Genomic DNA, 115,343 nt, shown 5'->3' on the forward strand with positions numbered 1-115,343 from the left:
CGGCGCATCGGTGCCATTATCAACGCGGTAGTACAGGCGCACGGAGCCCGGCACGATGGTGCCGTCGCTGACCACATTGGCCCGCACCACAAAGTCCTGGGCGGTTTCGGTATCTCGTAAGGAAGGGTTGTGACGAATAGCGGTATTAAACCAGCCCATTTCGTCGAACATCTTGAGCGTGATTGGGCCAGGGCTCTGAATAGCCTCGGCTCTGCCAAGGACGGGTGTCATCAGGGAATTTGGGTCGCCGGCACGATAAGAAACCTCGTCCAGGTGCGAAATGCTGGAGCCGCCATCAAACTTAGCGGGGGCGTACAGACGGGCGCGCTGCCCGTTCGTGACAGCGTTAACCAATGGGCTGCCGAAGTACAGATCATTGCTAGTGAACTGATCGGCGAGGGCCAGGGAAGGACTAGGGAACCGGCTGTTGCCGGCCAGCCGGTTTCCCGGACCATTCTCGATGTATGTAGAGAAAACCCAGGGGAAGCCGGAGCTGTTCAGACTTGCTATGGGGCCCGTTACGGGCGGCGGATCGGTGTAGCTGGAAGCTGCCACGAAGCCCAGGCCGTGGCCCAGCTCGTGCAGCACCACCGATACCAGGTCGTATTTGCCGGCGGGCGGAAGCCCATCAAGACCCAGGTACCAGTCGAAGTTGCTGCTGAACTCGGCGCTGATGTCGGCATTTGTGCCATTGAGCTCCTGGCCGGCAATTTTCTCGGCTAAAGCTACCGGATACCAGATGTTGCTCTTGGGCGCGCCCGGCAGGTTCCGATAAATCTGGGTAGCGCCGGCGGCACCCAGCACACCTTCATCCAGGGCTTCCCAACGAGCTTCTACCCGAATAACAACCGGCGAAAAGAGCAAGGACTGCCAGATATCGACTGCCTTCTGGAAGGCCGCGCGGGCATCGGCGGGGAAGCCAATGTAGGTAACCTCAATGCGGGCCCGGTCGGCGGTGGGGCGGCCGGCAGTGCGGTTCAGAAACTGAGCCGGAGGCGCCACATAGGTGTGCATGTCCTCGTTCCGGGCGTAGCAGATCACGGGCTTCGCGGGCCGCGATTCCAGCACCAGTTCGGCCTGTGATACCAGCTGCTGCGCGCGCGCGGTGCCCAATGTTCCGCATGCCAGGAAAGAGAGTAAGAGTAGTTTTTTCACAAATCAACGGACGGCACATTCGGCCAATAAAGCTGTAGATCCTTAAATTTAGAGTATCGCGCTCATTTTTCCGAAAAAATATCCCTTCTTACCAGTATGCTCCTATTAGCTTCGGTATTTGCGCCGAATCTGGGCTCTTTTTATGACGAAGCTATTTTATAGCAGGACTTTATCCGGTGTGCTTTTGCTACTGACCATTGCCTGGCTGGCCGCTTGCCGGCCGGTGCAGGCGGCCACCGAAAAGCTTATACAGCTGGAGCGCACTGCCTGCATGGGCCCCTGCCCCGTCGATGAGATTACGGTGTACACCGATGGCCGTATGGAGTACAAAGGCGGCGAAAATGCCCCCCGGCAGGGCACATATCGGAGTCGCTTGACGGCGGCCGAGCGAAAGCAGCTCATAGCCAAGTTCGACGCGGCTAATTTCTTCGCTTTTCAGGATAGCTATGTTTCTACCAAGCTCGACTATCCGACCAAGTACATCACTTATTGGAAGGGGGGCAAGAGCAAGCGCATCCGGGATTACGACGGCGCCCCAGCGGCGTTGAAAGCGTTGGAGGCGGAGTTAATCAAACTAATAAAAGCCGACCGTTGGCAGCAGAGCGCCATGCCAGCCAGATAGCGCAGGGCCAATTACCTTTTACCACCCATATCTTCCCTTTTAAGCCGCTGGGGGGCTTTTTTAACCATGAGTCAGACTTCTGCCGCTTTTACTCCCGCCGACCGCGACGCGGCAATTCTCACCTCGCGCCCATTGGTTGAAACGGCTTTTTTGCCCCCCACCGCTGATGGCCCCACCGTTGGCGACTTCCTGCACCGCACGCTGCGGCCTGTGCTGAAGCTGCAAAATGAGCTGTTGCTGCTGTTGGTAGCCGATTTCATTCAGGAGCACCATATTCCGTTTCTCGCGTCGTCGGTGGTGGAGCAGCAGCGGGTGGTGGCAGAGCTGCTCACGCGCAACGTGAAGCTGCGCTACCTGCTGGTGGGCACGGTGGTGGGCTTGTTTACGCAGAGTGAGTTAGCTTATTACCGCCCAAACCGCGCTGAGCTCAACCGGCGCCTGTTGGAGCTGGCTATTCGGCGGGTGCAGGACCATGTGACTGCCCTGGCTTCCCTACTTGCTGAAGGAACTGCAACTGGGGAATGAGCACACACTATGAGGCGCTGGAGATATCTGAGCAAGCGTCGGCGGCCGATATCCGGAAGGCGTATCGGCGGCTGGTACTTCTCACCCACCCCGACCGCACCCAGGACCCGGCCGCGCACGAGCGTTATCTGGCCATAAACCGAGCTTACGAAATATTGAGCTTGCCCGACAAGCGCAAGGCGTACGATGCACGCTTGTGGGCATTGCGCAATCCGCCCCCGCCGGTGGCGCCTCGTCCTGCTGCTCCCCGGCACCCCGATCCCGCTTACCGCGGGCCGTGGCCCCCACCCGTAATGCCGCGCCGCCCCAAAGGCGACCCGTATGCCGCCCAATACGCCCGCTACACGCCGGTGGCCCGGCTTATCTGCCGCATTCTGATTGGGTTTGGCCTGCTGCTGGCCGTCGATTCGCAATGGACTTTTACCCTTGTTCAGGAGCCGGTAGTGTCGCAAACCCGTTACTTTGTGTATGGTCGCCGGGGCTCTATTGTTGATAGTTATTACCAAATAGAAACGCCCCAAACTTCCTTTCAGAGCCAGGTTCCTTATACGGAAGGCCAATTGCTTAACCTCACCAGAACTGCCATTTTTCAGCAGGTTATGACGCATCGCCCCGCGCTGGCTCCGCGGGCGGATACCATTGATAACTGGGAGAGAACCATCTATGGCCTGCCGCAACTGGTATTTATTTTCCTTATGTGGATAGCAGCGCTGGTAGGAGTCTGGCCCGGTCTGGTACGCCGCCGGACCGTAGATGCAGCCATAACAGCTTGTCTGTTTGCCCTAATCAATCTCTATCTCCTCTTGCGCATCTAGGCTATTGCTTCCAAACAAACGGGGGCTGAATTCGCGTTTTACCGCGAATTCAGCCCCCGTTCGTTTACGAGTTGAATGCTCTAATCGAAGCGCGAATCGCGCAGCTCCACGGGGGGCACTTTTTTGCGCAAGCGCAGATTCAGCATTTCCACACCTAAGGAGAAGAACATGGCGAAGTACACGTAGCCTTTCGGAATTTCCTGGTGGAAAGCTTCCATAACCAGCATGATACCGATCATAATCAGGAAGGACAAGGCCAGCATTTTTACCGTCGGATTCTTATTCACGAAGTCGCCGATGATCTTAGCAAAGGCCAGCATAATGCCCATAGCAATGATAACGGCAATGATCATGACCAGCACATTATCGACAAGGCCGACGGCCGTCAGAATAGAGTCGAAGGAGAAGACGATATCGATAAGAATGATTTGAATGATAACTCGCGCAAAGGTGCTGTACTGGCCAGTTTCGTGACTTTCCTCTTCGCCCTGGAGCTTGGTGTGAATCTCGGTGGTACTTTTAGCCAGCAGAAAAAGCCCCCCAGCGAACAAAATCAGGTCGCGCCCTGATACACCGTGGTCAGCGTCTAGGAAGGGCAAGTTGAGCGTGAATAAGGGGTCTTTCAGGCTGACAATCCAGCTGATACTCAGCAACAAGCCAATGCGAAACAGCAGGGCCATCGCGAGACCTATCGTCCGACCGCGCCCGTGCTGCTCGGCCGGCAACCGGTTGACAATGATGGAAATGAAGATGATGTTATCAATCCCCAGCACTATCTCCATAAGGGTCAGCGTCAGGAGACTAATCCAGGTATTAGGATCGGAGAAAACAGAAATATCGAACATTCAAACGCAGGTTTGCAGAGTAAACGGAGGGCAAGGATTTAAAGAAATAAAGAATGGAGCCGATGCCGCTGCCAGTTGAGCCAGCAGCATCTGCCCCATTCTTGAAAGCTGTGTTTAGCTTTTCATATTCACGAATTGCAAGGGAATACCGAGGTCGGCGCCGCGCAGCAGGGCCATTACCTGCTGCAGCTCGTCGATTTTTTTGGAGGCCACGCGCACCTGCTCATCCTGGGTTTGCACGTCTACTTTGAGCTTGCTGTCTTTGATGAGCTTGCCAATTTTGCGGCTCGTGTCTTTATCGATGCCGGCCCGCACTTTCACCGTTTTCTTCACCAGCGCTCCGGAGGCCTGCTCCTCTTCCGAGAAGTCGAGGCAGGTGCCGTCGAGGCCTTGTTTCACGATGCGCGTCAGCAGAATATCTTCCAAAGACTTCACGCGCATGGAGTTCTCGGAGCTGAGCTGTATGGTATTGGCTTTTTTGTCCAGCTCGATGCCGCCCTTCGTGTCGCGCAGGTCGTAGCGGGTCTGAAGCTCTTTTTTGGCCGTATTCACCGCATTTTCAAGCGTTTGCGGATCTACTTTACTAACAATATCGAAAGAAGGCATCGGTAGGGTTTTGAGGAGTGGAGTAATCAGTACGTTAGTCCGGCGGTCTGGGTGACGGCGGCGCCAAAGGTAGGCGTTTGCCAACGTTCGTGCGCGGTTGTGTTTCAGGCCGTCCGCCCAAATTTGCCCCCCAGCTAAGCGAGGGTTTCCGTTATTTTGCCAGGCCGCTCTGCCACTGCCTGCACCCGATGGCTGGGGGCAAATCTGCTCAATCCTCGCATTTGAACCACTCATGACCATCCGCCAGCCCCGCTCCGCCGCCGACTTTGCTGCTTATTATGCCCTGCGCTATCAGGTGTTGCGCCAGCCCTGGCAGCAGCCCCCCGGCTCGGAGCGCGCCGCCGACGATGAGGCCCCCACCACCCACCACGCCATGGCCGTAGCCGACGACGGTACGGTTATCGGGGTGGCCCGCGTGCATCCGTCCGGGCCGGGCCAGGTACAGGTGCGCGCTGTGGCTGTGCACCCCAACTGGCACGGCCGCGGCATTGGGCAGCAGCTGATGATGTATCTGGAGGAATATGCTGCCGCACAGGGTTTTACAGAATGCATACTGGACTCGCGCGAGTCGGCCGTGGCGTTTTACCAGAAGCTGGGCTATGAAATTGTGGCGCCTTCGCATACGCTGTTTGGCGTAATTCCGCATTTTCGGATGCGCAAGTCGCTGGCCGTATAGCCATTTGCTGCCGCAAAAAAGCTTTGCTTACAGTACCGACGTCTTCAGAAATTGCTGGGAGGCAACAGGTGTTATTGGGGGGCTTTATCCAAAGGACCCGTATCTTTTCAGCTACTATGGAACCTACTCAGAACGTTGCCACGCTAATCGCGCTCTACAACCAGATCAATAACTACGGCCGCACCAACGGTATGGAACTCAGCATGACCAGGCCGGGCGAAGTCGTTTATAGCATGAAGGTGCGGGAAGATCACCTGTCGTCGCCCGGCACCTGCCACGGGGGCGTGCTGGCTGGCTTAATGGATGCGGCGCTGGGCGCAGCCGCGCTCAGCCTGGCGTTCACCGCCAGCGAGCTAGTCTCAACTGTTGAATTCAAGATAAACTACCTCCTGCCCGTCCGGCTGCACGACCATCTGCTGGCCCGCGGACACGTAGAGCACTCCGGCAAAACCCTCATCGTAGCCAGCGCCGATATCTATTGTGCCACCCGCGAGATAGTCGTGGCCCGCGGCCTCGGCACCTTCAACCGCTACCCCGCCGACAAGCGCGACTTCCACGAGTTGCTGTTTCCGAAAGAGGAGTAAAGAGATTATTGCGCCGACTGTTTTAGTGCTCATTATTCCCCAACCCGTTCGTCATGCAGAGCGCAGCGAAGCATCTCGCATGCTGATGTTGTTAGCTAAAAGGCGGTCATGCTGAGCTGGTCGAAACATCTCTCCCGCTTCGTTGCAATACTAATCTGACGTCAGCGGGAGAGATGCTTCGACTCCTCAGCATGACAATACCATTGCAATGAAACACGCGAGATGCTTCGCTCCGCTCTGCATGACGAACGGATTAGAGAGGCAGTATTAGTTCGGTTGGCTTCAAACTTTACAAACAAAAAAGCCCCCCGCATAGCTGTGGGGGGCTTTTTTGTTAAAGAATTCAACTCTTAGCTCTGGCAACCATGAAGAGTCGAAAGTGGATGGTCGCCGAACCGTTGGGTGGAATTACAGCGGCATAAGTTGGTTTATAAATGCTCCGAGCTGTTGGCCGACTCGTGCTCTTCGGTCTCGTCGTCGTACTCGTCGCCTTCGCCTTCCTGTGGGGGCTGTACTTTCCGCACGTTGCGGGCGCAATCCTCGTCGCGGTGGTTGCGGCCAACGGTGAACTCCACCCAATCGCCTTCGTGCAGGTCGTTGAAGTCGCCTTCCGACATGTCAGCGTAGCTGAAGAAAAGGTTGTTGGGGGGCATTACCACGAAGCCAAACCCGTTTTTGAGGTTTTTGATGGTGCTCATGCCCACCGTGCCTACCGGGCCGGCGGCCGTAGGCCCGGTGGGGCGGGCAGGCTTCACCGTTGGGAAAGGCGCAGGCTCGGGCTGAGTCACAAACAGATTTTCGATCAGCTCGTCGTTGCTGGCCAGTCCGGCGTCAATCACGTCGTGCATAGAAATGGGGTACGTGGCGTGCTCCAACAGCTGCTGAGAAGCGCGGGTTACGCGGTTCTCACCTTTGAAGTCCACATACTTGAAGTCCCAGTTCAGCAGCATCACACGGGTGCCGATGGTATTGAGCTTCTTGATCAGCGGAGCGTAGTCGCTGTCGCCGGCGATGAGCACAATCACGTCAAAGCTTTTGTGCAGAGCCAGTTCCAGCGCTTCCAAAGCCAACCATACATCAATGCCTTTTTCCTGCAAACGGCCGTCGCGGGTTTTCAGGGGCATATAGTGGGTAGTCACGCCCAGGTGCATCAGAATATCGTCGAGCAGACGGTCGTGGAAAAGACGATCTTTGTCGCGGGCTTCGGTAGCGCTTAGGCGGCCCCGGAAAAAGTGCGAGTCGGTCACCTGGCTCAGGCGCACGTCTACGTCTTCTTCTTCGGCTACCTGGTGACGGATATATTCGTGTAGACCTTCCAAACTGATACGAGCCTTACGCTCATGCTGGAAGTAGTAGTAATCGCTGATTTTCAGGAAATAATTGCCGTCGTAGAAGACGCCTATCCGAATCAGAGGGCTATTCATCTGGTTCATACTAAATAAATTTTTGTGCGCAAGTGAGGTGTGAAATAGGAGCGGGTAAGTAAGTTCGGCAGGGTAATCAAAAAGTAATGAATGGCCCGGCCAAAGATACAAAGCACGCTGCTCGCACTACCTAGAATAGTTAAAGCAATACTTGAGTACCGCGTCGCTGGGTGAGCCAATCGCTCCGGATAACTACTGGGGGCGATGCTAGTAAAACAGCTCGAAAAAAGAGTAGGTTATAAAACTGATTGTAGAAAGCCGCTAGGCGCTGCAGGAATCGCAGTATAAGTAACTGATTTAATATAAACGTAATATTAAAAAAAATATATTTAATACTACGTATTTTACACCAGATTATTTACGCTCAAGTATCTTTCAGTAGGCGAAACTAACTGCATCATTTTTAGAATACAAACTTCTGTCAGTACATCTTTCTGTGCAATAATCTATTTTTTGTCCATACGCGATATACGTAGCACCTTCTGCGGCTATCCCTGAGTACTTTCAGGGCTTTCAGGATAGGAGACTTTATAAATTATTAAAACTGCAAACGCCCAACCACTAACCCTAGAACCAATAATCCGTAGCCGGCGCAAATGGCAACTTCCAATACATTGCCCGTAGCCGACCCAGTCGAGATAAGCGGCAGTTTCAAGCTAGTATCGGAGAAAGGCAGGAACCAGCGCACCCCCTGTTTGGTAAGCGAATCGGCGAGCAAGTGGGATAGGTAGCCAGCCCCGGCAAAGTGAGCCACCCCATGCCAGCCCAAGGCCTGATTAGCTAAGTATCCGATGTAGGTCCAGAGGATGGTGGCCCAAATGGTATGCGTCCAGGAGCGGTGGCTGGTGAAGGGCGCTACAGCCACGAAGATTCCCAGCAAACTCACCCACAGAAACTCAAAGTATAAGCCGGCCAATACGGTGAGCACGCCGGTAAACAGTAGCGCCAGCTTGCGTACGGAGCCGCCTTGCATAGCCAAGCCCAGCAATCCAAACGCCAGCGCGGCTGTGAAGCCCATGCGCCGGTCGGGGCCCAAGGGTAGCAGGAAATGGGTGTAAGCGGCTAAGCCAGCACCGGCAGCGGCGAAGGCCCAGCGTACGTAGTTATGGGAGAAACCCAGGCGTTTGCTCAGGCGGCTTTCGGGGTGGTCGAGGTCGGGGGCTAGGGAGGAGAAGCCGGCGAGGGCAATACCAGCGGGTGAAAAGGGGATACCGGGCATTAGGCCAGCAATGGCCACGCCCGTAATCAGGCCGATGGCCAGGTGAGAAGAACCGCGCACTTTATAAATTTTAGCAGAAACCAGAAGACGAAGATACCGGCGCGGACGGCAGCTTCAGTCTAGGGGGCTTTTTTAGGAAGCTTTTTTCAACACAATATCTTCCAGCACCCGCAGGCGCTTGTCAAAGTCAACGAACTCGGTGACCTTTTGCTCCACATTGGCTAAGCGCTTGTCAATTTGCTCCACGGTGCCCCGCAAGGATTTAACATCAGTTCTTAATTCACCAAAATGTTCAACCACTAGGTCAAAACTACGGTTGAAAACCTTAATCAGTTCCTGGTGCTGCTGCTCAGACTGCTGTCGCATCTGTTGCATCTCAATCAGGATTTCTGATACTACCAGCGGCAGGTCTTTATTCTTGTCGTCCATACTTATGTTATTCGCTAATATTCTGCCTTGGTTACGCTACAACGAATATACGCTACACAGCTGGAAACTTTCGGCCCGCCGGTGTGGTATTGCCTAGCACATAGTAGCCCGACCGGAAAACCATCCGGTCGGGCTTCTACCTTTGCCTCCCTACTAGCCTTCTCTGCCTTTTGAAAGTCACCGACTTCCTCCAGTTATACCGCCTCGACCCCACTGTCATGACCGTGGCGGCCCGCCTGAATCCGGCCACTGCCCGGTCGTTGCGCGCTACCGGTGAGCCCGCGCCCGACGGACCAACGCGCATCCATCTACGCGGCCTGGTGGGCAGCCAGGATGCCGTGCTGGCCGCGGCTGCACATACGCTTTATCCGGAGCAGCACCACCTGTTTGTGCTGCACGATAAAGACGAGGCCAGCTACTTCCTGGCCGATTTGCAGCACCTGTTGCCAGATGAGGACCCGCTTATTTTCCCTAGCTCTTATAAGCGGCCTTATCAGTTCGATGAGACGGAAAACGCCAACGTACTCATGCGCGCCGAGGTGCTCAACCGCCTCAGCAGCAGCCGCAGTGGTGCCGCCGTGGGCGCTAATGGCAAAGCTTCGAAAACAGAAGTGCGCGGGGAGTTGATTGTGACTTACCCGGAGGCGCTGTTTGAGAAAGTTATCAACAAGAAAAGCTTAGTTGCCAACACTTTTCTGGTGAAAGTGGGCGAGAAGCTGGATGTCAACTTTATCAGTGAGATGCTAGCGGAGTACGACTTCGAGCGTACCGACTTTGTGTACGAGGCCGGGCAGTTTGCCGTGCGCGGTGGTATCGTGGACATTTTCAGTTATGCTAACGAGCTGCCGTATCGCATCGAGCTGTTCGGGGATGAGGTGGAAACGATTCGGACGTTTAATCCGGAGACGCAGCTGTCGGTGGAGCAGAAGCCGCAGGTGAGCATTATCCCGAACGTGCAAACCAAGCTGTTGCAGGAAACCCGGGAGGCATTTCTGGACTTTATGCCGCGCAATACGGCGCTCTGGATAAAGGACGTGCGTCAGACTATCGACATTGTCGGGGAGTCGTTTGAGAAGGCCGACCAGGGGTTTCAGGAGATGCTGCAATCGGCGGGCGGTATGCAGATTGTGAGCCGGCCGGAGGACCTGTTTGAGTCGGGGAAGTCGTTTAAGAAGCTGCTGGAGAACTTCGCCGTGGTGGAGTTTGGCAAGCGGTTCAGCTTTAAGAATGCCGAGGACTTTCAATTTTCGGCCCGGCCCCAACCGAGCTTTAATAAGGACTTTGAGCGCTTGGTGAAAAACCTGCGCGAAAACCAGCAGAAAGGCTTTACCTGCATTATTGCGGCCGACTCGGTGCGGCAGGCCGACCGGCTGCGCACCATTTTCGACGAGCTTGATAACAACGTAACCTTCCAGCACATGCTGCTGGCTTTGCGCGAGGGCTTCATTGATGAAATCCTCAACCTGACCGTGTACACCGACCATCAGCTGTTTGAGCGGTTTTATCGGGCCCAGGAAGCGCGCAAGTTTTCCAAGAAGAAGGCGCTTACCCTCAAAGAGCTGCGCACGCTGTCGCCCGGCGACTACGTGACCCACCAGGACTACGGCATCGCGCGCTTTGCGGGCCTAACCCAGGTGGAGATAAACGGGCACTTGCAGGAGGCCATTCGGCTGGTGTACCGCGACGACGACGTGCTGACGGTGAGCATTCACGCCCTGCACAAGATTGCCAAATACTCGGGGGCTGAGGGCACGCCGCCCACCATGAGCAAGCTGGGCTCTCCGGAGTGGGAAAACAAGAAGAAGTCGGTAAAGAAGAAGGTAAAGGACATTGCCGCCGAGCTGATTCGGCTGTACGCCAAGCGCAAAACGGCCCCCGGCCACGCCTTTGCCAAGGACAGCTTTATGCAGGCCGAGCTGGAATCGAGCTTTATCTATGAAGACACGCCCGACCAGGCCAAGGCCACCGAGGACGTGAAGCGCGACATGGAAGTGCCTCACCCCATGGACCGCCTCATTTGCGGCGACGTGGGTTTTGGCAAGACCGAAATTGCCATTCGGGCGGTGTTTAAGGCCGTGGCCGATGGCAAGCAGGCGGCTGTGCTAGTGCCGACTACCATTCTGGCCATGCAGCACTACAAAACCTTCCGCGAGCGGCTCGCCAACCTGCCCGTGACGGTGGAGTACGTGAACCGTTTCAAGACCACCAAGCAGATAAAAGAAACCCTAGCCCGCGTGGCGGAGGGCAAAACCGATATTCTCATCGGCACGCACCGGCTTACCAATAAGGACATCAAGTTTAAGGACCTGGGCCTGCTGGTGATTGATGAAGAGCAGAAATTTGGGGTAAAAACCAAGGACAAGCTGAAGGAGCTGAAGGTGAACGTGGATACGCTCACGCTCTCGGCTACGCCGATTCCGCGCACCCTGCACTTCTCACTCATGGGCGCCCGCGACCTGAGCGTGATTGCCACGCCGCCGCCCAACCGCCAGCCCGTGCAAACGGAGCTGCACGTGTTTGATGAGCTGCTGATCCGGGACGCGGTGGCCCGCGAAATCAAGCGTGGGGGGCAAATTTTCCTGGTGCACAACCGCGTGAAGGACATTGAGGAAATGGCGGCCATGGTGCTGCGCCTCGTGCCCGCCGCCCGCATCACCTACATACACGGGCAGATGGAGGGCGACGCGCTGGAGAAGCGCATGATGAAGTTTATCGACGGCGAATACGACGTGCTGGTGAGCACCAACCTCATCGAGTCGGGCCTGGATATTCCCAATGCCAACACCATTATTATCAACCGCGCCCACCTCTTTGGCCTGAGCGACCTGCACCAGATGCGGGGCCGCGTGGGGCGCTCCAACAAGAAGGCCTTCTGCTACCTGCTCACCCCGCCCGTAGCTACCCTGCCCTCCGACGCCCGCAAGCGCCTGAGCACGCTGGAAGAATTCTCGGACCTGGGCGCGGGCTTCAACGTGGCCATGCGCGACCTCGATATTCGCGGGGCCGGCAACCTGCTGGGGGGCGAACAGAGCGGCTTTATCAATGATCTGGGCTTCGAGACCTACCACCAGATTCTCGACGACGCGGTGACGGAGCTGAAGGAAACCGAGTTCCGCGACCTGTTTTTGGGCGACACCACCGGCCGCCTCCAGGAAGCGGCCGGCACCAAAGGCCCCAAGGAGTGCAACATCGAGACGGACCTGCAAATCCTGATTCCGGATAGCTACGTGAGCAGCGTATCGGAGCGCTTGCAGCTCTACTCCAAGCTGGATAGGGTGAAAAGCCCCGAGGAGCTGCGCAAAATCGTGGCTGGCATCGTGGACCGCTTTGGCCCCCTACCGCCCGAAGTAGAGCAACTGGCCGACATCGTGCGCCTGCGCTGGCAAGCTTGCCACGTGGGCTTCGAGAAGCTGACGCTGAAGAAGAATCTGCTGAAAGGCTACATCTCGGCCACCGACAACGAGGCTTACTTCCAGGGCGAAACCTTCGGCAACATCGTCAGCTACGTGCAAACCCACACCCGCACCGCCTCCATGAAGGAGCGCAAGGAACAGCTCATCGTCAGCATCGAGGAGGTGAAAAGCGTGCAGGCCGCCAAGCGGATTCTAAGTGAGTTGGGCAGTGAGGAGAAGGTGGGCGTGTAATCTTAAAAACAAGAACTTACAAATGCCTAGTTACTTGACTGAAGTAGTCACGTAACTAGGCATTTGTCATAAATATCCAATTTACAAGTCTATTATCTGCAAATGGTTTAACAATTATCAAAATTCATTTAACTCGTACTTAACTCTTTTTAGTGCATTCTCTAAATTAACGTATGCGGTAGCGTGTCTCCGCATAAATGTACTATTAATGATATAACCAGTAGTCATTAATTCACCATTAGTGACCGTCACCCAATAGGTATTATTCTTGCCATTTACATCCGCGATAACACCTTGACACTCCTGTTTATATTTACTGTTTATTCTCTCTACCATAAACGCAACTCTATTATCTAATACTTTAAACATAAAATTTATCTTATTTTTTTGACCATCCTGAACTGCCAGGCCGCTATCATAACATATATCTATTAAATCTTTTATGTCCTTTAATGAATTTAAACTAGCATCTATTTCATAAGAGAACAAGCTTTTAATAGATTTATTATCATCAATCCACTTGTTTATTGAAATAGGTATTATTAAAGCCAAAATAATAGTAACAAGTATATTACTTAATTCCCCCAAAGATATTTTACTCTCAATTGACAATAGATAAAATCTATCAGGTGCAACCGAAATAATGAAACCTATTATAATACCTAACATTAATGTAATAATAAAAGGTATTTTACTTTTTAAAAACATAATCACTTATTTTTAATAGGGTTCCGAATCTCATTCTCAACTTTCAAGATTAACGCAGGAGAATCATCTGATTTAAATTTAATATGTTTTAAGACATCAGCGGCGCCGTATTTTTGAGATAATTTACCAAAAGAACCAGATATAAAAGAAGAAGCGTAGCCCCATGTATCATCTAGATCGACAAGCAATAATCCATTATCTCTTACTGTCTCAATATATGCAGGCAATAAAAGTTTTTCATAAAATGCTTCTCCAGAGAAAGGCCCATCACTCTTATATCTAGCACCAGGAGCATCCGTAAAGTCAGCTGCTATATTTATGATTTTAGTTGGTTTCATTTTCAATGTATTTTTCAGGATGAAGTTCCCATGTCAGTAATGTGCCTGGCAGTAAATTTTCTAGATCCTTTTTATCGCCTGTCTTTAAATTAGTATAGACATCATTTGAGACAAGATAAAAGTTTTGAAGCAAATCATTTTTTGAATGTTCATATATGAGAGGAAATCCTTGCCCTCTTTCACCTAAGCCAGTCCGTGAAGATATTCTTCCATTGAATAAATCATCGACCAAATAAATATTTTGTAATAGACCCAATTTTGCAGCCAAGTCTTTCAACGTTACTAAGTCTTTAAACTTTTTTACGGGAATGCTATTAAACACTCCTACCCCTAAATCAAGGAAGGTAAATTTTGATACTTTACTTTCTTCATCATTGTAAACAAATAACCACCAATCATATCTTCCTTGGTATATAGTATCTGCATGGTTGTTGGTATTAGCCATACATTCTATAAGAATTTCATATACTGGCCTAAACTTTCTTTTATCACCAAATGTGTGATAAACTGCCTGTGCCGCTGCTTGTTTAGCTAACCTATTTTCTACCTTATTTCTAGTGACTGTGTGGAGTAAAATATGATCTGATTTCTCCAAAGCAGACATTTTGCTCTTTACAAATTTATAAAAACCAGAACTGGCGAGCATTTTAAATAATTTTAGATTCCTGGGAGGTAATCCCTCTATTTTTACTCCACGATTGAATCTACGATCTTTGATTATGGCAATTAAAAATGCAATAGCATCAGAAGTAAGAACTTCTATATCTTCTAAATTCAATAAGATAGATTTCCTTCTACTCAGCACATCACCAATCTCTCTAAAGTATTTTAAAACACCTTCAGGATTTTGAATGAGCGAGAATATTTTCGGTGCAGGGTGATCTTCAGGCTCTCTTAATTTTTGATATAATGCTCTCTTTACACCTTGATTTATTTTCCATTTTATCAGCCTTTCATTATGACTTTTTTTCCTTTTAGCAATAGATTTAAATCTTGATTTTAGAAAAAATATGGATTTGTTTTTTATTTTATACATAAAATAAACGAAGTACAGATGAATTTAAATTCATGGTGCAATATAACTAAACCTCGTTACTGATGAGTATCACTCTTAAATTATATTCTTAACCAAAGTAACTTCACAGATCATGACTGGCTTCAAGATGCTACGCGTCGATTTGTCATTAGTGAATCGAGGCTACATAAATTAATTTTAGTCCCCTCTTTAGGAGGACCATAGCTAGGGTATGAAAAGTAGCTTGAGGAATAATCTTTAGCACAGACAGTGCTTAAAGTTGCTGCTACTGCCTAGCTCCCCACTGCAAAAGCTGACAACCCTGCGTAACTTCGGTTTCGGGGGCTTCGGTCGCCTCCGCCCCCGGTTGCCGCCCCCAGCGTAGCGTCGCGATGCCCCTCCCTCCGATTGAACCCGCCGTAGCCGCAAAAAAGCCCCCCAGAGCTGCTCTGGGGGGCTTTTATTGTTATAAAATCGTTACGACAGTTTGCCGTACAGCAGGCAGGCCTGAATCTGTTGCTGCGTCAGCTCGGGGAAGTCTTCCAGAATCTCCGGTATCGTTTGGCCGTTGCCCAGCCAGCCCAGCACATCGGCCACGCTGATGCGCGTACCCGTCAGGCAGGGCCGCCCGAAGCGGATTTCGGGGTCAATGGAAACGTAAGCCTGGTAGTCCATAGCGAAGGGGTTTGCTACCTATAAAAGTAGTCGATAGCGTCTAGTTCCTCCAAGAACGCGATTAGCCACGTGGGCGTGTATTTCCTGGAACACCGGCACGAGGCGGAGTTGACGCGGGCGTATGGGCTGTATCTGGTGTAGCAGCCCAAAAAAGCCCCAAGACGCTGCTGGCGCGGCTGCTTCCTGGGCTTTTGGCTGCACTTACCTCCACTCGTCCTGGACGCCGTTTCTGTCTCTAACTTATTTTATAAACCACCTGCTGCTACTCTGCTGAAAATGGGTTGATTTGTAGTGAAAATTATATCCTCACTCACTTAATTTCTGTTGTCTTATGCCTTTAGCTACCCGTGTTAGCGCTTATCTGTTTTTACTGTTGTCGCTGCTCGGTTGCGGCGAGAAAGAAGATGCACCTGCGCCGCCCAAAGCGCCGGCTACCAACTCTCTTACGCTTGTCACGATGACGCCCGCGGCCGGCGCGAAAGTCTCTAAAGAGTCGATCATTTCGGCCACTCTTAATTATACCCTAGCCGATGATGAAGCTTCTGCGTTTGGCTACCGCGTGGATCTCCTCTTCAAACCGACTGTCAGCGGGGTCACCTTCACGCGTGGCCAAAGCTGGGTGGTTGTGCCTGATAAAAAAGGTACCGTAGAGCTAACCTTTCCCCTGATTTCCGTCTGGGAAACGCCTGCTTCTGTACCGTATCAACTTCAGCACCCGGTTACCTGCTACTTCTACTTACAGCGCATGACCGGACCAGGCCAGTCGACCATCATTGCCCGGACGCCGGCGCTTACGTTTACAGAATAGGTTAGTAACAAATTAAAAAGCCCCCCAGAGCTGCTCTGGGGGGCTTTTTCTATAAATCATCAATAAATTATCATTCTATAGGCAAAGTCTTTTACCAAGAAAGTGCCCCATATGCATTTAAACGGCCACTAGTCACGCATCTACCACTCAGTGAAGAAGTTGCTACGGCGCTTTTCATTAGGGCATTCTTGATTGTAGCAGCAGAGCCACCCTTCGCAGCAGCATACAAAGCCGCGGCACCCGTTACGTGCGGCGTAGCCATCGACGTACCACTGTAGGAGGAGTAGCCATTGTAGGCCGTGGTTGACCAGATAGCCGAGCCAGGAGCACCGATGTCGACGGTAGTAGCGCCGTAGTTGGAGAAGCTCGACCTCGCACCCGTACTCGTGATGGCGGCTACAGCAATAACGTTTGCTACATTATAATTGGAAGGATAGCTGGCGGTTGCGTCGTTGTTGTCGCCTACGCCGTCGCTGCCGCCGTTGCCAGCAGCCGCGATAAAGAGGATACCGGCATTATTTGCGCGGTTTATAGCATCAAATAAAGCCTGGGAATAGCCGCCGCCGCCCCAGGAGTTGTTGCTGGCCACGATGTTCAGTCCGTGCTTTGTTTTCAAGGTAGTCAGGTAGTCTACGGCTTTCACGGCGTTGGCCGAGGTGCCGCCCCGACGACCCAGAAACTTGCACGAAATCATTCTCACGTCCCAGTTCACGCCGGCTACCCCGGCACCGTTCGCCTTGGCCCCAATGGTACCCGCTACGTGCGTGCCGTGGTCGTCGAGGCTACCCTTGGTACCACCATCATAGATGGTGTTGTTGTTTCCATCGAAGTCCCAGCCGTTAGTGTCGTCGACGTAGCCATTGCCATCGTCGTCTCGTCCATTTACTGGGTCAAAAGGGTTTGTCCAGACTTGGCCTGACAAATCGGGATGGTCAAACTGAATGCCTTCATCAATAATACCTACATATACAGCCGTTGAGCCGGTTTTACCTGCGGCCCATGCAGCAGCGGCATTGCTGCCATATTGGTTAGCCGGAGTTGTGCCAGCGCCATACATTCCCCACAAGGAGCCATTGGTGTAGTATGGGTCAGAGGAAGTGGCCGTGTGCTGATAGATGTAGTTGGGCTCGGCAAACTCGATTTCGGGGCCGCCCTTCATCTTGCTCATCGCCTCCAAGGCTTGCAGGGGCGTGTGCACCACCATCAGGCCTTCCTTCTCCCCGGCTCTTTCCATGGCTTTGGTCAGGATCTTCTCTGACACTTTACCGCTGATGCGGGCCAGCGCATTGGCCTTGGCCTCTTCCGACACTCCAGCCTTGAATTTCACTAATAGCTCATTGGCCACATAATCGCGGCCCGGCTCGCCCTGGGCATCGGCCGACTGGCTTTGCGTGGTGGGCTCGTCCTGAATCTTGTCGAGGCTGCTTTCGCAGCCCGCTAGGAAAATAGCAGATAGCAAACCGCCCACTAGTAGTGGCTTGCTGAATACGGCCATGTGTTTATGTTTCATGGGGAGAGGTAGTAGAAGTTAAACCATTGTTTACAAGCGCTTTTGGCGAAGAATAGGAAGCTACAAAAATGTCTTCAGTGATTCAAGAACAAGTATGACTAAATCGCCTTTACTTATAATTTTTATTAGCAAAGAACAAGCTTAAAGGCATAATCATAGTTGCTGAAAAATGCTCCGCTTTGCTAATTACTGCTCCTTCACAAGCTGCATATAGAGAGTTCAGGATAAGTTCGGCCAAACAAAAAGCCCCGCCATATTGGCGGGGCTTTTTGTTTGAATATGACTTGCAGCAAGCTGCCTTTCACGTTAAGCTAGTCAGGCCTAGAAACCACTTACATTCAAGCGGCCACCAGTTACCGTTTTGCCTTGTAGCGAAGTCGTTGGCGTCGCGCTGTTCAGGATAGCCGCTTTAATAGTAGCAGCAGTTGCACCTGGATTTGAAGCAGCATACAAAGCCGCGCCGCCCGATACGTGGGGAGTAGCCATGGAAGTGCCATTGTACGACGAATATGTGTTGTAGGCCGTGGTTGACCAGATAGCTGAGCCAGGAGCACCGATGTCAACGGTAGTAGCACCGTAGTTGGAGAAGCTCGACAGACCGCCCGTTGAGGTGATAGCAGCTACAGCAATTACGTTAGCCTGGGGCAGGTTGGAGGGGAAGCTAGCTACAGCGTCGTTGTTGTCGCCTACACCGTCGCTGCCGCCGTTGCCAGCTGCTGCGATAAAGAGAATGTTGCGGGTGTTAGCGCGGTCGACAGCATCAGAGAGGGCCTGCGAGAAGCCACCGCCACCCCAGGAGTTGTTGCTAGCTACAATGTTCAGCCCGTGGCGAGACTTCAGATCATTCAGGTAGTCAACGGCTTTTACGGCGTTGGCGGTGGTGCCACCCCGACGACCCAGGAACTTGCAGGAAATCATGGTCACATTCCAGTTCACACCAGCTACCCCAGCGCCGTTGTTAGCCTTAGCACCAATGGTACCGGCTACGTGCGTGCCGTGGTCATCAGAGCTACCACGGGTGGTGCCGTCATATACGCTGTTATCGTTGCCGTCGAAATCCCAGCCATGAACGTCATCAATGTAGCCATTGCCGTCGTTGTCGACCCCATCAGCCGCATCATAAGGGTTCGTCCAGACCTGGCCAGCCAAATCAGGGTGGTCAAATTGTACGCCTTCGTCGATGATACCAATTACTACACTTGCTGAGCCGGTGTGGCCCGCAGCCCAGGCAGTAGAAGCCTGGCTACCGAATGCGTTACCATCAACGCCCCACAGGGAGCCATTGGCTACGTAGGTATCATTGGTAGCAGCGGCGTGCTGATAGATATAGTTAGGCTCGGCAAACTCGATTTCGGGTCCGCCCTTCATCTTGCTCATGGCTTCCAAGGCTTGCAATGGCGTGTGCACCACCAGCAGGCCTTCCTTCTCCCCCGCTCTTTCCATGGCCTTAGTCAGAATCTTCTCCGATACTCTGCCACTGATGCGGGCCAAGGCATTGGCCTTAGCCTCTTCCGACAATCCAGCCTTAAACTTGACCAGTAACTCATTGGCTACATAGTCGCGGCCTGATTCGCCTTGGGCATCCGACTGGCTTTGTGCCGTGGTGGGCTCATCCTGAATATTGTCGAGGCTGCTTTCGCAGCTGCTCAATACAAAAGCTGACAGTACGCTGGCCGCGAACAATGTTTTCGCGGGGAGGGAGAAGTTGTTCAGTTTCATGAAAAAGGTTTAGGGTGGTGTGGGAGAAAATGCAGGAAATGCCCCTGAAGAAATCAGGGAGATAAATCGTCCAATAATTCGGGGAGACTTTCCTGAGTACCAAGTTTTGTAAATAATCTGGTATTAAAAAGGAAACTTATGCCAAAACAGTGACATTGATCTTCAAAATATCTTATTTTATTTATCTATCTATAAATCAGGCAATAGCAACTGATATGGTGTTGGACTTCTTCCTGCCAGCGTGAAACAAAGCTGACTATTTGTGACATAGAGGAATTACTATGTTATAGATCGGGATAGACTTATCTTTATAAAGGTGCTACACCTCAGCCATGGCACAGCGGTTAGCCTACCTAGTTTTAGTATAAACAGCTAAAAAAGCCCCCCAGCCTACTTCAGCGCCTTGGCATCATGCACTATTTTGCCCCCCACCATAGTCAGCAGGCTGGTGGTTTTGGGCAGCTCCGGGGGCGGCACCGCGAAAATATCCTGCGACAGCACGGCCAGATCGGCGAGCTTGCCTACGGCTAATGTGCCTTTGTCCTTTTCCGCAAACTCGGCGTAAGCTGAGCCAGCCGTGTAGGCCTGCACGGCCTGCTGGCTGGTAATGGCCTCCGCCGGGTTGGCCGGGTTGATGACGGCCAGCATGATATTTAGGAAGGGGCTCATCGGCCCGTCGGAGCCCAGGGCCACAGGTATGCCCGCCGCCAGCAACGAGCGTAAGGGCTGCATCTTGCTGCCCCAGCGCTGCCCGAATAGTGCCGGCTCGGAGAAGTGAGTCGGGTTTTGGACCACTACCACGCCCAGGCGCCTGGCGCGGGGTATCAGGTCGCCGATGATGCCGTCGCCGTGCTCTATGCGGACGCGACGAGCGGGCCAGTTTACATTGGTGTCGTTAGCTTCGAGGGCATTGAATACCACTTCGGCAGCCCGGTCGCCGGCGCAATGGAAGAGCATGGGTTGTTTCCAATCGAGGCCCTCTTGCACCATCTTGGCTACTTCGTCTTCTTTAAAGTTGAGCTCGCCTTTCCAACTGGGCCGGTCGCGGTAGGCAGTGCGCAGGGCGGCACCCCGCTCGTAGGGCGTACCATCCAGCACCCACTTCAGGCCGCTTACCTGCACGCGGGGGCCAAACTTGGGCAGAGGCGGCGTGAGCAGCTTGCGCAGCTCTGTGGTTTCGCGGCCCTGGGGCGTGGTAAGCGGAAACGGCCGCGCATGCACCCGCACCGGCAGATTGGCCTGGGTAAGCAGGCGCACAAACCGGTCGATGGGCATGGTGGAAAACAGCTGTATAGTAGTAATGCCGTAGCTGGTGGCTTCAGCTGCCATGGCGCGGAGGGCACGTATGGCCGCAGAATCAGGTACTTGTGCGGCCAGCACCAAGTTGGAGCGCCATTCGGCGTACTCGTGCATGCGGCCATTAAGCTCGCGCGAGCCTGTTATGCGCTCAAATTTGCCCCCCAGCGGGTCGGGCTGTTCGATATCGAGCTGTAGTAGGGGCAGCGCCTTGGTGTTGGCAATGTGCCCGTGCCCGTAGAAAGCGCCGAGCAATACGGGATGGTTGGGTGCCAGCGCGTCGAGGGCGGTGCGGGTTACCTGCGGGTCGAGCACTACTTTGGAGCCCACGGTGCCAAAAATCCAGGTGCCGGTGGGCACCTTCTGAACAGCGGCTTTGATAGCCTGGCTGGTTTCTTCCCAGGTGGGCTCCATGCTGGTGAAGGCCAGCCGAAACCCGGCCGGCATAGGGTCGAAATGGTTGTGGGCATCGTTGAAGCCCGGCGTAACGACGCGCCCCTGCAAGTCGATGCGGCGGGTTTTAGGGCCAGCCAGCTTGCTTATTTCTGCCACCGTGCCCACGGCCACGATTCGCTCGCCCCGGATGGCCAGCGCCTCCGCCGATGGCCGCGCCGTGTCGGCGGTGAAGATCTTGCCGTTCAGCAGCACCATATCGGCCCGCGCTGACTGCCCTTGCGCCCTAAGTCCCAGCCCTAACACCAACCAGATTCCCAGCAGAACGTGCTTCATCGGATAGCTCCTCCAGCAGCTGTCATATAAGAGGCAGCGGCGTTGCTGCTTCCTTAATAGGAAGATAAATATTTTGGATGACATATATTTAAGAACCAGAAAAAGCCCCCCAAGTCTTTTAAGCTACATAGTCTGGATCTGCTGGGGGGCTTTTTTCAGGTTTTTGTATCTTGATAGTCATTTACTTAGCTCACTGATTAGCCACTCTTATATCTATCCGTGATGTATTCTAAAAAAACAGCCTTACAGCACTTGTACCTGGTGGCCGGATGCCTACTTGTAGCTGACTTGCTGCCCAGATGGCAAGAGTCGTGGTTTGTGGCCGAGAGCGGCAACTTCAGCACCAGCATTATCGTCAGCCTGGTGTTGGTGCTTGGCCTGTTCAAGCGCTGGCGCAATGCCTTCAACCTTATGCTGGGCTGGCTGATTTTGCGCTTATGCTTCAGCGCCATTGTGTTGTATAATAATCTGGACAACGACGACCCCATTGTGGGGCATTTGCTCACCAATACCCTCAACCTGGCTGCTCTGGGCATTCTTTGCTGCTCCAGCGACCTAAAGCGCTACCTGAATGACAGGCCGCAAAACCTGACCCAGCAACCAGAGCCTACGAATGCAAAAGCCGCTGGTCGGTCAGACCAAGCGGCTTTTTAGGTCCAGCTCATTGGGGTAAAGCTGGCTTTGCCCCTGCCCGATCAGGTGAATACGTGGCCATTTTTCGTGGGCCGGATATTCTGATTTACCCGAAACAGGTTGTCAGGGTCGTATTTGTTTTTGACCGTCACCAGGTGCTCGTAGTTGATGCCGTAAGTGGCTTTGATGCGCTCCTGGCCTTCTTCCATCATGAAATTGACGTAGGCACCGCCGGCCGAGTACGGGTGCAGGGCATTCCAGTAGGCTTTGGCCCAGTCTGTGATGCGCTGCCGGTTGGCGGGGTCCGCATCGACGCCCGCAATGACCATCGACCAGGTGGAGTGGCGGTAGTTCCAGGCCGTACTCTGGGCACCCACGCGGGCGGCGGCACCATTTATCGGGTAGAGGTGCATGGTGGAAAGCGGAGTGGGCAGCTCATGGCCGAACTTCAGGTGTATGTCGATGGCTTCGTCACTTAGCTCATTCACAAAATCCGCCTTCCAGTACCATTGCAAGCCGGGCGGATATAAGCCGTCGAACATGCTTTGCAGCGCCGGCAGCGGCAATGGCCCTACCAAATCCAGCGCCGGCGGGCGGAAGCTGCGAATTGGCTCAAACGTTTTTTCGACTTGCTCTGGCGCTCCGGTGTAGCACCACACTACCCCGCACATGGTCTGGCCCCACAGCTGCTCGGGAAACGGCGGGCCGGGCGGCACCGAAAGAAACGCGAAGAACCCATTTATGTAGTCGGGGGCTTTCTGAATGAAGGTGCGGTACCACTGCATGACGGCTCGGGCCTCGCTCATGGGCCACAGCATGGGCCCGCCATACACCGTACTGATGGGGTGCAGGCGAAACAGAAAGGACGTAACGACGCCGAAATTGCCCCCGCCACCCCGCAAGCCCCAGAACAAATCAGGATTCTGCGTAGCGGAGGCTTTCACGAAGCTACCATCGGCCAGCACCACATCGGCTTCGAGCATATTGTCGATGGAGAGGCCGCAGTGGCGGGTGAGGTGACCCAGCCCGCCGCCCAGCGTAATGCCCCCCACCCCGGTAGTCGACACGATACCGCTGGGCAGGGCCAGCCCGAAGGCGTGGGTGGCGTGGTCTACGTCGCCGAGGGTGCAGCCGGCCTCTACCAGCGCAGTGCGCTCCACAGGATCTACCCGGATGCCTTTCATGTGGCTCAGGTCAATTACCAGCCCTTTGTCGCACATGCCAAAGCCGCCTCCGCTGTGCCCACCGCTTCTTACAGCCACCAGCACGTCGTTTTCGCGAGCAAAATTCACGGCCGCAATCACGTCGGCCACATCCACGCACTGCACGATCATATCGGGATACTTGTCGATCATGCCATTATGTACTTTGCGGGCTTGCTCATAGTCCGCATCCTGACGCCGAATCAGCTTGCCCCGCACATTCAGGTGGGGCTCCGCAATGAGTTCTTCCGTTAGCATGGCGTATAACTTGTGAAAGAATGGGATAACGAATCGTCGCCCACAGGCACTTCAGGCGCCAGGGCAAAAGATCATTTCAGACAACCGGGGGGCTTTTTCAGATGCTTTCCCCAGGTTTTTGACGGGTGGTGTTTGGCGCGTTTTTGTAACCAGCTGCTCAGCTTATAAAGCAGCCCGATGCAGGAAAAGGTGGTCATCTAAGGGCTTATGTCATTAGCAAAAAGGCGGTCATGCAGAGGCGAAGCCGAAGCATCTCGCGTGTTTAGTAGAAGTACTAACCAATCAAGTAGAACGTCATGCTGAGCTTGTCGAAGCATCTCTACTGGTTACTATTCTCAACGAAGCGGGAGAGATGCTTCGACAAGCTCAGCATGACAGTTAGTTTGGCAACCTCAGCACGCGAGAGGCTTCGTCCCTGGCTTGATGCGCCACATGCTCTGCATGACCGCCTTATTCCTCTTAGGATAACAACCGCGCTACTCTATAAGACAGACGACAGGCTCATAGCCAGACCCGACAAACTCTTCCAGATCAAGCTTTTACTCTACAATCAGGACGCAGGAATACGTATCCGGAGGGGTGGAATGAGCACTTGGTGGTTGGTGGGGAGCGCGCCGGGTAATCGTCGGCCTGCGGCTGCCCCCACGGAATATACCAGTAGGGTTCCATGGTCGTACACGTTAGAAGCAGGCTACTACAATTTAACACTTTACCATCAATTAATTGCACCAAAGGAGCCGGTATTTCCCCCCAGATGAGCTTGCGCGGATTGTTTCCGGATAGTGGCTGCTTACTCCTATGAAAATCGAGCGTATAAACTGTAGTCGTCTCAAAACAAGCCGTTTATGTTCAAGGCCCTGCAATCCGATTCCATCACTCTGCACCTCATCAACGAGGATAATCTGGCCGATATATACCGCCATTTTCAGGGCTTTCCCGACTCAAACCCAATGCTGGAGGAGCTGTTTCGCAACTATCTGCCGCGCTACGAGCAAGGCAAGCGGACGAACTTCGGCTTTTATTCCTTCCTGGGCGATGAGCTGGCCGGTATGACGCTGCTGACGGTGGACAGCTGGGAAGAGCGCACCGGCTCGACGGGCGCCGATGTGTTTGAGCACATGCGCGGGCGGGGCGTCACGCCGCGCAGCAAGCCGCACTTGTTTTATCTGGCCTTCGAGTTGCTGGGCCTGAACCGCGTGGCGACCGGCTGCCGGGTCTCGAATCTGTCGTCCAAACACTCGATTGAGAAAACCGCGGGCTTTCAGTTTGAAGGCATCATGCGCGAATCGGGCCGCAACGATGCGGGCGAGTTTGAGGACGAATACCTCTACGCGATTCTGCGCCGCGACTGGCTGCGGCTGTATGATAAGTCGCAGGTGACGGTGCTTCGGTAAGCGCTCTACTATAATGATTTAGGCAGCTACTGCTCTTTCCCGGTTGTATTTGCTGCGGTACTCATTGGGCGACAAGCCCGTGATGCGCTTGAACGTGGAGCGAAACGCTTTCGGATCGGTGTAGCCTACCTGGTACATCACCTCGTTCACGTTTTCGCGCGACGACTCTAGGCTGGTTTTAGCCGCCTCCATTTTTACCCGCTGAATGTACTCGGCCACCGAGTTGGCCGTCGCTTTCTTGAACCGCCGCTCCAGGTTGCGGCGGCCCAGCGCCAGCATATCCGCTAGCTGGTCCACGGTTATTTTTTCCTGGTAGTTATCCTCGATGTAGATCTGGGCTTTTCTGATGGGCTCGTCGCCGTGCTCCTTCTGCCCATTGAACACGATAAATGCCGATTGACTAACGCGCTCAATATCAATCTGGAATACCTTGGCGCAGGTGATGGCCATGTCGCGGCCAGCATACTTCTCTACCAGGTACAAGACCAGATTGAGGTAAGAAAAAGCCCCCCCGCTCGAATAAATGCCGTGCTCATCAGTGATAAGCTTATCCTCGACCAGCTTCACCTCCGGAAACATATGCCGGAAGTCGTTGGCCGCGGCCCAGTGCGTAGTGCATTCCCGGCCTCTCAGCAGCCCCGTAGAAGCCAGAATAAAGGCCCCCATGCACAGACTGGCCACTTCGGCCCCACGGTTATAGTGCGCTAGTATCCAGGGAATAAAGGCGCGGTTGTTTTCCAGGGCCTGCCGTATGTCGCCGTCAATGGCGGGGATGACCACCAGATCGGTGTGGGCAATGTCCTGGATCAGCGTTTTGGTGTACACCGAGTACATGCCGCCGCACACGGGCGTTTCGTCGGCGAGGCCGGCGAGCTGAATATCGAACAAGGCGGGTTTGCCCATGCGCTGCAGGAGCGCATTTACCTCCGAAAATACCAAGCGCGGGCCTTCGATGCTGCCCAAAATGGCTCCCATGGGAACCAGTATAGTAATGTGCTTCATAGTAGTAAGGCTGGCCAACTCTAATGTCGCAATAAACCCTGATTTGGTCGCATTTACACCCGCTACCCGGACGCATTTTTTACTAATATTGTTGGCGTAATGGATGTAGATCAGCGCCAATTTAGCTAAATAAATTAGTAGTTTTACATCACACCTTCACGCTCGCAATTCACACCAAATCTCACTCCCTTCTCCCTGTATGAAAGCTCCCTACCTCAACCCCTATCTTTCCTTTGAAGGCAACTGCCGTGAAGCCATGACCTTTTATCAGCAGTGCCTGGGCGGCGAGCTGATGATTCAGGAAGTGGCCGGCACGCCGGCCGCTGAGCACATGCCCGCCGAGGCCCAAAACGGGGTGCTGCACGCCAGCCTGACCAATGGAAGTATAATTCTGTTCGGCTCCGACGCGGGGGGGCAAAAAGTTACTCGTGGCAACTCCATTTCTCTATCGCTCAACTGTGGTAGTGAAGAGGAAATCACAACCTGCTTTCGAAAGCTGGCGGAAGGCGGCAACGTGACCATGCCGCTGGATGATACCTTCTGGGGGGCAAAATTCGGCATGCTCACCGACCGGTTCGGGATGGATTGGCTACTGAACTACGATAAAGAACCATCGCAGCAGTAAGTAGCTGCTTCCTCATCCTCACGAAAACATGACTGGCGAAATCGCCACCCAAAAAAGCGGTGAAAACAGCGTCAAGAGCTACCTGCTATTCTCCTTCATTCAGCTTTGTACTGCATCAGATCATCAACCTGAAATTACGCACCACGATGAAAAAGACGAAGATCATTTACTGGGTTTTTACTGGCCTGCTGGCTGCTCTGATGACGGCCTCCGCCATTCCGAACATCATGAGCTCGCCCGAGAGCGTGGCGTATTTTAAGTTTCTGGGCTACCCGGCTTACCTGCTGCCTTTCTTGGGCGTAGCGAAGGCTTTAGGTGCCCTAGCGGTGGTTACGCCCGGCTTCGCGCGGCTGAAGGAGTGGGCGTATGCAGGCTTCTTTTTTGATTTGGCGGGCGCTATGTATTCCCACATTGCCATCGGCGTTCCGGCTAGTCAGTGGGCCCCAATGGCCATTGGCTTTATCATCCTGGGCGGTTCGTATATCTATCATCACAAACTGCTGCGAAGCCATGACAGGTCCTCTTCTACCCTTCGAATAATTCGCGAGCAGCCTGAGCTAAAGATGGAAGCCTGAGAATACGGTCGAGTCTGGTTGTAGAGAGTTACGCCTGTGCCATAAGACCGTCATGCAGCGCAGCGCGAAGCATCTCGCGTGCTGATGCGGGATTACTAACCTCTCGTCAGCACGCGAGATGCTTCGCTTGCGCTCTGCATGACGTTCTTTTAGTAACCGTTCACCCATTCCAGTCTACTCGAGCAAGATCTTAGAGCCAAAAACAAGAACGGCCGCCCTGCATAGGGCGGCCGTTCTTGTTTTTCTTTCGATGCGGTTTAGTCACATACGCCATCGGGGCCGCATGTGGCGCCGTCGGCTATGAGCGTGGGCTTGGGGTTGCTTTCTTCCCACACCTTCTCCAGCACTTCCAGAAAAACCTCCTTGGGCTGGGCACCCGACACGGCGTACTTATCGTCGAAAACGAAGAAAGGAACGCCGCGCACCCCTATCTGGCGGGCCTGATACTCGTCGTGGCGCACATCCTGGGCGTAGATGTCGGTTTCGAAAAGCTGCGCTACTTCCGCCGCGGGCAAGTCCAGCTCGGTGGCGAGCTGGGTGAGCGTGGCGGGGTCGTCCACGTTCAGGCCTTCGGTGAAGTACGCGTACAGGATTCGCTCCTTGGCCGCATCCTGCCGGCCGTGGGCGGCGGCTAAGTGAATGAGGCGGTGAGCGTTGAACGTGTTGGCGGGAATGGTTTTGTCAAAGTTGAACTCCAAACCTACTTCTTCGGCCGTTTGGGCCATTTGGTTGTTCATCTGGCGGCCCTGCGCCACCGATATACCCTTGCGCTCGGCCAGCAGCTCGTGGATGCTTTGGCCGGGCACGGTTTTCATATTGGGGTCCAGCTCGAAGCTACGCCACTGCACCTGCACATCCTTGTGGGGGGCAAATTCGGCCAGCGCCGCCTCAAACTTCCGCTTGCCGATGTAGCAAAACGGACACATGATATCAGACCAGATTTCGACTTTCATATTCAGCGAATAAGGGGAGCAAAAGATAAGTGAGTATAAGCGCGCTGGGGGGTAAAAAGTTTACTTACGGTACCCTGAACCACTTGCCTCAACTATACGGTGCCCTTCTAGCCGCGCATTTCGGCATCAATCAGGCGGGCCAAATCCTCTTCGCGGGGCAGGCCGCGCACCAGCTTATTGCCAATCACAAAGCTGGGCACAGCGCTGATACCAAGCTGCGCCGCCTGACGCAGGGCCCGCTGGTGCTGTTCGCGGTAAGTTCGATTTGTAAGAGCCGCCCGAAAAGCCTCAGCATCCAAGCCAACTTCGGTGGCCAAACGAGTAAGCACATCCACATCGCCGATGTCCTGCTCCTCTTGGAAAAAGGCAGTAAACATGCGGTGTGTGTAGGCCTCGCCCTGGTCCTGTTCTTTAGCAAACTGATAGCCCTCAAACGCCAAATGCGTGTGCGGTTGAGGCGACACCTTGGGCAACACCACGGGCACGTTCAGCGCCGCCGCCATCGGGTATACCGATTGGGCCCAGGTGGTTTGCAAATACTCGCCTTCCGGCCGCAGCGTGGGCGCGGGGTAGGGCCGCAACTCGAAGGGCATCCACTCCACGCTCACATCTTTGCCGGCTATGGCGCGGGCCAATACTTGCTCGCTCAGCAGGCAATATGGGCACACATAATCGGAGAATACTTTGATAGAAATCATACGTCGAAGCTTTACGATGGGCTGCTGACCAAAGCTTGCTACTGCTACGTCAACCGCCTTTAAAATCAGCTTAACGAGATTTTGTATTCTTACGCCAGCTTCTGTACTTATTACAACCCCAGATTACAGCCACAAGCCTCTGTAAATCCGTATTTTATATACGCATCTTTCCAACTCTCTAATGAGCCGGGTTATTCTAACAACGCTACCATGCACCGCGGTTCTCGTCGTAGGCTTGCTGGTTGCGTGTCAAAAGTCGGTGCGGGAGCCAGCCGAGCCAGCGGAAACCGCCACTGTGCAGCCGTCAGTAACCAAAGCGTCCGCAGTTTCGGATGAACTGTTTTTGGGGCTGATATTCCCATATGCCCCGCCCAAGCCTTCCGGCCCCGTTACGCAGGCCGCTTTACTGATGACGCGGCAGGGAGCGCCCATTGAGCAAGTGACGCTGGGCACTTTCGATGGACGTGCCACGGTACTGGACAGCCTGGTGGAGCGTGGCTTCCCAGATAGTACTCTGCTCGGATTTCGGGCATTCCATCTCACCACCGGCACCGATGTAGCCGTGCTGCGGGCCAACGATACGACGCTGCACGTACTCAGCCGCCCCATTCGAGATACAACCTCAGCCGCTGATTTTACCTTGCTGAAGAAAGTATCTATTGCTGCCCACACCCACGTTCGCGTAGTCAGGTAGCTTTGATTACTCGCCAAAAAAGCCCCCCCGGTACTTATCTGGGGAGGCTTTTTTAGTTACCTACTTTAAACTCGCCCGTACCTACGCCGGGCGTACCAGCGTTCGATAAGCCTTCCACGACCACCCGAAAAGTGCTGGCGTCGTCGGAGCAGTAGAAGGATACCTGCGCCTGGCCAGTGGCGTCGGTGCGCAGCGTGGGTGCCCAGTAGAGCGTAGTGCTACGGTAGTCGGGGCGCGGCTGGGCGGGGCGGGCCGCCGTTTCGTAGCGCGGAGCATAAAACTCGCGGGCCTGATAGTAGGCCGGCAACATCGCGGTAGCAATGCCCGGCGCGGGCGTTTTGGAGTAGTCGTAGTTGGAGTTGCCGCGCTTGGTGAAGATGGCAATGACGCCTCCCGCACCCCGGCTGCCATAAATAGCGGCGGAAGGCCCTTTCAATATTTCCACGGTTTCAACATCCGTTACGGGTATCGTGTTTACCGCATCGATATCAACCGGAATGCCATCCAGGACAAACAACGGCGAGTTAGATCCGGAAATAGAAGTACCGCCCCGTATCTGCACCTGAAAGTTGGGCGCCGACCCCGATACCTGAACCCCAGCCACCCGACCTTGCAGCAACTGCAATACGCTAAAGAATGAGTTGCTGCCCGGAATATCATCGGTACGCAGCACCACATCGGCTTGCCCATAAATACGCCGCGCATCGGGGCGGGGCGTGGGCTTGCGGCCGGCCACCGTCACGCCCTTCAGCATGATGGTTTTGGCCGTATCAGCCCGATACTGTCGCTCAGCTTTCTGTTGCTTCTGGCTTTGCTGCAAATATGCCGTAACGGCCGGCTGCGGCTCGGCGGGCAAAGGCCAGGTAAGGGCCGTTACCTCGGGCCAGCGCGGGTTCAGCTTGATCAGCAGGTTGCTGCCGCCCTTCTCCTTCCGGGCCTGCACCACCACGCGGGCCGTGTCTTTGCCCTGAAAGCCTCCGATTACAAAACTGCCGTCGGTATCAGTGTTGGCAATGGTCATTCCTGCTTTAGCGCCCGCCTGGAAAATGGTGAGCTGGCTTACGCCGGCGGCTTTTTCATTGGGGCGCACCACCTGACCACCTACACTCAGAGTTTGCTCCAAAGCAAAAGGTCTGGGGGGCTTTTTGTCCGTCAGAATCTCTTTCCACACAAACCGCCGCCAACCCTGCGTCAGCATCAGATGATCGAGGGCCTGTTCGGTGGCCGGGGTTTTGTTCTGAAAATAATAGCCGGGGTTTTCCACGTAGCCCTTCAAATCGGAGGTGAGAAGCAGATGGGTTAGAATGGTCGTTTGGGGCGCCTCATTTGTGCCCGTCGCCAAGGCATTTGTCACGGCCAAAGAAAGCTGGGTGGCTACGGGCTGGCCGGTGCCATCGGTCACGGCCACGGTCAGGTTTACTTTCTCGCGGGGAGCATACGTGGCTTTATCCGGGGTGATGCGCACCAGCAGGCCGGGCTGAGCATCAATAAACGCCAACCGCTCGCCCTGGGCCACGCCCTGCCCATCGAACAGCGTGAAGTGCGCCACGCCCGTTGGGAACTTGGCTTTGGGAATGCGGGCCGCGTAGCCCTCGCTGCCGGTCAATTGACCGTTGGCGGCGTACGCTACGTTGCCGCGCACGTGGGCCAGCAGCGTCACATTTTCGGCGGGAGCATTGCCCGCTGCCGTCTGGCGCTGCACGCCCACATACACAAACTCTTTGGTTTGGGTAACCTTCAATACAAACCCGCTGGCGGCTACGGCCGGCAACGGATACTCGGCGCGAGCCCCTCCCGGCAACACCACGGCCGCCTTATACTGCCGGCCCGGCTGGGGCGTCAGCAAAACCGTGCCCATGCCCGCGTGCAGACTTTTGAACGTGCCCGCCGCCTGGCCCTGGTCGTCGGTAATTTGCCCGCTCACGGTTACCCCGCGCCCGTATTCGTCAGTGGCCTTGAAGGCGACCACGGTAGGCAGCCCCGCCACCAGATTGCCCCCTTCGGGAAAAAACTGCACATCCGTTTTGGGCTTAGGAGCCTGAGCCGCTTTGCGGGCTATCGTTCTCGCGCCGCGCCGAGCAGCATCTGCGGTGGCAGGCACAGCAGCCGTCTGCCACACCGGCAGGCGCTTGGAAAAGAAATAGTCGGGGCTGAAGTTGCGCATCCAGTTGGTGTAGGCGCGCACCGTGTACATACCCTGGGCCAGACTGTCGGCCAGTTCAAAGTCGGCGGCGGCCGTGCCTTGCGTCAGGCGCAGCACCCGCTGCGCCACCACGCGCTGATCGGGGGCAACCAGATCCACATACAGCACCCGGCTCATGGTATCCGGCCGGTGCTGCGAGGCTTCTACCACATAGGCCTTCAGCCAGATGGTTTCGCCCACGGCATAAAACGCCTTATCGGTGTGGATGTAGCTTTTTTCGGGGAAGCTCCCGATGTAGAAATTCTGGAGGCGACCAATGGCCTGACGCACGAAGTCATCGGCTGGAACTACCTGAAAGCCACCAATCACCAAAACCGCCAAGCAAAGAAAGATGCTGGTTGATAACGCTTTGCTACGAAGCATAAATCTATAATACAAAAGAATACAAAGGATAATAAAGCTCGAATATAGAGGAATACTAAGGCATTATCCGGTCTTGCTCAACAGGAATAATTTCGCTTCGCCCGGCCAGCCCGGCTGGGGGCAAAAGCAGCGGATTCGCTTCCGGCCGGGCTTGCGTTTATGCTTGAAAATGAGTTTATTGACTAAATTTCGAAGTGTTTTTCGTCGTTGCCTATGCTAATGCCACGAAATCTGGGTCGATTGGCCCGCGGGTGGTACTACTGCCGCAAGTAGTAGTCTGCCGCTGCCAGCGCCTTGCCATAACGCCCCGTAGCTGCGGGGGTAGCGGGCACGTCACCCTTACAAAAAGCTGGTCTGGGGGGCTTTTTAGCTTCCAAACCCGTCGTTTTCTTCTCGATTTCTCCGCAAAAAAGCGTGCCTTTTGGCGGGTAGCACACAAGTTTGGCTTCGTCGAGCGCTGCCTTATTTGCTAGCTGCCCAGGTCCAGAGTAAGCTCAGCTATTGCTGCCAACTCCGTATTTTTCAGCCGAACACAAGTCTTTTATAAGCGTAAGAGATTGATTGTATGCATATAGTGTTGAGCTTATGCGTAAATACTTCCCACTCTTTTTACGTTTCTATGAAAACTGTTTTTGCATGCATCGTGGCCCTCGCGGCGGGCCTTTCCACGGCCGCCGCTCAGGGCAGCACGTCGGGTAGCTCCTCCACCCGCCCCGAAACGAGCACTGCCAATACCTCGCCCGCCAAATCTTATCCGCCCAAAAAAGCATCGCCAACGAAGGCCCAAAGTCAGCAGAGCAAAAAGACTCAGAACAGCACTCTGAAGCCCGAAGATCGTACCAGCCCCACCGGTACCATGTCGGAGTCGAGCCGGCGCATATTGAAGGAGTCTCGTCCCGCTGCTTCGGGCACCACCAAGCCCACAGGTTCTACTAACCAGGAAATGGTGGACAAAAACAGCAAGCAGCCTATTAAGAAGGCTCCCCTGCCCGCCAGCAAAACCGGCGGCGCTGGCGGCACCACTAACTAAAGCTTACTTCATTACAAGCCTAAAAGAACGCCGGAAAGCAGCTTTCGGCGTTTTTTTAGGCTGTTAACTTTAGAAATCCTCCCAAGCCTACATCTGCCGCAGCCAAGCGCTGGCCGTATCAATGTTATCGAAGGTGAATGCAATGGGACCTACTGCTGGCGCATGTTGTAACGTCAGATCGGTAGACAGGCGGCTATAAAGGTTGGGCGAATACACCCAGGCAAAGTACTGTAAGCCGGCCTCAGCCATGGCTGGTAACCAAACTTTACCAACCCATTCCGACGCATCCGACCACATCGATTCCACCTGGCGGTTGTCGTTGAGCACTTTATGACATTTCTCCTGCTGCAAGCATTCGAGCATACGCTCACAGCCTGTTTGCACCGAGTGCAGGTCCTGGTCTTTTTTCCAATCTACATATAGCCACTCGTTCGAGTAGTCATAGGAAACAGTAACATACTCACTTTCAAACAGTACACGAAGGGCCATGGCCAGGAACGCAATAGGGCAGATAATCCCAGGTATCAAAATATTTTATAAGACCTGGGATGGGTCGGTAGGCGAAAAGTAACGCTAAAAGCTGTACATATCCCGGTTTGTTTTCACAATCCGGAGGTGGGAAGTGCTACTTGCTGTGATAATCTGGACGGCCTTCGGATCTAGAATCCAATGTCGAGTACCAGCGGCTGCACTTCCCATTGGCCCGTGCGCAGATTATAGATAGACCGAACGCCCACTTCAAGGGGTGTTCGCAGGCGCATAGGATTAAACACAAAGGTGACGTCGAGGCCAGCCGTGGTGTAGTTACTGCGGAAATTCCGGAGTCCTTGGTCGGTTTCCAGGCGACGCTGCCCGGTGGCTACGTCCAAAAAGCCCCCCGCTTTGATGCGCTGAATGTACAGCCAGCGCCCCAGCGTCCAGTGCGTATCGGCTACGGGCAGGCGATACTCTATGCTGCCCGTCTGCAATTTATCGAAGCTCACATACGACTGGCCACGAGGATACGCTATCAGGGAGCTAAACTGATACTGGGATTGATCGTGGTACTGATAGCCGCCACGCAGGCGCAACGAATGATGCTTGAGCACCCCCGGAAAGTATAGATTGCCTTGCACTGCCCACTGCTGCCCCTGCAAGCCGACCCCAAAAGGCGTAGTGCGCCACACCGCGCTCAGGTTCTGGCCCCAGCGCGGACCTACATCGCGGCGGCTTTGCAGAAGCTGATGATAATAGCTCAGACTGTACTGCACGATGTGCAGGGAGCCCCCGAAACCAACTTCCGACAGGCGCCGGGACCTTAGGTCGTAGTCGCGCACTTGCTGCTGACTGTAGTGGGCACCCAGGGTCAGGCCCTCCAGGTATTTGGAGCGCGTAAAATTGAGCGGCAGGCGCACGCCAGTAGTAAACTGGGTATAGCGCCAGCGGTCGGTGCTGGCGCTATCGAGGGGGGCGCCCCTATCTACAAATCCGGTAGTGCGGCGGCTGCCATGCTGCACGCTGAGGTCGAGCACCGGCAAAAAACCCTGGTAGCTGAGGTCAGCGAAGACGTTGCCCGTGCGTTCGGTTTGGTCGAAGCCCACGCCGGCCACGGCCACCGTGGTGCTCAGCAAATCCTGGGAGCGGACGCCTAATTTCACGCCTTGCCCATCCGGCGACTGCACCAGCCCCCAGCTAAACACATTGAACAGATGATTGAATCGATTATAGCGACTTACCGCTAAGCTCGGCAGCACCGTTCCCGAGTCGGGCACCACGGCGCCGATGGTGCCCAAACCGGGCTCCTGCGTGAGCAAAGGATCGGTGTAAGCGGGCGGCGTGACGGGCGCTGCCGCTGCCGTCGTCCAGCGCGCGGGCTCCAGCGGCATCTCGGCCACGCGGGCGCCTTCCACTCGAAAGTCATGAAAAGCCAAGCGCTGCCCATCGGGGGAAATGGCGGCATGATACGCGCCCAACGGCCGCGAGGTCACCTGCTTCACCTGACCCGTGCTGATTTCCACGGCATACACATTGTCGATGCCCGACTGCGGTGAGTTGTAGAACACAAAATTGCCCCCCGGCTGCGGATGGCTCAGGTTGTTGTTGGCTACGGGCAGTAGCTCGCGGGTCTGGCCGGTTTCAGTATCGATAAGCGCCAGCGTTTTGCCCCCCGGCTTCAGCAACACGGCTGCTACGGTGCGCTGGTCAGGCAGCCAGCGGGGCTGGATGTACAAGTAGTTGTCGGGGTTCGGTAGTACGCGCTGCTCCTGACCGGACCGGGCATCGAGCACCACCAAACGGTTTTGGTAGGCTGAGTCGCTGCGCACGGCCACTAAGCGCTGGCCATCACCGGAAAGAGCGGCGGTAGTGTAGCGGCTGCGCCGGGTAAGGTGCGTTAGCTCACCGGAAGCCAGATCGAGCACTCTTATTTCAGAGTAAACCCGCTGTCCCCAGCGCGCATCGTAACGAAACTCCAGCCAGCAGGCCCGCCCCCCACCCACCGACAGCATTTCGGGGTTGTTCACCAAGCCCTGTACAAACACCTTTTTTTCCCGTCCCTGCTTATCCAGCAGCACCAGCTGAGAAATATCGCCGAGGCCGGTTTTCACCGCCAGCACTGTGCTGTCGGTCACGTATTGTGGGTATCGGTATTGCGTAAAGATCTTGGGATCAGCAGCCACGGAAAAAGTAGTAGCGGCTGTGAGCTGCAAGCCCTGCTGCTGCGCCCGCCACATAGAGTCGACCTCACTCATGGTACGGGCATACAGATCTTCTACCCGCACCCCCGCCGTACGGCGTAGGCTGTTGGAAAAGGAAAACGGGTAGATGGGAAAACGATAATAACGGTTGAGCACCTGGCTCCAGGCGGCAGGACCAATGGTACGCTTGAGGTTGGTAGTTAGAAAATAACCCAGCACATAATGATTAGGCACATTATCCCGATAAGAGCCCCCCACGGCCTTGCTGTAGCTGAAGCGCCGCCCAGCCAGCAGATTAGCCCGCAGGCTGATATCAAAATTGGGAATGCGGCCCCGCCCACTGCGCGTCAGCAGGGTTTCGGTGCCCACGGCATCGCCCTCAAAAAACCAGTCGGGCATACCGATAGTCGCGGTGCTCAGCGCCCCGTTGCCGAATAATGAGTAAGCGACCTTGGTAATACCCTGCAACCCCTTGTCGTACTGCACAATGTGCCGAAACTCGTGAATGGCCAGCTGATCGAGCCAGTCGAGAGTACCGGTCAGAAACGGGTCCTGCGGGGGCGTGGTATAAAACTCGGAGCGCCGGGGCAGCACCGTGGCAAAGCCATTCCCAATCGTAGTCTGGGTTTGTAGAATAACCGTCAGGGGCCGGGGCTCGCGCTCCAGCGACGCACTTACCGGCTTGTACACCTGTTCCAGCCGCTGAGCCGTGAGTTGGGCCTGAGCCGCAAAGCCCGCCGGATATAACACCTGAAAATGCGGAGTGCGCACCTGATACCAGCGCAAAGACGACGGATTCTGGTCCAGCAGTGGCAAGATTTGGGCTTGCACCGGCGCGAGGCAGGTCGTTAGCAGGAGAAGAGCCGCCGCCAGAAATTGTTTCAGCATCATAGAGATTTGACTACTGCAATAAACTTCAGCAGTAACCGGAAAGCAAGCGTCCATCGTGCCCGGAAGTTATCCTGCCTACAGCATTTATTTCCCTACTCTAAAAGGCTGATTGCAGCCAATAAAGCTCGCCCCGGCAAACATTTATTCCTATATAAGCAACTTAACGTAACGCACTTACGAAAAACACACCTTCGTCTCGTCTGCCTTATGCAACCAGGTAGTGGGTTTTAAGACTCCTGCTGCTGAACTCAAATGACAAGTAAACAGTGCTTATGCTAATTCGCTTCTTCTCCTGTGCGTGTGTTGTTGCAGGGCTAGGATTTGGCGGCTACACTACTAGTAATCAGCTACCTGGCACGCAGCAGCCTCCTACCCGCTGGGTGCTCAGCACCCTAGATGGCAAGTCGCTGCCTGACCTTCAACCAGCAACGCGTCCTGAGTTAGTTCTGCCAGGCACAACTGCTAAAGGGAAAGAGCACCTTCATGGAGCGGCATTTAAGCCTTCGATAAGCATCCGTTTACAAACTATTCCGCACGTTATCAGCACCATGATGCGGTGCAGCAACCAAGCAATAGAGGTAGAGATGCGCTATTTGAGCGCACTGGAGCAAACAACACGTTTCGAAATCAGCGGCAACACGCTACACTTATATGCGGCCTATCAGGCCACACCGCTAGCTACCTTCAGAGCCGCGACTAGCGCCTTATAGTCTCCTGGCAAACTGTGTTTAGGCCGCGTGCAACTCATCAGCGTGCTGTAGCCACGTGTAGGCCGCGTCCAGATCATCGAACGTGACAATAGCTAGGCTGGTAGCGCAACGCAACGTTGAGTCGATGGAAAACCGACTATTGAAATCGGTGGCATACACCCATGCCATGTATTTGAAGCCTACGGTAGAAAGCAGGGGAAACAGCTCCTGTCCCAGCCATTCGGAAGCAGCAGTCCAATTGCCAACTGCCTGTGTGCTATCATTCAATACCTTATTAAAGCCTGTCAGGGGCACATTCTGCAACACATAGTTGCAGCTTTCCTTGATTACTTCCAGATCCAGCTGCCCCTTCCATTCCACATACAGCCAGTGGTTGGTACAGTCGTGCCAGATCGTCAGGTGAGGTGAATCGAAAAGGGAGTGCATAGCCATATACGTAGCAGGATAGTATAACTAATTAGTAAGATAGCGGACTAACCAATAGAAATTTCAAATCCGTATTACTATTTAATCGTCAGGAAACAGGACGTAATGCTATATCAACGCCTGTTGATCAGATATAAAGTGAGGACGGATGGGTCTCGCATTTTTCGAGCCAAGCATAGGCGGCTACCAAATCATTGAAGCCTACTACCACCGGCTGCGTACTGCGCAATAAGGTGAGGTCGGTGGAGAATCGGCTATCGAAGTCGAGCGAGTAGACCCAAGCCATATACTCCAGGCCGGCGGCGGCTAACTGTTGCACAAACCCTTTCTCTATCCAGCTTCTGGCTTGCGCATGAATGCTGCTTAGGCGAGTATTATCGTTCAGAATCTTGGTGCAATGCTCCGCTTGCAGATACATTACTATTTGCTCGCACCCTAGCTGAAGCGTCCGCAGATTCTGCGCACCAACCCAATCGGTGTACAGCCACTGATTGCGGTTATCATAAGAGATGGTAAGATGCGGCTCGTCGAGCAGCGTGAGCAAACCCATTTTATCTTTATTGAACAATAGTAATATATAGAAAACAATAACAATGCCCATTCTTGTGACTGGCAAATGAGACGATTGTCAGCATTGTGCAAGGGATTGGAATAGGCTTTTGGACAATAATTTAGCATAGCGAAATACGCATGAAATATTTTTTATTACGTTTTAATCATACTATTCATAACCACAGAAAACCCAAGTTGCGGATTAATAGAATTTCGTTTACAAGCTACATAATCAGTATTATTAAGGATATACAGGACAAGACAAAATCTATGCGGCTATCTGATGCCAGCTCTCAGCTGAACCAGATAAATTCAATTATTTATATCACAAGCTATTGCGCTATAGAAGGAAAAAGTCAATTGGAGGCATACGGATATCGCTGCCTATACTATGCTTTCCGCACAACATATGCTTCTTTGACTTGCGAATGAACATTTTGAATTATTACTAGTTGCACTAGCGGCGGCAGACCTGATTACTGTGGCACAGCCGAAACAAATGCCACACTCAAACTGCTTAGCGTGTGCGGCTTATCATTGGGCTTAGCTTTATAAAGGATTTTTGTTTTCACCGGTATTGGTAGCGCGTCCAGTCAAGGGTGTGCTGCGTACATTGAGGTATGATACGTCATTTGAAACTTTACTTATTGGGTTTGCTGCTGGGAGTGGCCGCCTGTTCGCAGAATCGCTCGGATGCCCAGCCTACCCGCTCTACGGCCGGCAAAGCACCCACTAACATGCAGGGACTAGCCGTTGCTACGCTGGCGGGGGGCTGTTTTTGGTGCACTGAAGAAGTGTTTGAGGAAATAAAAGGCGTACGCGAGGTGGTATCGGGCTACGCGGGCGGACCTGAGAAAAAGCCCACGTATGAGCAGGTAGGCAGCGGGCGCACAGGTCATGCGGAGGCGATTCAAATCTATTACGACCCTAAGCAGGTGAGCTACGCGACTCTGCTCGACGTCTTCTTCCGCGCTGCCCATGACCCAACCACGCTGAACCGCCAGGGTCCCGACGCGGGCACGCAGTATCGGTCGGTTGCTTTTTACCGCACACCGCAGGAGAAAGAGCAGATTACGGCTGCTATTCAGCGCGTAAATGCGGCGAAGCAATATCCTAACCCCATCGTGACGCAGATGACGGCCTTCACGGAGTTCTGGCCCGCCGAAGATTACCACCAAGGCTACTATCGTCTGCACCCCGACGAGCCATACGTGCGGTCGGTATCTACTCCTAAAGTGGAGAAGTTCCGCAAAATGTTTCCGAAGCTGCTCAAGTCGCCGCTGTAAGCGCTTAGTTGAGTATCACAGCAAAAAAGCCCCCCACGCCGGATGTGGGGGGCTTTTTTGTGGGAGTTGAAGTAAGCGCCTTGTTTCTGATAATGTGGGCTGGGCTGCGTAAACTTAGGCGCTGTTTGTCGCTCTGCTTTGCCTCTTGCTGAATGCAGCTCGCGGCATTCTGGCAAGACTTTTTTATTAAAGATTATCCATTGATTCATTGATTGTATGGCTTTACCTGCCTTTGCGTCCAAGCTGCCCGATGTAGGCACCAGTATTTTCACCGTCATGTCGCAGCTGGCCGCCGAATGCGGCGCCATCAATCTGGCTCAGGGCTTCCCCGATTATGATCCGCCGCAGGTGCTTACGCAGGCGCTGGCCCGCCATGCGCAAACCAGTGGGCACCACCAGTACGCCCCGATGCCCGGTTTGCCGCGCCTGCGCGAGCAGATCAGCCAGAAAACCGCCCAGCTCTACGGCATTTTGCCCCCCAGCCCCGATACCGACATCACGATTACGAGCGGGGCTACGGAGGCGCTGTATGCGGTACTGGCGGCCGTAGTGCGGCCCGGCGATGAGGTGCTGGTGCTCGAACCGGCTTATGATCTGTACGGGCCAGCTATTCGCTTGCAGGGCGGCGTGCCCGTGTACGTGTCGCTGCTGCTCCCCGATTTTCGGCCCGACTGGGAACGAGTAGCAGCCGCCCTCACGCCGCGCACCCGACTGATGCTTGTTAATACGCCGCATAACCCGAGCGGCGCCGTACTCACCGATGCCGATTGGCAGCAATTAGCCGCATTGCTCGCCGACACGCCCACGCTGCTGCTCAGCGACGAAGTGTATGAGCACATGACCTTTGACGGGCAGGCCCACCGCAGCGCCTTACAGTATCCGGCCCTGGCTGAGCGCAGCTTTGTGCTGTCATCATTTGGCAAAACCTATCATGCTACGGGTTGGAAAGTGGGTTACTGCATTGCACCGGCCCTGCTCACGGCAGAGCTGCGGCGGGTGCACCAGTTTCTGACGTTTAGTGTGAGCACGCCTACCCAACATGCGCTGGCTGATGTGCTGGCCGATGCTGCGCACTACGAGGCGCTGCCGGATTTCTACCAGCAAAAGCGCGACCTGTTTGTGGAGCTGATGGCTCCTACCCGCTTTGAATTATTGCAGACGCAGGGCGCTTACTTCCAGCTGGCGCGCTACGATGCTATTGCGCCCGGTGAAGATGATGTCAGCTTTGCCCGCCGCCTTACCCGCGAGGCCGGCGTAGCGGTAGTGCCCGTTTCGGCCTTCTACCACGACGGCACCGATCATGGGCTTGTGCGGTTTTGCTTTGCTAAACAGCCCGAAACCCTTACTGCGGCCGCAAAACGGTTACATGCGTGGTAAGTGTCATTAAATAATTTAAAAATATATATACATTATTATAAAAGGCACGATATTGGCGCGTACTTAAGCGTACTTTTTACGTTATCATAACCACCTACTTATACTACTCTTGCCGTGGCTGATCTAACTGTTTCCTTCATACAAGCCAGCTTGCAATGGCATGACCCAGAAGCAAATAGAAGCGGGCTGCTGCGCTATATTCAGGATTTGCCGGTAGCAACTGATCTGATTGTGCTGCCGGAGATGTTCACGACGGGCTTTTCCATGAAGGCGCCTGAGCTGGCTGAAACCATGGATGGGCCTAGCGTGGCGTGGCTTTTGGCCGCCGCCGAAAGCCGGAATGCCGTGGTGACGGGCAGCCTGATTATCCGTGAGGACGGCCAGTATTATAACCGCCTGATCTGGGCGCGACCCGATGGAACCCTCAGCCATTACGACAAGCGGCATTTGTTTCGGATGGCGGGCGAGCACAACGTGTACGCGGCCGGCAGCACATTGCTGATAGAAGAGTGGCGCGGCTGGCGAATTTGCCCCCTGGTGTGCTATGATTTGCGCTTCCCGGTCTGGAGCCGAAACCCGGCTGCGGCGCCCTACGACCTGCTGCTGTATGTAGCCAACTGGCCGGCTGTCCGGCGCATGGCCTGGATGACTTTGCTGCGCGCCCGGGCTATTGAAAACGTGGCGTATACCATGGGCGTAAACCGGGTTGGTACCGATGGCAACGACCACGCCTACGCCGGCGACTCGGCCCTGATTGATATGTGCGGCGAGTATCTGGTGGAAGTGGGCAATCAGGAAACCGGCATCACCCGCACGCTGCGCCGCAAAGATCTGGAGGCCTTTCGGGAGCGTTTCCCCGCCCTGCTCGACGCCGACGAATTCATGATCGGGCAGCCAGTGGCGGTTAAGTAATAGCAAGTAAAAAAGCCCCCCAGTCAAGAGCTGGGGGGCTTTTTTAACGCACCAAGAGGCGGCGGACGGCAGCTATTTCGCCGTTTGTGCTTTCGGCGCGCACCAAATACACCCCAGCGGCTACGTTGGTCAGGTCGAGGGTATGGAGGCGGGCGGACTCGGCAACCGTGCGGATGCGGCGGCCGGTGAGGTCCAATACCGTCAGGCGAACGGGCTGGGCTGCTTCGAGGCTAGCGGTGCCGGTGGCCGGATTGGGAAACAGCCGAAGCTCCAGCGCGGCTTCGGCGGCCGGATTGGTGCTGAGCACGCGGCCGCGAGCAGCAAAAGCCGTGATGCCGCCAGTTTCCATGCCCACCAGCAGCTCCGGAGCGCCGTCGCCATTAAGATCAGCAGCGACGGGTGCCGGGCGGTTTTTGCCTTCCGCGCTCCGCTGAACGCCCAGCTGAGCTGATCGATACGCGTTCAGCAGCCCATTATAGATAATATCGGCCCGACCGACAAATGGAGCGGTGGGCGTGAGAAGCTGAGTCCGGAAATCGGCGTAGAAGCGCAGCTCACCGCTGGCATCGGCCGTCAGCAGATCGGGCTTGCCGTCGCCATCGAAGTCCGCGACGGTGGGATGCAGGTTGCCGGCCGCGCTCTGAATTTGCCCGAACGTAGTAGTGCTCAGCGTATAAGTCTGGGCCGGAGTGGTGCTGCCGTTGTGGCGAAAATACTGAATGCCGTAGCGCGCCGTGCCAGTGGTAGCGGTGTTGACGTTCGTGCCAATGAGTAAGTCGAGGTTGCCGTCGCCGTCTACATCGGTGAAGCAGGGCGCATCGTGGGCCCGGTTGGGCAGATTGGCAATGGCTGTGGCTTGATTTATATCGAAAACGGCGGGCTGCCCGGCCGCAGCCTGATTGAGTATATAGAACACTTGGCTGGTAGTGCCGGTGGTAGCCGAAAAGGCCATATCGAGGGCACCATCGCGGTTCAAATCAACCAGCACGGGCTTGACACCCGCGTATTTTTTGCCCCCCAGCGCCAGATAATCGTCGCTGACGCGCTGAAAATTGGGCTCCGTAGCGGTGCCGATGTTGCGGTAATAGTGCAGATAGGCAGCATAGCCGGCGGCGCGCCGGTCGGTGCCGGCTACCACCATATCCGGCAGGCCGTCGCCGCTAAGGTCGCCGAAAGCAGGGGCGGCGGCTTCGCTCACATCTATCATCTCGCCCTGCAAAAAGTCGGGCTGTCGCAGCGTAAAGCTGGGCACAGCGGTGGGGCTGCCATTCTCATACAGCCGCACCGATTGGCTCGTGCTCACCTGGTCGTGGTTGTCGAAAAGAGCTGGCGCGGCGATTAAATCGGGACGGCCATCGAAGGTCACATCCAGGTAGTAGCCCGCCGGAAAGTTGATTACCCGCACTGGCGCCGCTGCCGAAGGGAAGTTGGTATTGAGGCTGGCGCTGGTCATGCTGGCCACGGCAGCCGTGCCCTGGTTGGTTAGGCTAACCAGCTCGGGGCAGGCATCGCGGGCCGTAAGAATATCCTGGTCGCCGTCGCCGTCGAGGTCCAGCGTCAGCAGGTTGGAGCCCGTGGTGTGGGTAGGTTTGCCCCCCGCGCAGGCTTCGCTGCCAAACGCGAACGTGCTGCACCCCGGCAGACACACCGAAAAATTTCCCCAGCGGTCGGCTTCCTGCCGGAACTGCAGATTGCCACAGTTGCCGGCAGCCGTGTTCAGATAAAGCTCCACGCGGGTGCTGCTGGCAAAGTCGAAGCTGAGAATATCCAGCCGCCCGTCGCCGTTAACATCCTGAATGGCGGGCAGGTTGGAGCTGCCCGTTACGATGTTGCCGTTGTTGGTGGCGTTATTAAAAAACATCAGCTGATTGCTGACCAGCTCAAAAGAAGGCCGCCCCGACGCGCCCGCCACATTGCGGAATACGCGAATGTCGCCGCCATTGGCGAAGGTGAAGATGTCGGGGCGATTGTCGCAATCGTAGTCGCGCAGCAGCACCCAATTCAGCAGGTCGGTGGGGAATGAAGCTTCGTACTCGGGCGCGTATTGCCAGGCGCGGCCCCCACCCGCAGCGGCTACATTGAGGTAAGTAAGCGAGCGACTGGTTTGCCGATCGAAGATGTACAGATCGGATTGGCCATCGTTATTGAGGTCGATAGCGGAGAATTGCGGCGAATTTAGCCCCCCTACCCACGGGTTAGCCAGCGTCTGGGAGCCGTGCGTTACTTTTGCCACCGCCCGCTGCTCAAAGCCAAACGGCACCCCCGATTGGGCTGCCGCTCGCAGCGCCGGAAGCAATAGGAATAGCACAATAAACCAACGGGAGCAAACAGGCAGCAGCATACTGGACAAGTAACGATTAAGAACCCAGATTTAGTCCCTAAGTTTCCGACAACCCCATGAAAAATATAGCGGCCCTTTATTCCCGGTTTCAGCAGTGCGCGGCCGTCAGCACCGATTCGCGGCAGGCGCAGGAGGGCACGCTGTTTTTTGCCCTGAACGGCCCCAGCTTTCGGGGCCGCGATTTTGCCCCCCAGGCCCTGACCAAAGGCGCCCGCTACGCCGTAGTTGATGATGCCGACCTGGCGGCCACCGATCCTGAGCGCTACACCTACGCCACCGACCCGCTGCTGGCGCTTCAGCAGTTAGCCCAGCACCATCGGCGGCAACTCAGTATTCCGGTGCTGGCTATTACGGGCTCCAACGGCAAAACCACTACTAAGGAGCTTATAAACAGCGTGTTAAGCAAGCGCTATCGGGTGCAGTACACGCGCGGCAACCTCAACAATCATATCGGGGTGCCCTTGACGCTGCTAAGCATTCGACCTCAGGAGCACGAGCTGGCCATCGTGGAAATGGGGGCCAACCATCAGGGCGAAATAGCGCTGCTGAGCGAGCTGGCCGAGCCCACCCACGGCCTGATTACCAACATCGGGAAAGCGCACTTGGAAGGGTTTGGGGGCGAGGCCGGCGTGGCAAAAGGCAAAGGCGAGCTGTTCGCGTTTCTGGCCGCTACGGGCGGCACGGGCTTCATCAATACCGCCGACCCGAAGCTGCCGGCCTTGGCGGCGAATATCAGCCACGTCGTTACTTACCCCAACCCCGTTGACACGTATCCCGCTGAGCTGATCAGCACTGATCCACAAGTGGTTATTCGCCTCTTCGATGGCACGAAGGTGGAAGCCCAAATCACGGGCGGCTACAACTTCCCCAATCTGGCGGCGGCGGCGGCCGTGGGGGGCTTTTTTGGCGTACCGGCCACCGACATAGCCGAGGCGCTGGCCAGCTACGCGCCCACCAACAACCGCTCGCAGCTGGTGCGCACCACCCGCAACGAAATTATTCTGGACGCTTACAATGCCAATCCGTCGTCGATGGCGGCGGCTATCGGCAGTTTTGCCGCCCGGCCCGGCGGGGGGCAAAAAGTGGCGATTCTGGGTGATATGTTTGAGCTAGGCAACGAAAGCGAGGCCGAGCACCGGGCCTTAGGCCAATTGCTGGCGAAGCAAAACCTTGATACCATCGTGCTCTGCGGCCCCGACATGCGCCACGCCGCCGCCGCTAACGCAGCCTTTCATTATTTCCCCACTAAAGCCGAAGCCGCCGCGTGGCTGCAAAAAAGCCCCCCAGTCGGCTCCCAGATTCTGGTAAAAGGGTCCAGAGGAATGGGCCTGGAAACGCTGGTGGAGTTATTGTAAATCTGATAACCCGGAACAACAAAAAGCCGGTCATGCAGCGGCAAAGCCGACGTAGCTCGCGTGTTTAGCTGGATTGGTAACCCAACATCAGCGCGCGAGCTGCGTCGGCTTTGCCGCTGCATGACCGGCTAGTTAGTGAGTAGTCGCCTTGTAATTCTTGTTTCTAAAAAGGACTCTTAAAGTCAGCGAAAAACGGCAGTATAAGGTCTTTATCTGACACATTGGGGTCGGTAATTTGCCAGTCGATGTTGAGGGTCGGGTCGTTCCAGTGCAGGCCACCCTCGGAGCCGGGGTGGTAGTAGTTGGAGCACTTATACAGAAACAAGGTGTCGTCTTCGAGCGCCACGAAGCCATGGGCAAAGCCGATAGGCACGTACAGCACATTGCAGCGCTGGGCATCCAGTTCCACACTCAGGGACCGACCATAGGTGGCCGAACCAGGCCGTATATCCACGATAATATCGAGGGCGCGACCGGCCGCTACGCGCACCAGCTTGGCTTGGGCATAAGGCGGCTTTTGAAAATGCAGGCCCCGCAATACGCCCCGCGCCGACGACGATTGATTGTCCTGTACCCACTCGTCCGTAATGCCAATTTTGGCCAACTCTCGAGCACTGAACGACTCAAAAAAAGCCCCTCGGGCATCGGTAAATACGCGCGGCGTGAATTCAAAAACGCCGCTGATGGCATGCTCCTTAATTTCCATTTCTTCTATCTAATTCAATTCTAAATCTAAAGACTATGCGGCGGCACGTTGGCCCTTAGTGCAGCTTACGTACGCTGTTTCTCCACCTCGGCTACTACGCGCAGATACTTATCCAACACCAGCTGCTCATCAAATTTCTGCTCGGCCAAGCGGCGACTGGCGCGGCCCATGGTAGCCAGCTCCGCGTCGCTGAGGCGCAGAACCTGGAGCATTTTAGCGGCCAGGTCGGGGGCGTCGCGAACCTGGCAGAGCAGGCCGTTCACGCCGTTCTCTACGGTTTCGCGGCAACCCGGCACATCGGTCGTGACGATGGGCTTGGCCATAGCGGCGGCTTCCAACAGGGTTTTGGGGGTGCCTTCGCGGTACGAGGGCAGCACCACCGCATCGGCCTGGGCCAGGTGTTCGGCCACGTTATCGGAAGTGCCCAGATACTCGATATGGCCGGCGCGGAGCCATTCGTCCAGCACCGCGCGCTTCACCCCAATGTTTCCCGACTCATCCACACCGCCCAGCAGCTGCACGCGGGTGCCGGGCACGGCTGCGCGTACCAGGCGGGCCGCCTCAAAATACTCTTCCACGCCTTTTTCGTACAGCACCCGGGCCACCATCAGAAACGTAAAGGGCTGCTGCCGGCTAAACTCAGCGGCCGGCCGGAAGCGCTGAACGTCCACGCCGGAGCCGGGCAGCAGGTCTGTGATATGCGGCTGCACCAAACCGTGCTGCAGAAAAAGCTGGCGGTCATCGTCGTTTTGGAAAAACACCCGCTTTGGAAACCGAAACGCAAACCGGTACAGGCCCAGCGCCACCCGGCTCACCATGTTGCGAATGATGAACACCGTGCCCAGCCCCGACACGTTATTCACGCTCGGAATACCGGCAATTTTGGCAGCCAGCGTGCCGTAGATATTGGGCTTGATGGTGTAGTGAAGCACCACATCGGGCCGCTCGCGGCGGTAAATCTTGTAGAAGCGCCGCGTGAGCTGAGCATCCTTCAACGGATTAGTGCCCTTGTTTTCCATACGAATGGGCACAAAGCGGCAGCCTAATTCGGTTTCGAGGCGGGCGGAGTAATCATCGGGGGGCGCTATGGCCAGCACTTCGTGGCCGGCGGCCTGTAAGGCTTTCACCAGGCTGCGGCGAAAATTCCAGATATTCCAGGAGGTATTAATAACGATAGCAACGCGCATCAGGCAGGCAAAATTTGGCGCAAAGGTAGAAGGCCTGCCCCGAAAAGATTGCAACCAAGCACCTTACCAATGGTACTTTGCGCCGCGTTTGTGTGTTATAGATCCAGAAATGAAGTTAACAACTGCTTATTTAATGCGCCAGCTAGCCTTGGGGGGCTTTTTTTTGAGCGTAGCGGCCTGCCAATCTGCTGATCCGATACAGTCGGCCCCCGCGGCCCTGCCCGAGCCTGATCCGGCCGCGCCGGCTGCTATTCTGGGCACTCTGGAAACGGATGCGCTGGCCGCTGGGCAGGCCATTTTTGCGGAACGCTGCGTGGTTTGCCACGGCCCCGATGGAAAGCTGGGAAATAATGGTGCCCGCGACCTCACCAAAAGCAACCTAAATACCAACGGCCGCGTGTACATAGTTACCAAGGGCATGGGCAAGATGCCGGCGTTCAAGGATTCGCTCACCGAAGAGGAAATTGAGCAGGTCGCCGCGTATTCCCTCACCTTGCGCTAGCCGCCGCTCCTGAGCGGCTGCGACAGCGCCTGAACATTACTCTAACTGACATGGCAAAAAAGACAAATTCACATAGCTGGAACCCAACCACCAGCAACCGGCACAATACCACCGATAGCGCCGACAGCAGCCAGCCCACCCGCGACCCCGCCACGGGCACGTATAATACCGCCGTGATGGCCGAAACGGCCGTTCTGGTGGCTGTACCTGACAAACGCCAGCCCGACGCCACCACCCAGGAATACCTCGACGAACTGGCTTTTCTGGCCGAAACGGCGGGCGCACAGGTCACGAAGCGCTTTGTGCAGCGCCTTGAAAAGCCGGATACGCGCACCTTCGTGGGCGAGGGCAAGCTGGCCGAAATCAAGGCCTACGTGAACCATACGAAGGCGAGCATGGTCATTTTTGATGATGAGCTTTCGCCGTCGCAGCTGCGCAACCTGGAGGCGGAACTGAAGGTTAAAATCGTGGACCGCTCTCTGCTGATCATCGACATCTTTGCCCGGCGGGCGAAGTCGGCCACGGCGCGCACCCAGGTAGAACTGGCTCAGTATCAATACCTGTTGCCGCGCCTGACGGGTCTTTGGACTCACTTGGACAAGCAGCGTGGTGGTGGCGTAAGTCAGCGCGGACCGGGTGAGACCGAGATTGAAACTGACCGCCGCGTAGTACGCGACCGGATCGACTTTCTGAAGGAAAAGCTGGAAACGTTTGATAAGCAGAGCAACACCCAGCGCAAGTCGCGGACGGGCGTGGTACGCGTGGCGCTGGTGGGATACACCAACGTGGGCAAAAGCACCATTATGAACATGCTGTCGCGCTCCGATGTGTTTGCCGAAAACAAGCTGTTCGCTACCGTCGACTCGACGGTGCGGAAGGTGGTGCTGGAAAACATGCCGTTTCTGCTTTCCGACACGGTAGGGTTTATCCGCAAGCTGCCCACGCGCCTGATCGAGAGCTTTAAATCCACGCTGGACGAGATTCGCGAGGCCGACTTGCTGGTGCACGTGGTTGATATTTCGCACCCGTCGTTTGAGGAGCAGATTGCGGTGGTGAACGACACGCTCAAGGACATCAACGCTGCCGACAAGCCGATGCTGCTGGTGTTTAACAAGATAGACCAATACAGCACCGATACCGCTAACGCCTCGGAGCAGCAGTTTGAAGGCATGAATGCGGACGAAGACGCCCCCGAGCGGCCGTCATTGGAGCAGCTGAAAGCTACGTACATGGCCAAAATGCACGACCCGGTAATCTTTATTTCGGCGCAGGAGCGCACCAATATCGATGAGCTGCGAGACCTACTGGCTCGGCACGTAGCCAAGCTGCACTACCAACGCTATCCTAACCAGCAACCCATAGTTGAAGAGGAGTAACCTGCATTTGACAACGACAAAAAAGCCCCCCAGAATACTTCTGGGGGGCTTTTTTGTTAAGGCCGGCTTGGTTTCGGTTGTTAGCTGCGCTGACTTTCAGTTCAGCGATTAGACGTGAATATGTGCTTTTATATTACCTGCTTTAGCCTAAAAGATCGAATCGTTTAAATTCGTGGACCCGGATTGGTATTTAGCCGAAACCCGCATAACGTTTGTAGTATAGAATCCCCATTCCAACTTTTTGTTTATGAAAACCTTGTATCTGATGCGCCATGCAAAGTCGAGCTGGAACTTTGACGACCTGAGCGACCGGGAGCGGCCCCTGAATGGCCGAGGGCGTACAGATGCTCCGGCTATGGGCGAGGCGCTGGCGAAACGCCACATACAGCTGGATTTGCTAGTTAGCTCGCCGGCGGTGCGCGCGCTCAGCACGGCGGCGCTGGTGGCCAGCGTGCTGAAGTACCCGCACGAGAAGATTCAAGTGGTGGAGAAAATATATCAGGCCGATGTAAACGACCTGATGCGGGTAGTACACGAGCTGCCCAATGAGGCTACTTCGGTGTTGCTGGTGGGCCACAACAACACCATTACTGATTTCGCCAACTTACTCTCTCCCAGTCAGATACCTGAAATGACGACGGCCGCTATCGTGTGCCTGCGCTTCAATACCGACCACTGGGCCCACGTGGATCGAACCAACTCTGAGTATTATTTCTACGACCATCCCCGGGACAAGGAATAGACTTACCTCGTCAGTAAATACCACACGAAAGCCTCAAGTTGCGGCGGCTTGCCGTATAAGGCAGTCGGCGGGCGTAGCGCTTTGCCCTGATCATTAACGTAATACCCTTAAAACACATGGAAATGCCCCCCAAGACCCACCCCACATTGCTGAACCGGGAGTTGAGCTGGCTGGCGTTCAATGCCCGTGTGCTGCAAGAGGCGCAGAGCCCGGAAGTGCCCCTGCTGGAGCGGCTGAAGTTTATGGCCATCTTTTCGTCGAATCTGGACGAATATTTCAAGGTGCGCGTGGCCACGCTGCGCCGCCTAGTGAAGCTTAAGAAAAAAACCCGCGCCAAGCTGGGCGAAGACCCGGCCGAACAGCTCAAAAACCTGCTGGCCGAGGTAAATAAACAGCAGGAAGCTTTTGGCGACACCTTTCGGGGCAGTATTCTGCCGGAGCTGCATCGCCAGCACATTCATCTGCTCTCCGACCACGATTTGAGCGAAACGCAGCGGGAGTGGGTGGAGGAGTATTTCCGCGAAAAGGTGCGCGATCTGCTCTCGCCCGTCAGCCTCGACGACAACCTGCACCACCTGTTTCTTAAGGACCAAAGCGTGTACCTTACCTTTCTGCTCACCGAGCCGGTGAAGGAGAAAAAGCATCAGCCCGACGAGCGGATATTAGTCATGGAACTCCCTACCAAACGGCACGGGGGGCGTTTTGTGCAGCTCCCAGCGGAGGGCGAAGAGCGCTACGTTCTGTTCCTGGACGACGTGATTCGGTGCTGCGCAACCGAGCTGTTTCCGCAGTACAAGCGCGTGCAGGTGCATGCCATCAAAATTTCGCGCGATGCGGAACTGGATATTCAGGAAGAAGTATCCGGCAACCTGATGGCCAAGATTAAGAGCAGTTTGCAGAAACGCGAAACGGGCTACCCGGCCCGCCTGCTCTACGACCCAGCCATGCCAAATGAGGTATTGCGGGCCGTGATGCAGAAAACCGGCATCGGCAAAGGCGAGCTGGTGGCGGGCAGCCGCTACCACAACTTCCGCGACTTTTTCGGCTTCCCGGACGTCGGCCGCCCCGATCTTACTTTTCCGCCCCAGCCGCCGCTGCCTCATCCTACGTTGCCGCGCGGTGCGGGCAGTATGCTGGCCGCCATTGCCGAGCGAGACCACCTGCTTCACCTCCCCTACCAGTCCTTCGAGTACGTCACGCGCTTTCTGACTGAAGCGGCCCTCGATCCGGCCGTTACCAGCATTGGCGTGACCTTGTATCGGGTGTCGGCTAAAAGCGAGGTGGCCAAAGCGCTGGTGAAGGCAGCCAAGCAGGGCAAGCAAGTGACTGTAGTAGTAGAGCTTAAGGCCCGCTTCGACGAGGAGTCGAATATGTATTGGGCGGAGAAGCTGCAAGATGCCGGCGCCAATGTCATTTTTGGCATTCCTGACTTAAAAGTGCATAGCAAGCTCGCTTTGGTGACGCGTACCGAGAATGAGAAGGCCAAGCACTACGCCTACCTGAGCACGGGCAACTTCAACGAAGTAACCAGCCAGATTTACGCCGACCACGGCCTGTTTACCGCTGATGAGCGGCTGACCAACGAGGTAAGCCGGGTGTTCGACTACTTCCTGGATCGTCAGGCCAAAGATGGCTTCGAGTATCTGCTGGTGGCTCCCTTTGAGCTGCGCGACCGGCTCAACGAGCTGGTAGACCGGGAGATAGAATTGGCCAAAGCCGGCAAAGACGCTTATATCATTCTGAAAGTAAATGCCTTGCAGGATGAGCGCATGATTCATAAGCTGTATGAAGCCAGCGCAGCCGGCGTCCGCGTCGAGCTTTTGGTGCGCGGTATTTCGTGCCTTATTCCGCAAGTGCCCGGCCAAAGCGAGAACATCGAGCAGCGCGGCATCGTGGACCGCTACCTGGAGCACGCCCGCGTGTATGTATTTGGCAACGATGGCGATGAAAAGGTGTTTGTAGCGTCGTCCGACTGGATGGCCCGCAACCTGGATCGCCGGGTGGAGGTCGGCTTTCCGATTCTCGACCCTAAAATCCGCGCTGAAGTCCGCCACCTGCTCGACCTGCAACGCCAGGACAACGTAAAGTCCAGAGATTTTCACAACAACTTTATCGGCCAGGACGACAAAAATGCCCCTCAGGTACGCGCCCAGCTAGCCACCTACGAATACCTGAAAAAGCTAAGCAAAGCCCGCCCAACGGAAAAAGCCGGGGCCAAACCAGCAGGCAAAAAAGCCCCCCGGAAGAAGCCGGCCGCTTAACGGACAGGAAGGACAGGAACAAAAAAGCCCCCCAGCTACGTAGCTGGGGGGCTTTTTTATTGTTGCTACATTATTGCTTCAGGAAGCGGCGCGGCGGCACAATGAATAATTCCAGGCTGAAATAAGGCGTACCAGCCAGCTTGTTGTCGATGACCTTCGTGCGGCCGTTGCGCCGGTCGAACACATCAAACGAGTTGTTATAGCGGTAGCCGCCTTCAGCCCCAAACCACAGGAAATCATAGATTTCCCGCTCCCAACGGCCACGCACCTTCAGCTCGGTTTCGCGCAGCTCCACGGTGGTAAGGGTGGGGTCGATGGGTAAGGTTTCCCGGAATTTGAGGATATAGCTCAGACCATTCACGTCGTAGCCGGCAAACAGCAGCGACTTGGCCGAGGCGTTATGCCGCACCAGCACGCGCGCCGGAAACAACGCTTCTACGCCCCAATGGTCGCTCCAGGTGCGGTTGTACATGATGGCTGGATAGATGCTGCGCCGGCCGAAGGTGTAGCCCAGCTGCGCACCAATGCCCCAGGAAAACGTGGGCGACTTTTTCCAGCCATACACCAGCTCGTATGACATGCGCAGATAGTCCTTGAGCCTTAGCTCAGAGGACGTATAGTCGCCGTTCAGCTCGCCTTTTACCCGGCCCAATATGAAGTTGCGCTCATCAATGGGCCGCAGCACCACCAGCTGAGTACCAAGCGTTTTGAGGCCTTTTTCCTCCAGCTCGTCATAGAGCGTGTAGCCAGTGGGGCGGTTTTCGAACTCAAACTCTTCCCGCTCATAATTCACGCCCACCACCATCTTAAGGTGCGGCCGATTCCAGACCGGAATGTAGCCTTTCACGATGAAGCGGTCGTTGTTGCTTACGCGCCCTGACCGATCTGTGAAGTCGCTACTGCGCGAGTTGGAAGTGATATCGAAGCCGGTGGTGCGCTCGTAGTGAAAAATCAGGCCTTTACTGGGGCCCTGACCCAAGACGGAGGGGTTAGCAAATTCCTTTTCCTTGCCTACCAGCTCATCCGTGAGCGAGTCGGTGGGCGGGGCGGGGCGCGGGTACACGCGCGTGCGGGGAGGCCTTACTTGCGCCTGCGCGTCCAGAACAGGCAAGAATAAGGCTACAAGACCCAAAATTTGCCCCCCACGGCGCAAAAAGGCAGAAATCGATGTCATATGAACGTGAAAATTTCTTCTTCCAAAAACCCACAAATACTCGGTTTTGGGATTAACGTCTTTTAATGAAAAATGGCCAAGCGTAGGGCAATTATACCCCTATCACCTGGCCATTCTTTACGTTGCTATTCCGTCAGAATAGAAAGTCGAAGCCCACAAAAACCAGGTTCTCTTCACCTACTGAATAAGTAGCATTAATTACCACCTGCTTTAGAATATCGGCCCACACGCCACCGCCTACTCCGGTATGAAAGGCCCCCAAGCCAGTGCGCTCATCGTATTGGCTATACACTCGGGCGGCGTCCGCAAGTCCCATCACCCCGATTTTGGCCGGGAAGAGGTAAGCGTTGAACGTAAAGAGCTGAAGGCGCACCTCGGCGTTGGCATATACAGTACTGCGACCTGCAAAACGTGTACGGCGGTAGCCGCGCAGGTTGGTGGTGCCCCCCAGCGTATTGGCCTGATAAAACCGATAGTCGCCGAGGTTGCGCGCCCCGCCAATTCGGCCGGCCCAGGTGAGCTGGAAAGGAAAGTTGGGAGTGAGGTAAAACCGGAACTCCGAGGCTAGGCGCCCGAAGTTGAGTCGCTCCCCGTTCATCTGGAAGTTATACTCGGCCGAGTTGTACCAGCGCAGACCAATGCGCGGGTTTTTGGGGGAGCTGGCGGCATCGATGTTCAGATAAAAACGCCCCCCAGCATAGCGATTCATACCAAAGTCGGAGGAGCGGATGCCGACAGCGGCCCCACTTACGCCGTTGTCTTCAACGAGGCCTTTGTCAATCTCGCTGCCAATGGGGTTACGTTCAACGTGGAACTGGTCGTACTGGGGGCCAAATCCGATTTTGAGGAAGCTAAACACATCCTTTTCCAGCACTGGCGAGAAGTAGAAGCGCGAAAAGCGGATGCGGTAGGTTTCGTTGATGTCGCGGTTGCGGACGCGGCCTTCCCGGTCTTCCAGAATATTGTCCGTGTCGTTGCCCTCACCGAAGTAGTTGTAAAGCAGCTGCGGCCCATAAAGCTGACTGGTCACGTTCAGGTCGTACTTACCGAACATATCCGTAAACTGGCCTTTATAACGCACGTTATACGCTTTCTGCGAAGGCGAATAGTTGGCTACCAACGACTGATCCGAAGCGAAAGGCTCCTTCCGGAAAGCATAGTTGCGGTAGGTAATACCACCGCCAAAGAATAGCCGGTCGTCCACGTTATAGCCGAAGTACAGCGCCGGCCCCAGATAATCGAGACGGTAATCTTTACGGTCGGCACGGTTCGGGTTATCGTAGCGGCTCACATCGATACCGGGCTCCAGGCGCAGGCGGGTGTCGCGGCCCTTAATGATGACGTTGCCGGTATCGGCATCGTAGATATGTGTTTGGTGCTCAATGCCGCGCACGTTCGATTTGTCTACAATCGAGTCGCGGTCGGTGCCGGCAATAATGCGCAGCTTGAGGCCATCCCTCACATCGCCGTTGATGTTATAAATATCGTTGCCGGCGAAACCATACAAGCGCACTTCCTGCGTGACTTTATTATCAAAGGTGCGGTCGTAGAGGATTTTAGTGAACTCACCGTCCTTGTTTATCTTCTGCACCGTCACGCGGGTTTTGTCGTTAGGCAGACGATCTACCACGAATTTTTCGCGCTTGCTGCTGCCCTTCACCTCCGTAATCTTGGAAACTACCTCGTAGTAGTTGGCTGCCAACTCCGGCAACAGCTCCCGCCGGCTTTTCAGCTTGGCAATAATTTCGGGACCGTGCAGCTTATAGATCTGCTCCGGCCAACGCTCACGGAAAGCATTTTCAATCACCTCATCGGTGAGACCCGCTTTCATTTCCTGCGCGTGCTTCACCCAATCTTCCTTGGTTACCGAGGCCAGAAACACCCGGTCATTGGCCAAAGCAGTCAGGTTAAGACCCTTATAGTCAGCGTAGTCGTAGCCGAAATTCTGGAAGTTACGAATGCCCCATCCCCGGCTGATCAGGTAAGGCAAAATGCCATCACCTTTAAAGAAGGCCACGTCGCGGTCCTCAGGTACAGCCGTGAAGGTTCGGTCGCCCTCTTCATCCTTCTTTTCGGCCCAGCGCCATTGGTCTTCGTGCCGGTCCCAGTCGCCGATCCACATATCGAAGAGGCGCGAGCGGGCGAAGGCTTTTTCCTTCACCTTATTATCGTTGTCGTCAATGAGGCGCTCCAGCACCCGGTCGCTGCCCACTAAGTTGGTAGCATTACCCAACGAGGCTACGTCACTCTGGTCATCCTTGGGGTCTTCTTCAAGGGCTGCTGGCGTGTTTGAAAATCGCTCGTAGTACTGGCCCAGCAGCGGGTCCTGCGGGATATAGCGCATCTCCGGGTTAGTGTGCAGAATGCCAGCAGCCGAGGCCAGGGGCGGCAGCACAAAGGAGGCATAGGGATGCTGGGCTGAAATCTGGTCCTGCAAGATGTCCTTCGCCGCGCCGTCGCGCAGCGACTCCGGCAAAACTGCCGAAGGATCTTTATTAATGCCCCGCAGCGTGTAGTTGCGGCCTTCCTCGTTGCGCACTTTCAACGAAGCGGTCTGTTTGCCGCCCCCAATCTGGTAGGGCGTCAGGCCGCCTTTTTCAGTAGCTAAGTCGAGGATGGGGAAGCGAACGGGCGTGGCCCATTCGGCGCGATAGTGGTCGCCGAAGAAGGTACGAAAAAACCGGCTGCGCTGAGCGTAGCGCGGGTTGACGGCCAGGGTTACGGTACTGTCGCGGAAGTCGCGGCGAGGGCCGAGGGCGTTGGAGGCGTTGGTCGAATCGGTCTGGGCCTGCGCCAGCGCTTGAGGCAACTGCTTAGCATACATAGGGTACCGAAACACCAACCGGCCATTTTCACCATTGCCATTGGGCACCCAGAACTCCGTCCAGACTTCGCCGTTGTCGTAGTAATTAACCCGGGAAAACCCTTTCTCCTTGTCGGAGAACATGGCGCCGGCATCGCGGCCGGTGCGCACGTGCTGGGTTTTGCAGCCCGAGCCACTAGTAATAAAGTGGGTAGCATCTACCTTAAAATACTGCAGGTTATGCTCGTGGCCGTTGGCATACACCACGTTCGGATATTTCTGAAAGATATCCATCAGGCCCTTTTTGTAGGCCTGATACAGAGGGTGCGGAATATCCTGGCTTATGCCGCCGTACTTGCGGGCGAATGGATAAACCGAGCCAATGACGGGGAAGGGTACAAACGCGTATTTATAGACAATAGACAGCGGAAAAATATGGTCGGCAAGGGTGAAAAAGCCCCCGTGAATACCATCGGAGAATAGTGGATGGTGGGCAATTACCATCACATTCTTGTCTTTGTGGCGCTGAATAATGTCTTCGAGCTGGGTGTAAAAGTCCGTTTCGTTGGCTACACCACAGCCGCTATTAGAGCCGTAAGGCCGCTCCTTAGTCTGTAAAAACCACTGCGAGTTGATGGCAATCATTACCAGGTCGTCCTGCAATCGGACCTCGAAAGGGCCGGGGCAGCCATCGCGGGGAATGAAAAAGTCGCCGGTGTAGGAAAAGGCCGTCGAGTCGCGCATCATGTAGTCTTCCACGAAGCGCTGCTGCCGGTTTACCTGCTCTAAGCTGCCCTTGTTTCCCTGTTTCCAGTCATGATTGCCCGGAACCATGTATTTTTCGCCTTCGTAGTCGCGCAGAATATCGAGTTGGGCGGTGATACGCTGCTCCGAAACCTTGCGGTCGTAGGCGCCTTCCTCGGGCAGACCGTACTCGTAAATGTTGTCGCCGAGGAAGATGGCCGTGCTTTTCGGGCCGGCAACGAGCATCTCGCGGCGCATAAAGTTGAGCGAGGGCTCACCTGGCTCTTTTAGTTCCGGGGCGCCAACGTCACCAATCAGAAATACAGAGTAGCGCAGGGTACTGCTATGGGGGGGCGTTTTTGTTTTCCAGTTTTCCCCTCCATGATTGTAGTTGGGGCGTTCGGGATGGGGAGCTTGAGTAGTCTGCGCCATGGTCGTGGGCAAGCCAAACGAGCTCATAAGCAGCAGATAACAAGACAGAGTAAACCTTCTCATAAGGAAGTATAAACAGCTATTGTAAAGATTTTGAAAGCAAAAATAGCTTGTAATCGGAGGTTTACCGAAGTTAAAAAAACCTACTAAAAGTTTAATTAAAAATTGGTAAACTTAAAATTCAAGTGGCTGACTACAGAATTAGCTCATCATGAGACGCTGCAATGGCATGCCCTACGCAGGCAGACGCTGTGCGGTTGAGCTATTGCAAAAAACCTCAGGAACCAATTCGCGTTTTAAGCCAATTAGGAGCTATGGGTGCATCCCTCCCGTCAGCCCGGCATCTCAACTTCCCTCATGGAGACAACCCCAGTTATAAAAAAGGCTAAAGCAGAAATTCTGCGGCAGGCTAAGGCTTATATCACGACACTTTTCGAGGAAAAGTTGCCTAAGCAGCTTGTTTATCATTCCCTCAAACATACCAATCTCACGGTAAAGGAGGTCCGGGCGCTCGGGGCAGCGTCTGAGTTGGACGAAAGCGACCAGGAAGCACTGGAGCTGGCCGCTTGGTTTCATGATACAGGCTATATAGATACGTATGACGGCCACGAGTACCGCAGCATGGAGCGGGCCGGGGAATGGCTACAGGCGCAGGGCTACCCCGCCGACCGCATTGCGGTAGTTCAGGATCTGATCAGGGCAACCCACCGCGACGAGCCCCGCGAAACGGAGATGCAGCAAATACTCGTAGATGCAGACCTGTGCAGCCTGGGTCGGGAAGACTTTTCCGCTTCCGGTGAGCTCATGCGCGCGGAGTGGGAAACCATATTAGGCCGCAGCTATTCGAACACTGAGTGGGCAGAAATTCAGCTTGATTTCCTGGTGGCGTCCAAGTTCCGGTCGCAAGCGGCCAAGGAGCGCTACGGCGAGCAATACAAGCAGAACATTAAGGATCAGAAGGATCGTCTCAAGAAGATCGAGAAAAAGGAAAAGAAGAAGAAAGAGGAGGTACAAGGCAACTTCGCCGAGGGCAAGCGCGGCGTAGAAACCATGTTTCGAACGACGTACGACAACCACGTGTCGCTCTCGCAAATGGCTGATAATAAGGCCAACATGATGATCAGCCTGAACGCGGTTATCCTGTCTATCCTGATTACTTATCTGGGGGCCAAAACGTCGTCCATCGGGCCGGCTTTCACCCGCAATCCTATCCTGACGGTGCCTATGGGCTTGCTGGTAGCCACGGCGCTGGGCTCGGTGGTATCGGCTATTCTCTCGGCCCAACCCGACGTAACGACCTTTAAGTGGCTGAAGAAAAGCCCGGCCATTGCCACCAACCGCCGCATCAACATCCTGTTTTTCGGCAACTTCACCAAGCTCAGCCTCGATGCTTTTCAGGGCGGCATGTACGAGCTGATGCGCGATAAAGACCTGATGTACACCAACATGATAACCGATATTTACTATCTGGGCGAGGTGCTCAGCCGTAAATATCGACTGCTGCGCATCAGCTACACCATCTTCATGGTGGGTCTGATTCTGACGGCGTTGTCATTCGGTATTGTGCTATTATATAAAGCGTAGCGCCGATGCTTTATTCATCAACAAAAAAGCCCTCCAGACTCAATCGGGGGGCTTTTTTGTTGGTAATGAACCTAAAAACATAGCTATTTTACTGACACCTTAGCCATTCGCTCGCCCAGAGCAACCAGATTACGAAGAGAGCGACCCCAGAAGCGGTGCACGCGGCGCAGTTGGCCGAAGCGAATCAGAGAGTGCGGGCTGGCTACGTAGCCGTAGCGAAAATCGAGGGTAATGAGGCAGGAACGCTCGTCCACGGCTTCGATAAAGAAGAATAGCAGGGAATTCGGAAAAAGCCGGAAGTGCGAGATTTTCTCCACGTACTCGATGCGCTCCTCGCCCTGGAAGCTCTGCACCGTCTGAAAGTCGATCTGCCCCTTGTTGATATCCACCTTGTAGCTGGTACCCAGGCGGTCGGCTTTGCTGAGGTCGTAGTATACTGCGGTGCCGCCTTCCAGCCACCTGTAGCGCAAGCGCAGATTGCGCACCAGCCGCAGGGCGTAAGCCGCGGGCACACGCACGGTGTGGCGCACTTTCAGTGAGTTGCCGCGGCCACTGGGCGCTCCATCGGGCGAGTGATGCCCGTTGAGCAACAGGCGCAGGGGCGTGAGGTGGGCGTAGCGGTAGTTGATGTCGCCGAGATATTCGTAGTTGGTTTTGCCCCCTAGCAGGCGCGTCCAGGAAAAGCTACGCGTCAAGTCAGTAAGGCTCTGCGTTTTCAGGTAGCCCTCCGACAGCAGCAGGTATTCGCCGCCGCTGATATTGTTCTTGAGCAGGCGATGCACCACAATAACGTCGCGGCCCATTAGCTTGGTAAATTCCCGAATGTGCGCCACGTTCACCCGGCCATAGTGCACTACTATTTTGAGGGTCAGATCGTTGTCGCGCAGCGCAGCGCCTAGTTCGGAGGCGTTGTCGCGCTCCACCAAGCGGAGGTAATTCTGAAAATCGAGGAAGATGCGGCGACACTGCGCCACCAGCTCCTGCACCGGCGGCGGCGGCCCCAACCGATAGAACAGAATAGCATCACCCTGAATCTCCGACACCTCCATATCCAGCGTATTCGCTTCGATCAGGATTTCGAGCAGGTCGGCAATCAGAAAAGGGGCCAGGGGGCTTTCCGAAGCTTCAATGAAGCGCGTAAAGCCGCTGATATCCGGAATAAACAGCAGGGCCGGCTGCATCCCATCGTCGTCGGCACCGGGGGGCAATTTTCGCCCGCTACCTGCTGCCCGTCGCGACGCGTGCAAATCCTCCAGTAAGCCCATACTATACCCAAAAACCTTAAAACGAACGGCGCAACACCCGCCGCGCCTGCCGCCTATACGCAGGCACCCCGGCGCCGGGTTTGGCTGAGCCGATGGTTTGGGGCTACCTTTACTCCCCACGCGCATCTGGCCCCGTAGTTCAACGGATAGAATAAGGGTTTCCTAAACTTTAGATGTGAGTTCGATTCTCGCCGGGGCCACATAAAAACCCGTTTTCTAAGGTAGAAAACGGGTTTTGGCTTTTCATATCATAACGCTGAGGATTAGGCTTTTGTAATAAATCTGCCGGACGACCTTGCGTCGCTTCCTCGCACGGCCTTGGCCTGAAAGCATTATTCGTTTTGTGAAGACAATCGGGAAAATGAGGGAATACCGCCTACAATCTTACTCTACCAGCAGGCGAGCCGTGCGTGGGGCCCGACCAGGTGTGGCAGCTTGCAGTATATAAAGCCCCGGCGTTATCCCCCGCAGGGAAAGCAACGCACCCGTACCCGTACGCACCAGCCGGCCCAACCCATCCACCAGTTGAAGCGTCGCCTCAGGACCTAGCTCAGGCAGCCGCACCTGGTCGTGGGCCGGGTTGGGCACGAGCTGCAAAGCCACGGCGGGAGTGTCATCGGCCGCCCCAACAAATACGACGGGCGAGTAAGCCAGCGTACCATCCAGGTCGCGCTGTACCAGCCGGTAGTAGGCTGCATGCGGCGCGGGATAGGCAGTGAATTTATAAGCGTGGGGCCGGCTGCTGGTACCCTGTCCGGCTACGCTGCCCAGTGGGGTGAAGGTATAGCCGTCAGGGGCTTGCTCCACGGTGAAGTCGGCGCTGTTCTGCTCCGAGGCCGTTTGCCAGGTGAGGGCGACCGTCAGGGGGCCGGCACGACGAGCGGAGAAGGCCGTCAGCTCCACCGGCAGCGGCACATTGGCCTGCATGTATTCGGCGCGGTAACGCTGCTGGACAAGCAGCAGAGAGTTGGGCGTTGGTACGGCGGCGGTGGTTGTCCATATACCATCATTAGCGGGCCGCGTGTAGATAGTGGAGCCGCTCAAGCCAGCGGCCGGACGAAGCCGGAAGTCATAGGTACCGGAATTGCCCCGGCTAAATACGCCAAAGTACACGTCGGCGCTAGTGCCCTCGGTTGGTTCTTCGCTTGGCTTTTCATTTACGGCATAAAGCTGCACCCCATCCGTTTGGGTTGTGATGTTGGTCACAATAGCCGAGTCCCCATTGTTTGCTGCCAGTCGCAGGCGCGTGGCACCCAGATCAGGGCCGTAGGCGTACGTGCTGGCATCACCGATGGCGGCCCCGGAGGGTTGCCAGGCGTCGTTATTGAAGTTGATAAGTCTGCCGTTGGTTGGGTCGCTGCCTTTGTCAATAGCAACAGCGCCTGCCCTTTGATCAAAGGAATAATAGGCCACTAATTCGTCGGGCACGGGCGAAACCTTGCGGCACATATTCGCCCTAATCTGGTCCTGAGTAAGCGCCGTGCGCCACACCCGGACTTCATCAATATCACCCTGAAACAGGTTTTCGGATTGAGCGATGTATACGCCAATAGCCAGGGCTGAGCTCGTGGCCAAATCTGCCGTCAGGAACGGATAAGTCGCATTGTTTTCCAGTACGCCATCTACATACACCTGCCAGGTATTCAGATTGCAGACCCCGGCTACATGATGCCAACGACCATCATTGACCCGCGTACCCGAGGCCCCCGACGATACCGATATTCCCCCGCTGGTGTACCCATTAAAGTAGAGCTGGCCATTACTTATATACAGGTGAAAGCCTTTCTTTTCTGTCAAGGAATTCAGGTATTTGCTGGCAACCCACTGATTGCCGCTGCTAGTGGTGCGAATCCAGGCTTCCACCGTCACGCGCTGGGTGATGCCGCGGTTGCTGGTCCCACAATTTATGTAGGTATTCAGGCCATTAAAGGCCAGCTTATTGCCTGAGCCCGAGAGGTTTTGAGCTGAGGAAGTATAAACAGGCAGGAGCAGTACAATACTGCCCAGAACCATCTGTGCTGGTTTATAGCGCCGGGCTAATGAGAGGCGGAGAGCCGCCAGGCATTTGATAGTTCGCTGGATATAGAGGACAAAGGGAGCCATAAATGAGTATCAAATAGGGCGGCAATACAGGTTGAATATGAGTAGATAAATAAATCGTTTAATCTACTGTTCACTAATCACTTGCAATCAATACCCATGTTTATCTGCTACCTCCCAACATCCTCCTGTGCAATTAGTAGGCGCTACCATTAATTACTGCCAAAACACTTGGATCAAGTTTTCAACGCACTTATGAATCTACCATTTATTTATAATATTTCAATATTATTTATAACGAAATGTTACCTAACCATGGTTACTTATAAACCAGACCGGTTGCTCTTCAGGTAGGCGTAGCGGGCCAGTGTCAGGCATGAGGTATATTTCAGCACTTATTTTCTAAAGCATAATCTTCCAGCTAACCGTGCCCAGGCCCGCCATGATTCACGGCTCATCTGCTCCGGATACCATCAGCGTTATCATTCCCACCTTCAACGAGGCGGACTGCATAGGAGAGCTGCTCACGTATCTGAGCGCGGTGTGCGGGCCGGATGCGGGGGCAGAAATCATTGTGGCGGATGGGCACAGCACTGATGATACGGCCGCTCTGGCGCGGCAAGCCGGTGCACGCGTGGTTCTTTGTCCACAGAAGGGGCGCGCGGCCCAGCTTAACTATGGGGCGGCTGCGGCTGGGGGGCAAATTCTTTATTTCCTGCACGCCGATACATATCCGCCGCCTGGTTTTCTAGCCGATATCCGGCACGCGCTGGGGCCGCATGGCTACAGCAGCGGCTGCTACCGCCTGGCCTTCAATCACCCGCACTGGTTTCTGCGGCTGAGCGGCTGGTTTACGCGCTTCAATGTCGATGCCGTGCGGTTCGGCGACCAGAGCCTATTTGTGCGCCGAGCGGTATTTGAGCGAGCCGGGGGCTACCGCACGCACCTGATCATGCTGGAAGACCAGGAAATAGTGGGGCGGCTGCGGCGGCATGGGTTGTTTCGGGTGCTGCCCGGCACGGTTACCACATCTGCCCGCAAATACCTGCAGAACGGCGTTTTTCGGCTACAGGCCGTGTTTTCATTCCTGACGCTGCTTTATTGGCTGGGAGTGCCGCAGCCGCGGCTGCTGCAGGTATATCGGGGCCTTATCCGGCAGGATAAGCTGTAAGCACCCCTTGCAGGTTTTCTCATCAGATGTCACCTATGGCACGAAGGCGTTTTGCGGGGCCGGCGCCCGACGTGTTTGTCAACAAATCGGTGGTTCTTCGAGATTTACAAACCGAAAAGACCTTTCCGCTGGAAAGGTCTTTTCGGTTTACTCTGTTCTGAATTCTGCCGCTGGGGGGCTTTTTAATCAGTGAGCATGCCCTGACTCACAGCGTATTTGATGAGGGCGGCGGTGTTTTTGGCCTGGGTTTTCTCGATGATGTTCTGGCGGTGGGTTTCGATCGTGCGCTTGCTGGTGAAGAGCTTGTCGGCAATCTCGGCGTTGGTCAGGCCCTCGGCAATGAGGGTGAGCACCTCCAGCTCCCGCTTCGATAGACCGCTGGCAGCTCGAGCAACAGCACTACTAGGCGACTCCAGCGAGTGCATCTTCCGCAGCAGTGCCAGCCCAATAACGGTGCACAGATAAGGCCGCCCCGCTGCTACGGTCTTGATGGCGTAAAGCAGCTCGGCGCGGCCGGTACTCTTTAGAGCGTAGCCCGAAGCGCCCAAACCAATGGCCTGGGCCACGTAGCGCTCATTATCCAGCATCGACAGCACCAGAATCCGCACTTCGGGGTATTGCTCGCGCAGCTGCGGAATCGTGGCAAAGCCATCGGTGCCGGGCATGTTCAGGTCAAGCACCACCACATCGCAGGGGGTGGTAGCCAAGGTAGTTAGCAATTCTTCGCCGCTGCCAGCCTCCCCTACTACCTCTAATCCGGGTTCTTCGCGGAGTAGGGAGCGGATGCCGTCGCGGATAATGGCATGATCATCTATAAGAATGATGCGGATCATGAATAGTAGATAGAATAACGGGAGTGCGAATATTAACCGAAATGAGGCGCTGTTGTTTGAGCTTTGATGCCAAGTGTTGGCAGCGAATTTTCACAAAATAAGCACCCCAACTTCAGCAAGCAATTTCGGTTGCCAAAGCCTGTAGTTGCCGCAAGCTAATCAGTTTAGTGCAGCTTATTAGCTCATAATACACCCGCATAAATAATTGGGGCTGTTCCTGCTCCGTTTGCCCAGCAATCGGGGCGGGCACGGCCGCATACGGCTTGTTCGCCGCTGGGGGGCTTTTATGGGCTTATAAGCAGGCTATTCGGCCTATGATCCAAAACATTTAATGCCTTAAAACGCTTCATCCCAGCTAAAAAGGCACTGCCAAAGACAACGCCGAAACTGATTAGTGAGTAAGCAAATACCCAAGGGAGCACAAGCCATTGGGGGCCATTTTCGGAGCTCCACCCTGCTTTATAAGTAGCTGCCTCTACCTCATTTTTTGGAACTGAAACGCTACATTTAAGTTCCTGTTCATCGAGTTCATTTCCTTTGCAAAGGACCGATTTTACCATAGTTGACGTTGTGCCTGAATAGTTCTCCCTCACTGGCCTTTTTTGCCAACTATGCTATTGTATTATGATTAGATTAATTCTGGCCGACGACCACGCTATCATTCGTGATGGTATTCGTGCGCTGCTTACCGAAGATGCTGGATTGGAAATTACGGCTGAGGCCAACAATGGTCAGGAGCTGCTGGATAAGCTGGCCACCACTCCCTGCGACGTAGTGCTGATGGATGTGAATATGCCCGTTATGGACGGTTTTGGGGCAATGCCGCACCTGCGCCGTGATTTCCCGGATGTAAAAGTGCTTGTTCTCTCTATGCTCGACCACCCCAACTACGTGGTACGGATGCTGAATGCCGGCGCCTCCGGGTACGTGCTCAAAAATGCCGACGTAGCCGAAATTTCCCACGCCATCCGCACGGTAGCGTCGGGCCGGCAGTATCTGTGCACCGAGATAGGGTTAAATCTGCTTCAGCAGGTAACTGCAAGCGGCCCGATCCCGGACACCGCAACCCGCAAAGCCAACGACCTATCGAAGCGGGAGCTGGAGGTGCTCACCCTCATTGCCGAGGGCCTGACCAACGCCGAGATTGCCGACAAGCTCTTTACCAGCAAGCGCACCATCGAAACCCACCGCCAGAACATCATCGAGAAAACCCAGGCCAAAAACACCGCCGCCCTCATCAAGTTCGCCGTCAGCGAAGGGCTCATCGAATAGAGGCAGAGCAGATAGCTCGCCGGAAACAGCAGCGGCCGCCAGATATCTGGCGGCCGCTGCTGTTTCCGGTAATTCTGGTTGTTTTCATAGCGCAGAAAGGCCTCTATTATCTAGAGTCTGCGGTGGCGGGAGTGGATACTACACCCACCGCGCGCGTTGGCACGCGCTGGGGGGCTTTTTTAGTAGTAGTGAATAAACGGGAATAAGCCCGGAGGGGCCACCGAATACATACCTATTTTACATGAGAGTAGTACGTATTTTTTGCTGAGTAAATACCAATGACTGTTGAGTTGGCCTTTATAATCCTGAAGACCAATCATCTGTCTAATCGTTTGGCTGACAGCCTTTAATTGAAAAGCAATTAAAAAAAGCCCCCCAACCACGTTTTTGTGAGGCTGCCGGCAGGGCCAGAAAGGCGCGCAACTCAAAGCGGCTGATTTACGCATGCAGGATGAGCATGCTGTCTAGCATCATCCTCCCCTACTCCTGCTTATTATGCCTACCCAAAAGAAGAAAACCGCCCCTACTCACCCCACCCGGGCTTTAGCAAGCGGCCACCGAAACACCTGTCCCACGCCAAAAGGCATGTTGCTGGCCGTAGGGGGCCACGAAAACAAAGGTGAAGATCCCGAAAAGGGCTCCAACCAAGCTGAAAACCTCAACTTTGCGCCGGAAGGTATTCTGAAGCGTTTCTGCGAGGAGCTCAAAGGCAACGACCCGCTGATTCTGGTGTTACCCATTGCCTCTAGTGAACCCAAGGAGGCGGCGGAAGACTACCTGGAAATATTTTCCCGGTTAGGTATCAAACGGGTCCAGGTATTGGATGTACGCGAGCGGGACGATGCCAACAGCGAGGCGACGCTCAATTTGATCAATGAGGCTACTGGCTTCTACTTTACAGGCGGCGACCAGCTTCGCCTGACGGGCCTGCTGGGTGGCACCAAAATGCTGGTGCGGCTAAAAGAGCGTTATACCTACGATGAAATTCTTGTTGGGGGCACCAGTGCCGGGGCCGCGGCCTTGTCTACGCCCATGATTTATCAGGGCCTCAACGATGCAGGTTTTCGCAAAGGCGAAATTTCCATTACTACCGGGCTACAGTTTATGCACGACGTAGCCATTGATACCCACTTTATTGCGCGGGGCCGTATTGCCCGCATGGCCCAGATTATTGCTACTAACCCTGGCTGTTTGGGGCTCGGCCTGGAAGAAGACACCGCGATATTAGTACGCAACGGCTACGATCTGGAAGTAATTGGCAGCGGTTTGGTTACCGTTCTGGAAGCGAATGAATGCACCAGTAACAATATCTACGAAATCAGCCCCAATACACCCTTCACCATCCGCGACCTGCGTCTGCATTTTCTGAGTGCCGGCGAAAAATACCAGCTACCCGTTCCGCCCGAGATGCATTTGTAGCCTACCGCTGCCTTGCCCCGCCCTGTGAGGAGGCATTATGCCCAAACTCGACCTATCCGCTTGGCGTACAACCTGAATACCATTTCCCACGCCAATCTATTTCTATGAAACAGACTTCCGCCGCTACCCAATCCTCGTGGTTTGGCACCGTTGCCGCCGCGCCCGAATTTCCCTCCCTTACCCAGGATATGACTGCCGATGTGGTGGTGGTCGGTGCCGGCATTGCGGGGCTTACCACGGCTTACCTGCTGCTGCGCGAAGGCAAGAAAGTAATTGTGCTGGAAAGCGGGAAGCTGGCCAGCGGCGAATCGGGGCGCACCACGGCCCACCTCTCCAACGCCCTCGACGACCGCTACACCCGGCTGGAGCATTTATTTGGGGAAAAAGGTGCCCGGCTGGCCGCCGAAAGTCATAGCGCTGCCATCGACCGGATTGAGCACATTATACAGGAAGAGAAGATCGACTGCGACTTTACGCGCCTCAACGGCTACCTGTTTCTGCCTGAAGATGGCAGCCCCAAAGAGCTGGATAAAGAGCTGAAAGCCGCCCACCGCGCCGGTCTTACTGGCGTTGAGCGCCTCTCCGATTCTCCCACTCAGGGCTTTCGCACCGGTGAGTGCCTGCTGTTTCCTGACCAAGGCCAGTTTCATATTCTGAAATACCTCTATGGCCTAGCCGAAGCTATTGGCCGCTTTAAGGGCCGTGGGGGGCAAATTTTCACCAATACCCACGTAGCGGAGGTGCAGGGCGGCTCCGAAGCCAGCGTGACAACGGCCGACGGCCACACGGTGCGCGCCAAAGCCGTGGTAATGGCTACTAATACGCCCGTAAACGACCGCGTAGTGATGCACACCAAGCAGTCGCCTTACCGCACGTATACTATCGCGGCACGCATTCCGAAAGGCTCCGTGACGCGGGCACTGTACTGGGATACGCCCGACCCATACCACTACATTCGCTTGCAGGAAATAACGGAAGGCCCACGCGGCGGCGCGCCCCGCTACGACCTACTGCTAGTAGGCGGCGAAGACCATAAAGTAGGCCAGGGCGACCCCGAACTTAGCTTGCAGCGCCTCGAAGACTGGACCCGCCAACGGTTCCCGATGGTGCAGCAGATCGACTACGCGTGGTCGGGGCAGGTGCAGGAACCCAGCGACAGTCTGGGCTACGCCGGCCGCAACCCGCTGGACAAAGACAATGTGTACATCATCACCGGCGACTCGGGCCACGGCATGACCCACAGCACGCTGGGGGGCATTATTGTCACCGATCTTATTCAGGGCCGCCCTAATCCCTGGGCCGACCTCTACGATCCCGGCCGCGTGACCCTGCGTCCGGCGTCGGCGTATGAGTTTGTAAAGGAAAACCTGAATGTCGCTACCGAATACACCGAGCTACTCACCGGCGGCGACGTTTCAAGCATCGACGAAATAGAGCCCGGCTCCGGGGCCGTTATGCGGCGCGGCCTCACGAAAGTAGCTGTGTACCGCGACCCCAAAGGCCAGACGCACGAGTGTTCCGCCATCTGCCCGCATCTAGGGTGCGTAGTGCATTGGAACGGCTTGGAAAGCAGTTGGGACTGTCCCTGCCACGGCTCCCGGTTCGATGCGCTGGGCAAACTCCTCATAGGGCCAGCGAATCAGGATCTGGCATCGGCTTAAAATAATAAGAGTACAAAGGAGTGGCGCAGCGATGTTGCCACTCCTTTTTTATAATACTGAGCCCTAAGTATAGATACGTATACTACAAATACCTAGAACCTGGTAGGAGCAACTACACTGAAAACCAGTATATTGCCTGAGGTTATAGTTAATTCCTATTCCTAAATTTGTACGACTACGCATCTATCCTCGTTGATGATGTGTCATTAGTGTCATGGCTCTTTAGCCAGATAGCTCTTTCTTTTTCCGCTTCGGGCAGCTTCTCATTAGCACTGCCTCGACCCAGGTTGGCGGACCATATTAGGTAAGTAATGGTACCAGACTAACTGGTCTGGCCCCCTTGGCTCCCCGTTGCCGCTTCGCGCGGCCCCTTCCTGCTGCTCCCGCCTTCTGTGTAGCTCGGCTGCACAGCCTGAAAACGACTGAAGTTATCTACTCCTAATGGAGATTTACCGCGAAATCCTGCCTGAAAGCTACCTGCTTATCCTAGCTGAAGACCCAAGCCATCCTGAAGAATACGGATTAGCCCGTGCCCTACAACAGGCCGCTCGCAGCGGCAAGCCCAGTATTTGGGTCGATTGTAGCTCATTACGCCATATATCAGGCCGTGCGCTGGCCTTGCTGACCAGCTATTGCCAGCGCCTGCGGCGGCGCAACACGCAGCTGGTGCTTTGCCACCTTACGGATGACGTACAGGAAAGCCTTAAAACAACGCCTTCGACAGCCTGCCCGCCCATCGTTCCTACTCTCCTTGATGCAGAGCTTTATTGCCATGCAGCCCATCAGTCAGAAAAACCAGCCCCTACTACCACGACGGCCGGCTGGGGTGTAGCTTTATCATAAATATTTATATATCAATAACTTATATTATAAGCTACGTTGAATTAGGATTACGCGCTATAATTATCTGACATACTTAGCATTGATAGAAAGCAGAGCCATTGAGCCACCCACGCGGCGGTTTGATGGCTCTGTTTGTTCTTTGTAGTCAACCAGCATCGTACTTTCCAGACCACAACTCACTGCCGGGTTCCTCGTACTTTGGGCACATGAACTCCGCGCCCCTCTCCGGCCTGTACGGCCCCTCCCTCAGCCTGCTCACCGACCTGTATCAGCTTACCATGGCTTACGGCTATTGGAAGCAGGGCAAGCAAGATCAGGAAGCTGTTTTCCACCTCTATTTTCGCAAGCCGCCGTTTGGTGGCGGTTACGCCGTAGCTGCTGGCTTGGCGTATGCCGTGGATTGGCTGGAGAACTTTCACTTCTCGGAAGATGACCTGGCTTACTTGGGCAGCCTGCGCGGTACCCGCGACACGGTCCTGTTTGAGCCGGCTTTTCTCGAATACCTGCGCACCTTACGCCTCACCTGTGATATAGACGCCATTGCCGAGGGTACGGTAGTGTTTGCCAATGAGCCCCTGCTGCGCATAAAAGGCCCCCTGCTGCAAGCGCAGCTGCTGGAAACGGCCTTGCTCACGCTGGTCAACTTCCAGACGCTGATTGCCACCAAAGCCGCCCGAATCCGGGAAGCCGCCGGCTCCGATCAGGTGTTTGAGTTTGGCTTGCGGCGGGCACAGGGTTTCGATGGCGGCCTGAGCGCCAGCCGGGCGGCCTATCTGGGTGGCGTCGATGGCACATCAAACCTGATGGCCGGGCAGCGCTTTGGTATTCCGGTGCGCGGCACCCACGCCCACAGCTGGGTGCAGTCATTTGGGGAAGAAGAAGCTGCATTCACGGCCTACGGCGACGCTTTCCCCGACGATTCCGTGTTTTTGGTGGATACCTACGATACCCTGGAAGGCGTGCGCCACGCCATCAGCGTAGCCCGGCAGATGCGCGCCAACGGCCACGAGTTGGGGGGCATTCGTCTCGACTCCGGCGACCTGGCTTACCTCAGCCGCGAAGCCCGCGCCCTGCTCAACGAAGCCGGCTTTCAGAAAACGCGCATCGTAGCCAGCAACGACCTCGACGAGCACCTCATCACCAGCCTCAAGCAGCAAGGCGCCCGCATCGACACCTGGGGCATCGGCACCAAGCTCGTCACGGCTCACGACCAGCCGGCTCTGGGGGGCGTTTATAAGCTGGCCGCCCTGCGCCAGACGGCCGATGCCGATTGGGACTACACCATCAAGCTTTCCGAGCAGCTCGCCAAAACCAGTATTCCCGGCATCCTGCAGGTGCGGCGCTACGAAACAGAAAAGGGCCAGCCCCGCGCCGATATGCTTTACAACACGGCCGAGCCTCTCCCCGACCAGCTCACCATCGTCGACCCGCTCGACCCTACGCGCCGCCGCCCCATTCGCTCCACTCAGTTTCGGGAACTGCTGGAGCCTGTTTTCCGGGCTGGCAAGCTGGTGGCCGAGCTGCCCACCTTAGAGGAAAGCCGCACCAAAGCCCAGCGCGAAGTAGCAGCCCTCGACCCCAGCATCCGGCGCTTCCTCAACCCGCACGTGTATCCGGTGGGACTGGAAGAAAGCCTGAACAACTTCCGCATGCAGCTTATTCTGGAGAAGCGGGCGGTACGGCCGGCGTAGTCAAAATCATTTATTTTTTGAACCAGCGACTTAGCCAGCTTCGCTTGAGTGCTGGCTCAAAAGCCCATATTGGCTCTGTTGTATGCTTACGCACTTTGCTAGTGCCGTCAGCCGAAATTGTATCCCAAGCAAATCCCAGTATTGGGGAGTCTACCCGTAAGTCGGCAATGAGATAATCGGCTGGGACTGTTGAAGAAAATTGTCTTACCACTGCATCACTTGACACCTTAGCTACTTGTGCTCTGGTCATTCCTTTTGAAGTTTTTCTCTCCAGCCAAATACTAGAACTGATCTGCCCGTGAACTTGATCTAACCAGGAATCGGCTCCCAGCTTTCCAAATTCCTGAATGTGGCGTAGGAATTCGCATAAATCGGTTGATTGTCTAATTATCACTGCTGGATCGTGGCAGACATAAAAGACGCTTCCCCACTGCCCTGTTTGGTTTATATCTAAGATCCAGAAGTTTCCGAAACCATCACCAGCGAGTTGTATAGAGTTCGGAAACAGTTCTTCTAGGCCAAACTGATTAAACGCATCGAAAAGGATTTCCTCGAGAGGAGAAAACTCGAAACCTCGCGTAAAAAGTAACAACTCCTGAATATCAGCAGAAAGTCGCCCTTGGGGCATACTTTCGGCAAATGCTCTTACCTGCTCATCTGTCAGACCTGGTAGTAATTGGACCTGATATTCTTCATCATCTTCAGACACGAATCTGTCTGCTTCTAACAATTGAAGCTGCTTTATAAGTTGTGACATAGAAAGAGCGTATAGCTTGACACAGGAGATTAACTGACAGCCGGAATTACGCCAAAACTCTACACTTCCCCAGCCAAAGCCTATACCTCTTGGCTTTATTCACGTTGGTACTTTTGTAGCACATCCGCTGTTACCTCAGCATCTCACCCGCCGCTGAAACTACTCAGTTGCCGAAGCGGCTCAACTCTTGTTCCTATGCCTACCCTACAATTCAAAACCTCGATCAACTGCGCCAACTGCCTGCGCGCCGTCACGCCTTTCCTTGATGCCGAACCTACCGTGCAGAAGTGGAGCGTGGACACCAACAACCCCGACAAAATCCTGACCGTGGAGGGCGAAAACGTCATTCCCGAGCAGGTGATGAAAGCCGTATCGCAAGCAGGCTTCGATATCGAGCCCCGGCACGCCGCTTAGGTTAGCTATGCCAGCATAAAAAAGCCCCCCAACATATGTCTGGGGGGCTTTTTTGGCTACTAAAGCTGTTCCGAGTAGACGTAAATAATCGCCCGTCATGCAGAGCAGCGCGAAGCATCTCGCCAGCGGTAGTAGGGTTAGTAATCCAGCATCAGCACGCGAGATGCTTCGCGCTGCTCTGCATGACGGGCGATTTTGAACAGAATATTATAATGTTCATTTCATAAAAAAGCCCCCCAATATCAGTTGGGGGGCTTTTTTATATACTATTGCTTAACAGTGCTTAATACGTCAGCTCACCAGCCGCCACTTTCAGCTTAATGCCAGGCGCGGCAGTGATGCGGCCTGCCACTTGGGCCTGGTAGCCATCGGCTTGCAGCTGGCTTACGACGGCGGCGGCTTGGGCTTCGTCAGTTATGAGCAGCATGCCGTTGCCCATGTTCCAGTAGAGGTAAGCGTCGGCGGGCGAGATGCCGGCTAGCTTGGTGAGCTTTTGCATGGCGGGCAGGGGCTCAAACAGATTATCCAACTCGGCACCAACGCCGTTGTTTTTGAGTACGCGCTGGAAGTTGTCGGCAATGCCGCCGCCGGTGATGTGGGCGATACCGTGCAAAGTCAAGCCTGCGTCGAGAAGGCGGGCTACGGCGGGCGCGTAGATGAGGGAAGGCGCTAGGAGCACTTCGCCCCAGGTATTACCAAGCTCGGAGGCGTCGGTGCCGGTGTAGGGTGCCGTGTGCCAGTTGTCGCCGTAGAGGCTTTGCAGGGTACGGCGGGCCAGGGAAAAGCCGTTGGAACGGAAGCTGGGCGAGTGGAGCGATACGACCGCGTGGCCGGCTTGGGCGGTGGCACCGCTCAGGGGGCTTTTTAGCGATGGGTGCAAAGCGCCCACAGCCGTAGAGCACCAGTTGAAATTCATGCGGGCACCGGGCCAGCCGCCAATGCGGTTGCCTAGCTCGGCAATTTCGCCCCCAGTCACGGCAATCCGGCTGAAGTTGGCCGCGTCGTGCAAGCCGCGCATCAGCTCATCTATTACGTCGTAATCCAGGGTGTTCACGTCGATGATGTTCGACAGATTGCTGGGCACGAAGCCGCCGGCAATCAGGTCGTCGGCCACCATGGCAATGAGGTCGTAGCCCAGGGTATCAAACCGCCCAACGCGCTCGGCTACTTCTATCTTGGTACCAATGCCGTCGGAGCTGATGCCCAGGCGCTCCTGCCCGAAGCGAATTTCGTTGGAGAAACCGCCGTCCAGATCCTGCGCTGGCTCGCCGGGCTCACCGGCGCGGTTGGGGAAGGTTTTCTTGGCCCAGGCGTAGGCGTTGCGGGAGCAGGCGTTGCCGAGGTCGATGTCGTAGCCGGCAGGTTTGGGGGAAGCAGTGGACATAGAGCGTGAGGTAATCGTTGGAATAGTACTTAGCAAGCTCCCCTCCTCAGATGAGGTTGCGCATCAAGCAAGGAGGGGACGTCCCCGCGTAGCGGAGACTGGGGTAGTTGAGGTCGTTGTATTAATTGTTTAGTCTGTCATGCAGAGCAGAGCGAAGCATCTCGCGTGTTTAGTAAGATTAGTAATCCAATGTCAGCACGCGAGATGCTTCGCTCTGCTCTGCATGACGTTCTATATACCTGTTTACTAAATCAACATCAGCAACGCCGGTCAACCACCCCAGCGTCGGCTGCGCCGCCGCGTCCCCTCCTTGCTTGATGCGCAACCTCATCTAAGGAAGGGAGTTGGTTGTTCTAATGCTCTGTCGGCTCGGGGGCTTTTGCGCTTACGGAGGACACTACTTGCTGACGGTCTTTCTTGGTGCGGTGGCTTTCGCGCTCCTCCTGAATGTGACGCAGGTACTTGGTCACGTCGCCGGTGGGGTAGCGGCCGGAGAAGCAGGCGAAGCAGCCGCCGTGGCCGCGCTCCTCGGCGAAAAGCTCCTGCAAGTCGCTCAAATCCTGATAAATAACTTTATCAGCTTCGATGTAGCGGCAGATTTCTTCCTCCGTGTAGTTAGCGGCAATCAGCTCGGTGCTCATGGCCATATCAATGCCGTAGATACAGGGGCTGACAATGGGCGGCGCGGAGGAGATGAAGTATACTTCAAGCGCACCCGCTTCGCGCAGAATGCGCACGATGCGCCGCGAGGTAGTGCCGCGCACGATGCTGTCATCGACCACAGCCACTTTTTTGCCTTCCACAAACTCGCGGATGGGGTTGAGCTTTTTCTTCACCACATCCTCGCGACCCGCCTGACTGCTCACGATGAAGCTGCGGCCCATGTGGTTGTTTTTCACCAGTCCGCGCCGGTAGGGCACGCCAATGGCTTCGGCCAAGCCGGAAGCAGCAAAGTAGCCCGACGAGGGCACATCGATTACCATATCAGGCTCAATCCCGGCTGCCATCACCTTGCGGGCCAGTATCTTACCTAAGCGTACACGCTCCCGCGCTACCAGACGGCCATGAATAACGGAGTCTTCACGGGCGAAGTAAATGTGCTCAAATACGCAGAACGCTTTGGGCACATTGTAGGGGTTCTTGTAATGAATCTTGAGGTTTTTATCAATGAACACCGCCTGCCCTGGCCCTACGTTTTTCACGAAGTCAAAGCCCAGATAATCGAAGCAGGTGCTCTCAGAAGCAAAGGCATACACCGGGCCCTCGGGCGTTTGGCGGCAGCCGAGCACCAAAGGGCGAATACCCAATGGGTCGTTGAAGGCCAGCAGGCCGTGACCGGCAATAACGGTGATGGTAGCATAAGCGCCCTTGACCAACTCCTGCGTGGTCTCAACGGCGTCGAAAATATCCACTACTGAGAGGCGGTCTAGGTCTTTGATGCGCAGCTCCGAGGCGAAGGTGTACATGATCAGTTCCAAGTCGTTGCTGGTTTTGGGCAGCACGTGGTATTTATCGTGCAGGCGCTGAGCGACTTCCCGAAAGTTGATCACGTTGCCATTGTGCACCATGCCCAAGCCGAAAGGGTAGCTGGTGGTGAACGGTTGGGCCAGCTCCGAATCGTTGGAGCCCTGGGTGGTGTAGCGCACATGGCCGATGCCGATGTTGCCTTTTAGCTTCTTCACGTGCTTGGGCTTGAACACGTCATTGACGAGACCGTTGCCCTTGCAGAGATGGAAATTATCGTCGAAGGTGACGATGCCGGCCGCGTCCTGGCCGCGGTGTTGTAGGGCTGTCAGGCCAACTACAATGTCCGCCGCTACTGGCTCCGGACCATAAAAACCAACTATTCCGCACATATCAATTCTCTGTTGTCAGTTGCCGGTTGTCAGGCGGGGTAGCCGGGCAGCTGGCGGGGGTGGAAGGGGAAATCTGGCCTCGAAACAAGCGTACCAGCGTGTCGGCGTACAGCTCATGCTCTACGAGCAAGCCGCGGCGCTCTACCTCCGACAGCGTATTTGCCCCCCGCAGATCGACGGGGCGCTGCGCCAGGACGGGGCCGGTGTCGAGGCCCTCATCCACGAGGTGGACGGTGATTTTTGTTTCGGGAAGCTTGTTTTCAAAGGCCCACTCGTAAGCGTGCAGGCCCTGGTGGAGGTGAGTATCGGCGGGGTGAATGTTGAGAATGCGTCCGGCATAGGCGCGCACCAATACCGGCGAAAGGATACGCATATAGCCGGCTAGCACCAGATAGTCAGGCTCATACTCGCGTAGTACCTGCACCACGGCTGCATCATAATCGGCCCGCTTGTAGCCCACCGAACCCAGGCTAGCCGTTTGGCAGCCCAGCGCGGCGGCCGTAGCTAAGCCCGGCGCGTCCGGATGGTTGCTGAACACCACTGCTACCTCCGCAAGTTCGCTCAGGGCCCCCATTTGTACAGAATCTACCAGCGCCACCATGTTGGAGCCGCGACCGGATAGCAAAATGGCCAGCCGCTGCTTGCGTTTCGTGGTGGTTCGCTCGCCTTCTTTCCCGGAGCTCCGCACCTGCTGAGCGCGCGCTCCCTCGGGGAGGAAAGACGGCGGCTGGTTTTCGCTGGGGGAAGAGGAGTGGCTCATTTTAGTAAGGGACTAAAATTTAGCGGCTGTCAGCTCCGGAACAGGACGCTGGCCGATATCGGAGCGATAGTAAGCGTCCTCAAAGGTAACCTTTTTGCACTCGGCATACACCTGTTGCACAGCCTCTTCCAAATCGTGGCCCCGCGAAACCACCGTCAGGACCCGGCCGCCGCTTGTAGTGAGCTGCCCGTCGGGTTGGCGGCGCGTAGCCCCGTGGAAAATCAGGGTCTGGGGGGCAAAATTGGCTTTGTCGTCCAAGCCAGTGATGGGAAAACCAGTTGGAAAAGTGGCGGCCGGGTAGCCACCCGAGGCCAGCACCACCCCTATAAAGGTGCCATTGCGCTGCCACACTGTCGTCTGGGCCAGGTTGCCGTCGAGCGTTGCTTCTATGAGTTCCAACAAGCTGCTTTTCAGAGCCGGCAGTAGCACCTGAGCCTCAGGGTCGCCGAGGCGGGCGTTGTATTCCAGCAGCTTCGGACCTTGCGGGGTGAGCATGATGCCGAAGTAGATGAAACCCTTAAACTCAAACGGTTCGGCTTGCAGACCGCGCATGGTCGGGTCCACGATGTCGCGGCGAATGGCGGCCAGAATGTTGTCATCGGCGAAAGGCACCGGGCAGTAAGCGCCCATGCCGCCCGTGTTGGGGCCTTTGTCGCCGGCCAACAGCTGCTTATGATCCTGCGACGGAGCCAGCAGCCGGATGCGGTTGCCATCGGTGATGCCGATAATGCTGATTTCGGGGCCGCTCAGTTTTTCTTCCAGCAGAAACGAAAACCATTCGGGGTGTTGGGCTTGCAGTTCGGTCAGGGCTTCGTTGGCTTCCTCCACAGAGCTACATACATACACGCCTTTGCCAGCAGCCAGGCCGTCGTATTTGATTACCAAATTGCCCCCCAGCTCGGCCGCTTTGGCGCGGGCGGCCTGCATCTCGTCGCTGCGAAACGTCCAGGATAAGCCCGTTGCTACGCCGTGGCGGCGCATGAATTTTTTGCTCCACACCTTAGAGCTCTCCAGTACTGCTCCCTGCCGCGTTGGCCCAAACACCCGAATATCGGTTTTGGCGAAGTAGTCTGTTACGCCCGCCGCCAGCGGAGCCTCGGGGCCCACCACGATAAGCTTGATATCATGTTCCCGGCAGAAATTCTCTACTGCTGGGAAGTCTAGGGGGCTAATTTCGGGGTGACTATTCGGGATACCGCCGTTGCCAGGTAGCACGTGCACGGTAGCGCCATCGAGGGTCAGCTTCCACGCCATAGCGTGTTCACGGGCCCCGCCGCCGAGAAGTACTATGGATTTAGGAGTTGTCAAGGTCGTGTATACTTAAGAATTTATCCTGTGCTCCTTCTTCCACCTCTACCGATTCGGCCACTACTACCATGTTGTCTTCTTCATCAGGCTCTCCAGAATTTCCAGATGGATCTAATGAAAGATACCATAGGCCATTTTCTAACTTTTTGAAGATCACATCAGAGTAATAGCAGGAATCAAACTCTTCATTGAAAACTAGTTTTCGAATGCCAATCAGTTTAAGCTGTAATAAGCAAGGTTTCAGCTTTCCGTTTGCTGTTTTCTTGCGAACCTGTAGAGCAATTGAAGCTTGCCGAAGCGGAGAATTGCTAGCTGAAGTATATTCAAGCCCTAGTTGCAGAGAGCGAATTTTCCCATCGCTCAGAGCATATGTCGCTAGTAATTCCTCCATCGCTTCTAGCTGATATCTTCAATGGAAACTATCTGGCCGTCAGCAATCTGAAACACCGACTTACCCTGTAGTTGTAGCGTATCGCCCGGCTTCAATCCGTTAGGAAATTCCATGGCGGTTATTGCAGTGTAGTTAATCAGCACTTCCACGCGGTTGTCAGCTACTTGCCACTCCGTAACGCGCTGTTCCCGTTGAGAGAAGTATTGCTTGGCTTGCGCTGCCTGTTGACGGAAGCTCTCCTTACCGTTTGTGGTCAGATTGACCTCGCCGTTGGCAACGTTTCTGAACACCACATCCTTGTGCAGATGGCGCACCATCCCGTCTACATCAAAGCGGTTGTACGCTTCGATATAAGCTTGCACGAGGTGTTTAGGATCGGAGGCTTGCATTTCGTTTGATGGTAGCTAAAGACATAATCACCGACGAACTCAGGCTTCTTGAATGATGCCAGCGCGCACCAGGTTGCCCACGAGACGAGCTTGTACGTCGCCGCCGGGAGTGGTTTCGTTGCCGATGGGCAGCGGACTGCCGGTGATGCGCTCGTAGATATCAAGGTAGCGGCGGGTAGCTTCGGCGGAAACTTCGGGGGTGAGGGCGCGGGGGTACTGTCCATCTACTTTGTTGGCGATGAGCCACTGACGCACGTACTCCTTGTCCATCTGCTCGGCCGTTTCCGGGTTCCGGGCGTAATCCTCGGCGCTCCAAAACCGCGACGAATCGGGCGTGTGTATTTCGTCAATCAGAATCAGCTCGCCATTCAGCAAGCCAAACTCATACTTGGTATCTACCAGGATGATGCCCCGCTCGGCCATCCACTGGGAGGCAAAATTAAACAGCTCCAACGACTTCACCCGCATCCGCTCGTACAGCTCAGGCGAAACCCAGCCTTCCGACACTAGGTTCTCCGGCGTGATTTCGCGGTCCGACTCTTCCTTGGTGGTCGGCGTCACGATGGGCCCAGGAAACTGCTGGTGCTTGGTCAGGCCATCAGGTACCGTCACGCCCGAGAAGGTACGCTGCCCTTGCTGATAGCCACGCAACATAGAACCGGTGAGATAGTTGCGCACCACCATTTCCACCCGAATCGGCTCGGCTTCCTTAGCCAGCGTCACGTTGGGGTCGAGCAGGGCAATGACGTGGTTAGGAATGATGTGCTGGGTTTTCTCAAACCAGAAAGCCGCCAACCCGTTCAGCACCGCGCCTTTGTGGGCCACGGGCGTCTCCAACACCGAGTCGAACGCCGACAAACGGTCAGTAACCACAATGAGCCGCTCGCCGGAAGGAGCGCGGTATGAATCGCGGACTTTACCGCGGTGCAGGAGCTCGAGTTGGGGCGTGTCGAAGTGGTTCAGAGTGTTCATTCCAGGGTCAGAAAGCCGTTCTGCTGGCTAATGTTTTGGTGTGGAAAGGGCGGATTAGCGAAGTGGTGTTTCTACAGATTCTAGTGAAGCTGAAGAAGCTGAGCGGTGCGGCAACGAGGCGACATGCTTTACAATGTTTCGGAACAGCTTCAACCCATCGCCTTCCTCACTCAACTCCTTATTCACGCGCTTGCGGCGCGCCCAATCGGGGTGATTGTAGAGCGACAAGAAGGCTTCCGGGTGAGGCATCAGCCCGAAAACTTGGCCGGTAGTATCGGTCAGGCCGGCGCAGTTTAGGTCGGCGCCGTTAGGGTTATGCGGGTACTGCGTTACCTCGCAGCCCGTGGCGTCGCAGTAGGTCAGGCAGTTCAGGTTTTGGTCGAGGATGCGCTGGCGCGTAGCTTCATCAGGGATAAGCAGGCGGCCTTCGCCGTGGCGCACGGGTACTTCAAAGGAATCAAGACCTTGTAAGAAAGGGCTCCGATTATTCGCATTTACTTTCAGTCGTACCCAACGATCTTCGTAGCGGCCCGAGACGTTATGCGTCAGGGTTACTTCCGGCTCAAAATTGCCCCCCAGATTGGGCAGCAGGCCCAGCTTTACTAATACCTGGAAGCCGTTGCAGATACCCAGCACGAACTTGCCCCGGGAAATGAACTCGCGCAGATCGTCGAGCAGGGTGAAGCCGCCGGGCGTTTGGCGGTAGCGCAGCTTTTTTGCCAGCACCACGCCCGAGCCCAGATCATCGCCGAAGGAAAAGCCCCCCGGAAAGTTCAGGATGTCGTAGTCGTGAATGCTGACCTGGCCGTGCAGCACTTGGTTGAGGTGGACGATGGTGGCTTCGGCGCCGGCCAAGCGGTAGGCGGCGGCCATTTCCTCTTCGCAATTAATCCCGAAACCCGTCAGGATAAGCGCCTGGACAGCAGCGGACTGATTCATGTTCTCTTTCATTTCCCCTCCCCCATTACGTGTTCGCCAAAACCGATGGTCTGATTCACTGGTCCGTTGGTCCAGATCTGACGCAACTCTTCCGTATCGGCTTCTATCACGAGCTGGCCTTGGTGGCCTACTAGCAAGAAGTTGTCGTTGGTAACAACACCTAAACGGGTGGCTTTATCGCCCAGAATCTGCTCAAACGCCACTACGTCTTCCGGCGCCACCGTGGCCACGAAGCGGGAGTGCGATTCGGAGAACAGCTGGGCGGACAGCGGCAGTTCGCCGGTCAGCTCAATTTTGGCCCCTAGCCCATCGCCGAAAGTTGCCTCGGCCAGCGCTACAGCCAAGCCGCCGTCGCTCAGGTCGTGGCAGGACTGGATGAGCTGCTGATCGTTGGCTTGGCCGATGAGGGTGTAGAGTTCTTTGGCTTCCGCGAAGCGTACCTGCGGCACATTGGCGCCCAACTCCTTATATAGCTGGTAAAACTCAGAGCCGCCGAGCTCGTCGTAGGTGCGGCCCAGCAGGTACACCACGTCGCCGGCCTGCTTGAAGTCGCTGGTGACAGTGCGGCGCACGTCCTCGATTTTGGCCGTCATCGAATACAAAACCGTCGGCGGCACCGAAATCTTCACGCCGTCGGCCTTGAAATCGTTTTTCATGCTGTCCTTGCCGCTGGTGAGCGGGATGCAGTAAGCCGCGGTGGCGTCGCGCAGGGCCTGGCACATGTGCACGAGTTTGGCCAGCTTCTGCTTGCCGTCGGGGTTCGTGACGGGGTGAAAATCGGAGTCTGGCACGCAGAAGTTGTCGTTCACAGACCAGAAGATATTATCGCCAGGCGTGAGGTTGGGCAATTTGCCTCCCACGGCGATAATCTGGCGCACGGCCTCATCGAAGGCACCGGCCGACATATGATAGGCGTCCAAGTCGCCAAAGCGGGGCTGGATGCCGTTGCTCACGGCCACGCCTTCCCAACTCTCGAAGTTGAAGCGCACCACGGCGGCATCCTGCGGAGCCTGGCCGGTGGCGCCCATCAGCGGCTTAATAATAGTGCGGCCCTTCACCTCATGGTCGTACTGACGAATGACGGACTCACGCGAGCAGATATTGAGCGAGCCGAGTAGCCGAAACAACACGTCAGTTGTAGAGACACATATTTGTGTCTCCTCATCGAACGATGTCGCTGAACGATTAGCAGCCGGGTCGTTCGATGGGGAGACACAAATATGTGTCTCTACACCATTCTGACGGATTTCGACTTTGGGCTCCTGAGCCGCAGGCTTCTGCCACTCGGCCTCCATGATTTTGCGCGGCACGCCTTCGTGCAGGAAATGCATATTTAGCTGCGCTACTGGGGCGCCAGCGAAGCGCACATCAAGGTAGCCATCGGCGGTAAAGTAGCCGATGTCGGTTAGCTCCACTTCCATTTCCTGACCCAAGGCCAGCACTTCCGCCAGCTTGCCGGGCTCCACTACCAGCGTAAACCGCTCCTGCGATTCACTTACGAAAATCTCCCAAGGGCGCAAGCCAGGATACTTCAGCGGCACTTTTTCCAGGTCCACAACGGCACCGCCGCTGATGCCAGCCAGCTCGCCAACTGACGAAGAAAGCCCCCCAGCGCCGTTGTCGGTGCTGCACTTGATGAGGCCGCGGCGGGTGGCGAGGATGAGAAAATCCATGGCCAGCTTCTGGGTGATGGGCGAGCCAATCTGCACGGCCGTGGCCGGCGACGATTCATCGAGCTCAATGCTGCTGAAGGTAGCGCCGTGGATCCCGTCTTTACCCACGCGGCCACCGGCCATGATGATACGGTCGCCATCGTCGATCTTCTTTTCCCAGGAATCGAGGCCGGCGAGCTGCATAGGCATCACGGCGCCGGTGCCGCAGTACACTAGCGGCTTGCCAGCGTAGCGGTCATCGAAAACGATGCTCCCGTTTACCGTGGGCACACCTGACTTGTTGCCGCCATCTTCAATGCCTTTGCGCACGCCTTCAAATATGCGGCGCGGGTGCAGCTGGTTGGTCAGCAGAGGACCGTCGTAGTCGGGGTTACCGAAGCACAACACGTTGGTATTGAATAGCAAGCGAGCCCCACCGATGCCAGTGGCCAGCGGGTCGCGGTTGTTGCCCAAAATGCCGGTAATAGCGCCGCCGTAAGGGTCGATGGCCGAGGGCGAATTATGGGTTTCTACCTTCCAGACAAACAGCGACTCGTCGTTGATGCGCACGGCGCCGGCGTTGTCGGAGAATACCTTAATGAGCCAGTCGTTGCCGTTGGCGCGCAGTTGGCGGTCTACCTCGGCGGTGGCGTCTTTGATGTAGGTTTTGAACAGGGAATCAACCTGATACTCCTCGCCCGTTTCGGCGTCGCGGTAGTTGATTAAGGCACTGAATTCCTTGTGCTTGCAGTGCTCCGACCAGGTTTGGGCAATGATTTCCAGCTCGCAGTCGGTTGGCTCAGCGGGTAAGCCACTGGCCTGGCGCTCCTGCTGAGTTTCGGGCAACTGATAATACGCTCGCACGGCCTGCATTTCGGCCAGGTTCAGGGCATAAAGATTGTCCTTAGATAGCTGTACCAATGCCTCATCCGACACATTTAAGTCGATGGTGTGCGTGGTGTTATCAACGGAGGTGCCGGGGCGGGGCGTGAAGTCGCGGATCTGATCGGCGGGGCCTACTTCGAAGCGGCTGATGAGCTTGTTGCCGAGCAACTCTTCGGCCAGGCGACGCAGGTCGGTGGGGGGCAAATTTTCTTCCAGCAGAAACAGGCGCTTGCTGAAAATATGCTGGGTGCGCGTGTCGAGCGGCTGGTTGAGGAAGTCGCCGAGGGCGTTTTGGGCGGAGGTGCCTTCGTCGTCGGTTACGCCGGGGCCTTTGGCCACCAATATATACGACTGGAATTGCGGGTCGCGGCGAAACTCGTTCAGGGCTACCTCATGCAATACCGGATCCTGGAGGCACTGCTCGGCGAAATCTTGGAGTTGCTGGGCGGTGAGCGGGTAGCGCACCGAGTAAACGGCCGTGCTTTGCACCCGGCCCGTGCGCAGGCCGAGGTGGCGCTGCGCGGCTTCCGCTACGCGCTGCCCGTCGCCGTCGTGAATGCCGGGCTTGGGCAGCAGCTGAATGGAATAAAGATGAGTTTCCAAAAGGAACAGGGTAGGTTTGCTATTTTTCGACTTCCCACTGCCGACCACCGGCCATGGAAAAGCGCCCCGACAATCGGGACACCGAAAATGCCTTGCCTACGGGCCGAAGCCAGCAGGTAGGTTTAAGAAAACGCTTTCTCCGGCCGACTGCCAGGTTTTACTACCGGAATACCTGCCCGACACAGCGGGCAATCATCGGGTGCGTGGGTAGCCGCCGTGACCGGCAGCAGTGCAAAGGTCGGAAAAGAAAGCTCTGCTTTGCCACCCGTGCGGTCAATTAAACTTGCGACACCCAAAATTTTGCCCCCCAGCCCTTCCAAAATCCGCGCTACTTCTTTGGTACTCTTGCCCGTAGTCACCACATCTTCGGCAATAATAATTCGCTCGCCGGGCTGCAAGGTGAAGCCACGGCGCAAGGTCATTTGACCCGTATCGTCGCGTTCGGTGAAGATGGCAGGCACGCCGAGCTGTCGGCCTAGTTCGTAGCTCACCACCACACCGCCCATGGCCGGACCAACTATTACATCGGGCTGTAAACCCGCTTCGCGAATGCGCTGGGCCAGCTCGGCCATGGCCGGAGCAGCCAGCTCCGGGCGGCGCAAAAAGCGGGCGCACTGCACATACGTATCGGAATGCAAGCCCGAGGAGAGGCGAAAATGCCCCCTGAGCAAGGCATCTTCCTGCATCAGTTGCTGCTCAAGAAGCGGGGCGTCAAAACGGGTTTCAGAAGTCATTTCAGCAGTAGAGTCAGGCATGAGCGGCAACGGGACGGAGGTCATTTATTTGTTGGAACAATGTGCGGGCAGCAATGCCGGCATCAGCCGCTTGCCAGATGGCGCGGGAGGTATTAATAAGTAACCCGAGGCCATCGACGCGTAGGCCAGCATGAAGCGTGGCAGCTAAGTCGCCGCCTTGGGCGCCGATGCCTGGTACCAGAAACCATTGCGTCGGGCAGCTTTCACGCACGCGGGCTATGGCAGCGGCATCAGTCGCGCCGACTACCAAACCGATATTATGGTGATGCTCATCTAGCTCGCACGATACGCGAGCGGCCAAGTCACTCACGTAGCCACCACGAGTCAGGGCGACATCTTGCAGGGAGTGAGCGGGTTTATTTGACGTTTTGGCCAACACAAACACCATTTTATCAGGGCGGGCGAAGGGCACGATGGCGTCGTCGCCCATGTAAGGATTTACCGTCACGGCGTCGGCGCCGATGCGGTCGTAGGCGAATTGGGCGTAGTGCTCAGCGGTATTGGCGATGTCGCCAAACTTGCCGTCGAGGATGACGGGAATATCCTTGGGAATCAGTGCCACAGTATCGCGCAGGAGCGCTACGCCGTTTTCGCGGGAGAGAAAGAAGGCCAGGTTCGGCTTGAAGGCGGCAGCAAACTCAGCGGTCTGTGCTATGACTTCGCGCAAGCGCGCTGCTACGAAAGCGTCGTCGCCGGTGGGGTCGAGGCCGACGCAGAGTAAGGAATTGGCTTGTTGAACGCGGGTGGTGAGTTTGTTCATGAGGCCTGCGGTAAGGTGTTATAATGGGTGGAAAAGGCTTCTTGCTTACTATCGACGACTGACCAAGTTAGCACGGGACAACTCCCGCGCTGCATTTTGAGAGTCATTTGCACATTCTTCGGCCAGACGAGCTGTTAAGCCCGGCTCCAGCCACTCGCCGCTGGCAATTTGCACGGCGTTGGCGCCTACTCGCAAATAATCGGTGACGTGGTTGCTGGTAAAAATGCCCCCCGTACCGAAAATCGGCAGCTTGATGCGGGCATCCTGGGCCAGCTCATACACGCAGCGCAAAGCCACCGGCCGCAACGCCTCGCCCGACAACCCGCCAATGAGCGGCGCGGCGCTGGCATCATCGGGTAAGTGCAAGCCTTTAAGTGTGTTACACGCAGCTAGTGCCGAAGCGCCACCTTCTTGCGCGCCCAGCGCCAGGCCCCGAATGAAGTCGGGCCACGGGGGCAGCTTCACTACGATGATGGCCTCAGGACCCAGTTCATTGCGCACGGCCTCGGTAGCGTCGCGCACAAACTTGGGCGTAATTTCGGCGCCCTTAGCGGTATCAGTGCAGGTGATGTAGACCTCGACGCCCGCAATTTGCCCCCCAGCTTCGCGCTTAAGGAAGCGGGCAATTTTACGGAAGCCCGGAATGCCTGGGGCCGTGATACTTACCAATACCGGCACCCCGTAGCGCAACAGATTCGGCAGATGCTCCTGCACCAGAATCTCCGCGTTTTCAGTGCGCATGTTGGTGGCGTTGAGCAGTGTTTGATCGGCTACCTGCCAGATACCCTGCTCATACAGCCCTGGTTTGGGCTCCATGGTAACGGTGCGGGTAAAAATGGCCCCCAGTCGCTCGTAGCCCGGCCCATCCAGATGCCAAGAGGCCGCGGCCAGGCAGATAGGATTTTGAAGTGTAACTGCGCCTAACTGCATGATTGATTTTGCTTTAAACTATTGACTCTTATTGAAGCCTCAACTATAATAACCCCAAAAGCAAAGCGCCCGGTTCATCACCGGGCGCTTTGTTGGTCAACTAGTTAGATTACGTTGTCGCGGTTCATCAAGAAGGGTACGCAGTTGCGGATGTCCTTCTGGCCGAGGATGAACCGGGCTATGCGGGCCATACCTGCACCAGCACCGGCATTTAGCTTCACGTTGCGGGTGGCAACGAAGGCCGCGGCTTGAGGGACGAGGTTGTCTTGCATGTTGACGTGAAGCTTGAAATAGGTATGAGTGGAGGGTTGAATACGAAGCATGATCGCTGCCCACCGACTCAGCCGAACATAAAAAAACCGCTTCGGAGACCGGAGCGGCGAACGGAAAAAAACAGGAAAGACGGAAAAACCAACGGGGGAAAAGGCCTTCCGGTCTTCTCGCAGAACAACGCTATTGGGCGTTCTGCGCTTCATTAGATGTTTGGTCTTTGGGTGAAGCACGTCGCAAAAGTACTAATACTTTCCATACCTCCAAGAGAAGGGGAATTAATTTAATGTTACCGCAATGTTACAAACCAGCCTTACTCCACTTTCGGGGGATCATTCCCTTTTTGGCAATACGATTAGTTAACTGCCTGAAAAATAAAATTTTATCACACAGTAGCATTTAATTTTAGGAATATTGATCACCCTCTGTCTTTAGCTCTTTACTCCCTTTTGTTATTAAGGCGTTGCTTATAGCGAATAGACATCTTATGAATATAGTACAAATTTCTATATTTAACCGTTACTTCTTGCATTGCTTATACGGTATAAGGCGCAAAAAGCTGAGTTGCCATCTACCACCTGAACTGTTATTCATCCAATTGGTACGGGCGGAGCGCAGAACCCATATCATTACATATTGCAAATACTCTCAGCAATGTGCAATCAGTTGGGACCTATATTTGCGCTTCAGTCACCTGACCTTCCCTATTTTTATTCTTTGAGTATGAAAAAAATAATCGTGGCCCTGCTTGTGAGTGGCTTAAGCTTATTTTCCTCAGCTACGCAGGCACAGGGCATTGCTCCAACGGCCCCCATAGAATACAGCGAGAAGGTACACGTAGAGGATAGCAACTCGGTTACCCTGTATCAGCACGCGTTATCGTGGACCCAAGAGAAGTTTCCATATAATCCTAAAAGCAATGTCCAGGCGAACCCGGAAGCGAAGGAAATCAGCTTGACGGGCACGAGCAAAATAAAGATGGCAGCGGCCAAAGCCTCGGGTCCTGAGCAGGCACGAATTCTGCACTTCAACTTCCGGTTTGGCATCACCGAGCAGGGCTATAGCTATACTGTAGGCACTTTTCGCGTGGTTCCGGACGAGAAGGAGCCCGCCGTTACGGTGCCTCTTGAGGACTACATAAAGCAGCTCAGCGAGGAGCGCACCAATGCACGCACGCGCAACGACCGACGCGTAACGGCCCAGGCCAATGCCGTTGCCAGCGACGTAGCGTCGGCCTTCCGCTCTTACATGAACAGCCAGCCGGTAGTAAAAGACGGGGAAGTGGGCTTACCCACTGATGGTGAGGAGTAGCAGGTAAAGCTGTTGTTAAAAGCCTAGAAAGCCCCCCAGTAAAAAAGCTAGCCAAGCGGCAGCCACCTAAAGCGCATACCTGGCATAGAGGTGCTTTCAACCGTTAGTGCCGCGGCAAAAGCGGGTTCGTAAACTCAATTGCTGTTACCAGCCAAAGTTAGACTGCTCCCAGATCAGGGGGCTTTTATCAGCTCCTGCATTTCCATTTATCAGCTCATTATAGCTTGGCTGTAAAATGCAGAAAGCCGCGTTGCAGCGCGGCTTTCTATTCCCTTCCATACTCACTCGGGACACTCAGCACAAAAGTAGTGCCTTAATTTATTATATAATAATTCCAATATTTATTTAGCTTGACTTCATTACTAGGAACAGTATTCTTAGCTGCTCTCGGCTGCTACTGAGGGCAGTGCTTCAGTTTACCGGACCATCGTCCACCCTGGCTTCCACGGCGCTCTGCACTGATGCGGGCACGGCCGATAGCAGGTCGTAGCCGGTTGCTTTTTCAATAGCATCTACGGAGGTGCGATAGGTAGCCCACTCAGGGTTCAGACTGCTGGTATTAGGCGTATTCACAGAAATAACGCGCGTATCAGCCGTGACGCGGCTTACATCGTTGGTGCCAGCGGGCAGTACCACGATTACCTTCCATATGCGGTTGGGCACCGTTATTTTACCGTCTGCTATGGTATTCGCCTGGCCTTCAGAGCCAGTACCTCCCCTGCCGTAGCTTCCACAGATGATGTAAAGCTCATTGCCCCCGTTTACCAAGGTGCGGCAGTAGTTTTCGAGGTCGGCCCAGGTACGCTGGTTGTTATTAGGCGCCTGCGGTATAATGTTGGTCATCAGGAAAGTAGCTGCGTTATCGGCTACCGAGCCGGTGCGGTCGGCGGAGGGGCAGTTGTGGCCCCGGTCGAAGCCCGAGCCGGTGTAGCTGGCGCTGGTAGCCCGAAACCAGCCGGTGGGCAGAGTATTGTCGGGCGCAAAATTATCCTGGCGTGAAGCGCTACCAAGCCAGGCTTTGCTCAAGTGCCAACTTACCCAGTTGGGTGTGCCCCGGTCGCGGTGATACGATAGCGCATACTGGGGTTTCTCCAGCAGGTAATTGGTGTAAGAGGCCGGGTCCGTAGTGGCGCCGCTAGGATTGCCCATCGCCAGCGGATTATCGCGGACTTCGGCAGGTGATACAGAATCATCGGAGCAGGAAATGACAAAACCACTCAGCAAGCCTATACAGAGCAATCGATAGAAAATATGCTTCATCGGATAAGAAAACGAAGTAGAATGAGTGAAGACAAGGGTGCAGTTCGAACAACAAAGGTGCGCCCTGCTAAGCCAATATTTATGAACAGGTACTTGTCGTGGGCCAAACGCTTCAGTTAGCGGTTCCATATAAAAGGCCTTTCAAATTATTTCCGGAAGACTTTTCAGCCGATAAACTATGTGGCCTAGCCCTACCATCAGCTACCCCGCGGAATCGAGCACAAGAGCGGTTCCCTTCTGGGGGGCTTTTTTAGCGACCAGCAACAATAAATACATTTGGCTAGCTTTTCTACTTCCTGCAACACTCCTCTATGCCTTCTCCTGACGCTTTTTCGGTTGACACGCTTATTATCGGGGCAGGACAGGCCGGACTAGCGGCAGCTTATTATGTGCAGCGCCTGGGCGTATCGTTCGTGATTCTGGACGAGCGAGCGGCCGTGGGTGATGTCTGGGCGTCGCGATTTGAGGCATTGCGCTTATTCTCCCCAGCCTGGGCCAGCAGCTTGCCCGGCCTGGAGTGGCCGGGGGGCAAATTTCGCTATCCTACCAAAGATGAAGCGGCTGCTTACCTGAGCACGTATGCCGAGCACTTTCGCTTCCCGTTGCATCTGTCCCAGCGCGTCAGCAGCGTAACGCCAACTCCAAACGGCTATGCTGTCAGTACTGCGGCGGGCCGGCAGTATCAGTCGCGGCGGGTGGTGGTGTGTACGGGTGCTTACAATGCCCCACGTCAGCCCGAATTTGCCCCCCAGCTTCCTTCAAAGGTTGTTCAGCTTCACAGCCGCGACTACCAACGCCCGCAGCAGGTAGTGGGTACCGGGCCAGTGGCGGTAGTCGGCAGTGGCAACTCGGCTCTGCAAATTGCGGCCGATTTAGCCTCAACCGGTCGCCCCGTGTACGCCGCCTTCGACGAGCATACGCCGGCCATGCCCAACAATATGCTGATGTGGGCGATGCTCACCGCCACCAGACTGTTGTGGGCGTCGCGTCATTCGCCGGTAGGCGCGCACATGATGCGGCAGCCTGAGCCCGTGGTCAGCGGCGACCTGGCCCGACTGCGTACTTTCCCTAATGCTCGGTTCATCGGGCGGGCGCTGGGCGTAGAGCCGGGGGGCATTTTGCGCGGCCGCCACGCCAGCACGCCAGCCCTGGAGGCCGTGATATGGGCCACCGGCTTCGGACCCGATTTTAGCTGGATTGAAGCCTCCGTTTTCGACGCTGACGGCTACCCCAAACACTACCGTGGCCTGACGGCCGCGCCGGGCCTAGCCTTCCTCGGCTTGCCGTGGCTCAACAGTCGGGGATCGGCCCTGATGGGCGGCGTGGGTGCCGACGCTCGCTACGTTGTAGAGCAGCTGTTTAGAGCCCCGCCGCAGGATAAAGTGGCCGGGTAGTTACTATCTGTGCCTGTTGATGATGGAAAAGATCAAAAAGCACATAATTATGCTGAAACCTGATGCCGGGTTCTGAGGTTCAAGAGAGTACATTTACCAACCGGCCCTGTTGCGTTGGCGTGTTGACTCCGGTTTTATTTCTTTCTCGCCTTAAACTCCCACTCGTATGTCTTTCCTTCTTTTTGTGGGGTTGATGATTGCTACTGCCCTCATCGCCCTCAACACTCTGGATAACCTCAAGGCTATGCTGAAGCCCCAGCCGATTCGGATTCCGAATCGCTAGGTAGCGCTTGACTGCAAAGTCCTAAAAACGGTCCTTACTATTGCGTAAGGACCGTTTTTTTGCTTTTAGCTCATAAAAAAAGCAGCCCCCGATCCGGTGAGGCTGCTTTTCTTTTAAGCAATGAAGTAGTAAGGTTATCGGATTACCAGCTTACGCATTTCGCTGGCGTTATCCGATTCGAGCTTTACGTAGTAAAGGCCGCTGGCAAACCTGCTCAGGTCAAGAGTTTTGGTGAAGCGGCCATTAAATTCCGTCAATGATTCGCGGTAGATTACGGAGCCGATGACGTTCAGAATACGCAGCTCCGTTTTGCGGCCATTGAAACCGTTAATATCGATATGAACAATACCGGTGCTGGGGTTGGGGTACACCAATACATTTTTTTCATCCGCAGCCGGACGGCTGGCTGTAGCAGGACTAGCAGGCTGCGCATTGACAGCCGGTACGCCGGTGCACAGCGGGCCGAGCACCAAGGCGCAAAAACACAATAGTAATCGTAGAGTTTTCATCATATCAGACCGTTAGGCGATTGGCGCGTCGGTTAAATTCTTAACGTCAGACGCTCAATTTGGTTTGCAAAGGTAGCGCTTGAATTCCAACAAGATACATAAAATATAACTTATCTTCTATAAATAAAGGATTCACCCCTGTTTTTCACCATTTTATATTCAAAAAAAATTTGGAAGTTCTCATTATTGGTGGGGGTTTGGGGGGCCTTACAGCCGCTCTGGATTTGGCGGGCCGGGGGTACCACGTCACGGTGGTGGAGCGCAAGCATTACCCGTTCCACAAGGTTTGCGGCGAGTATGTGTCTAATGAGGTGCTGCCTTACCTGCGGCGGCTTGGCGTAGATCCAGCAGTGCTGGAGCCGGCCAACATTACGCAGTTCATGCTCAGCTCGCCGGCGGGCCGCACGCTCACCGCCCCGCTCGACCTGGGTGGATTTGGGGTGAGCCGCTATACACTGGATTATTTCCTGTATCAGCAAGCCGAGGCGCGCGGTGTAGAGTTTCACCAGGGAGCCACCGTCACGAATGTCACATTCAATGGCGACGAGCATCACGTAAGCCTAGCCGACGGCCGAATTCTACAGGCCCGCATTGTGCTGGGCGCGTACGGTAAGCGCGCCAACCTCGACCGCCAGCTGCAGCGTCCGTTTTTCACCAGGCGCTCACCGTATCTGGGCGTTAAATACCACGTGCGGCTCGACTTTCCGCGCAACCTGATTGCCCTGCACAACTTCGCCGATGGCTATGCTGGCATCTCGGCTATTGAAGAAGATAAATATTGCTTCTGCTACCTAACTACTCGCCAGAACCTGAAGGCCCACGGCACTATTGCGGCGATGGAAAAACAGGTATTAGCCCGGAATCCGCGGCTGGGGGGCATTTTTCGGGACGCTGAGTTCCTGTACCCGCAGCCGGAGGTTATCAACGAAATATCCTTCGCGCCCAAAAACTGCGTGGAAAACCACATTCTGATGTGTGGCGACGCGGCGGGCCTGATTACGCCGCTCTGTGGCAACGGCATGGCCATGGCTATTCACGGCGCTCAGATAGCCAGCGCACACATCCACGAGTTTCTGGTAGGCCGCACCACAAGGCCGAGCCTCGAAGCTGCTTATCAACGCGAGTGGCAAGCGCACTTTGGGGGGCGTTTGCGGGTGGGACGGGCCGTGCAGGGTCTGTTTGGAAAGCCTTTTTTGAGCGAAGCGGCGGTGGGCGGGTTGCGCTACTGGCCCGGAGCCGTGCGCGCCCTGATGCGGCAAACTCACGGTGAAGTATTTTGAGGCAGTTAGTACAGTCAGAAATCAGGTAGCGCCGGACGGAAAAACCTGATTGTCCGTCTCCTACGTAAGCATAATTATGCTCTTCGATAGAGCTCCTAATCAGGCAAAAACTTGCACCGGCACCGGGGCGGTAATTTGCGTATACTTCGCTTAATGAGCAGCTACCTATGTGCCATCGGCACGGCCAACCCTACCCATGTTATTCCGCAGCCCCAAATTGCCACCTTTATGGCCGAGGCCCTGCAACTCGACGACAATGAGGCGCGTAAGCTGCGTGCGCTCTACCGCGTCACGGGTATTGGCCAGCGCTACTCTGTTTTGGCTGATTATAGCCGGTCCAACGGCGAGTTCGATTTCTTTCCTAACACTCCTGACCTAGAGCCTTTTCCGTCGGTGGGGCAACGTATGGCGGTATACCGTGAGTGTGCGTTGCCTTTGTCGGTGCGGGCGGCGCAGGACTGCCTGCGGCAGGTGCCCGAGGTGACGCTGGCTAGCATCACGCACTTGATTACGGTGAGCTGCACGGGTATGTACGCGCCGGGCCTTGATCTGGAGCTGGTGCAGAAGCTGGGGCTGCGGCCCAATGTGCAGCGTACCTGCGTCAATTTTATGGGTTGCTACGCGGCGTTCAATGCGCTGAAGCTGGCCGATGCTTTCTGTAAAGCCGATGCCGGCGCCAACGTGCTTATTGTGAGCACGGAGCTCTGCACCATTCACTTTCAGAAAAACCAGGAGGAAGACCACCTGGTGTCCAACGCCTTGTTCGGCGACGGGTCGGCGGCGGCGCTGGTGCGGGCCGTGCCGGCAGCCACAGGCGCCAGTCTGGAGCTGGCGGCTTTTCACTGCGGCATTGAGCCTAACGGCCACGCCGATATGGCCTGGCACATCAACGATTTCGGCTTCGAGATGACACTTTCGTCGTATGTGCCGCGCCTCATCCAAAAAGGCATCCGGGAGCTGACTGACGGCTTGCTCGAAAACCTGCCCGTTCAACTGCCCGACATTCAGCACTTTGCCATTCATCCGGGCGGGCGCAAGATTCTGGAAACCATTGAGCAGGAGCTTGGCCTGACCACCCACGACAACCGCTTCGCGTACCAGGTATTGCGCGACTACGGCAACATGTCGTCGGCCACGGTGCTTTTTGTGTTGCACGAGCTGCTACAGTCGCTGACCGCACCCGACCGAGACGCGCCGGTGCTGAGCTTCGCCTTCGGGCCGGGCCTCACGCTGGAGGCGATGCTGCTGAAGGTAGCTTTTGGCGACAATTAATTTCACCAAATATCTCTGCGTCAAGCACCTCGTTTATTACTTAAAAAAGCCCCCCAGACGCATGAATCTTCGCCAGCGTGCCACCGAGCCCGAACTCATGGACGATCTGACTCTGGCCTCCGATGCGTTGCGGCAGAATCTGGATGAGCTGGAATTCATCAATACCCACCTGGGCGGCTATGCAGTGGTAACGGATGCCTTGGCTCGCCTGCGCGCCAAAATGCCCCCCAGACGCCCGCTGCGCCTCGCCGACCTGGGCAGCGGCGGCGGCGACACCCTGCGCTACATTGCCCGCTGGGCCAAGCGCCAGCACATTCCCGTAGAGCTGGTTGGCATTGATGCTAACCCGTTTATGCTGAGCTACGCCACTGAAAAAAGCCAGGCTTATCCCGAAATCAGCTTCCTACAACAGGACATATTTGCCCCGGAGTTTCGGGCCCAGCATTTCGACGTGATTACCTGCAGCTTGTTTTGCCACCATTTCACCGATGCTGAATTGGCCGGCTTGCTGCGCCAACTGCGTCAACAGGCCAGCGTGGCGGTGATTATCAATGACTTGCATCGGCACCCGGTGGCGTACCACAGCATTAAGTGGCTTACACGCTTGTTTCGGGGCTCCTATTTGGTGCGAAATGATGCGCCTTTGTCGGTAGCGCGGGCTTTTACTAAATCTGACTGGCAGCGCATTCTTCAGCAGGCTGACATTGAGAAATATGAGCTAAGCTGGCGCTGGGCCTTCCGGTGGCAGGTAATTATCTAGAAATACAGCTCCTGCATGATCCGAAACGTATTGGCGTGCGCCTCTACGATGTCGGCGATGCGCTCGGAGTAGCCGCCACCCATGCACACTACTACCGGTAGCTGGTGGCGGTGGCAAAGTTCTAGCACAAACTCGTCGCGCTGGCGGCAACCTTCACGGGTAAGGGCAAGGTGGCCGAGCTTATCAGTAGCCAGCACATCGACGCCGGCCAGATAAAACACAAAGTCGGGCTGCACCTCGTCTAGCAGGCGAGGCATTGTATCGGCGAGCAGCTTCAGGTAGGTGGCGTCGTCGGTTTGGTCGGGCAAGGGCAAATCGAGGTCCGACTGCTCTTTGCGGTGCGGGTAGTTGCGGGCGCCGTGCATGCTGAAGGTAAATACCCGCGGCTTATGTTGAAAAATAGCCGCCGTGCCATTGCCCTGATGCACATCCAGATCCACAATCAGGACTTTCTGCACGGCTGGCTCATTGGCTAATAGATAGTTGGCTGCTGCGGCCTGGTCGTTAAGCAAACAGAAACCCTCACCCCGATCGGCGAAAGCGTGGTGGGTGCCACCGGCAATGTTAGCTGCTATGCCGTGCTGCAAAGCCCGCCGCGCGCATTCAATCGTGCCGCCCAGAATCGTGACTTCGCGGGCTATCAGCTGCTCCGACCACGGAAAACCCGTTGCCCGCTCTTCCTGACGCGTGAGCTGGCCAAGCCGCAGACGCCGGTAATAATCGGCCGTATGCGTGCGCAGAATTTCGGCTGCCGAAGGGGGCTGGGGGGCAAATAAGTTGGCTTCCGTAATTGTATCCTCGCGCAGGAGTTGCTCGGGTAGCAGCTCGTACTTCAGCATGGGAAAACGGTGGCCATCAGGCAGCGGGTGGGCATAAAGCGGCGCCCAGGCAATAGAAAGCATGTAATGGGTTAGTAGTATGAAACTCGTCCGTCATGCAGAGGCGGAGCCGAAGCATCTCGCGTGCAACAGTATTGTCATGCTGACGAAGGAAGCATCTCTCCCGCTTCGTTGAGTTACCATTACAACGACTGCACGCGAGATGCTTCGCGTTGCTCTGCATGACGGCCTAGCCTACCACTTAGTAATGCAAAGGCAGCCCGTTTGTTAGCACTTGGGCACAAAAAAGCCCCGCTACACGTAGCGGGGCTCGGCTTTAAGTGGGGCATACTGGGCTCGAACCAGTGACCCCTACCTTGTCGAGGTAGTGCTCTGAACCAACTGAGCTAATACCCCAAAGCCAACTGGCGGCGGCCGGAAAGGGCCAAATATACACGCCTCAGGCATTGCTGCTACTCAGGGGAGCCACATTTTTTTTAACCTCCGCGAAGCTTGCGCGTAACGTGCTATAGAAACCTACAACCCAGTCCGTCTCACCTTAGTCCTATCACTAGCTGGCAGCAGGTTTTCTCCCCTTCTTACCCATTTTGTCTTATGAAAAAATTACTCCTCCTCTTCATCTTTTGCGCCGCCGCTTTTTCCGCTTCCGCCCAGGATGGCCCCATCGGCGTGCGTTCCTCCACCGACTACGGCTTTGGCAGCAGCGACTCGCGCAACAACGGATTCGGGATTAAAGCCGGCTTCAACCTGGCCGACTTGCGCGGTCAGGACAAAGACGCTTATCAGGACCTCGAAAGCCTTAAGTCTTACCACGCCGGCGTGTATGCGCAGTTTGCCCTCAACAACAAATTCTCCATTCAGCCGGAGTTCTTGTTTTCGCGCAAAGGCTTTGATGCCCAAGCGTTTGACTTGGTAACTGGCCAACCCGCCGGCAGCAAAGAGCAAACCCGCCTCGACTATCTGCAAGTGCCGGTGCTGCTCGTTTATAACATCGTCGACAACGTCAGCCTGCACGTTGGCCCGCAGGTTTCACTGCTCGTAAATGCCAAGTACGCCGGGCGCGAGCGCAGCATTTCGGATGTTGGCCTCAACAGCCTGGAGTACGGCGTGGTAGGCGGCGTAGAAGCCCGCATTGGGCCGGCTCGCCTCGGCGCCCGCTATGACCTTGGCTTGGCCGACATCTACAACGACCCGCAAGATGCCGGTGCTGATGCTTACGATAACGTGAAAAACGGCGTGTTCCAGGTGTACCTCGGAATCGGCATTTCTAACTAATTCGCCCCTATCATGCTTTTCAAAAAGGAAGCCCATTGGGCTTCCTTTTTTTGTGTCATTTTCTTACCGTTTGCTATGCCGTTGGCCACCCTGCTTCTTGCCCTTCCCGATCCTACCGACGCTTTGCCCCTGCTCAACCGGAGCCGGGAGCTGCTGGCCGAGCGCGGCATGGGCGTGCTCGGCGCATGGGCCCTGCTGAACCTGGTGGTGAGCGGCTACTTGGTGGCTCGCACCGATAAGCGCACGGAGGCGCACTACTTCCATCAGATGAACGTGGGCTGGAACCTGGTAAACGTGGCGCTAGCCGTATTTGGCATCCTGAGTGCCCACCCCAACCAGGTTGCCGGTATGACGTTGGCCGACAGCTTAACGGCACAATTCAACTTCGAGAAAATCCTGCTGTTCAACGCCGGCCTCGACGTAGCTTACATAGCCACAGGCAGTTGGCTCCGGGCCCGCGCCGCCTCCACCGACCGCCGCCCCGAGCGCCTCCTTGGCTTCGGCCGCTCGTTGTGGGTGCAGGGGGCTTTTTTACTGGTGTTTGATGTGTGCTTCTACTTCCTGTACCATCAGTTCGCCGCCGATTTGCTACGCCTTCTGTAGAAACGCGTATTGGCTTTGCCGACCTTCGGTTCGCGTCTAATCGTTGCTGAGGTTGTTTATGCGAATTATGCGAACGGCACGATACCCATCGTTCAACGGCGACACGCGAATCCGCGTCTCTACATTCCAAATCACAGCGTAAGAAAAAAGCCCCCCAGACAGTATCTGGGGGGCTTTTTTACTAATTATCTAACTGGCATCCGGCTAGCGCGTGGCGTGTACGCCTTCCAGAATTTCCTCTACAATCTTTTTATTGAAGGCAGGAATATCATTGGGGTTGCGGCTGGTGATGAGGCCTTTATCTACCACCACTTCGCTGTCTTCCCAAAGGGCACCGGCGTTCTTCAGGTCAGTTTTGATGCTGGGGTAGCTGGTTACTTTTTTGCCGCGTAGCAGGCCCGTTTCTACCAGTACCCAGGGGCCGTGGCAGATGGCGGCCACTACTTTACCCGAGTGCATAAACTCCGTCACGAAGTCCACTACTTTTTGCTCTACACGCAGCTTGTCGGGGTTGATTTGCCCCCCAGGCAACACCAGCGCATCATAATCCTCTACGCGGGCATCGCCGATGAGCTTGTCTACGCTCACCTTGTCGCCCCAATCGTCTTTGTCCCAGCCCTTGATAGAACCGCTCTTCAGCGAAATAACGTGGGTTTCGGCACCCTCATTCTCCAGATATTTCTTCGGCTGTTCCAACTCCGACTGCTCGAAACCGTCGGTGGCGACGATGGCTATTTTCTTTCCTTTTAGTTTATCACTTCCAAATAATGACATGACTTCTAGCTTTTTAGAGTACACACTACACAAACAAAAAACCGGACCCCGCAGGGCGGTTCCGGTTTAGGTTTAACGCAAAGCAAGCTGAACAGGTTACTCCGTGCTTTCCTTTTCGCCCCGCTCGCGCTTGAGCTGCTTGCGCACGTAGCGCACCCGCTCATCGAAGCCATCGGGGTCGTATTCTACGTCTTCAATATCTAAGGCATCGAGCATGTCCATCATAGCGTCGGCGTGGTCGGTGCGGGTAGCGGTGCGCACGTTCACGAAGGCCATTTCTGACCAGAGCAGCGCTTTCAGGCGGGTGCCATCCTGGCTCAGCATCTGCATTTCAACCACCAGATTGGAGTTGTCGAAATGAATAAGCTGGCTTCGAATGAGCACTTGTTCGCCGTGGTTGGCGGGGCGCAGATAGGCAATATGGTGCTTGGTAATCACCCATCCGGCCTGCGACTCGCGGGCCAGCTCGCCCAGGTTCAGGGAGTAGTGCTGGGTGGTATGCTCCTCGCGGGCATTCAGAAAATAGTCGAGGTAGCGGGCATTATTGAGGTGGCCCAGCATATCGCAATCCTGAAAATGAATGCGGTGCGTGGTTTCGGGCGTACGAATTAAGGGCGCATCAGAGGCCATAGGCGGGATGAGTATTTTTTCTTTAGAACGTCATGCAGAGCGGTAGCGAAGCATCTCGCTCGCGCCGTTAGATTACTACTCCTTTGTCAGCACGCGAGATGCTTCGCTGCCGCTCTGCATGACCAACCAATAAATTAACTGGCTGATGTTAAGGGCAGCAGAAAGGAGTCGGCTACCACTTGGTGGGGGGCTTTTTTGCGCGCTTCCGTGGGGCTGTCAAACACGATGAGTACGTGCTTATCGTCGAGTATGGCCATGCCCTCAGCTTTATCCTGGCCCGAGGTAGGCCCGTGGCCGTGCGGCACATCGAAGAGGCGATGGATCTTGTCGGGGCCGATGAGGCTGTCCTGGGGCTGCACAAGCGCGTTGGGCCAGCGGTACACCGCGATGGTGCCGTCAAGGTCCATAGTGGGGCCGGCCAGCATCAGAATATCGGGGCCGAGCTGGCGCAGCTCACGCAGCCCCATCCCACCCAGCGCCAGGAAATGCTTTTTGTAATAGACCTGCTCAGCGCCGTCTAGCTTATCCAGGCGCAGGCGGCCCTTTTTATCTTCTATCGGCAACAGCTCCAGCACAATAGCCCAGCCCCGAAGCACCGGCCCCCGTAGTCCCACAAACAAGCGGCCATCGGGTGCCGCCGCCAAACCTTCAATATCAAACCCGTTGTCTTTGCCCGGAATCTTAATAAATGGCTTCAGGTGCGGGTCGTCCGACAGGAAGTCGAACAGTTCATTGGCATTGGTGTCGCTGTTGCTGTGCAGCTGCGAAACAGTCAGCATTTTGGTAGAGTCAGTGGGGTGCGGCGCTTCTTTGTGCAACTCATAGTCGCCGGTTTCGGGGTTCAATACCAGCGGAATACGCGCCAGCAAGTACCGGTTCGGCTCTTCTTCGATCTTGGCCAAACGCGCTATCTGCTTAGCCGTGTCTGTGTCTTTGTGGTTGGGCTTTTTCCGCTTCAGGCTATGCGAGCCGATCAGCCAGAGGTAGTTATCTGCCTCACCCATGCCCTCAATGTCAATCTCCTCATCGTCATCCGAAGGCAGGTCGAGCAGGTCGGTAAGCTCATAAGAGCAATGCTCGCCAAACTCGTGGGGCCCAATGAGGCGCAGGCGCTCGATAGTGGTGCGCTCGTCGCAGCTCAGCCAGAGGTTGTCGCCGGTGCGCAACACCGTGGAGAGGCCGTCGCGCACGTGCTTTTTATCAGCATTAAGGCTGAGCTTCGGATTGAAATGCAGGGTGTAGGATTGGCGGCGCACAGCTAGGGGAAGTAAGTAATGGTGTGCAAACGGCGCCACCGAGGTAAGAGTTTTACCCTGGTGGCGCCGTTTGCATACCAGTCAATGCCTACCGGCGCCTTACGACTTTTTCTTCTCGTCCTCGGCTGGCGGGCCTAGCACTTTCACTTTATCCTCTTTGCTCAGGCCCGACACGATTTCGACGTTGATGCCATCCGACAAGCCTGTCTTGATCATGCGCTTCTGGAACTGCTGGGGGGCTTTTTCGATCTCCACAAACACGCTGTCCTTGTTCACCTTACCAAACTGCAGCAGGCTTTCGCGAATAGCCAGCACGTCGTCGCGGCGGCCCAGCACGATGTCGCCGTTGGCCGAATAATTAGCCCGCAGAAACTGCCCCGGCTTGAGGTTCAGGCGGGCGCGCACCTGAAACTTGATGGCGCCTTCTTCCAGCACGCCTTTGGGGGCAATGTATTCAAGCGTGGCCGGAAACGCCTGGTTTTCCAGCGCCCCGATGGTCAGGTTAAGGTCCATGCCTTCGCGCACTTTGCCCACTTCACTCTCGTCGATTTTGCCCTCAAACACGAGGCTTTTCATGTCGGCCACGGAGGCGATGGTGGTGCCTTCGTTGAAGTTATTGCGCTCCACCACCGATGCACCCACTTTAATCGGCACATCCAGCAGCAGTCCGGTGATGGTAGAACGAACCAGATTCAGCGAGCCGCCGGTGTTGCGGGACGCGCCGCGCTGAGCAATCTGGAGGTTGCTCTCGGCCGCGTCCAGGGCCTGCTGCTTGGCCCGATAATCATTTAGGAAGCGCAGGTATTCCTGCTGGGCAATTACCTTTTGATCATAGAGCCTTTGCTGCCGGTCCAGCTCCATTTTGCTGGTTTCCAAGGCAATGCGCGCGGCCTGAATGCCGGTTTTGGCGCTGTTGACGCTGGCGGCGTTGGCCACGGTGCGAATGCGGGCAATGAGCTGACCTTCCTTCACGGGCTGGCCCGCCTCCACATACAGCTCCTCCACAATCCCCGATACCTGGGGCTTAATCAGCACTTCCCGTCGTGGCACAATGCTGCCCGTAGCCACTGTTTTCTTCACAATGTCAGCGACAAACGGCTGCTCCGTTTTGTACACGATAGGGTCCACGTTGGCCTGGCGGTAGAAGTAGTAGCCCAGCCAGCCGAAACCAGCCAACAGCAGTAACACTAGGAGAGCAAGGATGAAACGTTTCATGGGTAGTAGATTGAATTAAGTATTCTGGGGGGCAATTTCTGCCTTACTCATCTTTTAAAGCTACTACCGGCTGCACGCGGGCAGCAATGGTAGCGGGTACAAGTCCGGCCAGGGCACCAGCCGAAACCAGCAGCCCGATAGCCGTAAGGGCGACGCCGACATCTACCTGAGGATTAGCAAAAAAGCTCATCTGCTCACCCGCAATCAGGTTATTGATGCCAGCCATCAGCGCGGTGCCGGCCAGCAGCCCCACCATACCAGCCACGGCCGTCAGCACGATGCTTTCTTGCACAATCAGGCTCACGATGCTGAAGGGCGTGGCGCCCAAGGCCTTACGAATCCCGATTTCCTTGGTGCGCTCCTTTACCACAATCAGCATGATGTTGCTCACACCGATAATGCCCGCCAAAATGGTCCCGATGCTTACTAGCCAGCTAAAGCCCGAAATGCCCGTAAACAGGCCCTGCACGCGGGCGTATTCCTCCTCCACATTGGCCGAGCCGAAAGCGCGGTCGTCGGTGGGCGCTACTTTGTGCTGACGTCGGAGCACCTCCTTCACCTTGGTTTCCACAACGGCTGCCGGAATGCCGGGCTTCGGGATAAAGGCGAAGTAGTCGACCTTATTTACCTGGTTGAAAGCAATTTGCAGAGTAGTCAGCGGCACGAAGATGGTCTGCGCATTCTGCTGGGCTTCCTCGGGCCGGCCGGTACCTTTGAACACGCCCACCACCCGGAAGTAGATGCCCTTGATATTGATATACTTACCCATAGGGTCAGCGCCCATAAAGAGCACATCTACCACGCGGTTGCCGATAATGGCCACCTTGCGCCGCTCCCGGATATCCATTTCATTCACGAAGCGTCCCCGCTCCAAATCCAAAGCCTGAATAGCGGGGTAGCCAGGGTACTCGCCCTTCACCGTAAATGCCCCACTTTTGGGCGGCACCTGCACCGTAAACGTGCCATGCAGCTCGCAGCGCGGCAATATGAAAGCGGCCTCCGGCACCTGGCGCTCAATGGCCCGCACGTCGTCGTTGGTGAGTTGGATAAACCGGCCCGCTTTCAGGCCCATGTGGGGTACGCTGGTGCGCTGGGTCCAAACGAAAACGGCGTTTTTGGCTACATCGAACTCCTGCTCTACCCCATTACGGAAGCCTTTGCCTGCGCCCAACAGTACTACCAGCATGAAAATACCCCAGAACACGCCAAACGCCGTCAGCCCCGTGCGCAGCTTGTGCCGCCGTACGGTGCTCCAGATTTCGCTCCATTTATCTAGGTCAAACATGGGAGTTAAGAATAAGGCAGTGTTGAAGCCAGAGGGGAGAGTCCGAACGATTAGCTCCCATCCTTACCAAGGAGGGGATGCTTTGGCGCAGCCAAAGCTGGGGTGGTTGCGGTTGTTGTTTAGTTGTTTGATTGTCTGGGGGGCTTTTTAACGAAGCTGACTAAACAACATCAGCAACGTCCTCAACCACCCCAGCCGCCCCTTTGGCATGGCGTCCCATCCTTGGTAAGGAGGGGAGTTTTTGTTCTCATTTTATTCAGTTCATTCGGCTCTTAAAGCTTCAATAGGTTTCACATTGGCTGCTTTCATGGCGGGCACCAAACCGGCTATGGCACCAGCTATAACCAGCAGTATAATGGCGCTAACGGCCACCGTCACGTCTACTTCCGGCCGGTCGAAGTAGGAGGTAGTACCGCCGGCCTGTTCCAGCGCATAGCGTACCGCGTCCAGCACGGCCACCCCGGCCAGCAGCCCCAGGTAGCCCGATAAGCCCGTAATGACCACCGACTCTTGCAGAATCATGCTGATAATGCTCCAGGGCGTAGCACCCAAGGCCTTGCGCACCCCGATTTCGCGGGTACGCTCCTGCACAATAATGAGCATGATATTGCTCACCCCGACCACGCCCGCTACCAGCGTAAGCACGCCAATGATGGACACAAAAAGCTTAATACCATTAAATAAGCCCTGAAAACGCTGTACTTCCTCTTCGTTATTCTCTAAGTCAAGGGCCTCCTTGTCGGCAGGGTCAAACTTGTGCCGCGAGGCTAGTAGCATGCGCACCTGGTCTTCGACCTGCTTTACTGGAATACCTGGCTGCGAGGTCAGACCAAAAAGCTGCACCTGATTGTACTGATTAAACGTCGTTTGGAAGGTGCTAAACGGCGTGTAGGCCCGTTCTTCGTTGCGGCCCTGATTTTGGGTGTTGGTGAAGGTGCCCACTATTTTGAAGAAAACTCCCTTCACCTGCACATACTCGCCCAAAGCCGGCTCATCGCCAAAGAGCACTTTACGCACCTTCTCGCCCAGAATCATCACTTTGCGCCGCTCAATCACGTCCATCGGATTGAGCAAGCGGCCTGAATGGAGCACCTCACCGTTCAGCTCGAAAAAATCGGAACTGGCCCCAAACACTTGGTAAGAGCCATTTTTGGTGCCTCGCATAATGGTATATTCGCCAAAAAGCCGGTTGCGGGTGGCCAGCAAGTCTACGCCATCTATCTGGCGGCGAATAGCATCTTGGTCAACGTTGGTGAGCTTGATTTCGCGGCCGGGCTTGAGGCCATTGTACGGAATGGACGTTTTACCGCCGCTGATATACAAGCTGTTGCGGGCACCGGCACCAAATTCCTTGAAAATGCCGTTCTCCATTCCCTTGCCAGCACCCAGCAATAGCACGAGCATAAAAATTCCCCAAAACACCCCAAACGCAGTCAGGAAGGTGCGCAGCTTGTTGCGGCGCATCGTACCCAAGATCTCCTGCCACTTATCGATGTCGAACATGGCTTTTGAGGCTGCTTTATGAAGTACTGTGGAAGTTGATTTGTCGGTGCCACTAATGAGCCGACGTATGTCTTGCTGGGGGGCTTTTTTAGCCCTACTTGCAGCTCTGGCGCACTTTTTCCAAGCGCTGCATCACGTTTTTAACTACCGCTTCGTTGGTCGTGTACAGTGGTAAATCGAAGGTGATACTGTCGCCACCCTTTTTCTGCCTTTTTATTTTCAGCTCGTAGTATTTCTGGTCGTCGTCATCGGTTTCTGCCTCATAGCTCAGGTTTGTTACGTCGGCCCATTCAAAGTCCAGCTTCATTTCAAACAGGCCGTCTTTGAGCTTCACGCCCCAGCCCGATTCGCCCTTGCTGTAGCTCACCGACACCGGCTGCGACATCTGCACATCGGCTTTATTGTCACGGATAATCTGCTGGGCGTGGCAGCCACTGAGCACAAACTGCAAGTCCTGATTTGGCTTCTTGGGGTTGCGCATCAGCTGCGTTATCTGCTTAGACAAAGCCTGCTTATCCACATTGCCGGATACGGTTTTCGCCACGTTGGTCGTGACCTGGGCCTGGGCGGTGCCCACCAGCAGTAGCAGCGCCCACATCAGTAAGTTCTTTTTCATAGCTCAGAAAGGTTAGCTCGTTTGTTCTAAAAGGCAGTAAGCGGGAAGGTATTCAGCTTAGCGAAGCAGCTGTTTTGTGGTGTTCGTGATTTAGCTGATGAAGCGCTGAGCGGCCAGCATCTCTTCATCCGTGCCTTGTTCATCATCTATCACCAGGCCGTCGCGCACCCTAATTACGCGGTGAGTCTGGGCGGCAATGTCGTTTTCGTGGGTCACGATGATAACCGTCATGCCTTCGCGGTTCACCTGCTTGAAAATGTCCATCACCTCCTGGGTGGTATGCGTATCGAGGGCGCCGGTGGGTTCGTCGGCCAGGATGAGCTTGGGTTGGCTAATGAGGGCGCGAGCAATGGCCACGCGCTGTTTTTGCCCCCCAGACAGCTCGCTGGGCAAGTGGTCGGCGCGGTCGAGCAGGCCCACGCGGTCGAGGTACTCTAGGGCCATGCGGTTGCGCTCCTTTCGCCCTATTTTCTGATAGTAAAGCGGCAGCGCCACGTTTTCCATGGCGTTTTTGAAGCTCAACAGGTTAAACGACTGAAACACAAACCCCAGAAACTGATTGCGATACTGGGCTGCCCGCGTCTGCGAAAGGTTGCGGTCAATGCGGTTGCCGGCCAGGTGGTACTCGCCGCTGTCATAGTCGTCGAGGATGCCCAGGATATTGAGCAAGGTGCTTTTCCCCGACCCGGATGAGCCCATTATACTCACTAACTCCCCTTCCCGGATGTGCAGGTCGATGCCTTTGAGCACGGCCAGTCTGTTGGGGCCTACTGCGTAACTTTTACGGATATCGCGCAACTCAATCATAGCAGGAAGAGCAAAAACCGGGTTAAGTGCCTAACCTAGTAGTAGGCAATACAAAGTAGAAGAATTTTCTTTATAATTCAAAGAGACCGTAGTCTTAATTTATGAATAAGCTCTGATAACCAGTGTCTTTACTTTTCTATATATGTATCCAGCAACTCAAAAGATGCTCAGACTAGACCAACGGTTGCCTCATGAGACCGAAGTATAATTGCTAAAACCAATATATTTTCAAAGTATTATCCGTCAGCTAGTTATCTTTATAAGACTAATGGTAAACGAAACTATCATACAAGAAAAAGCCCCCCAGCATCACGCTGGGGGGCTTTTTCTTAAACACTTATCAAGGCGGTCATGCAGAGCGGAGCATCTCGCGTGTCGTCATTGAGTTACCATTGCAACATCAGCACGTGAGATGCTTCGCTCCGCTCTGCATGACCGCCTATCTTTATTGCATTCGTATTGCTTTAGACCTTAACAGCCCAAAATCTTTCTAGCGTCCTCCGCTCGATTTACGGGACTGCATTTCAGCCTGCATTGCCCGCTTCTTGGTCTGGTATTGCTGGTATTGAGTAGGCGTAAGCACCTGTTTGAGCTGGCCTTCCGAGCGGGCATTAATGGCTTTCAAATCAGTCATTAGGGCTGTGCGGTCGGCACCATGCTTTTTCTGGGCATCATTCACCTGCTCCACGGTGGAAGTCAGGATGGCACGCACTTTCACTTGCTGATCGGGGAGCAATTTCAGCTCGTCGGTCATCACGTCGGTCAGGTCGCGGGCGGCGCGGCGCTCTACGGGCGCGGCCGGGGCCGGCGCCGGGGCAGCAGTGGTAGTAGGAGCATTCGGAATATTAGCCTTTTTGCGACGGGCACAGCTAAACGTAGTGGCCATCAGCAGGGCCAGAGCAAGAAAGAAAGGGGCGGAACGCATGGGACAGAATGTAGGAGTGTGCCCTGCATACGCGAAAATCCGGCAAATGGTCATCTCCTCCCTCCTGCCCCGACTATTTGCCCCCCGCCGCACCGCTCAGGCGTTACTCACTAACGGCCATCTGCCGCCTCGTTTTTTCGCCGTTGGCTACCAATCTGGCCTTTATTTCCTGGGCAGTATAGTGGGCCAGCGCCATAATGGTCAGCATGGGATTGACGCCGCTACAAGCAGGAAAGGCCGAGCCATCGGCCACGTACAGGTTGCTGACCTCGTAGGTTTCGCCGCTGGGGGCTAATGGGTGCGTTGCTCGCACGCCACCCATGCGGCAGGTGCTCATCTGGTGGGCGCTGTAGAGGCTAAACTGGTTTGGCTTCCAGCCTAGGTGCGGCAGCTTCTCCAGCACCTCAGGGTTTTGTATCACGCCATTTTGGGCATGCAGCGTGGGCAAAGTGCCGTGGGGCAAATACACCGTGTGCGCCCCAGCTGCTACATGAATTTCGGCGGCGGCGCGCACGCCCTGAAGCATAGAATTGCGGTCGAAGGGGCTAAGCACGTAGTCGACCAAGGGAGCCCCGTGCTGATCGATTGTTACGCGGCCGCCATCCCGGTCGCGGGTCAGCACAATGAAGTTGCCCAAATGCGCCGCGTTGAGCATCAGCTGCTTGTGCTGCTCGCCCGATTGCCAGGGCAGCACCATAGCCATCAGGCCCGCGTGGGCGGGGGGCGTTTCCAGCTTCACCCCGAAGTTGGTGCCATCGAGGCGCGTGAAGCAGTCGTTGACCACCGACATGCTCGGCCCATGCCACGGATTTATCAGCTGCGGATACAGGCCCGAAACAGCCACCGTGGGGTGCAAATGCAGATGCTGACCTAAGTGCGGATGGCGCAAACCGCTGCGCAACAGCAGCGCCGGCGTCTGGATGGCGCCACCAGCCACCACCACGCGCCGCGCCCGCACTGTCACGCGCACTTGCTTGCCATCGGAGGTGGTGTGCACGGCTTCGGCGCCAGTGGCCTGGCCGGCCTGTATCGTCACGCGCTCCACCCGGGTATCGGCCAGCAGGCGGGCTCCGTGGGCGAAGGCCTGGGGCAGATAGGTATTCAAAGTGCCTTGCTTGATGCCGTACCGGTCGCCCATGGTAGTGTAGCCCAAGCCCTGGAAGTCCGCCTCGGAGTCGGTGAGGCCTTTTTCATTCCTCGGAATCAATCTGGTACTCTGCCCGAGCTTGGCCGAGCCTTCCAGCAACGCCTGGTTCTGGCCGTTGTGCCGCTGATAATTCGTATTCACGCTCAAAGCCCGGCTTACGGCGTCGAGGCTGTTCTTAAACTCAGCCGACGTAAAGTGTGGCACCTGGTGCTCCTTGGCCCATTCTTCCAGCACATAATCAGGAGTACGAAACGAGCCAGCCCAATTGACGGTGGTGCCGCCGCCCAGGCAGCTGCCGGCCAGCAAGGCTACGCCGCCATCCTGGGTGCACAGGGCGCCGCGCGCGTCATAAAGCTGGCCCATCATATCTACTTCGCGCTGGGTGAAGTCGCAGCCGTGGCAGTAGGGGCCTTTTTCCAGCACCAACACATCGTGGCCAGCCACAGCCAATTCGGCGGCTACCACGCCGCCTCCGGCTCCGCTGCCTATCACCAGCACGTCGCAGTCGTAGGTAATATCGTTGGTGGGGCGCAGGGTTTTCAGCGGTTTTTCGGTGTTCACGACCTCCTCGGGCAGCGGGCCAGGGTAACCCAGCGCCGCCCAGGTAGCGTTGCCTTTTTCCGCCGACGACGAGCCGTAGTAGAGGAAAGTGAGCAGCTTGCGAAGGGCGTGAAACCCTTTACGCAACTGGGGCACATTACTTCCCGCCCAGCTTTGCAGCATCTGCTGGCGCTGGGCTGCATCCAGGCGCACAAAGGGCTTGAGCGGCCCAAACCAGGTCAATCCTAACGCCGGGTTTTCCAACAGCTTGAGTAACTGCTTAAACTCCTGCTGAGCGCCTTCCGGCTGTGCAGAAATGGCGGCAAAAGCTTTATCGACGTCAATGCCCTGGGAGCCGCATTGGGCCCAAAACTCTGCCTTCTCGGTTTTGCCTTCAATGCTGGGGATAAAGGTGTCGGCGAGGGCGTTGAGAAGGGTGCGGTGGGCGGGAGTGGGATTCATAATCAATTCAGAAGCAGAGTATTGTCCGCGCTGATCACGGGTCTGAAAATATCGGTATTTTTTTCGATATACTCGGCATGCCGCGTAGTTTGGGGCGCGAAAAGTTGTCTGACGGCGGAAACGGACGTCACATAAAGTGGTAGAGGCGCAAGATTTTGCGCCTCGTCGTTGCTGATATTATTAGATATGGTGGGCTCGCTTTGTAATGCGTCGTTCAACGACGAGACGCAAAATCTTGCGTCTCAACACGGCACGGACCAATGCTTAAAACCACTTCATCACCATTTCTATCATCTGCTTCACTTTGGGCGTGTAAGGTGGATAAAGGAGCTTGATTGAGGTTTGGCCGACGCGCTGTTTCAAGACGGCTTTCAGATTGGAAAATGAGTCGAAGCCGTAGCGGCCGTGGGCGCGGCCCATGCCGCTGTTGCCGAGGCCGCCGAAAGGCAGCTCCGGGTGCATGAGATGAATAATGGTATCGTTGAGGGCAACACCGCCAGCCGGGGCGCGCTTGAGGACGTAGCGGCGGTTTTCGGCGCTGCGGCTGAAGAGGTAGAGAGCCAGCGGGCGGGGCCGGTCGTTGATAAAGTCTACGGCTTCCATGAGGGTGCTGTAGGTGCGCAGGGGCAGCACGGGGCCGAAGATCTCTTCTTTCCACAAACCAGCTTCCACTGGCACTTCGGCCAGAAGAGTGGGCTCAATAAAGTTGTCCGATGAATCGACGATGCCGCCCATCTCCAAAATGCCCCCCAGGCGCTGGCCTTCTTCCAGCAGCTTGCTCACGCGCTGAAAGTGATGCTTGTTGACGATGCGCGCAAAAGTATTCGACTGCTGCACGCCTTCGCCGGTAGGGTCGTGGAGGCGGCGGGTGGCGGCCCTGATTTCGTCGATCAGCTTGTCGCGCACTTTCTCGTGCACCAGCAGGTAGTCAGGAGCCACGCAGGTTTGGCCGGCGTTGAGGAATTTGCCCCACACAATTTTCTCGGCCGCGTCGCGCAGGTGGGCGGTTTCATCCACCAGCACCGGCGATTTGCCCCCCAGCTCCAGGGTCACGGAGGTGAGGTGCTCGGCGGCGGCTCGCATGACTATTTTGCCAACTTGTGGGCTACCGGTGAAGAAAATATGATCGAAAGGCAGCTTCAGCAGGGCCGTGGACACGTCTTTGTCGCCCTCGCACACTACTACTTCGCTGGGGTCAAACACCTCCTCCACCATTTGCCGGATGAGGACGCTGGTGGCGGGCGTCATTTCGGACGGCTTCAGAATGCAGCAGTTGCCTGCGGCCAGGGCGGAAGTCAGGGGGTCGACGGCCAGGTAGAAGGGGTAATTCCAGGGGGCAATGATGAGCACCACGCCTTTGGGCTCGGGCTGCACCCAGCCTTTCGTACCCATCATGGCCAGGGGCGTGCCCACGCGGCGGGAGCGCATCCACTGGGCCAGGTGCTGCATGGTGTGCTTCAGCTCTACCTGCGACACGTAGATTTCCGACATATCCACTTCCTCCGCGGGCTTGCGGAAGTCGGCGTACATGGCCTGCTGAATGCGTGTGCGGTTGTTTTCTATCCACTGGCTCAGCTTACGCAGGCGTGCAATCCGCTCGCTGGCGCCCTCCCGCCGCAGGACTTCGCTGCGGGTTTTGAGCCGCCCAAACAACTCCGGCAGCAGCGCAGGATCAAAGGGGGCGGAGGCGGCAGCAATCGGAGTATCGAGGGTTTCCATGCGGGTGGGTAAGTCGGGAAAGAACGTCTTCTAAGGTATGAAATTTTGGCGCGCTGCTATTCATGGCGAGTTTAAACCCAACTAAGTACTGCTCTAGCTGCGTTGGCTTAGCCTAAATGATCTTATATAAAAAAAGCCCCCCAGGAAATGTTTGGGGGGCTTTTTTATATCGCAGTACCTAATTCGACCGTCATGCAGAGCGGCCGCGAAGCATCTCGCGTGCTGATGTGAGGAGTGCTAATCAACAAAAGAGAACGTCATGCTGAGCGGAGTCGAAGCATCTCTCCCGCTTCGTTGCAATAGTATTGATTCTACTAACCAGTAGAGATGCTTCGACAGGCTCAGCATGACGGTTAGTGTGGCAACCTCAGCACGCGAGATGCTTCGCGGCCGCTCTGCATGACGTTCAATTGGTATTAAACGCATCTTTTACAGCTTAAGCGGCTTACGTATTCACCGTTTCGCCGCCGTTAGGGTGCAGGGTTTGGCCGGTGAAATACGTGGAGTCGTCGGAGGCGAGGAAGACGTAGGCGGGGCCTACTTCGGAGGGCTGGCCGGGGCGCTTCATGGTGGTGTCTTTGCCGAAGGAAGCTACTTTATCCGGCGGGAAGCTGGCGGGAATAAGCGGTGTCCAGATGGGGCCGGGAGCCACTGAGTTGACGCGGATCTTCTTCTCGGCCAATTGCTGAGCCATCGACCTGACAAAGACCGTGATAGCGCCTTTCGTGGCCGAATAATCGACGAGCTGCTGGTTACCCCGGTAGGCATTAATCGACGAGGTGCAGATGATGGAGTCGCCTTCTTTGAGGTGCTTGAGGGCGGCGCGCGTCACGCGGACGAAGGAGAAAAAATTAACCTGAAAGGTGTCTTCCCACTGCTCATCCGACACTTCCTTCAGGTCTTGACTGGGAAACTGCTCGGCGGCGTTGTTGACTACGATATTCAGGCCACCCAACTCATCGACGGTGCGCTCCACTATTTGCTGGCAGTACTGCCGGTCGCGCAGGTCACCGGGCAGGGTGAGGCAGCGCTGGCCTTCCGCTTCTACCAGCTGGCGCGTTTTATAGGCATCTTCTTCCTCGGTGGGCAGATACGTAATGGCCACATCGGCCCCCTCGCGGGCAAAATGCACCGCCACGGAGCGGCCGATGCCGGAGTCGCCGCCGGTGATGAGGGCTACTTTGCCTTGCAGCTTTTCACTGCCTTTATAGTTGGGCCGAATATATTCGGGTTGGGGCGTCATTTCCTGCTCCAGGCCGGGCTGCTGATCCTGCTTCTGGGGCGGCAATGTCGTGGGCTTATTTTCCATAGCTAGTAATTGATTAGGATGAAAGCTAACAACGCGAGCTTCTACGAAGGGTTATTGTTCAGTTGGGCGGAAGCTGGAGGCTTTTTGACGGTTGGCGGGCGGGAACGTTTTGCCAGGGCTCCGATGTAGAAGCCTTGATTACTAGCTTCCGGCTTCACACACTTATCCCTCCATGTTGCTGACTTTTCTGCGCCCGGCAATGCGCTGGGTAGTAGCCTTACTTGCGGGGGTGCTTTTACTGGCGGCGCAGTCGGCGGGGCCGGTGCCGCCCATTCGGTTGCTGGCTCCTACCCAAACATTTGCCCCCCAGGAGTTCTACGTAGCGCAGGTGGTAGACGAGCGCCCCGACCGCCGCGCCGTGGCTTCGTTGCTGCCGCCTTCTACCGTTGCTGCACCAGCTTCCAAAGCGCAAGCTATTGATTTGCAAGGCGGTGGCGCTAGTGCTATTCGGAAGTTTATTCAACAAACACTTCCTGCCAATAAGCAGCTGCGCCCCATAACCATCCGTTTGCGGGAGTGTAAAGTCACGGAGACGTCTGACCCCAAAGCGCCCGGCCGCGTAGATGGCCGCATGACGATAAAAATGGCCTTCGACTGGCAGCGCGACGGCCAAACGATAGCACTAACCGAGTACCAGGGCGCGGCCCGCTATGGCCGCCCCGCCGGCCAGCTTGCCGTAGTGGAGCCCACGCTACGTCAGGCGCTAACTGAAGCGATGCGGTACCTGCACACCTGGGTAAAGCAAAATGCCCCCCACAACGCCAAACTGGCTACTGGCGTGCAGGTTTTCTTCACCGATTACATCGATAATCAGGAAGCCGACACGCTGTTCTACGACCCCAAGCGCCCCCTCGATTTTGCTGATTTTAAGGGTACCCGCCAATCTGGTGGTAATACCGCAGCGGTGATATTTCCCAACTTCGCGTATCAAGGCTCCACGAAGGTTGTGGGGGGCAAAATGCAGCTCCGTATTGCCATGAAAACCTTCGTGGTGCGCAGTTCCTCCTGGGTAGCCGACCATGCCCGCACACCCTATACGCTCAACCACGAGCAGCGCCACTTCGATGTGGTAAAGCTGGTGGTGGAGCGCTTTAAGCATCGAATTCGGCAGGATACGCTGTCAGTCGATTATTACGCTGGCCACTTGCAGCATCAATACCTGTTGTCGTATCAGGAAATGAACCGCATGCAGGAACAGTACGACGGCGAAACTGGGAATGGCACGAACGACGCCGCTCAGGCACGCTGGAATGAGCGCATTACGAAGGAGCTACAGGCGTTTGGTGTAGCACAATAAGCTATAACAAAAAGCCCGCACCATGACTGATGCGGGCTTTTTGTTGAATAAGCGCTTGGCTCAAAATCTAGTCTTTCACTTTGCGCTCGCCATCATCGGCGTCGCGCTTTACTTTCGTGCCGTCAGGATATTCGATTTTGCGGTCGCCGTCTTTGTCCACTTTCACGGTGCGACCGTCGGCGTACACGGTTTTGGATTCACCGTTCTTCTTCCTCTCAGACTTCACAATGGCCGGGCCCTGGCGGCGAGCAGGAGTAGCAGGGCGCGGGGCGGCACTTGAAGCGCCAGACTGAGGCACATCCTCTTCCGCTTCGGCAGCGTATTCTTCGCCCGTGTAATAGGTGGCGCGCTTTTCCTCGTAGGTCATGTAACGGTCATCGTCCTTCACAATGTCCTTGATTTTGGTGTCGGTGTCGCGGTCAATTTCGCGCAGGGCCGTGGTGCGGCCGGTGGTGTCGGCGGCGTAGCGGGTGTCTACTTCCCCGAGGCGGGTGGCGCGGGTATCGTACACACGCCGCACCTCGCGAACCTGAGCGGTGTCGGTAATACCCAAATCGGTAGTGACGCGATTGGCTACGCGGTTGCCTTGCTCGCGGTAGAGCATCACCACGTCGTTATCAGCTACCACGGCCGTATCGGCCGAGGGCGTCGTGGCCGCATCAACGGCGGCTTTTTTGTCGGTATTGCAGGAAGCCAACGACAAAGCGGAGGCGCAGGAAAGGAAAAACAGAGCGGATTTCATGGTCAGGGAACAGAAAATGGAAAATAGGCATTAGCTAATACATTGCCGTCGGCCGCTGTACGATGACTGTTGAGCCGAGGTTGGGTCAAGGTGTAGAAGCGGCGCTAGTTGTGGCTGTTCCATCAAACGGTTAGCGCACACGCCACGGGAGGAGCCAAGATGCTTATTATCAGTTTAATTCTTGATTAGTAATAAGATAACACATCTTTGCGTACCAGCCTTATTTCCTGCCGAAACAATTGCAGTATCCGTCGCTTACCCATCCAGTTAATTTAATTCGTCTCGTACATGTCGCATCAACACTTCATAATTCACAAGCCGTATGGCTATTTAAGTCAGTTCGTCTGTGAATTAAAAAAGAAGAAGTTGCTCGGCGACTTACACAATTTTCCGGAAGGCACGATGGCTATCGGGCGCTTGGATGAGTCGAGTGAAGGGCTATTATTGCTCACCACCGACGGAAAAATGAGCGAATTGGTGCGCAGCAAAAAAGTAGAGAAAGAATATTACGCCCAGGTCGACGGAATAATTACGGACGAGGCAATTGCGCAATTACAACAAGGCGTCGAAATTGGTATTCGCGACGTAAAATACCAGACCACGCCCTGCACCGCATTTAAATTAGAAACGGCACCGGAATTTGCCCCCCGTACCCGCAAAATTCGCGATGACCGTCACGGCCCCACCAGCTGGGTATCCATTACGCTCACGGAAGGCAAGAATCGGCAAGTGCGCAAAATGACCGCAGCCGTCGGTTTTCCGACGCTGCGCCTGCTGCGCGTGCGGGTTGGCGCTATCTATTTGCACGATTTGCCCCCCGGCGACGTAATAGAACTTGACAGCTTTTACCTGCCTCAACAACAGGAAGAAGTTGAATTGCTGTAACTTTGATGATTCCCTGCCCCGTTCCTTCTTTCATCAGGCAGGTGCTCCCCGCGGTTCAGCTTTATACTAAGACGTTTATGCCTTGTGCTGAACTTTAGTTTTTCGCCGTCTGTAGTAAGATGATGGCCTGCTTTGAGCCTCTGGCTTTGCCTGGCATTACAATGTGTATTACTTAAAATCAAAAAATAAAAATGGCTAGATCACAAGCAACGTTTGGTAAAAAAGAGAATGAGAAAAAACGATTAAAGAAGCGTACCGATAAGGCTGAGAAAAAAGAGGAGCGCCAAGCAAACGCGCAGAAGGGTCAGAGCCTAGAGGATATGCTGGCTTACGTTGACGAAAACGGCAACATCGTTGATTCTCCTCCGGATCCAAAAAAGAAGAAGGTTATTAATCAGGAGGATATCCAGATTACGACCATGAAGCAGGAAGACATGGAGCAGCCCGACGTTATTCGGAAGGGTGTGGTGTCTTTCTTTAATGACTCGAAAGGCTACGGCTTTATCAAGGATCAGCAGACCCAGGAAAGCATTTTTGTGCACGCCAATGGGTTGATCAACCAGATCAAAGAAAACGACAAGGTGACGTTCGAAGTGGCCATGGGCCAGAAAGGACCAACCGCCGTTTCTGTTAAATTGGCCGAGGCTTAGCTTTTGATAAAACGATCTACGCCAGCGTACTAACCTTCGGCATAAAGCGGCCGCAACTCCTCGGAGCTGCGGCCGCTTTTGCGTTTGCTAGCGCCTGAGTAGCGCTGTACTGACTTGGATTGCCTGTCATACGAGTACATATTGTAGCTTAAGCAGGCGGTCATGCAGAGCGGAGCGAAGCATCTCGCGTGTTTAGTAAGAGTAGTAATCCTTCGTCAGCACGCGAGATGCTTCGGCTCCGCTCTGCATGACCGCCTATTGATTTACTAGTCAATAGTCAATGCTAGAGCAGTCTTGATTCGCCTTCATTTACCCCTCTACCCCAATGACAACCCAACCGCCCCAGGATACCGCCGAGAAAGACCCGTTGCACCCGCGCAACCGCCACCGCGGCCGCTACGACTTTCCTCAGCTAATCAAGACTTCGCCGGAGTTGGCGCCGTTTGTGGCCGTGAACAAGTACGACGACACCAGCATCGACTTCGCCAACCCTGAAGCCGTAAAAGCGCTGAACCGGGCGTTGCTGAAGCAGTTTTATGGTATTCAGAACTGGGATATTCCGGCCGG

102 protein-coding genes and 2 tRNA genes (2 of these 104 cut by a window edge) are annotated in these 115,343 nt (G+C 55.4%); 42 read left to right on the plus strand and 62 right to left on the minus strand.

Going from position 1 to position 115,343, the window contains the following annotated elements:
• Positions 1–1,155, minus strand: the beginning of a protein-coding gene (locus tag IEW06_RS03105) for a T9SS type A sorting domain-containing protein (protein WP_188547415.1). It extends 1,416 nt beyond the left edge of the window; only the first 1,155 of its 2,571 coding nucleotides appear in the window; its start codon is at positions 1,153–1,155; its stop codon lies beyond the left edge, outside the window.
• Between the two features lie 178 nt (positions 1,156–1,333).
• Between IEW06_RS03105 and IEW06_RS03110 the strand changes: the two genes are divergently transcribed.
• The 3 genes from IEW06_RS03110 to IEW06_RS03120 all read left to right on the plus strand — a co-directional run bounded on the left by IEW06_RS03110 (position 1,334) and on the right by IEW06_RS03120 (position 3,117).
• Positions 1,334–1,777 (plus strand): DUF6438 domain-containing protein, encoded by a 444-nt coding sequence (locus tag IEW06_RS03110; RefSeq protein WP_229743028.1) that lies wholly within the window; start codon positions 1,334–1,336, stop codon positions 1,775–1,777.
• A 66-nt stretch (positions 1,778–1,843) separates the two neighbouring features.
• The gene (locus tag IEW06_RS03115; RefSeq protein WP_188547420.1) at positions 1,844–2,302 is read left to right on the plus strand and encodes a hypothetical protein; all 459 of its coding nucleotides are present in this window, start codon (positions 1,844–1,846) and stop codon (positions 2,300–2,302) included.
• Positions 2,299–3,117: a J domain-containing protein gene (locus IEW06_RS03120; protein ID WP_187733948.1), complete on the plus strand. Its 819-nt coding sequence runs from the start codon at positions 2,299–2,301 to the stop codon at positions 3,115–3,117. Before IEW06_RS03115 ends, IEW06_RS03120 begins: the two co-directional genes overlap by 4 nt.
• Positions 3,118–3,197: 80 nt before the next feature.
• Here the strand turns inward: IEW06_RS03120 and IEW06_RS03125 are convergent, their stop codons facing one another.
• On the minus strand, positions 3,198–3,962 hold the full coding sequence (locus IEW06_RS03125; protein ID WP_187733947.1) for a TerC family protein: 765 nt from the start codon (positions 3,960–3,962) through the stop codon (positions 3,198–3,200).
• Between the two features lie 114 nt (positions 3,963–4,076).
• Positions 4,077–4,568, minus strand: coding sequence for a YajQ family cyclic di-GMP-binding protein (locus tag IEW06_RS03130; protein ID WP_187733946.1), 492 nt, complete (start codon positions 4,566–4,568; stop codon positions 4,077–4,079).
• 232 nt (positions 4,569–4,800) lie between these two features.
• Between IEW06_RS03130 and IEW06_RS03135 the strand changes: the two genes are divergently transcribed.
• A complete protein-coding gene (locus tag IEW06_RS03135) occupies positions 4,801–5,244 on the plus strand; it encodes a GNAT family N-acetyltransferase (RefSeq protein WP_187733945.1) in 444 nt (147 codons plus the stop codon).
• Positions 5,245–5,360: 116 nt separating this feature from the next.
• On the plus strand, positions 5,361–5,828 hold the full coding sequence (locus IEW06_RS03140) for a PaaI family thioesterase (protein ID WP_187733944.1): 468 nt from the start codon (positions 5,361–5,363) through the stop codon (positions 5,826–5,828).
• A 428-nt stretch (positions 5,829–6,256) separates the two neighbouring features.
• On the opposite strand, the gene IEW06_RS03145 is transcribed toward IEW06_RS03140, so the two are convergent.
• The 3 genes from IEW06_RS03145 to IEW06_RS03155 all read right to left on the minus strand — a co-directional run bounded on the left by IEW06_RS03145 (position 6,257) and on the right by IEW06_RS03155 (position 8,900).
• Positions 6,257–7,252 carry an NYN domain-containing protein gene (locus IEW06_RS03145; RefSeq protein WP_308421983.1) on the minus strand — a complete coding sequence of 332 codons (996 nt, stop codon included), beginning with the start codon at positions 7,250–7,252 and terminating at the stop codon, positions 6,257–6,259.
• A gap of 538 nt (positions 7,253–7,790) precedes the next feature.
• Entirely contained in the window at positions 7,791–8,531 is a 741-nt protein-coding gene (locus IEW06_RS03150) for a metal-dependent hydrolase (protein WP_187733942.1), read from the minus strand.
• Between the two features lie 72 nt (positions 8,532–8,603).
• The gene (locus tag IEW06_RS03155; RefSeq protein ID WP_187733941.1) at positions 8,604–8,900 is read right to left on the minus strand and encodes a hypothetical protein; all 297 of its coding nucleotides are present in this window, start codon (positions 8,898–8,900) and stop codon (positions 8,604–8,606) included.
• Between the two features lie 170 nt (positions 8,901–9,070).
• Between IEW06_RS03155 and mfd the strand changes: the two genes are divergently transcribed.
• Positions 9,071–12,544: a transcription-repair coupling factor gene (mfd, locus tag IEW06_RS03160; protein WP_188547422.1), complete on the plus strand. Its 3,474-nt coding sequence runs from the start codon at positions 9,071–9,073 to the stop codon at positions 12,542–12,544.
• Between the two features lie 117 nt (positions 12,545–12,661).
• Here mfd and IEW06_RS03165 read toward each other — a convergent pair whose 3' ends face one another.
• The 4 genes from IEW06_RS03165 to IEW06_RS03180 form a co-directional block, all read right to left on the minus strand.
• Positions 12,662–13,252: a hypothetical protein gene (locus IEW06_RS03165; protein ID WP_187733940.1), complete on the minus strand. Its 591-nt coding sequence runs from the start codon at positions 13,250–13,252 to the stop codon at positions 12,662–12,664.
• Positions 13,253–13,254: 2 nt separating this feature from the next.
• Positions 13,255–13,590 (minus strand): STAS-like domain-containing protein, encoded by a 336-nt coding sequence (locus tag IEW06_RS03170; RefSeq protein WP_187733939.1) that lies wholly within the window; start codon positions 13,588–13,590, stop codon positions 13,255–13,257.
• Positions 13,577–14,626 carry a hypothetical protein gene (locus IEW06_RS03175; RefSeq protein WP_187733938.1) on the minus strand — a complete coding sequence of 350 codons (1,050 nt, stop codon included), beginning with the start codon at positions 14,624–14,626 and terminating at the stop codon, positions 13,577–13,579. Before IEW06_RS03175 ends, IEW06_RS03170 begins: the two co-directional genes overlap by 14 nt.
• A gap of 456 nt (positions 14,627–15,082) precedes the next feature.
• Entirely contained in the window at positions 15,083–15,280 is a 198-nt protein-coding gene (locus IEW06_RS03180; RefSeq protein ID WP_187733937.1) for a DUF433 domain-containing protein, read from the minus strand.
• Positions 15,281–15,611: 331 nt separating this feature from the next.
• Between IEW06_RS03180 and IEW06_RS03185 the strand changes: the two genes are divergently transcribed.
• Positions 15,612–16,088 (plus strand): hypothetical protein, encoded by a 477-nt coding sequence (locus tag IEW06_RS03185; protein WP_187733936.1) that lies wholly within the window; start codon positions 15,612–15,614, stop codon positions 16,086–16,088.
• 91 nt (positions 16,089–16,179) lie between these two features.
• On the opposite strand, the gene IEW06_RS03190 is transcribed toward IEW06_RS03185, so the two are convergent.
• The 3 genes from IEW06_RS03190 to IEW06_RS03200 form a co-directional block, all read right to left on the minus strand.
• Positions 16,180–17,598, minus strand: coding sequence for a S8 family peptidase (locus tag IEW06_RS03190; RefSeq protein ID WP_187733935.1), 1,419 nt, complete (start codon positions 17,596–17,598; stop codon positions 16,180–16,182).
• Positions 17,599–17,919: 321 nt separating this feature from the next.
• A complete protein-coding gene (locus tag IEW06_RS03195) occupies positions 17,920–19,317 on the minus strand; it encodes a S8 family peptidase (protein ID WP_187733934.1) in 1,398 nt (465 codons plus the stop codon).
• Between the two features lie 390 nt (positions 19,318–19,707).
• Entirely contained in the window at positions 19,708–21,342 is a 1,635-nt protein-coding gene (locus IEW06_RS03200) for an amidohydrolase (RefSeq protein ID WP_187733933.1), read from the minus strand.
• Positions 21,343–21,564: 222 nt separating this feature from the next.
• Here IEW06_RS03200 and IEW06_RS03205 point away from each other — a divergent pair, with 222 nt between their 5' ends.
• Positions 21,565–21,996, plus strand: coding sequence for a hypothetical protein (locus IEW06_RS03205; RefSeq protein WP_187733932.1), 432 nt, complete (start codon positions 21,565–21,567; stop codon positions 21,994–21,996).
• A gap of 41 nt (positions 21,997–22,037) precedes the next feature.
• Here IEW06_RS03205 and IEW06_RS03210 read toward each other — a convergent pair whose 3' ends face one another.
• Positions 22,038–23,435 (minus strand): FAD-binding oxidoreductase, encoded by a 1,398-nt coding sequence (locus IEW06_RS03210; RefSeq protein ID WP_187733931.1) that lies wholly within the window; start codon positions 23,433–23,435, stop codon positions 22,038–22,040.
• An 845-nt stretch (positions 23,436–24,280) separates the two neighbouring features.
• On the opposite strand from IEW06_RS03210, the gene IEW06_RS03215 reads away from it, so the two are divergent.
• Positions 24,281–24,829 carry a GNAT family N-acetyltransferase gene (locus tag IEW06_RS03215; RefSeq protein WP_187733930.1) on the plus strand — a complete coding sequence of 183 codons (549 nt, stop codon included), beginning with the start codon at positions 24,281–24,283 and terminating at the stop codon, positions 24,827–24,829.
• Positions 24,830–24,847: 18 nt separating this feature from the next.
• Here IEW06_RS03215 and IEW06_RS03220 read toward each other — a convergent pair whose 3' ends face one another.
• Positions 24,848–25,831 carry a GlxA family transcriptional regulator gene (locus IEW06_RS03220; RefSeq protein ID WP_187733929.1) on the minus strand — a complete coding sequence of 328 codons (984 nt, stop codon included), beginning with the start codon at positions 25,829–25,831 and terminating at the stop codon, positions 24,848–24,850.
• Positions 25,832–26,030: 199 nt separating this feature from the next.
• On the opposite strand from IEW06_RS03220, the gene IEW06_RS03225 reads away from it, so the two are divergent.
• Together IEW06_RS03225 and IEW06_RS03230 are read left to right on the plus strand one after the other, a co-directional pair.
• Positions 26,031–26,456: a VOC family protein gene (locus tag IEW06_RS03225; RefSeq protein ID WP_188547424.1), complete on the plus strand. Its 426-nt coding sequence runs from the start codon at positions 26,031–26,033 to the stop codon at positions 26,454–26,456.
• Positions 26,457–26,602: 146 nt separating this feature from the next.
• On the plus strand, positions 26,603–27,031 hold the full coding sequence (locus tag IEW06_RS03230; protein ID WP_187733928.1) for a DoxX family protein: 429 nt from the start codon (positions 26,603–26,605) through the stop codon (positions 27,029–27,031).
• A gap of 257 nt (positions 27,032–27,288) precedes the next feature.
• Here the strand turns inward: IEW06_RS03230 and IEW06_RS03235 are convergent, their stop codons facing one another.
• On the minus strand, positions 27,289–27,984 hold the full coding sequence (locus IEW06_RS03235; protein ID WP_187733927.1) for a DsbA family oxidoreductase: 696 nt from the start codon (positions 27,982–27,984) through the stop codon (positions 27,289–27,291).
• Between the two features lie 107 nt (positions 27,985–28,091).
• Positions 28,092–28,682, minus strand: a complete 591-nt coding sequence (locus IEW06_RS03240; RefSeq protein WP_187733926.1) for a DsbA family oxidoreductase — start codon at positions 28,680–28,682, stop codon at positions 28,092–28,094.
• 181 nt (positions 28,683–28,863) lie between these two features.
• Between IEW06_RS03240 and IEW06_RS03245 the strand changes: the two genes are divergently transcribed.
• A complete protein-coding gene (locus tag IEW06_RS03245; RefSeq protein ID WP_188547426.1) occupies positions 28,864–29,376 on the plus strand; it encodes a hypothetical protein in 513 nt (170 codons plus the stop codon).
• Between the two features lie 52 nt (positions 29,377–29,428).
• On the opposite strand, the gene IEW06_RS03250 is transcribed toward IEW06_RS03245, so the two are convergent.
• Positions 29,429–31,942, minus strand: a complete 2,514-nt coding sequence (locus IEW06_RS03250; RefSeq protein WP_188547428.1) for a TonB-dependent receptor plug domain-containing protein — start codon at positions 31,940–31,942, stop codon at positions 29,429–29,431.
• Positions 31,943–32,561: 619 nt separating this feature from the next.
• Between IEW06_RS03250 and IEW06_RS03255 the strand changes: the two genes are divergently transcribed.
• Complete coding sequence (locus IEW06_RS03255) at positions 32,562–32,972, plus strand: hypothetical protein (protein WP_187733921.1); 411 nt, start codon at positions 32,562–32,564, stop codon at positions 32,970–32,972.
• Between the two features lie 87 nt (positions 32,973–33,059).
• Here IEW06_RS03255 and IEW06_RS03260 read toward each other — a convergent pair whose 3' ends face one another.
• Complete coding sequence (locus IEW06_RS03260; RefSeq protein WP_187733920.1) at positions 33,060–33,461, minus strand: hypothetical protein; 402 nt, start codon at positions 33,459–33,461, stop codon at positions 33,060–33,062.
• Positions 33,462–33,631: 170 nt separating this feature from the next.
• Positions 33,632–36,538: a TolB-like translocation protein gene (locus IEW06_RS03265; RefSeq protein ID WP_229743029.1), complete on the minus strand. Its 2,907-nt coding sequence runs from the start codon at positions 36,536–36,538 to the stop codon at positions 33,632–33,634.
• A gap of 272 nt (positions 36,539–36,810) precedes the next feature.
• Between IEW06_RS03265 and IEW06_RS03270 the strand changes: the two genes are divergently transcribed.
• Positions 36,811–37,248 carry an META domain-containing protein gene (locus tag IEW06_RS03270; protein WP_187733919.1) on the plus strand — a complete coding sequence of 146 codons (438 nt, stop codon included), beginning with the start codon at positions 36,811–36,813 and terminating at the stop codon, positions 37,246–37,248.
• An 18-nt stretch (positions 37,249–37,266) separates the two neighbouring features.
• On the opposite strand, the gene IEW06_RS03275 is transcribed toward IEW06_RS03270, so the two are convergent.
• Positions 37,267–37,680 (minus strand): hypothetical protein, encoded by a 414-nt coding sequence (locus tag IEW06_RS03275; protein WP_187733918.1) that lies wholly within the window; start codon positions 37,678–37,680, stop codon positions 37,267–37,269.
• Positions 37,681–37,801: 121 nt separating this feature from the next.
• Positions 37,802–38,242, minus strand: coding sequence for a hypothetical protein (locus IEW06_RS03280; RefSeq protein WP_187733917.1), 441 nt, complete (start codon positions 38,240–38,242; stop codon positions 37,802–37,804).
• Between the two features lie 616 nt (positions 38,243–38,858).
• On the opposite strand from IEW06_RS03280, the gene msrA reads away from it, so the two are divergent.
• The 3 genes from msrA (at position 38,859) to IEW06_RS03295 (ending at position 41,801) form a co-directional block, all read left to right on the plus strand.
• Complete coding sequence (gene msrA / locus IEW06_RS03285; protein WP_373285332.1) at positions 38,859–39,512, plus strand: peptide-methionine (S)-S-oxide reductase MsrA; 654 nt, start codon at positions 38,859–38,861, stop codon at positions 39,510–39,512.
• Between the two features lie 216 nt (positions 39,513–39,728).
• Positions 39,729–40,889, plus strand: a complete 1,161-nt coding sequence (locus tag IEW06_RS03290) for a methionine aminotransferase (protein WP_187733915.1) — start codon at positions 39,729–39,731, stop codon at positions 40,887–40,889.
• Between the two features lie 114 nt (positions 40,890–41,003).
• The gene (locus IEW06_RS03295) at positions 41,004–41,801 is read left to right on the plus strand and encodes an amidohydrolase (protein ID WP_187733914.1); all 798 of its coding nucleotides are present in this window, start codon (positions 41,004–41,006) and stop codon (positions 41,799–41,801) included.
• Positions 41,802–41,844: 43 nt separating this feature from the next.
• Here IEW06_RS03295 and IEW06_RS03300 read toward each other — a convergent pair whose 3' ends face one another.
• Positions 41,845–44,142, minus strand: coding sequence for a T9SS type A sorting domain-containing protein (locus IEW06_RS03300; RefSeq protein ID WP_188547430.1), 2,298 nt, complete (start codon positions 44,140–44,142; stop codon positions 41,845–41,847).
• 56 nt (positions 44,143–44,198) lie between these two features.
• Between IEW06_RS03300 and IEW06_RS03305 the strand changes: the two genes are divergently transcribed.
• On the plus strand, positions 44,199–45,497 hold the full coding sequence (locus IEW06_RS03305; RefSeq protein WP_188547431.1) for a UDP-N-acetylmuramoyl-tripeptide--D-alanyl-D-alanine ligase: 1,299 nt from the start codon (positions 44,199–44,201) through the stop codon (positions 45,495–45,497).
• 163 nt (positions 45,498–45,660) lie between these two features.
• Here the strand turns inward: IEW06_RS03305 and rfbC are convergent, their stop codons facing one another.
• Complete coding sequence (gene rfbC / locus IEW06_RS03310; protein WP_187733910.1) at positions 45,661–46,203, minus strand: dTDP-4-dehydrorhamnose 3,5-epimerase; 543 nt, start codon at positions 46,201–46,203, stop codon at positions 45,661–45,663.
• A gap of 65 nt (positions 46,204–46,268) precedes the next feature.
• Positions 46,269–47,390 (minus strand): glycosyltransferase family 4 protein, encoded by a 1,122-nt coding sequence (locus IEW06_RS03315; RefSeq protein WP_187733909.1) that lies wholly within the window; start codon positions 47,388–47,390, stop codon positions 46,269–46,271.
• Between the two features lie 133 nt (positions 47,391–47,523).
• Here IEW06_RS03315 and IEW06_RS03320 point away from each other — a divergent pair, with 133 nt between their 5' ends.
• The 4 genes from IEW06_RS03320 (at position 47,524) to ppk1 (ending at position 52,271) form a co-directional block, all read left to right on the plus strand.
• Positions 47,524–47,892 carry a c-type cytochrome gene (locus IEW06_RS03320; RefSeq protein ID WP_187733908.1) on the plus strand — a complete coding sequence of 123 codons (369 nt, stop codon included), beginning with the start codon at positions 47,524–47,526 and terminating at the stop codon, positions 47,890–47,892.
• Between the two features lie 176 nt (positions 47,893–48,068).
• Positions 48,069–49,268 (plus strand): GTPase HflX, encoded by a 1,200-nt coding sequence (gene hflX, locus IEW06_RS03325; protein ID WP_187734230.1) that lies wholly within the window; start codon positions 48,069–48,071, stop codon positions 49,266–49,268.
• A gap of 247 nt (positions 49,269–49,515) precedes the next feature.
• Entirely contained in the window at positions 49,516–50,010 is a 495-nt protein-coding gene (locus IEW06_RS03330) for a SixA phosphatase family protein (protein ID WP_187733907.1), read from the plus strand.
• A 116-nt stretch (positions 50,011–50,126) separates the two neighbouring features.
• On the plus strand, positions 50,127–52,271 hold the full coding sequence (gene ppk1 / locus IEW06_RS03335) for a polyphosphate kinase 1 (RefSeq protein WP_229743030.1): 2,145 nt from the start codon (positions 50,127–50,129) through the stop codon (positions 52,269–52,271).
• A gap of 70 nt (positions 52,272–52,341) precedes the next feature.
• Here the strand turns inward: ppk1 and IEW06_RS03340 are convergent, their stop codons facing one another.
• Both IEW06_RS03340 and IEW06_RS03345 read right to left on the minus strand, forming a co-directional pair.
• Positions 52,342–53,445 carry a DUF6268 family outer membrane beta-barrel protein gene (locus IEW06_RS03340; RefSeq protein WP_187733905.1) on the minus strand — a complete coding sequence of 368 codons (1,104 nt, stop codon included), beginning with the start codon at positions 53,443–53,445 and terminating at the stop codon, positions 52,342–52,344.
• A gap of 133 nt (positions 53,446–53,578) precedes the next feature.
• Entirely contained in the window at positions 53,579–57,451 is a 3,873-nt protein-coding gene (locus tag IEW06_RS03345; protein WP_188547433.1) for a bifunctional metallophosphoesterase/BamA family protein, read from the minus strand.
• A 330-nt stretch (positions 57,452–57,781) separates the two neighbouring features.
• Here IEW06_RS03345 and IEW06_RS03350 point away from each other — a divergent pair, with 330 nt between their 5' ends.
• The gene (locus IEW06_RS03350; protein WP_187733900.1) at positions 57,782–59,008 is read left to right on the plus strand and encodes a Pycsar system effector family protein; all 1,227 of its coding nucleotides are present in this window, start codon (positions 57,782–57,784) and stop codon (positions 59,006–59,008) included.
• A gap of 83 nt (positions 59,009–59,091) precedes the next feature.
• On the opposite strand, the gene IEW06_RS03355 is transcribed toward IEW06_RS03350, so the two are convergent.
• Positions 59,092–60,255, minus strand: a complete 1,164-nt coding sequence (locus IEW06_RS03355; protein ID WP_188547435.1) for a DUF2652 domain-containing protein — start codon at positions 60,253–60,255, stop codon at positions 59,092–59,094.
• A gap of 146 nt (positions 60,256–60,401) precedes the next feature.
• On the opposite strand from IEW06_RS03355, the gene IEW06_RS03360 reads away from it, so the two are divergent.
• Positions 60,402–60,473 (plus strand) — tRNA-Arg (locus IEW06_RS03360).
• Between the two features lie 184 nt (positions 60,474–60,657).
• On the opposite strand, the gene IEW06_RS03365 is transcribed toward IEW06_RS03360, so the two are convergent.
• Positions 60,658–62,376, minus strand: a complete 1,719-nt coding sequence (locus IEW06_RS03365) for a LamG domain-containing protein (RefSeq protein ID WP_187733897.1) — start codon at positions 62,374–62,376, stop codon at positions 60,658–60,660.
• A 364-nt stretch (positions 62,377–62,740) separates the two neighbouring features.
• Between IEW06_RS03365 and IEW06_RS03370 the strand changes: the two genes are divergently transcribed.
• Positions 62,741–63,484 carry a TIGR04283 family arsenosugar biosynthesis glycosyltransferase gene (locus IEW06_RS03370; protein ID WP_223284842.1) on the plus strand — a complete coding sequence of 248 codons (744 nt, stop codon included), beginning with the start codon at positions 62,741–62,743 and terminating at the stop codon, positions 63,482–63,484.
• A 182-nt stretch (positions 63,485–63,666) separates the two neighbouring features.
• On the opposite strand, the gene IEW06_RS03375 is transcribed toward IEW06_RS03370, so the two are convergent.
• The gene (locus tag IEW06_RS03375; protein WP_188547437.1) at positions 63,667–64,317 is read right to left on the minus strand and encodes a response regulator; all 651 of its coding nucleotides are present in this window, start codon (positions 64,315–64,317) and stop codon (positions 63,667–63,669) included.
• A gap of 284 nt (positions 64,318–64,601) precedes the next feature.
• Positions 64,602–64,877 (minus strand): hypothetical protein, encoded by a 276-nt coding sequence (locus tag IEW06_RS20670; protein ID WP_187733896.1) that lies wholly within the window; start codon positions 64,875–64,877, stop codon positions 64,602–64,604.
• A gap of 64 nt (positions 64,878–64,941) precedes the next feature.
• On the opposite strand from IEW06_RS20670, the gene IEW06_RS03380 reads away from it, so the two are divergent.
• From IEW06_RS03380 to IEW06_RS03400, 5 genes are all read left to right on the plus strand, one after another.
• Positions 64,942–65,589: a response regulator transcription factor gene (locus IEW06_RS03380; RefSeq protein WP_187733895.1), complete on the plus strand. Its 648-nt coding sequence runs from the start codon at positions 64,942–64,944 to the stop codon at positions 65,587–65,589.
• Positions 65,590–66,084: 495 nt separating this feature from the next.
• Positions 66,085–67,008, plus strand: a complete 924-nt coding sequence (locus IEW06_RS03385) for a cyanophycinase (protein WP_187733893.1) — start codon at positions 66,085–66,087, stop codon at positions 67,006–67,008.
• Between the two features lie 104 nt (positions 67,009–67,112).
• Complete coding sequence (locus IEW06_RS03390; RefSeq protein WP_187733892.1) at positions 67,113–68,669, plus strand: FAD-dependent oxidoreductase; 1,557 nt, start codon at positions 67,113–67,115, stop codon at positions 68,667–68,669.
• A gap of 441 nt (positions 68,670–69,110) precedes the next feature.
• On the plus strand, positions 69,111–69,512 hold the full coding sequence (locus tag IEW06_RS03395; RefSeq protein ID WP_187733891.1) for an STAS domain-containing protein: 402 nt from the start codon (positions 69,111–69,113) through the stop codon (positions 69,510–69,512).
• Between the two features lie 206 nt (positions 69,513–69,718).
• A complete protein-coding gene (locus IEW06_RS03400; RefSeq protein ID WP_187733890.1) occupies positions 69,719–71,203 on the plus strand; it encodes a nicotinate phosphoribosyltransferase in 1,485 nt (494 codons plus the stop codon).
• Between the two features lie 10 nt (positions 71,204–71,213).
• On the opposite strand, the gene IEW06_RS03405 is transcribed toward IEW06_RS03400, so the two are convergent.
• Entirely contained in the window at positions 71,214–71,960 is a 747-nt protein-coding gene (locus IEW06_RS03405; RefSeq protein WP_187733889.1) for an SMI1/KNR4 family protein, read from the minus strand.
• Between the two features lie 195 nt (positions 71,961–72,155).
• Between IEW06_RS03405 and IEW06_RS03410 the strand changes: the two genes are divergently transcribed.
• The gene (locus IEW06_RS03410) at positions 72,156–72,374 is read left to right on the plus strand and encodes a heavy-metal-associated domain-containing protein (protein WP_187733888.1); all 219 of its coding nucleotides are present in this window, start codon (positions 72,156–72,158) and stop codon (positions 72,372–72,374) included.
• 283 nt (positions 72,375–72,657) lie between these two features.
• On the opposite strand, the gene IEW06_RS03415 is transcribed toward IEW06_RS03410, so the two are convergent.
• The 13 genes from IEW06_RS03415 to IEW06_RS03475 form a co-directional block, all read right to left on the minus strand.
• Positions 72,658–73,758: an AIR synthase-related protein gene (locus IEW06_RS03415; protein WP_188547439.1), complete on the minus strand. Its 1,101-nt coding sequence runs from the start codon at positions 73,756–73,758 to the stop codon at positions 72,658–72,660.
• A 353-nt stretch (positions 73,759–74,111) separates the two neighbouring features.
• Positions 74,112–75,614, minus strand: coding sequence for an amidophosphoribosyltransferase (purF, locus tag IEW06_RS03420; protein ID WP_187733887.1), 1,503 nt, complete (start codon positions 75,612–75,614; stop codon positions 74,112–74,114).
• A 1-nt stretch (position 75,615) separates the two neighbouring features.
• Positions 75,616–76,374 (minus strand): phosphoribosylglycinamide formyltransferase, encoded by a 759-nt coding sequence (gene purN, locus IEW06_RS03425; protein WP_188547441.1) that lies wholly within the window; start codon positions 76,372–76,374, stop codon positions 75,616–75,618.
• Between the two features lie 12 nt (positions 76,375–76,386).
• A complete protein-coding gene (gene purD / locus IEW06_RS03430; RefSeq protein ID WP_262891915.1) occupies positions 76,387–77,682 on the minus strand; it encodes a phosphoribosylamine--glycine ligase in 1,296 nt (431 codons plus the stop codon).
• Positions 77,669–78,073 (minus strand): hypothetical protein, encoded by a 405-nt coding sequence (locus tag IEW06_RS03435; RefSeq protein WP_187733884.1) that lies wholly within the window; start codon positions 78,071–78,073, stop codon positions 77,669–77,671. The genes purD and IEW06_RS03435 overlap by 14 nt, the downstream gene beginning before the upstream one ends.
• 5 nt (positions 78,074–78,078) lie before the next feature.
• Entirely contained in the window at positions 78,079–78,462 is a 384-nt protein-coding gene (locus IEW06_RS03440; RefSeq protein ID WP_187733883.1) for a nuclear transport factor 2 family protein, read from the minus strand.
• 39 nt (positions 78,463–78,501) lie between these two features.
• The gene (locus IEW06_RS03445) at positions 78,502–79,434 is read right to left on the minus strand and encodes a phosphoribosylaminoimidazolesuccinocarboxamide synthase (RefSeq protein WP_187733882.1); all 933 of its coding nucleotides are present in this window, start codon (positions 79,432–79,434) and stop codon (positions 78,502–78,504) included.
• A gap of 54 nt (positions 79,435–79,488) precedes the next feature.
• Positions 79,489–80,373 carry a phosphoribosylformylglycinamidine synthase subunit PurQ gene (locus IEW06_RS03450; protein WP_187733881.1) on the minus strand — a complete coding sequence of 295 codons (885 nt, stop codon included), beginning with the start codon at positions 80,371–80,373 and terminating at the stop codon, positions 79,489–79,491.
• Positions 80,374–80,381: 8 nt separating this feature from the next.
• Entirely contained in the window at positions 80,382–83,513 is a 3,132-nt protein-coding gene (locus IEW06_RS03455; RefSeq protein ID WP_187733880.1) for a phosphoribosylformylglycinamidine synthase subunit PurL, read from the minus strand.
• 122 nt (positions 83,514–83,635) lie between these two features.
• Positions 83,636–84,247: an orotate phosphoribosyltransferase gene (gene pyrE / locus IEW06_RS03460; RefSeq protein ID WP_187734228.1), complete on the minus strand. Its 612-nt coding sequence runs from the start codon at positions 84,245–84,247 to the stop codon at positions 83,636–83,638.
• Positions 84,248–84,260: 13 nt separating this feature from the next.
• The gene (gene pyrF, locus IEW06_RS03465) at positions 84,261–85,028 is read right to left on the minus strand and encodes an orotidine-5'-phosphate decarboxylase (RefSeq protein ID WP_187733879.1); all 768 of its coding nucleotides are present in this window, start codon (positions 85,026–85,028) and stop codon (positions 84,261–84,263) included.
• A 48-nt stretch (positions 85,029–85,076) separates the two neighbouring features.
• The gene (locus tag IEW06_RS03470) at positions 85,077–85,958 is read right to left on the minus strand and encodes a dihydroorotate dehydrogenase (RefSeq protein ID WP_187733878.1); all 882 of its coding nucleotides are present in this window, start codon (positions 85,956–85,958) and stop codon (positions 85,077–85,079) included.
• A 104-nt stretch (positions 85,959–86,062) separates the two neighbouring features.
• Positions 86,063–86,230, minus strand: a complete 168-nt coding sequence (locus tag IEW06_RS03475) for a hypothetical protein (RefSeq protein ID WP_188547443.1) — start codon at positions 86,228–86,230, stop codon at positions 86,063–86,065.
• A 721-nt stretch (positions 86,231–86,951) separates the two neighbouring features.
• Between IEW06_RS03475 and IEW06_RS03480 the strand changes: the two genes are divergently transcribed.
• Complete coding sequence (locus IEW06_RS03480) at positions 86,952–87,539, plus strand: DUF4468 domain-containing protein (protein ID WP_187733876.1); 588 nt, start codon at positions 86,952–86,954, stop codon at positions 87,537–87,539.
• Between the two features lie 411 nt (positions 87,540–87,950).
• Here IEW06_RS03480 and IEW06_RS03485 read toward each other — a convergent pair whose 3' ends face one another.
• Positions 87,951–88,799 carry a DNA/RNA non-specific endonuclease gene (locus tag IEW06_RS03485; RefSeq protein ID WP_187733875.1) on the minus strand — a complete coding sequence of 283 codons (849 nt, stop codon included), beginning with the start codon at positions 88,797–88,799 and terminating at the stop codon, positions 87,951–87,953.
• Between the two features lie 311 nt (positions 88,800–89,110).
• Here IEW06_RS03485 and IEW06_RS03490 point away from each other — a divergent pair, with 311 nt between their 5' ends.
• Positions 89,111–90,193, plus strand: a complete 1,083-nt coding sequence (locus tag IEW06_RS03490; protein WP_188547445.1) for a flavin-containing monooxygenase — start codon at positions 89,111–89,113, stop codon at positions 90,191–90,193.
• Positions 90,194–90,610: 417 nt separating this feature from the next.
• Here the strand turns inward: IEW06_RS03490 and IEW06_RS03495 are convergent, their stop codons facing one another.
• The gene (locus IEW06_RS03495; RefSeq protein ID WP_187733872.1) at positions 90,611–90,988 is read right to left on the minus strand and encodes a T9SS type A sorting domain-containing protein; all 378 of its coding nucleotides are present in this window, start codon (positions 90,986–90,988) and stop codon (positions 90,611–90,613) included.
• A 167-nt stretch (positions 90,989–91,155) separates the two neighbouring features.
• On the opposite strand from IEW06_RS03495, the gene IEW06_RS03500 reads away from it, so the two are divergent.
• The 3 genes from IEW06_RS03500 to IEW06_RS03510 all read left to right on the plus strand — a co-directional run bounded on the left by IEW06_RS03500 (position 91,156) and on the right by IEW06_RS03510 (position 94,297).
• Positions 91,156–92,265 (plus strand): NAD(P)/FAD-dependent oxidoreductase, encoded by a 1,110-nt coding sequence (locus IEW06_RS03500; RefSeq protein ID WP_188547447.1) that lies wholly within the window; start codon positions 91,156–91,158, stop codon positions 92,263–92,265.
• A gap of 153 nt (positions 92,266–92,418) precedes the next feature.
• Positions 92,419–93,537 carry a type III polyketide synthase gene (locus tag IEW06_RS03505; protein ID WP_187733871.1) on the plus strand — a complete coding sequence of 373 codons (1,119 nt, stop codon included), beginning with the start codon at positions 92,419–92,421 and terminating at the stop codon, positions 93,535–93,537.
• A 61-nt stretch (positions 93,538–93,598) separates the two neighbouring features.
• Entirely contained in the window at positions 93,599–94,297 is a 699-nt protein-coding gene (locus IEW06_RS03510; protein WP_223284834.1) for a methyltransferase domain-containing protein, read from the plus strand.
• Here IEW06_RS03510 and IEW06_RS03515 read toward each other — a convergent pair.
• Together IEW06_RS03515 and IEW06_RS03520 are read right to left on the minus strand one after the other, a co-directional pair.
• Positions 94,294–95,199 carry a histone deacetylase family protein gene (locus IEW06_RS03515; RefSeq protein WP_188547449.1) on the minus strand — a complete coding sequence of 302 codons (906 nt, stop codon included), beginning with the start codon at positions 95,197–95,199 and terminating at the stop codon, positions 94,294–94,296. The two genes, IEW06_RS03510 and IEW06_RS03515, sit on opposite strands and share 4 nt — an antisense overlap.
• Positions 95,200–95,457: 258 nt before the next feature.
• Positions 95,458–95,532, minus strand: a tRNA-Val gene (locus IEW06_RS03520).
• Positions 95,533–95,730: 198 nt separating this feature from the next.
• Here IEW06_RS03520 and IEW06_RS03525 point away from each other — a divergent pair.
• Both IEW06_RS03525 and IEW06_RS03530 read left to right on the plus strand, forming a co-directional pair.
• Positions 95,731–96,411 (plus strand): porin family protein, encoded by a 681-nt coding sequence (locus tag IEW06_RS03525; protein WP_187733870.1) that lies wholly within the window; start codon positions 95,731–95,733, stop codon positions 96,409–96,411.
• Between the two features lie 75 nt (positions 96,412–96,486).
• On the plus strand, positions 96,487–97,014 hold the full coding sequence (locus tag IEW06_RS03530) for a DUF6992 family protein (RefSeq protein ID WP_187733869.1): 528 nt from the start codon (positions 96,487–96,489) through the stop codon (positions 97,012–97,014).
• A 204-nt stretch (positions 97,015–97,218) separates the two neighbouring features.
• On the opposite strand, the gene IEW06_RS03535 is transcribed toward IEW06_RS03530, so the two are convergent.
• From IEW06_RS03535 to IEW06_RS03590, 12 genes are all read right to left on the minus strand, one after another.
• A complete protein-coding gene (locus IEW06_RS03535; protein WP_187733868.1) occupies positions 97,219–97,788 on the minus strand; it encodes a type 1 glutamine amidotransferase domain-containing protein in 570 nt (189 codons plus the stop codon).
• 96 nt (positions 97,789–97,884) lie between these two features.
• Positions 97,885–98,418 (minus strand): acyl-CoA thioesterase, encoded by a 534-nt coding sequence (locus tag IEW06_RS03540; protein ID WP_187733867.1) that lies wholly within the window; start codon positions 98,416–98,418, stop codon positions 97,885–97,887.
• 134 nt (positions 98,419–98,552) lie between these two features.
• On the minus strand, positions 98,553–99,674 hold the full coding sequence (locus IEW06_RS03545) for a DUF3616 domain-containing protein (protein ID WP_223284833.1): 1,122 nt from the start codon (positions 99,672–99,674) through the stop codon (positions 98,553–98,555).
• A gap of 99 nt (positions 99,675–99,773) precedes the next feature.
• Complete coding sequence (locus IEW06_RS03550; protein ID WP_187733866.1) at positions 99,774–100,889, minus strand: efflux RND transporter periplasmic adaptor subunit; 1,116 nt, start codon at positions 100,887–100,889, stop codon at positions 99,774–99,776.
• Positions 100,890–100,932: 43 nt separating this feature from the next.
• Positions 100,933–102,174: an ABC transporter permease gene (locus IEW06_RS03555; protein WP_187733865.1), complete on the minus strand. Its 1,242-nt coding sequence runs from the start codon at positions 102,172–102,174 to the stop codon at positions 100,933–100,935.
• 261 nt (positions 102,175–102,435) lie between these two features.
• Positions 102,436–103,677, minus strand: a complete 1,242-nt coding sequence (locus tag IEW06_RS03560; protein WP_187733864.1) for an ABC transporter permease — start codon at positions 103,675–103,677, stop codon at positions 102,436–102,438.
• 94 nt (positions 103,678–103,771) lie between these two features.
• Positions 103,772–104,293: a hypothetical protein gene (locus IEW06_RS03565; RefSeq protein WP_187733863.1), complete on the minus strand. Its 522-nt coding sequence runs from the start codon at positions 104,291–104,293 to the stop codon at positions 103,772–103,774.
• 90 nt (positions 104,294–104,383) lie between these two features.
• The gene (locus IEW06_RS03570; RefSeq protein ID WP_188547451.1) at positions 104,384–105,100 is read right to left on the minus strand and encodes an ABC transporter ATP-binding protein; all 717 of its coding nucleotides are present in this window, start codon (positions 105,098–105,100) and stop codon (positions 104,384–104,386) included.
• A 490-nt stretch (positions 105,101–105,590) separates the two neighbouring features.
• Positions 105,591–106,025, minus strand: a complete 435-nt coding sequence (locus tag IEW06_RS03575; RefSeq protein ID WP_187733862.1) for a DUF4890 domain-containing protein — start codon at positions 106,023–106,025, stop codon at positions 105,591–105,593.
• Between the two features lie 103 nt (positions 106,026–106,128).
• On the minus strand, positions 106,129–108,174 hold the full coding sequence (locus IEW06_RS03580; protein WP_187733861.1) for an FAD-dependent oxidoreductase: 2,046 nt from the start codon (positions 108,172–108,174) through the stop codon (positions 106,129–106,131).
• A 264-nt stretch (positions 108,175–108,438) separates the two neighbouring features.
• A complete protein-coding gene (locus tag IEW06_RS03585) occupies positions 108,439–109,893 on the minus strand; it encodes an aldehyde dehydrogenase family protein (RefSeq protein WP_187733860.1) in 1,455 nt (484 codons plus the stop codon).
• Between the two features lie 445 nt (positions 109,894–110,338).
• Entirely contained in the window at positions 110,339–111,202 is an 864-nt protein-coding gene (locus IEW06_RS03590) for an SDR family oxidoreductase (protein WP_187733859.1), read from the minus strand.
• A gap of 172 nt (positions 111,203–111,374) precedes the next feature.
• On the opposite strand from IEW06_RS03590, the gene IEW06_RS03595 reads away from it, so the two are divergent.
• Entirely contained in the window at positions 111,375–112,499 is a 1,125-nt protein-coding gene (locus IEW06_RS03595; RefSeq protein WP_188547453.1) for a hypothetical protein, read from the plus strand.
• 67 nt (positions 112,500–112,566) lie between these two features.
• On the opposite strand, the gene IEW06_RS03600 is transcribed toward IEW06_RS03595, so the two are convergent.
• The gene (locus IEW06_RS03600) at positions 112,567–113,241 is read right to left on the minus strand and encodes a T-complex 10 C-terminal domain-containing protein (protein ID WP_187733855.1); all 675 of its coding nucleotides are present in this window, start codon (positions 113,239–113,241) and stop codon (positions 112,567–112,569) included.
• Between the two features lie 288 nt (positions 113,242–113,529).
• Between IEW06_RS03600 and IEW06_RS03605 the strand changes: the two genes are divergently transcribed.
• The 3 genes from IEW06_RS03605 to rlmF all read left to right on the plus strand — a co-directional run.
• The gene (locus tag IEW06_RS03605; RefSeq protein WP_188547455.1) at positions 113,530–114,126 is read left to right on the plus strand and encodes a pseudouridine synthase; all 597 of its coding nucleotides are present in this window, start codon (positions 113,530–113,532) and stop codon (positions 114,124–114,126) included.
• A gap of 191 nt (positions 114,127–114,317) precedes the next feature.
• A complete protein-coding gene (locus IEW06_RS03610; RefSeq protein WP_187309662.1) occupies positions 114,318–114,776 on the plus strand; it encodes a cold-shock protein in 459 nt (152 codons plus the stop codon).
• A gap of 325 nt (positions 114,777–115,101) precedes the next feature.
• Positions 115,102–115,343: the start of a 23S rRNA (adenine(1618)-N(6))-methyltransferase RlmF gene (gene rlmF, locus IEW06_RS03615; protein WP_188547457.1), read on the plus strand. It continues 748 nt past the right edge of the window; only the first 242 of its 990 coding nucleotides appear in the window; it begins with the start codon at positions 115,102–115,104; its stop codon lies off the right edge, out of view.

The organism is Hymenobacter qilianensis (assembly GCF_014638675.1).
Taxonomy (GTDB): domain Bacteria; phylum Bacteroidota; class Bacteroidia; order Cytophagales; family Hymenobacteraceae; genus Hymenobacter; species Hymenobacter qilianensis.

Bases quoted from the DNA above. Each gene is read 5' to 3' on its own strand.
- IEW06_RS03330 (WP_187733907.1), top strand. From the start codon at position 49,516: ATGAAAACCTTGTATCTGATGCGCCATGCAAAGTCGAGCTGGAACTTT.
- IEW06_RS03530 (WP_187733869.1), top strand. From the start codon at position 96,487: ATGCCGTTGGCCACCCTGCTTCTTGCCCTTCCCGATCCTACCGACGCT.
- rfbC (WP_187733910.1), bottom strand. From the start codon at position 46,203: ATGGAAATTAAGGAGCATGCCATCAGCGGCGTTTTTGAATTCACGCCG.
- IEW06_RS03540 (WP_187733867.1), bottom strand. From the start codon at position 98,418: ATGGCCTCTGATGCGCCCTTAATTCGTACGCCCGAAACCACGCACCGC.
- IEW06_RS03485 (WP_187733875.1), bottom strand. From the start codon at position 88,799: ATGAAGCATATTTTCTATCGATTGCTCTGTATAGGCTTGCTGAGTGGT.
- IEW06_RS03290 (WP_187733915.1), top strand. From the start codon at position 39,729: ATGGCTTTACCTGCCTTTGCGTCCAAGCTGCCCGATGTAGGCACCAGT.
- IEW06_RS03240 (WP_187733926.1), bottom strand. From the start codon at position 28,682: ATGATTTCTATCAAAGTATTCTCCGATTATGTGTGCCCATATTGCCTG.
- IEW06_RS03230 (WP_187733928.1), top strand. From the start codon at position 26,603: ATGAAAAAGACGAAGATCATTTACTGGGTTTTTACTGGCCTGCTGGCT.
- IEW06_RS03560 (WP_187733864.1), bottom strand. From the start codon at position 103,677: ATGTTCGACATCGATAAGTGGCAGGAGATCTTGGGTACGATGCGCCGC.
- IEW06_RS03210 (WP_187733931.1), bottom strand. From the start codon at position 23,435: ATGCTAACGGAAGAACTCATTGCGGAGCCCCACCTGAATGTGCGGGGC.
- IEW06_RS03550 (WP_187733866.1), bottom strand. From the start codon at position 100,889: ATGAAACGTTTCATCCTTGCTCTCCTAGTGTTACTGCTGTTGGCTGGT.
- IEW06_RS03490 (WP_188547445.1), top strand. From the start codon at position 89,111: ATGCCTTCTCCTGACGCTTTTTCGGTTGACACGCTTATTATCGGGGCA.
- IEW06_RS03145 (WP_308421983.1), bottom strand. From the start codon at position 7,252: ATGAATAGCCCTCTGATTCGGATAGGCGTCTTCTACGACGGCAATTAT.
- IEW06_RS03220 (WP_187733929.1), bottom strand. From the start codon at position 25,831: ATGAAGCACATTACTATACTGGTTCCCATGGGAGCCATTTTGGGCAGC.
- IEW06_RS03120 (WP_187733948.1), top strand. From the start codon at position 2,299: ATGAGCACACACTATGAGGCGCTGGAGATATCTGAGCAAGCGTCGGCG.
- IEW06_RS03570 (WP_188547451.1), bottom strand. From the start codon at position 105,100: ATGATTGAGTTGCGCGATATCCGTAAAAGTTACGCAGTAGGCCCCAAC.
- IEW06_RS03265 (WP_229743029.1), bottom strand. From the start codon at position 36,538: ATGATGCTGAAACAATTTCTGGCGGCGGCTCTTCTCCTGCTAACGACC.
- IEW06_RS03495 (WP_187733872.1), bottom strand. From the start codon at position 90,988: ATGATGAAAACTCTACGATTACTATTGTGTTTTTGCGCCTTGGTGCTC.
- IEW06_RS03390 (WP_187733892.1), top strand. From the start codon at position 67,113: ATGAAACAGACTTCCGCCGCTACCCAATCCTCGTGGTTTGGCACCGTT.
- IEW06_RS03480 (WP_187733876.1), top strand. From the start codon at position 86,952: ATGAAAAAAATAATCGTGGCCCTGCTTGTGAGTGGCTTAAGCTTATTT.
- IEW06_RS03525 (WP_187733870.1), top strand. From the start codon at position 95,731: ATGAAAAAATTACTCCTCCTCTTCATCTTTTGCGCCGCCGCTTTTTCC.
- IEW06_RS03185 (WP_187733936.1), top strand. From the start codon at position 15,612: ATGCCTTTAGCTACCCGTGTTAGCGCTTATCTGTTTTTACTGTTGTCG.
- IEW06_RS03375 (WP_188547437.1), bottom strand. From the start codon at position 64,317: ATGATCCGCATCATTCTTATAGATGATCATGCCATTATCCGCGACGGC.
- IEW06_RS03565 (WP_187733863.1), bottom strand. From the start codon at position 104,293: ATGAAAAAGAACTTACTGATGTGGGCGCTGCTACTGCTGGTGGGCACC.
- pyrE (WP_187734228.1), bottom strand. From the start codon at position 84,247: ATGACTTCTGAAACCCGTTTTGACGCCCCGCTTCTTGAGCAGCAACTG.
- IEW06_RS03320 (WP_187733908.1), top strand. From the start codon at position 47,524: ATGCGCCAGCTAGCCTTGGGGGGCTTTTTTTTGAGCGTAGCGGCCTGC.
- IEW06_RS03245 (WP_188547426.1), top strand. From the start codon at position 28,864: ATGAGCCGGGTTATTCTAACAACGCTACCATGCACCGCGGTTCTCGTC.
- IEW06_RS03405 (WP_187733889.1), bottom strand. From the start codon at position 71,960: ATGTCACAACTTATAAAGCAGCTTCAATTGTTAGAAGCAGACAGATTC.
- IEW06_RS03300 (WP_188547430.1), bottom strand. From the start codon at position 44,142: ATGCTGCTGCCTGTTTGCTCCCGTTGGTTTATTGTGCTATTCCTATTG.
- IEW06_RS03130 (WP_187733946.1), bottom strand. From the start codon at position 4,568: ATGCCTTCTTTCGATATTGTTAGTAAAGTAGATCCGCAAACGCTTGAA.
- purF (WP_187733887.1), bottom strand. From the start codon at position 75,614: ATGTGCGGAATAGTTGGTTTTTATGGTCCGGAGCCAGTAGCGGCGGAC.
- IEW06_RS03385 (WP_187733893.1), top strand. From the start codon at position 66,085: ATGCCTACCCAAAAGAAGAAAACCGCCCCTACTCACCCCACCCGGGCT.
- IEW06_RS03590 (WP_187733859.1), bottom strand. From the start codon at position 111,202: ATGGAAAATAAGCCCACGACATTGCCGCCCCAGAAGCAGGATCAGCAG.
- IEW06_RS03255 (WP_187733921.1), top strand. From the start codon at position 32,562: ATGAAAACTGTTTTTGCATGCATCGTGGCCCTCGCGGCGGGCCTTTCC.
- IEW06_RS03140 (WP_187733944.1), top strand. From the start codon at position 5,361: ATGGAACCTACTCAGAACGTTGCCACGCTAATCGCGCTCTACAACCAG.
- IEW06_RS03200 (WP_187733933.1), bottom strand. From the start codon at position 21,342: ATGAAGCACGTTCTGCTGGGAATCTGGTTGGTGTTAGGGCTGGGACTT.
- IEW06_RS03195 (WP_187733934.1), bottom strand. From the start codon at position 19,317: ATGAAACTGAACAACTTCTCCCTCCCCGCGAAAACATTGTTCGCGGCC.
- IEW06_RS03440 (WP_187733883.1), bottom strand. From the start codon at position 78,462: ATGCAAGCCTCCGATCCTAAACACCTCGTGCAAGCTTATATCGAAGCG.
- IEW06_RS03510 (WP_223284834.1), top strand. From the start codon at position 93,599: ATGAATCTTCGCCAGCGTGCCACCGAGCCCGAACTCATGGACGATCTG.
- IEW06_RS03155 (WP_187733941.1), bottom strand. From the start codon at position 8,900: ATGGACGACAAGAATAAAGACCTGCCGCTGGTAGTATCAGAAATCCTG.
- IEW06_RS03595 (WP_188547453.1), top strand. From the start codon at position 111,375: ATGTTGCTGACTTTTCTGCGCCCGGCAATGCGCTGGGTAGTAGCCTTA.
- hflX (WP_187734230.1), top strand. From the start codon at position 48,069: ATGGCCGAAACGGCCGTTCTGGTGGCTGTACCTGACAAACGCCAGCCC.
- IEW06_RS03470 (WP_187733878.1), bottom strand. From the start codon at position 85,958: ATGCAGTTAGGCGCAGTTACACTTCAAAATCCTATCTGCCTGGCCGCG.
- IEW06_RS03415 (WP_188547439.1), bottom strand. From the start codon at position 73,758: ATGTCCACTGCTTCCCCCAAACCTGCCGGCTACGACATCGACCTCGGC.
- IEW06_RS03215 (WP_187733930.1), top strand. From the start codon at position 24,281: ATGTTCAAGGCCCTGCAATCCGATTCCATCACTCTGCACCTCATCAAC.
- IEW06_RS03450 (WP_187733881.1), bottom strand. From the start codon at position 80,373: ATGAATCAGTCCGCTGCTGTCCAGGCGCTTATCCTGACGGGTTTCGGG.
- IEW06_RS03575 (WP_187733862.1), bottom strand. From the start codon at position 106,025: ATGCGTTCCGCCCCTTTCTTTCTTGCTCTGGCCCTGCTGATGGCCACT.
- IEW06_RS03400 (WP_187733890.1), top strand. From the start codon at position 69,719: ATGAACTCCGCGCCCCTCTCCGGCCTGTACGGCCCCTCCCTCAGCCTG.
- IEW06_RS03380 (WP_187733895.1), top strand. From the start codon at position 64,942: ATGATTAGATTAATTCTGGCCGACGACCACGCTATCATTCGTGATGGT.
- IEW06_RS03585 (WP_187733860.1), bottom strand. From the start codon at position 109,893: ATGGAAACCCTCGATACTCCGATTGCTGCCGCCTCCGCCCCCTTTGAT.
- IEW06_RS03610 (WP_187309662.1), top strand. From the start codon at position 114,318: ATGGCTAGATCACAAGCAACGTTTGGTAAAAAAGAGAATGAGAAAAAA.
- IEW06_RS03275 (WP_187733918.1), bottom strand. From the start codon at position 37,680: ATGGCTATGCACTCCCTTTTCGATTCACCTCACCTGACGATCTGGCAC.
- IEW06_RS03260 (WP_187733920.1), bottom strand. From the start codon at position 33,461: ATGGCCCTTCGTGTACTGTTTGAAAGTGAGTATGTTACTGTTTCCTAT.
- purN (WP_188547441.1), bottom strand. From the start codon at position 76,374: ATGAGCCACTCCTCTTCCCCCAGCGAAAACCAGCCGCCGTCTTTCCTC.
- IEW06_RS03305 (WP_188547431.1), top strand. From the start codon at position 44,199: ATGAAAAATATAGCGGCCCTTTATTCCCGGTTTCAGCAGTGCGCGGCC.
- IEW06_RS03395 (WP_187733891.1), top strand. From the start codon at position 69,111: ATGGAGATTTACCGCGAAATCCTGCCTGAAAGCTACCTGCTTATCCTA.
- IEW06_RS03445 (WP_187733882.1), bottom strand. From the start codon at position 79,434: ATGAACACTCTGAACCACTTCGACACGCCCCAACTCGAGCTCCTGCAC.
- IEW06_RS03165 (WP_187733940.1), bottom strand. From the start codon at position 13,252: ATGTTTTTAAAAAGTAAAATACCTTTTATTATTACATTAATGTTAGGT.
- IEW06_RS03225 (WP_188547424.1), top strand. From the start codon at position 26,031: ATGAAAGCTCCCTACCTCAACCCCTATCTTTCCTTTGAAGGCAACTGC.
- IEW06_RS03315 (WP_187733909.1), bottom strand. From the start codon at position 47,390: ATGCGCGTTGCTATCGTTATTAATACCTCCTGGAATATCTGGAATTTT.
- IEW06_RS03605 (WP_188547455.1), top strand. From the start codon at position 113,530: ATGTCGCATCAACACTTCATAATTCACAAGCCGTATGGCTATTTAAGT.
- IEW06_RS03125 (WP_187733947.1), bottom strand. From the start codon at position 3,962: ATGTTCGATATTTCTGTTTTCTCCGATCCTAATACCTGGATTAGTCTC.
- IEW06_RS03505 (WP_187733871.1), top strand. From the start codon at position 92,419: ATGAGCAGCTACCTATGTGCCATCGGCACGGCCAACCCTACCCATGTT.
- ppk1 (WP_229743030.1), top strand. From the start codon at position 50,127: ATGGAAATGCCCCCCAAGACCCACCCCACATTGCTGAACCGGGAGTTG.
- IEW06_RS03345 (WP_188547433.1), bottom strand. From the start codon at position 57,451: ATGAGCTCGTTTGGCTTGCCCACGACCATGGCGCAGACTACTCAAGCT.
- IEW06_RS20670 (WP_187733896.1), bottom strand. From the start codon at position 64,877: ATGGTAAAATCGGTCCTTTGCAAAGGAAATGAACTCGATGAACAGGAA.
- IEW06_RS03190 (WP_187733935.1), bottom strand. From the start codon at position 17,598: ATGAAACATAAACACATGGCCGTATTCAGCAAGCCACTACTAGTGGGC.
- pyrF (WP_187733879.1), bottom strand. From the start codon at position 85,028: ATGAACAAACTCACCACCCGCGTTCAACAAGCCAATTCCTTACTCTGC.
- IEW06_RS03340 (WP_187733905.1), bottom strand. From the start codon at position 53,445: ATGACATCGATTTCTGCCTTTTTGCGCCGTGGGGGGCAAATTTTGGGT.
- IEW06_RS03580 (WP_187733861.1), bottom strand. From the start codon at position 108,174: ATGAATCCCACTCCCGCCCACCGCACCCTTCTCAACGCCCTCGCCGAC.
- IEW06_RS03235 (WP_187733927.1), bottom strand. From the start codon at position 27,984: ATGAAAGTCGAAATCTGGTCTGATATCATGTGTCCGTTTTGCTACATC.
- IEW06_RS03365 (WP_187733897.1), bottom strand. From the start codon at position 62,376: ATGGCTCCCTTTGTCCTCTATATCCAGCGAACTATCAAATGCCTGGCG.
- IEW06_RS03115 (WP_188547420.1), top strand. From the start codon at position 1,844: ATGAGTCAGACTTCTGCCGCTTTTACTCCCGCCGACCGCGACGCGGCA.
- IEW06_RS03515 (WP_188547449.1), bottom strand. From the start codon at position 95,199: ATGCTTTCTATTGCCTGGGCGCCGCTTTATGCCCACCCGCTGCCTGAT.
- IEW06_RS03555 (WP_187733865.1), bottom strand. From the start codon at position 102,174: ATGTTTGACCTAGATAAATGGAGCGAAATCTGGAGCACCGTACGGCGG.
- IEW06_RS03410 (WP_187733888.1), top strand. From the start codon at position 72,156: ATGCCTACCCTACAATTCAAAACCTCGATCAACTGCGCCAACTGCCTG.
- IEW06_RS03135 (WP_187733945.1), top strand. From the start codon at position 4,801: ATGACCATCCGCCAGCCCCGCTCCGCCGCCGACTTTGCTGCTTATTAT.
- IEW06_RS03475 (WP_188547443.1), bottom strand. From the start codon at position 86,230: ATGCAAGACAACCTCGTCCCTCAAGCCGCGGCCTTCGTTGCCACCCGC.
- IEW06_RS03180 (WP_187733937.1), bottom strand. From the start codon at position 15,280: ATGGACTACCAGGCTTACGTTTCCATTGACCCCGAAATCCGCTTCGGG.
- IEW06_RS03350 (WP_187733900.1), top strand. From the start codon at position 57,782: ATGGAGACAACCCCAGTTATAAAAAAGGCTAAAGCAGAAATTCTGCGG.
- IEW06_RS03205 (WP_187733932.1), top strand. From the start codon at position 21,565: ATGTATTCTAAAAAAACAGCCTTACAGCACTTGTACCTGGTGGCCGGA.
- IEW06_RS03535 (WP_187733868.1), bottom strand. From the start codon at position 97,788: ATGTCATTATTTGGAAGTGATAAACTAAAAGGAAAGAAAATAGCCATC.
- IEW06_RS03270 (WP_187733919.1), top strand. From the start codon at position 36,811: ATGCTAATTCGCTTCTTCTCCTGTGCGTGTGTTGTTGCAGGGCTAGGA.
- IEW06_RS03435 (WP_187733884.1), bottom strand. From the start codon at position 78,073: ATGGAGGAATTACTAGCGACATATGCTCTGAGCGATGGGAAAATTCGC.
- IEW06_RS03170 (WP_187733939.1), bottom strand. From the start codon at position 13,590: ATGAAACCAACTAAAATCATAAATATAGCAGCTGACTTTACGGATGCT.
- IEW06_RS03250 (WP_188547428.1), bottom strand. From the start codon at position 31,942: ATGCTTCGTAGCAAAGCGTTATCAACCAGCATCTTTCTTTGCTTGGCG.
- IEW06_RS03175 (WP_187733938.1), bottom strand. From the start codon at position 14,626: ATGTATAAAATAAAAAACAAATCCATATTTTTTCTAAAATCAAGATTT.
- IEW06_RS03600 (WP_187733855.1), bottom strand. From the start codon at position 113,241: ATGAAATCCGCTCTGTTTTTCCTTTCCTGCGCCTCCGCTTTGTCGTTG.